This is a genomic window from Kitasatospora sp. NPDC089913, assembly GCF_044748625.1.
GTDB lineage: Bacteria > Actinomycetota > Actinomycetes > Streptomycetales > Streptomycetaceae > Kitasatospora.
Map to the genome: position 1 here is coordinate 1,365 of NZ_JBIVGI010000020.1, position 115,343 is coordinate 116,707.

General features: G+C 72.8%; 75 protein-coding genes and 1 tRNA gene (1 of these 76 only partly in view). 49 read left to right on the top strand and 27 right to left on the bottom strand.

What is annotated here, in order from left to right; translation table 11 throughout:
• The first annotated feature begins 702 nt into the window (after nt 1–702).
• Nucleotides 703–1,575, top strand: a complete 873-nt coding sequence (locus tag ACIPYS_RS26790) for a tetratricopeptide repeat protein (protein ID WP_197698802.1) — start codon at nt 703–705, stop codon at nt 1,573–1,575.
• Between the two features lie 120 nt (nt 1,576–1,695).
• Here ACIPYS_RS26790 and ACIPYS_RS26795 read toward each other — a convergent pair whose 3' ends face one another.
• Nucleotides 1,696–3,066, bottom strand: a complete 1,371-nt coding sequence (locus ACIPYS_RS26795) for a DUF1015 family protein (RefSeq protein ID WP_093859962.1) — start codon at nt 3,064–3,066, stop codon at nt 1,696–1,698.
• A 93-nt stretch (nt 3,067–3,159) separates the two neighbouring features.
• On the opposite strand from ACIPYS_RS26795, the gene ACIPYS_RS26800 reads away from it, so the two are divergent.
• Nucleotides 3,160–3,780 carry a tetratricopeptide repeat protein gene (locus tag ACIPYS_RS26800; RefSeq protein WP_400750488.1) on the top strand — a complete coding sequence of 207 codons (621 nt, stop codon included), beginning with the start codon at nt 3,160–3,162 and terminating at the stop codon, nt 3,778–3,780.
• Between the two features lie 92 nt (nt 3,781–3,872).
• Nucleotides 3,873–4,916, top strand: a complete 1,044-nt coding sequence (locus ACIPYS_RS26805; RefSeq protein WP_400750491.1) for an HAD-IIA family hydrolase — start codon at nt 3,873–3,875, stop codon at nt 4,914–4,916.
• Nucleotides 4,917–5,028: 112 nt separating this feature from the next.
• On the opposite strand, the gene ACIPYS_RS26810 is transcribed toward ACIPYS_RS26805, so the two are convergent.
• On the bottom strand, nt 5,029–5,376 hold the full coding sequence (locus tag ACIPYS_RS26810) for an SCP2 sterol-binding domain-containing protein (RefSeq protein ID WP_093859960.1): 348 nt from the start codon (nt 5,374–5,376) through the stop codon (nt 5,029–5,031).
• Nucleotides 5,377–5,561: 185 nt separating this feature from the next.
• Between ACIPYS_RS26810 and ACIPYS_RS26815 the strand changes: the two genes are divergently transcribed.
• The 4 genes from ACIPYS_RS26815 to ACIPYS_RS26830 all read left to right on the top strand — a co-directional run bounded on the left by ACIPYS_RS26815 (nt 5,562) and on the right by ACIPYS_RS26830 (nt 8,435).
• Nucleotides 5,562–6,374, top strand: a complete 813-nt coding sequence (locus ACIPYS_RS26815) for a hypothetical protein (protein WP_400750495.1) — start codon at nt 5,562–5,564, stop codon at nt 6,372–6,374.
• Nucleotides 6,367–6,588: a hypothetical protein gene (locus ACIPYS_RS26820; RefSeq protein ID WP_400750498.1), complete on the top strand. Its 222-nt coding sequence runs from the start codon at nt 6,367–6,369 to the stop codon at nt 6,586–6,588. The genes ACIPYS_RS26815 and ACIPYS_RS26820 overlap by 8 nt, the downstream gene beginning before the upstream one ends.
• A 45-nt stretch (nt 6,589–6,633) precedes the next feature.
• Nucleotides 6,634–7,440, top strand: a complete 807-nt coding sequence (locus ACIPYS_RS26825; protein ID WP_093859957.1) for a TlyA family RNA methyltransferase — start codon at nt 6,634–6,636, stop codon at nt 7,438–7,440.
• Between the two features lie 92 nt (nt 7,441–7,532).
• Nucleotides 7,533–8,435, top strand: coding sequence for an NAD kinase (locus ACIPYS_RS26830; protein ID WP_093859956.1), 903 nt, complete (start codon nt 7,533–7,535; stop codon nt 8,433–8,435).
• 57 nt (nt 8,436–8,492) lie between these two features.
• On the opposite strand, the gene ACIPYS_RS26835 is transcribed toward ACIPYS_RS26830, so the two are convergent.
• The gene (locus ACIPYS_RS26835; protein ID WP_400750502.1) at nt 8,493–10,016 is read right to left on the bottom strand and encodes a PLP-dependent aminotransferase family protein; all 1,524 of its coding nucleotides are present in this window, start codon (nt 10,014–10,016) and stop codon (nt 8,493–8,495) included.
• A 135-nt stretch (nt 10,017–10,151) separates the two neighbouring features.
• On the opposite strand from ACIPYS_RS26835, the gene ACIPYS_RS26840 reads away from it, so the two are divergent.
• The 3 genes from ACIPYS_RS26840 to ACIPYS_RS26850 all read left to right on the top strand — a co-directional run bounded on the left by ACIPYS_RS26840 (nt 10,152) and on the right by ACIPYS_RS26850 (nt 14,255).
• Nucleotides 10,152–10,967, top strand: coding sequence for a YitT family protein (locus ACIPYS_RS26840; protein ID WP_400750505.1), 816 nt, complete (start codon nt 10,152–10,154; stop codon nt 10,965–10,967).
• A 206-nt stretch (nt 10,968–11,173) separates the two neighbouring features.
• Complete coding sequence (gene recN / locus ACIPYS_RS26845; protein ID WP_400750736.1) at nt 11,174–12,907, top strand: DNA repair protein RecN; 1,734 nt, start codon at nt 11,174–11,176, stop codon at nt 12,905–12,907.
• A gap of 178 nt (nt 12,908–13,085) precedes the next feature.
• Nucleotides 13,086–14,255 (top strand): glycosyltransferase family 4 protein, encoded by a 1,170-nt coding sequence (locus tag ACIPYS_RS26850; protein WP_093859954.1) that lies wholly within the window; start codon nt 13,086–13,088, stop codon nt 14,253–14,255.
• Between the two features lie 19 nt (nt 14,256–14,274).
• Here ACIPYS_RS26850 and ACIPYS_RS26855 read toward each other — a convergent pair whose 3' ends face one another.
• Nucleotides 14,275–16,290 carry a glycoside hydrolase family 15 protein gene (locus ACIPYS_RS26855; RefSeq protein ID WP_093859953.1) on the bottom strand — a complete coding sequence of 672 codons (2,016 nt, stop codon included), beginning with the start codon at nt 16,288–16,290 and terminating at the stop codon, nt 14,275–14,277.
• Nucleotides 16,291–17,066: 776 nt separating this feature from the next.
• Between ACIPYS_RS26855 and ACIPYS_RS26860 the strand changes: the two genes are divergently transcribed.
• From ACIPYS_RS26860 to ACIPYS_RS26905, 10 genes are all read left to right on the top strand, one after another.
• Nucleotides 17,067–18,752, top strand: coding sequence for a CTP synthase (locus ACIPYS_RS26860; RefSeq protein ID WP_234371494.1), 1,686 nt, complete (start codon nt 17,067–17,069; stop codon nt 18,750–18,752).
• A gap of 96 nt (nt 18,753–18,848) precedes the next feature.
• Nucleotides 18,849–19,493, top strand: a complete 645-nt coding sequence (locus ACIPYS_RS26865; protein ID WP_093859952.1) for an NUDIX hydrolase — start codon at nt 18,849–18,851, stop codon at nt 19,491–19,493.
• Between the two features lie 433 nt (nt 19,494–19,926).
• Complete coding sequence (locus tag ACIPYS_RS26870) at nt 19,927–21,963, top strand: AAA family ATPase (RefSeq protein WP_400750512.1); 2,037 nt, start codon at nt 19,927–19,929, stop codon at nt 21,961–21,963.
• 261 nt (nt 21,964–22,224) lie between these two features.
• On the top strand, nt 22,225–23,340 hold the full coding sequence (gene ald, locus ACIPYS_RS26875) for an alanine dehydrogenase (protein ID WP_093859950.1): 1,116 nt from the start codon (nt 22,225–22,227) through the stop codon (nt 23,338–23,340).
• A 473-nt stretch (nt 23,341–23,813) separates the two neighbouring features.
• A complete protein-coding gene (locus ACIPYS_RS26880; protein ID WP_030396097.1) occupies nt 23,814–24,881 on the top strand; it encodes an AAA family ATPase in 1,068 nt (355 codons plus the stop codon).
• Nucleotides 24,878–25,516, top strand: coding sequence for a hypothetical protein (locus tag ACIPYS_RS26885; RefSeq protein WP_400750517.1), 639 nt, complete (start codon nt 24,878–24,880; stop codon nt 25,514–25,516). The genes ACIPYS_RS26880 and ACIPYS_RS26885 overlap by 4 nt, the downstream gene beginning before the upstream one ends.
• A gap of 292 nt (nt 25,517–25,808) precedes the next feature.
• Complete coding sequence (locus ACIPYS_RS26890; RefSeq protein WP_400750520.1) at nt 25,809–26,879, top strand: segregation and condensation protein A; 1,071 nt, start codon at nt 25,809–25,811, stop codon at nt 26,877–26,879.
• A 419-nt stretch (nt 26,880–27,298) separates the two neighbouring features.
• Nucleotides 27,299–27,892 carry an SMC-Scp complex subunit ScpB gene (locus tag ACIPYS_RS26895; RefSeq protein WP_400750739.1) on the top strand — a complete coding sequence of 198 codons (594 nt, stop codon included), beginning with the start codon at nt 27,299–27,301 and terminating at the stop codon, nt 27,890–27,892.
• Nucleotides 27,893–27,956: 64 nt separating this feature from the next.
• Nucleotides 27,957–29,255: a pseudouridine synthase gene (locus tag ACIPYS_RS26900; RefSeq protein WP_400750522.1), complete on the top strand. Its 1,299-nt coding sequence runs from the start codon at nt 27,957–27,959 to the stop codon at nt 29,253–29,255.
• 216 nt (nt 29,256–29,471) lie between these two features.
• On the top strand, nt 29,472–30,455 hold the full coding sequence (locus ACIPYS_RS26905) for a helix-turn-helix domain-containing protein (protein ID WP_093859946.1): 984 nt from the start codon (nt 29,472–29,474) through the stop codon (nt 30,453–30,455).
• A 27-nt stretch (nt 30,456–30,482) separates the two neighbouring features.
• Here ACIPYS_RS26905 and ACIPYS_RS26910 read toward each other — a convergent pair whose 3' ends face one another.
• Genes ACIPYS_RS26910 through ACIPYS_RS26920 form a run of 3 tightly spaced genes read right to left on the bottom strand, consistent with a single transcriptional unit; the run spans nt 30,483 to nt 34,851 of the window.
• The gene (locus ACIPYS_RS26910; RefSeq protein WP_093859945.1) at nt 30,483–30,845 is read right to left on the bottom strand and encodes a DUF952 domain-containing protein; all 363 of its coding nucleotides are present in this window, start codon (nt 30,843–30,845) and stop codon (nt 30,483–30,485) included.
• A gap of 55 nt (nt 30,846–30,900) precedes the next feature.
• On the bottom strand, nt 30,901–32,547 hold the full coding sequence (locus tag ACIPYS_RS26915) for a DUF4139 domain-containing protein (protein WP_400750526.1): 1,647 nt from the start codon (nt 32,545–32,547) through the stop codon (nt 30,901–30,903).
• A 3-nt stretch (nt 32,548–32,550) separates the two neighbouring features.
• Nucleotides 32,551–34,851 (bottom strand): DUF4139 domain-containing protein, encoded by a 2,301-nt coding sequence (locus ACIPYS_RS26920; RefSeq protein WP_400750529.1) that lies wholly within the window; start codon nt 34,849–34,851, stop codon nt 32,551–32,553.
• 397 nt (nt 34,852–35,248) lie between these two features.
• On the opposite strand from ACIPYS_RS26920, the gene ACIPYS_RS26925 reads away from it, so the two are divergent.
• The 3 genes from ACIPYS_RS26925 (at nt 35,249) to der (ending at nt 38,935) form a co-directional block, all read left to right on the top strand.
• A complete protein-coding gene (locus ACIPYS_RS26925; protein ID WP_093859942.1) occupies nt 35,249–36,334 on the top strand; it encodes a prephenate dehydrogenase in 1,086 nt (361 codons plus the stop codon).
• A 253-nt stretch (nt 36,335–36,587) separates the two neighbouring features.
• On the top strand, nt 36,588–37,307 hold the full coding sequence (gene cmk, locus ACIPYS_RS26930; RefSeq protein WP_231978524.1) for a (d)CMP kinase: 720 nt from the start codon (nt 36,588–36,590) through the stop codon (nt 37,305–37,307).
• Nucleotides 37,308–37,477: 170 nt separating this feature from the next.
• On the top strand, nt 37,478–38,935 hold the full coding sequence (gene der, locus ACIPYS_RS26935) for a ribosome biogenesis GTPase Der (RefSeq protein WP_093859940.1): 1,458 nt from the start codon (nt 37,478–37,480) through the stop codon (nt 38,933–38,935).
• Between the two features lie 236 nt (nt 38,936–39,171).
• Here der and ACIPYS_RS26940 read toward each other — a convergent pair whose 3' ends face one another.
• Together ACIPYS_RS26940 and ACIPYS_RS26945 are read right to left on the bottom strand one after the other, a co-directional pair.
• The gene (locus tag ACIPYS_RS26940; RefSeq protein WP_400750535.1) at nt 39,172–39,987 is read right to left on the bottom strand and encodes a hypothetical protein; all 816 of its coding nucleotides are present in this window, start codon (nt 39,985–39,987) and stop codon (nt 39,172–39,174) included.
• A gap of 300 nt (nt 39,988–40,287) precedes the next feature.
• On the bottom strand, nt 40,288–41,175 hold the full coding sequence (locus ACIPYS_RS26945) for a hypothetical protein (RefSeq protein WP_093859938.1): 888 nt from the start codon (nt 41,173–41,175) through the stop codon (nt 40,288–40,290).
• A 682-nt stretch (nt 41,176–41,857) separates the two neighbouring features.
• On the opposite strand from ACIPYS_RS26945, the gene ACIPYS_RS26950 reads away from it, so the two are divergent.
• The 6 genes from ACIPYS_RS26950 to ACIPYS_RS26975 all read left to right on the top strand — a co-directional run bounded on the left by ACIPYS_RS26950 (nt 41,858) and on the right by ACIPYS_RS26975 (nt 47,592).
• Nucleotides 41,858–42,673, top strand: coding sequence for a transglycosylase family protein (locus ACIPYS_RS26950; protein ID WP_093859937.1), 816 nt, complete (start codon nt 41,858–41,860; stop codon nt 42,671–42,673).
• A 267-nt stretch (nt 42,674–42,940) separates the two neighbouring features.
• A complete protein-coding gene (locus ACIPYS_RS26955; protein ID WP_400750540.1) occupies nt 42,941–43,717 on the top strand; it encodes an alpha-ketoglutarate-dependent dioxygenase AlkB family protein in 777 nt (258 codons plus the stop codon).
• A gap of 229 nt (nt 43,718–43,946) precedes the next feature.
• A complete protein-coding gene (locus ACIPYS_RS26960) occupies nt 43,947–44,807 on the top strand; it encodes an acyl-CoA thioesterase II (protein ID WP_093859935.1) in 861 nt (286 codons plus the stop codon).
• Nucleotides 44,808–45,017: 210 nt separating this feature from the next.
• Nucleotides 45,018–45,812 (top strand): DUF1684 domain-containing protein, encoded by a 795-nt coding sequence (locus ACIPYS_RS26965; RefSeq protein WP_093859934.1) that lies wholly within the window; start codon nt 45,018–45,020, stop codon nt 45,810–45,812.
• Nucleotides 45,813–46,038: 226 nt separating this feature from the next.
• Nucleotides 46,039–47,373: an MFS transporter gene (locus tag ACIPYS_RS26970; RefSeq protein ID WP_093859933.1), complete on the top strand. Its 1,335-nt coding sequence runs from the start codon at nt 46,039–46,041 to the stop codon at nt 47,371–47,373.
• A 145-nt stretch (nt 47,374–47,518) separates the two neighbouring features.
• Nucleotides 47,519–47,592 (top strand) — tRNA-Pro (locus ACIPYS_RS26975).
• A 394-nt stretch (nt 47,593–47,986) separates the two neighbouring features.
• Here the strand turns inward: ACIPYS_RS26975 and ACIPYS_RS26980 are convergent.
• A complete protein-coding gene (locus ACIPYS_RS26980; protein ID WP_400750545.1) occupies nt 47,987–49,255 on the bottom strand; it encodes a tyrosine-type recombinase/integrase in 1,269 nt (422 codons plus the stop codon).
• Nucleotides 49,256–49,326: 71 nt separating this feature from the next.
• Here ACIPYS_RS26980 and ACIPYS_RS26985 point away from each other — a divergent pair, with 71 nt between their 5' ends.
• Nucleotides 49,327–50,448: a Fic family protein gene (locus ACIPYS_RS26985; RefSeq protein WP_400750548.1), complete on the top strand. Its 1,122-nt coding sequence runs from the start codon at nt 49,327–49,329 to the stop codon at nt 50,446–50,448.
• 115 nt (nt 50,449–50,563) lie between these two features.
• Here ACIPYS_RS26985 and ACIPYS_RS26990 read toward each other — a convergent pair whose 3' ends face one another.
• Together ACIPYS_RS26990 and ACIPYS_RS26995 are read right to left on the bottom strand one after the other, a co-directional pair.
• Nucleotides 50,564–50,809, bottom strand: coding sequence for a hypothetical protein (locus tag ACIPYS_RS26990; protein ID WP_400750551.1), 246 nt, complete (start codon nt 50,807–50,809; stop codon nt 50,564–50,566).
• A 213-nt stretch (nt 50,810–51,022) separates the two neighbouring features.
• Nucleotides 51,023–51,238, bottom strand: coding sequence for a winged helix-turn-helix domain-containing protein (locus tag ACIPYS_RS26995; RefSeq protein ID WP_400750554.1), 216 nt, complete (start codon nt 51,236–51,238; stop codon nt 51,023–51,025).
• A 379-nt stretch (nt 51,239–51,617) separates the two neighbouring features.
• On the opposite strand from ACIPYS_RS26995, the gene ACIPYS_RS27000 reads away from it, so the two are divergent.
• From ACIPYS_RS27000 to ACIPYS_RS27030, 7 genes are all read left to right on the top strand, one after another.
• Nucleotides 51,618–52,082 carry a transposase gene (locus ACIPYS_RS27000; protein WP_400750557.1) on the top strand — a complete coding sequence of 155 codons (465 nt, stop codon included), beginning with the start codon at nt 51,618–51,620 and terminating at the stop codon, nt 52,080–52,082.
• A complete protein-coding gene (locus ACIPYS_RS27005) occupies nt 52,079–54,199 on the top strand; it encodes an AIPR family protein (protein ID WP_400750560.1) in 2,121 nt (706 codons plus the stop codon). The genes ACIPYS_RS27000 and ACIPYS_RS27005 overlap by 4 nt, the downstream gene beginning before the upstream one ends.
• A gap of 158 nt (nt 54,200–54,357) precedes the next feature.
• A complete protein-coding gene (locus ACIPYS_RS27010) occupies nt 54,358–56,586 on the top strand; it encodes a restriction endonuclease subunit M (RefSeq protein ID WP_400750563.1) in 2,229 nt (742 codons plus the stop codon).
• On the top strand, nt 56,583–58,007 hold the full coding sequence (locus tag ACIPYS_RS27015) for a restriction endonuclease subunit S (RefSeq protein WP_400750566.1): 1,425 nt from the start codon (nt 56,583–56,585) through the stop codon (nt 58,005–58,007). Before ACIPYS_RS27010 ends, ACIPYS_RS27015 begins: the two co-directional genes overlap by 4 nt.
• Nucleotides 58,007–62,326 carry a protein kinase gene (locus ACIPYS_RS27020; protein ID WP_400750569.1) on the top strand — a complete coding sequence of 1,440 codons (4,320 nt, stop codon included), beginning with the start codon at nt 58,007–58,009 and terminating at the stop codon, nt 62,324–62,326. The genes ACIPYS_RS27015 and ACIPYS_RS27020 overlap by 1 nt, the downstream gene beginning before the upstream one ends.
• Complete coding sequence (locus tag ACIPYS_RS27025) at nt 62,317–63,987, top strand: hypothetical protein (RefSeq protein ID WP_400750573.1); 1,671 nt, start codon at nt 62,317–62,319, stop codon at nt 63,985–63,987. Before ACIPYS_RS27020 ends, ACIPYS_RS27025 begins: the two co-directional genes overlap by 10 nt.
• Nucleotides 63,984–69,641 carry an ATP-binding protein gene (locus ACIPYS_RS27030; RefSeq protein WP_400750576.1) on the top strand — a complete coding sequence of 1,886 codons (5,658 nt, stop codon included), beginning with the start codon at nt 63,984–63,986 and terminating at the stop codon, nt 69,639–69,641. Before ACIPYS_RS27025 ends, ACIPYS_RS27030 begins: the two co-directional genes overlap by 4 nt.
• 2,139 nt (nt 69,642–71,780) lie before the next feature.
• Here ACIPYS_RS27030 and ACIPYS_RS27035 read toward each other — a convergent pair.
• The 7 genes from ACIPYS_RS27035 to ACIPYS_RS27065 form a co-directional block, all read right to left on the bottom strand.
• Nucleotides 71,781–72,266 (bottom strand): SitI3 family protein, encoded by a 486-nt coding sequence (locus ACIPYS_RS27035; RefSeq protein ID WP_400750579.1) that lies wholly within the window; start codon nt 72,264–72,266, stop codon nt 71,781–71,783.
• A gap of 22 nt (nt 72,267–72,288) precedes the next feature.
• Complete coding sequence (locus ACIPYS_RS27040) at nt 72,289–72,846, bottom strand: hypothetical protein (RefSeq protein WP_400750582.1); 558 nt, start codon at nt 72,844–72,846, stop codon at nt 72,289–72,291.
• An 87-nt stretch (nt 72,847–72,933) separates the two neighbouring features.
• Nucleotides 72,934–74,850: a DNA/RNA helicase domain-containing protein gene (locus ACIPYS_RS27045; RefSeq protein WP_400750585.1), complete on the bottom strand. Its 1,917-nt coding sequence runs from the start codon at nt 74,848–74,850 to the stop codon at nt 72,934–72,936.
• Nucleotides 74,851–74,937: 87 nt separating this feature from the next.
• A complete protein-coding gene (locus ACIPYS_RS27050) occupies nt 74,938–75,099 on the bottom strand; it encodes a hypothetical protein (protein ID WP_400750588.1) in 162 nt (53 codons plus the stop codon).
• A gap of 558 nt (nt 75,100–75,657) precedes the next feature.
• Nucleotides 75,658–76,299, bottom strand: coding sequence for a hypothetical protein (locus tag ACIPYS_RS27055; RefSeq protein ID WP_093859902.1), 642 nt, complete (start codon nt 76,297–76,299; stop codon nt 75,658–75,660).
• Nucleotides 76,300–76,316: 17 nt separating this feature from the next.
• Nucleotides 76,317–76,646: a hypothetical protein gene (locus ACIPYS_RS27060; protein ID WP_400750592.1), complete on the bottom strand. Its 330-nt coding sequence runs from the start codon at nt 76,644–76,646 to the stop codon at nt 76,317–76,319.
• Between the two features lie 109 nt (nt 76,647–76,755).
• On the bottom strand, nt 76,756–77,637 hold the full coding sequence (locus ACIPYS_RS27065; RefSeq protein WP_400750595.1) for an LLM class flavin-dependent oxidoreductase: 882 nt from the start codon (nt 77,635–77,637) through the stop codon (nt 76,756–76,758).
• 494 nt (nt 77,638–78,131) lie between these two features.
• Here ACIPYS_RS27065 and ACIPYS_RS27070 point away from each other — a divergent pair, with 494 nt between their 5' ends.
• The 7 genes from ACIPYS_RS27070 (at nt 78,132) to ACIPYS_RS27100 (ending at nt 85,954) form a co-directional block, all read left to right on the top strand.
• Complete coding sequence (locus ACIPYS_RS27070) at nt 78,132–79,274, top strand: glycosyltransferase family 2 protein (RefSeq protein ID WP_400750598.1); 1,143 nt, start codon at nt 78,132–78,134, stop codon at nt 79,272–79,274.
• Nucleotides 79,247–80,713, top strand: a complete 1,467-nt coding sequence (locus ACIPYS_RS27075) for an NAD(P)/FAD-dependent oxidoreductase (RefSeq protein WP_400750601.1) — start codon at nt 79,247–79,249, stop codon at nt 80,711–80,713. Before ACIPYS_RS27070 ends, ACIPYS_RS27075 begins: the two co-directional genes overlap by 28 nt.
• A 99-nt stretch (nt 80,714–80,812) precedes the next feature.
• Entirely contained in the window at nt 80,813–82,231 is a 1,419-nt protein-coding gene (locus tag ACIPYS_RS27080; RefSeq protein WP_197698747.1) for an aspartate aminotransferase family protein, read from the top strand.
• Nucleotides 82,228–82,806 (top strand): hypothetical protein, encoded by a 579-nt coding sequence (locus ACIPYS_RS27085; RefSeq protein WP_400750604.1) that lies wholly within the window; start codon nt 82,228–82,230, stop codon nt 82,804–82,806. The genes ACIPYS_RS27080 and ACIPYS_RS27085 overlap by 4 nt, the downstream gene beginning before the upstream one ends.
• Nucleotides 82,803–84,281 (top strand): GMC family oxidoreductase N-terminal domain-containing protein, encoded by a 1,479-nt coding sequence (locus ACIPYS_RS27090; RefSeq protein WP_093859898.1) that lies wholly within the window; start codon nt 82,803–82,805, stop codon nt 84,279–84,281. The genes ACIPYS_RS27085 and ACIPYS_RS27090 overlap by 4 nt, the downstream gene beginning before the upstream one ends.
• 155 nt (nt 84,282–84,436) lie before the next feature.
• Nucleotides 84,437–85,315 (top strand): SDR family NAD(P)-dependent oxidoreductase, encoded by an 879-nt coding sequence (locus ACIPYS_RS27095; protein WP_400750608.1) that lies wholly within the window; start codon nt 84,437–84,439, stop codon nt 85,313–85,315.
• A gap of 60 nt (nt 85,316–85,375) precedes the next feature.
• The gene (locus tag ACIPYS_RS27100; RefSeq protein WP_400750611.1) at nt 85,376–85,954 is read left to right on the top strand and encodes a TetR/AcrR family transcriptional regulator; all 579 of its coding nucleotides are present in this window, start codon (nt 85,376–85,378) and stop codon (nt 85,952–85,954) included.
• Between the two features lie 120 nt (nt 85,955–86,074).
• Here ACIPYS_RS27100 and ACIPYS_RS27105 read toward each other — a convergent pair whose 3' ends face one another.
• The gene (locus ACIPYS_RS27105; RefSeq protein ID WP_093859895.1) at nt 86,075–86,911 is read right to left on the bottom strand and encodes an alpha/beta fold hydrolase; all 837 of its coding nucleotides are present in this window, start codon (nt 86,909–86,911) and stop codon (nt 86,075–86,077) included.
• A 249-nt stretch (nt 86,912–87,160) separates the two neighbouring features.
• Between ACIPYS_RS27105 and ACIPYS_RS27110 the strand changes: the two genes are divergently transcribed.
• Nucleotides 87,161–87,715, top strand: a complete 555-nt coding sequence (locus ACIPYS_RS27110; RefSeq protein WP_400750615.1) for a Dps family protein — start codon at nt 87,161–87,163, stop codon at nt 87,713–87,715.
• Between the two features lie 184 nt (nt 87,716–87,899).
• On the opposite strand, the gene ACIPYS_RS27115 is transcribed toward ACIPYS_RS27110, so the two are convergent.
• A complete protein-coding gene (locus ACIPYS_RS27115; protein WP_400750618.1) occupies nt 87,900–88,382 on the bottom strand; it encodes a DoxX family protein in 483 nt (160 codons plus the stop codon).
• 29 nt (nt 88,383–88,411) lie between these two features.
• Nucleotides 88,412–89,074 (bottom strand): hydrolase, encoded by a 663-nt coding sequence (locus ACIPYS_RS27120; RefSeq protein ID WP_400750621.1) that lies wholly within the window; start codon nt 89,072–89,074, stop codon nt 88,412–88,414.
• Nucleotides 89,075–89,467: 393 nt separating this feature from the next.
• Between ACIPYS_RS27120 and ACIPYS_RS27125 the strand changes: the two genes are divergently transcribed.
• The 3 genes from ACIPYS_RS27125 to ACIPYS_RS27135 all read left to right on the top strand — a co-directional run bounded on the left by ACIPYS_RS27125 (nt 89,468) and on the right by ACIPYS_RS27135 (nt 95,146).
• The gene (locus ACIPYS_RS27125) at nt 89,468–91,348 is read left to right on the top strand and encodes an amidohydrolase (RefSeq protein WP_400750742.1); all 1,881 of its coding nucleotides are present in this window, start codon (nt 89,468–89,470) and stop codon (nt 91,346–91,348) included.
• An 83-nt stretch (nt 91,349–91,431) separates the two neighbouring features.
• A complete protein-coding gene (locus tag ACIPYS_RS27130; protein ID WP_400750624.1) occupies nt 91,432–92,208 on the top strand; it encodes a YoaK family protein in 777 nt (258 codons plus the stop codon).
• A 208-nt stretch (nt 92,209–92,416) separates the two neighbouring features.
• Nucleotides 92,417–95,146 carry a BREX system ATP-binding domain-containing protein gene (locus ACIPYS_RS27135; protein WP_400750627.1) on the top strand — a complete coding sequence of 910 codons (2,730 nt, stop codon included), beginning with the start codon at nt 92,417–92,419 and terminating at the stop codon, nt 95,144–95,146.
• A 255-nt stretch (nt 95,147–95,401) separates the two neighbouring features.
• Here the strand turns inward: ACIPYS_RS27135 and ACIPYS_RS27140 are convergent, their stop codons facing one another.
• Both ACIPYS_RS27140 and ACIPYS_RS27145 read right to left on the bottom strand, forming a co-directional pair.
• Nucleotides 95,402–96,559, bottom strand: coding sequence for a hypothetical protein (locus ACIPYS_RS27140; protein ID WP_400750629.1), 1,158 nt, complete (start codon nt 96,557–96,559; stop codon nt 95,402–95,404).
• 135 nt (nt 96,560–96,694) lie between these two features.
• Nucleotides 96,695–97,924: a cytochrome P450 gene (locus ACIPYS_RS27145; protein WP_400750632.1), complete on the bottom strand. Its 1,230-nt coding sequence runs from the start codon at nt 97,922–97,924 to the stop codon at nt 96,695–96,697.
• A gap of 239 nt (nt 97,925–98,163) precedes the next feature.
• On the opposite strand from ACIPYS_RS27145, the gene ACIPYS_RS27150 reads away from it, so the two are divergent.
• Nucleotides 98,164–99,201, top strand: coding sequence for a hypothetical protein (locus ACIPYS_RS27150; RefSeq protein WP_400750635.1), 1,038 nt, complete (start codon nt 98,164–98,166; stop codon nt 99,199–99,201).
• A 120-nt stretch (nt 99,202–99,321) separates the two neighbouring features.
• Here the strand turns inward: ACIPYS_RS27150 and ACIPYS_RS27155 are convergent, their stop codons facing one another.
• From ACIPYS_RS27155 to ACIPYS_RS27165, 3 genes are all read right to left on the bottom strand, one after another.
• Entirely contained in the window at nt 99,322–100,611 is a 1,290-nt protein-coding gene (locus ACIPYS_RS27155; RefSeq protein ID WP_400750638.1) for a cytochrome P450, read from the bottom strand.
• A gap of 140 nt (nt 100,612–100,751) precedes the next feature.
• Nucleotides 100,752–101,735, bottom strand: coding sequence for a TauD/TfdA family dioxygenase (locus tag ACIPYS_RS27160; RefSeq protein WP_400750641.1), 984 nt, complete (start codon nt 101,733–101,735; stop codon nt 100,752–100,754).
• A 325-nt stretch (nt 101,736–102,060) separates the two neighbouring features.
• On the bottom strand, nt 102,061–115,343 hold the 3' portion of the coding sequence (locus ACIPYS_RS27165; protein WP_400750644.1) for a non-ribosomal peptide synthase/polyketide synthase. 9,151 nt of this gene lie beyond the right edge of the window; 13,283 of the gene's 22,434 nt are visible here — the last part of the coding sequence; its start codon lies off the right edge, out of view; the stop codon is at nt 102,061–102,063.

Below are 115,343 nucleotides of genomic sequence, written 5' to 3' on the forward strand. Positions count from 1 at the left end.
CGTGGCGGCTTCCGCCGCGACGACCGCGGTGGTGACCGTCCGTCGGGTGGTGGCTTCCGTCGTGACGACCGCGGCGACCGTCCCTCGGGCGGCGGCTTCGGTGGTGGCCGTGACGATCGCGGTGGCGACCGTGGCGGCTTCCGCCGCGACGACCGCGGTGGTGACCGTCCGACCGGTGGTGGCTTCCGCCGCGACGACCGCCCGGGTGGCTTCGGTGGCGGTCGTGACGACCGTGGCGGCTTCCGCCGCGACGACCGCGGTGGTGACCGTCCGTCGGGTGGTGGCTTCCGTCGTGACGACCGCGGCGACCGTCCCTCGGGCGGCGGCGGTTTCCGTCGTGACGACCGTCCGGGCGGATTCCGCCGCGACGACCGTGGCGACCGCCTGTCCGGTGGTGGCTTCCGCCGCGACGACCGTGGTGACCGTCCCTCGGGCGGTGGCTTCGGCGGTGGTCGTGACGACCGTGGCGGGGACCGTGGTGGTTTCCGTCGTGACGACCGCGGTGGTGACCGCCCCTACGGCGGCGGCGACCGTGGCGGCTTCCGTCGCGACGACCGCGGCGACCGCGGCGACCGTCCCTCGGGCGGCGGCTACGGCCGTGGCCGGGACGACCGCGGCGGCTACCGCGGTGGCCGCGACGAGCGTGGCGGCGGCCGGGACTACCAGGACGACCGCCGGGGCAACTACGAGCCGGTCAAGCGCCTGCCGATCCCCGAGGACGTCACCGGCTTCGAGATCGACGCGGATGTGCGCCAGGAGCTCAAGAGCCTGCCCAAGACGCTCGCGGACGATGTCGCCCGCAACCTGGTGATGGTCGCCCGCCTGCTCGACGACGAGCCGGAGGAGGCCTACCAGTACTCGCGCGTCGCGCTCCGGCTGGCCTCCCGCGTCGCCGCCGTCCGTGAGGCGGCCGGTTTCGCCTCGTACGTGACCCAGCGCTACTCGGAGGCGCTGACCGAGTTCCGCGCCGCCCGCCGGATGACCGGTCGCGCGGACCTGTGGCCGGTGATGGCCGACTGCGAGCGTGGCCTGGGCCGCCCGGAGAAGGCGCTGGCGATGGCCGGCGAGCCCGAGGTGAAGCAGCTGGACAAGGCCGGCCAGGTCGAGATGCGTCTCGTGGCGGCCGGTGCGCGCGGTGACATGGAGCAGTTCGAGGCTGCCGTCGTCACCCTGCAGAGCTCCGAGCTGGCCTCGTCCGCGGTGCACCCGTGGACCGCGCGCCTGCGTTACGCCTACGCCGAGGCGCTGATCGCGGCCGGCCGTGGCGACGAGGCCCGTGACTGGTTCGCCAAGGCCGTCGAGGCCGACACCGACGGCACCACCAACGCCGCCGAGCGTCTCGCCGAGATCGACGGTGTGGAGTTCATCGACGCCCTCGACCCGGAGCTCGCCGAGGAGGAGGCCGAGCAGGCCGCCGAGCCGGCCGCCCGCAAGGGTGGCGAGGCCTCGGACGAGCGGGTCATCTTCGAGGACGAGGAGGACGTCGAGGAGTTCTACGACGAGGACGACCTCGAGATCGACGAGGAGTTCGACGGCGTGGTGCCGGAGCGTCCCGCCGCGCGCGACGACAAGTAGTCGACGGCCGCGACCGCCGGCGCTCGCCGGCGGTCGGGGCGCGTCACGAGTGAGGCCCTGCCGCACCCCGGGAGATCCGGGGTGCGGCAGGGCCTCACTGCGTCGGGCGTGGCTACGGCGTCAGCCCAGTTCCAGGTTTCGCAGCACCAGACCGGTGGCCGGCTTCGGGCCGAAGGAGGTGGACTTGCGCGGCATGGTGACGCCCTGTTCGGCGAGCCGGCGGACCACGCTCTCGCGGACCGGGTGCAGCAGGACGGCCGTGCCGCCGCTGCGGGCGGCTTCGCGCTCGGCGGAGGCCGCGGTGTGCAGGTAGCCGATGTCGTCGGGGCCGTCGGGGACCCGCCAGGTGTGGTCGAGCAGGGTGGCGTGCAGGACGGTGGCGTCCAGGTGGCGCCACTCCTCGGGCTTGTCCTGCGGCACGGTGGCGTCGAGCAGCGCCTCGTCGGGGTCGGTGACGAGGTGGTAGACGCCGTCCCCGCCGGTGAGCAGGAAGCCGCTGCCGCCGTGCCGCTTCTGCTCGGCGAGTGCCTGCAGCGCGGCGTCCAGCGGACCGGGGACCTCCTTGACCTGCCACTGGCCGCCGAGCCGGGCCAGGGCCTCCTCGACCGGCAGCCGGTAGAGCACCCGGTGGATGGCCCGCACCCGGAGCGGATAGCGGGCGGTGTCGACCAGCAGGACCAGGCCGCGGTCCCAGGGGCTGCGGGGCAGGTGCCGGTGCTCGCGCTGGAGGCGCAGGTACATCTCCCAGCGGTGGTGACCGTCGGCGATCAGGGCGCGGCAGGTGGCCAGGTCGCGGCCGATCTCGGCGATCTCGGCCGGGTCGGTGACCGCCCACAGCCGGTGGTGGGTGCCGTCGGTGGTGGTCGTGGTGAGCAGCGGCTCCGTGCGGACGGCGCGCTCGATCACGGCGGACGCCCCGCCGCTGCCCCGGTAGGTGAGCAGCAGCGGTTCGAGGTTGGCCCGGGTGGTGCGCATCAGGCCGACCCGGTCGGCGACCGGTCTGGGCATCACGTCCTCGTGGGGGAGGACCACGCCGGCCTCGCTGCCGCTGACGGCGAGGGCGCCGATGAGTCCGCGCTGGAGGACCTCCGCGCCGCCGTCGGCGGCGGGGACGCGCTGCTCGTACACGTAGAGGGCCGGCTCGGGGTCGGCGGCGAGGACGCCCTCGCGCTGCCACTCGCGCAGCAGCCTGGCGGCGTGCCGGTAGCGGGTGTCGCGGTCGGGGCGGTCGCCGGTGTCCTCGGGTTCGGGGCGCGGCAGGATCAGCCGGACCACGTTGTGCGGGTCGGCGGTCTCCAGGTCGAGCCGTCGGCCGGGGTCGACGACGTCGTACGGCGGTGAGGTGACGGCGGCCAGCGCGCCGACCCGGTCGGGGTCGTAGCGGAGGCCGCGGAAGGGGGACAGGGACAGGCCTGCGGTGGCGACGTGGCCGGGATTGCCGGGGCCGCCCTGCGGAGACTCCACTCCGCTTTCTGCACTGGGTGTGCTCATTCTGGGCATCGTAATCGGGTACGCGTTGTTCAGAGATCGGAACACCCGTGCCGGTCCGGTGGCCGGGTGTCGTGACCGAGGGCGAGGTTCGGGGTGGAGGAGCGCGACGAGCGGGTGGACGACGGCGCTGGTGGGGGTGGGGACCCGGGCGGCGGCGGGACGGCTCCGTCCGGGCAGCAGCAGCGGTCCGGTGAGCCGGAGGGCGACGTCTACGAGTGGTTCCGCCGGGGTGCTCGGCTGCTCGCGCAGGGGAACCCGGCGGCGGCGGAGCAACTGCTGGCCCGGGCGGCCGCGGCCGAGCCGGACTCGCGCAGCATCCGGGAGGCGCTGGCCCGGGCGCAGTTCGACGCGGGGTCGTACGCGGCGGCGCTGGAGAACTTCCGGACCGTGGCGCTGGCCGATCCGTCGGACGACTACGCTCAGTTCGGGTGGGGTGTGGCGGCGGCCCGGCTGGGTGATTTCGAGACCTCCGCCGAGCATCTGGCGCTGGCCGTGGCGATGCGGCCGGAGAACGACCACTACCGGGCCGCACTGCGGCAGACCCGCGCGACGCTGGCGGCCCGGGCCGGGGCGTTCGGTCCGCTGCTGCCGGGGGCGCCGGGTTACCTGGAGCCGCCGGCCGGGGCGGAGGGGCCGGCTCGGGGAAGCACGGCGGGCCCGGGAACCACGGCGGGGCCGGAGCCGACCGGTGATCGGGACCGGCGGGACGGCTGAGCCGGTGCGCCGCCCGCCGGCCGCGGTCCCGGCCACCGCCGGGACTCCCGACGGACGAGTACGACTGACGCGATGAGTGAGGTAGAGCAGGCATGACCGAAACGGCCACCACCGTGCGACGGACCGCCCCGGGCGGCTGCGAGCAGCCGCTGACCGAGGCGTACGACACGGCACTGCTGGACCTCGACGGCGTGGTGTACGCCGGTCCGGACGCGATCGAGTACGCCGTGGAGTCGCTCGACGCGGCCCGCGCCGCCGGGATGCGGCTGGCGTACGTGACCAACAACGCCTCCCGGCCGCCCCGGGTGGTCGCCGGGCACCTGACCGAGCTGGGGGTGCCGGCCGAGGCGGCGGACGTGATCAACTCCGCCCAGGCCGCCGCCCGGGTGCTCGCCGAGAAGCTGCCGGCCGGTGCGAAGGTGCTGGTGGTCGGCGGGCTCGGCCTGGAGGAGGCGCTGGCCGAGCGTGGCCTGGTGGCCGTCCGGACGCTGGCCGAGGAGCCGCTGGCGGTGGTCCAGGGCTTCGACGCCTCGGTGGGGTGGACGCACCTGGCGGAGGCGTCCTACGCGGTGCAGTCCGGGCTGCCGTGGGTGGCGTCCAACACCGATGTGACGGTGCCGACCGCGCGCGGGATCGCGCCCGGCAACGGGATGCTGGTGGCGGCGGTGCGGGCGGCGACCGGGGTGGAGCCGGAGGTGGCGGGCAAGCCGCTGCCGCCGATGCACCGCGAGACGGTGCTGCGGACCGGCGCGAAGCGGCCGCTGGTGGTGGGTGACCGGCTGGACACCGACATCGAGGGCGCGTTCAACGGCGGGGTGGACAGCCTGCTGGTGTTCACCGGGGTGACGACGGCGGCGCAGCTGCTGGCGGCACCGGCCGAGCACCGGCCGACGTACCTGTCGGCGGACCTGCGGGGGCTGCTGACCGCGCACGCGCCGGTCACGGCGGCGGAGGACGGCGGGTTCGGCTGCGGCGGCTTCGTCGCGGTGGCGCGGGACGGCGTGCTGCGGCTGGAGGGTGTCGGGGCGGACCGCTGGGACGGTCTGCGGGCGCTGTGCGCGGCGGCCTGGACGGCGCTGGACGCGGACGGCGAGCCGGTGGACGGCCGGAAGGCGCTGGCCGAGCTGGGGTTCTGAGCCCGGGGCCGGTGCCGACGGCCGGTCGGTGGTCGGTGCCGGCCGGTGGGTGAGCCGTCGGTGGTCGGTGCCGGCGGGTCGGGGGCCGGTCGGTGGCGGCTCGGTGGCCGGGTCAGAGCAGGGTGCGCAGCCGCAGCAGGTCGCGGAAGCCCGCCTCCAGCTTGACCCGGCCGCCGACCCAGGCCGAGGCGAAGTTGAGCCGGCCGCCGACCAGGGCGAGCAGGTCGTCGCTGCTCATGGTGAGCCGGATGTCCGCCTTGCCGGTCGGGCTGCCGGGGTGCTGCTCGACGTCGTGGATGCTCCCGGAGCGCAGCTGCCCGGTGAAGGTCAGGTCGAGGTCGGTGATCCGGCAGCTGAGCGAGCGGTCGAGGCCGGCCGCCGTGCGGACGTCGCCGGTGGCCTTGGCGAGGTTGTGGCTGAGCTGCTCCAGCGCCTCGCGGCACTCCTCGGCGTTGGCCATGGCGGTGGGTTCCCTCCTCGGACCGGCCGCCCCGCCCCGGCGGGTCGCGGGGTCCGGTGACGGCCGACTGCCGGGCCACGGTACCGCAGGAGGGTTTTGGCGGTAGCGTCGTCGGTGGGATGCCCGGATCCGTCCGGGCCCCGTGGCGACGGAGCGATGCGCGCAGGCGAATGGGAGGCACCCGGATGCTGCCGAGGACGGTACGAGGAGCGGTGGCGGCCGCGGCCGTACTGGTGGAGGAGGTCGGCAAGCGGGTCGTCGGAACGGCGGCCGGTCTGCTGGAGAAGGGCGGCATCGACGTCACGGAGGTGGAGCGCCGTTTCGGCGGGCAGTTCCCTCCGTCGGCGCAGTCGTTGCAGACCCTCGCCGAGGAGGCGGTGACCGCCGGGCGGGCCGGGGTGGACCTGGCCGTCGGGGTGGCGCGCGGTGAGGTCGAGAAGGTCTTCGAGAAGGTCGGGGACCAGGTGACCAAGGTGGGTGTGGTGCTGGCCTACCTGGAGAGCAAGCTGCGCGAGGTCGAGGACGAGGAGGAGGGGGCACGGCCGGAGCAGGCCGGGCCGCCGCCCGCGCCCCGGGCCGGCGGCCTGTTCGAGGACGGCTGGGAGCAGGAGACGCGGGGTTCGGCGGAGGCCGAGCGGATAGTGGTGGACGAGCCGGTGGAGGTCGACCCGCCGGTGCCCCCGACCGGGACGGCGGGTGCGGCGGAGGCCGCCGCGAAGAAGGCCGCGGCGAAGGCTCCCGCGAAGAAGGCGGCGGTGCGGAAGCCCGCCGCCGCGAAGCAGGCCGCACCGGCCGCGAAGAAGGCGGCGGCCAAGAAGACGGCGGTGAAGAAGACCGCCGTCAAGAAGACCGCCGTCAAGAAGACCTCGACCGCGAAGAGGAGCACGGCCGCGAAGAAGCCGGCCGAGGCCGGGGCGGAGCAGCCGCCCGCCAAGCGCACCGCCACCCGGAAGACCACCGTCCGCCGGACCGCCACCACGAAGAAGCCCGATGCCTGAACCGGAGAGCCGGAGCACCCCCGTCCCCGTCCCCGCCCCCGGCGAACCGCTGCCGCTCGGTGTCGAGCTCACACCGACCGGTCATCCGGCGGTGGACGCCGGGCTGGCCCGGCTGGCGGCGCTGGACGGGGTGGCGACCGACGCACACGTCGCGGTGTACGAAGATGTCCATCAGCGGCTCGCCGACACGCTGGCCGCGCTCGACCGGGACTGACCCGGGCGGGCGGGAACCACCGTAGGAGCTGAAACACCAGTGGCAGTGGCACGACGCCGACTCGACGCGGAGCTGGTCCGCCGCAAGCTGGCCCGGTCGCGGGAGCACGCCTCGGAGCTGATCGCGGCCGGCCGGGTGACCGTCGGCGGGGCCACCGCGACCAAACCGGCCACCCAGGTGGAGACCTCGGCGGCGGTCGTGGTGGCCAAGGACGACAACGATCCCGACTACGTGTCGCGCGGCGGCCACAAGCTCGCCGGGGCGTTCGCGGCGTTCGTGCCGCAGGGCCTGGTCGTCGAGGGCCGCCGGGCGCTGGACGCGGGCGCGTCCACCGGAGGGTTCACCGATGTGCTGCTGCGGGCGGGCGCCGCCCGGGTGCTGGCGGTCGACGTCGGCTACGGGCAGCTGGCCTGGTCGCTGCAGAGCGACGACCGGGTGACCGTGATGGACCGCACCAACGTCCGGGAGCTGACCCCGGAGATGATCGGCGGCACCCCGGTCGACCTGGTGGTGGGGGACCTCTCCTTCATCTCGCTGGGCCTGGTGCTGCCCGCGCTGGCCGGCTGCGCCGCCCCGGACGCCGACCTGGTGCTGATGGTCAAGCCGCAGTTCGAGATCGGCAAGGAGCGCCTGGGCAGCGGCGGTGTGGTGCGCAGCCCGCAGCTGCGCGCCGAGATGGTGCGCCAGGTGGCCGGGCAGGCGTGGGAGCTCGGGCTGGGCGTGCGGGCGGTCACCGCGAGCCCGCTGCCGGGTCCGTCGGGCAATGTCGAGTACTTCCTCTGGATGCGCCGGGACGCACCGCGGCTGGACCCCGCGGAGGCGGACCGGGCCGTCGCCGAGGGCCCCCGATAGGGTGCTCTGCGGACGTCCGGTCAGTCATGCTGGGTGGCGCGGCCGTACCGGGCCGACGACGACCCGGCCGGCGTAGGGAGAGGGCAGCGGGCATGAGTGATGAACGTACGGTCTTCCTGATCGCGCACACGGGCCGCGAGGCGGCGCTGCGCAGTGTCGAGGGACTGGTGCACGGCCTGCTGAAGGCGGGGATCCGGATCAGACTGCTGGCTGCCGAGGCGGTCGACCTGGACCTGCCGGACGGGGTGGAGACGGTGGCCGGGGGACCGGGCGCGGCCGACGGCTGCGAGCTGATCCTGGTCGCCGGCGGGGACGGGACCCTGCTGCGCGGGGCGGAGCTGGCGCGTGAGCACGGGCTGCCGATGCTCGGCATCAACCTGGGCCGGGTCGGTTTCCTGGCCGAGGCGGAGCGGGACGACCTGGCGGTGGTGGTCGAGCGGGTGGTCGACGCCGACTACGAGGTCGAGGAGCGGATGACCCTCGATGTGATCGTCCGGACCAACGGTGACGAGGTGCACCACGACTGGGCGCTGAACGAGGCCTCGATCGAGAAGGCGGCCCGGGAGCGGATGCTCGAGGTGGTGACCGAGGTGGACGGCCGTCCGGTCTCCAACTTCGGTTGCGACGGCGTGGTGTGCGCCACGCCGACCGGCTCGACGGCGTACGCGTTCTCCGGCGGCGGGCCGGTGGTCTGGCCCGAGGTGGAGGCCCTGCTGATGGTGCCGATCAGCGCGCACGCGCTGTTCGCCCGGCCGCTGGTGGCCTCGCCGGACTCGGTGCTGGCGGTGGAGGTGCAGCCGAAGACCCCGCACGGGGTGCTGTGGTGCGACGGCCGGCGTTCGGTCGAACTGCCCGCCGGGGCGCGGGTGGAGGTGCGCCGGGGGCAGACGCCGGTGCGGCTGGCCAGACTGCACCGGGCGCCGTTCACCGACCGGCTGGTGGCCAAGTTCGCGCTTCCGGTGACCGGTTGGCGCGGCCGGGCGGACACCGCCTGAGGTTCGTGCTGCGGCGGCGCCGCCCGGGTGCGGGTGCCGGTCGGCGCCGCCGCACCGTCAGACCGCGAGCGGCTGGTTGTCGTCGGTGCCCCGCCACCCGCCGTCGTCCTCGGCGCGGGCGGCGGTCGCCGCCAGCCGGCGGACCGCGGCCGGCACGGCCGGGGCGGGCACGGTGAGCGGGATCCGGACGTGGTGCTCGAACGCGCCGTCGGAGCCGAACCGGTTGCCGGCCGCGAGCCGGACCCCGGAGCGCTCGCCCGCCCGGGCCAGCGCCGTGCCCGAGACCCCGCCGGTGGCGACCCAGAACGACAGGCCGCCCGGCGGCACGGTGAAGCGCCAGTGCGGCAGCTGTTCGCGCAGGGCGGTGCCGAACGCCTCGGCGGTGTCCCGCAGCCGGGTCAGCTGGTGCGCGCGGACCGCGGGCAGGTCCTCGGCCAGCAGTTCGGCGGCGATCAGCTGGTCCAGCACGGGGGCGCCGACGTCGCTGTAGACCCGGGTGGTGGCCAGCCGGCGGACCAGCGCGGGGGCGGCGCGCACCCAGCCGATCCGCAGACCGCCCCAGAGCAGCTTGCCGGCCGAGCCGACCGTGACCACCTGGGCGGCGCGGTCCAGCGCGGCGGTCGGGCGGGGGAGCGCCGCGCCCTCGGGCAGGCCCCAGCCGAGTTCGGCGGTGGTCTCGTCGACCAGGACCACGGCGCCGGCGGACCGGGCGGCGGCGAGCAGTTCGCGCCGCTGCTCCTCGTCGATCAGCGCGCCGGTGGGGTTGTGGAAGTCGGGGATCACGTAGGCGGCCTTCGGCGCGGCCCCGCCCAGTACCCGCCGCCACTCGGCGAGGTCCCAGCGCGGGCCCTCGCCGCGGTCCGGCCCCGGGCGCGCGTCGAGGAGGGGCACGGGGACCGGCCGGGCCTCGCTGAGCCGCAGCGCCTGGAGGGTGTGGGCGTAGCTGGGGGCCTCGACGGCGACCCGGTCGCCCCGGCCGAGCAGGGCCTGCCGGACCAGGTGCAGGGCGCCCATCGCGCCGATGGTGATCAGGATCTGGTCCGGGGTGGTCGGCAGGCCGCGTTCGGTGAAGCGGCGGGCCACGGCCTCGCGCAGCACCGGGACCCCGGTCGGGTAGTGGCCGTGCCCGGCGGCGTAGGCGGGCAGTTGTTCGACGGCGCGGGCGGCGGCCGTGGAGAGGAAGGGCTGGGGGGCGGGCAGCGCGGCGACGCCGAGGTCCAGGATGTCGCCCTGCTCGTCCGGCGGGACGGGGTGCAGGGCGTCGCTGGGCGGGGCGGAGCCCTCGGGCAGGGCGGTCCAGCTGCCGGCGCCGCGTCGGCTGCGCAGGTACCCCTCGTCCCGCAGGGCCTCGTAGGCGGTGGCGACGGTGGTGCGGCTGAGTCCCAGGGCCAGGGCGAGTTCGCGTTCGGCGGGCAGTCGGGCGCCGACCGGCAGCCGGCCCTCGGAGACCAGCAGCCGGATCCGGGCGGCGAGGGCGCGGTAGGCCGGGCGGCGGGCGGCGCCGGGCGGTTCGGGCAGCCGCGCGGTGGCGAGCAGCCGGGCGAGCGCCGGGGGAGCGACGGTGGTCTGCCAGTCGGCCAAGGTGATCAGTCCACTTACTCGTGATTGGCCCTGTCATGGGCCGTATTGGCTTGGCCATCATGGCAGGGCGGCCGTCGAGTCCGCCACCGTCGGGCCGGTCCGCCGGCGGTGCAGCACCACCTGTCCGGAGATTCCATGGCCACCACGAGCGCCCTCCCGTCCCCCTCCCCCTCCCCGTCGCCGTCCGAGCGCCCGTCCGGGCCCGCGTCGCCGTCCCCCGCCGCCGGTGCCGCCGGTGCCCCTGGTACCGCCGGTGCGGTCGCCCGTCCCGCCCCGCTGCTGCGGGTGCTGGGCGACACCCACGCCCTGGGCCGCCGCCTGCCGCAGTTGGTGGTCGGCCTCGCCCTCTACGGCGGCAGCATGGGCCTGATGCTCCGCTCCGGCCTCGGTCTCGACCCCTGGGACGTGTTCCACCAGGGCCTCCAGGGCAGCTTCGGCCTCTCGGTGGGAGCCTGGGTCACGATCTGCGGCGCCCTGGTGCTGCTGCTGTGGATCCCGCTGCGCCAGCTGCCCGGGGTCGGCACGGTCGCCAATGTGCTGCTGATCGGCGCCGCGATGGACCTCACTCTCCGCTTCGTCGGCACGCCCGGGGCGCTCCCGGTCCGGATCACGCTGATGGTCGCCGCGATCGTGCTCAACGGTCTGGCCACCGGGCTCTACATCGGCGCCCGGCTGGGCCCGGGGCCGCGGGACGGGCTGATGACCGGGCTGCACCGCCGTACCGGGGGCTCGCTGCGGCTGATCCGTACCGGGATCGAGCTGGTCGTGCTGGCGGTGGGCGTCCTGCTCGGCGGGACGGCCGGGATCGGCACCGTCGCGTACGCGCTGGCGATCGGCCCGCTCGCGCAGTTCTTCCTGCCCTGGTTCACCGTGCCCACCGCCGAGCAGGCCGGCCGGGTCGGGCGGGCCGGCCGGGTCGGCCGTTCCGACAGGGCCGGAGCGGCCGGGTAGTGGCCTTTCCGGGCACCCGGTCGTCCGGATCTCCCCGGGCGGGTCCGTCGGTGGGCCGGGCACGGAGGAACGCCCCGGCACCCGGCGGGGCGGGTCCGGAAACGCCCGGAACGGATGAACTCGGGGGCACGGAGTTGCCGCGCGTCGTTGCCGCTCGTCGCGCGGCGGGTGCGGAACCTCGTAAGGTCGTCTCCGTGTTGGACGAGATGCGGATACGGGATCTCGGGGTCATCGACGACGCGGTCGTCGAACTGGCCCCCGGCTTCACAGCGGTGACCGGGGAGACCGGAGCCGGCAAGACCATGGTGGTGACCAGCCTCGGCCTGCTGCTCGGCGGCCGGGCCGACCCGGGCCTGGTGCGCAACGGCAGCGAGCGCGCGGTCGTCGAGGGGCGCCTGCAACTGCCGCCCGGCTCGCCGGTGGCCGCCCGCGCCGCCGAGGCCGGCGCCGAGCTCGACGACGGCGCGCTGCTGATCAGCCGGACCGTCTCCGCCGAGGGCCGCTCCCGCGCCCACGTCGGCGGCCGGTCCGTCCCGGTCGGCCTGCTCACCGAGCTCGGCGAGGACCTCGTCGCCGTGCACGGCCAGACCGACCAGCAGCGGCTGCTGCGCCCGGCCCGCCAGCGCGGCGCGCTGGACCGGTACGCGGGCGCGTCGGTGGCCGAGCCGCTGGCCCGCTACCGCGAGGTGTACCGCCGGCTGCGCGAGGTCTCCTCGACGCTGGAGGAGCTGACCACCCGGGCCCGTGAGCGGGCCCAGGAGGCCGACCTGCTGCGGTTCGGCCTCGACGAGGTCGCCGCCGCCGAACCGGTGGCCGGCGAGGACGAGGGGCTGTCCGCAGAGGCCGAGCGGCTCGGCCACGCCGACGCGCTCTCCTCCGCCGCGACCCTCGCCCACGCCGCCCTGGCCGGCGACCCGGCCGACCCGGAGGCGCTGGACGCCGGCACCCTGCTCGCCCAGTCCCGCCGCGCGCTGGACGCCGTCCGCCACCACGACGAGCGGCTCGCCGCCCTCGCCGACCGGCTCAACGAGGTCGGCTACCTGCTCGCCGACGTGGCCGGCGACCTGGCCGGCTACGCCGACGACCTGGACGCCGACCCGGTCCGCCTGGCCGCCGTCGAGGACCGCCGGGCCGTGCTGTCCCAGCTGCTGCGCAAGTACGGCGGCCCGGAGAACTCGCTGGCCGAGGTGATCGCCTGGGCCGAGGAGGGCTCCGCCCGGCTCGCCGAGCTCGACGGCGACGACGAGCGGATCGACGAGCTCGGCGCCCGGGAGACCGCCCTCCGCGGCGAGCTGGCCGAACTCGCGGCCGAGGTGTCGGCCGCCCGGCAGGCCGCCGCCGGGCGCTTCGCGGCCGCCGTCTCCGCCGAACTCGCCGAACTGGCGATGCCGCACGCCCGGGTCACCTTCGCGATCAGCCAGGTCGACGACCTGTCCGGGATCGAGATCGAGGGCCGGACCGTCGCCTACGGGCCGCACGGCGTGGACGAGGTCGAGGTGCTGCTGGCGCCGCACCCCGGCGCCCAGCCCCGGCCGATCGCCAAGGGCGCCTCGGGCGGCGAGCTGTCCCGGGTGATGCTCGCCGTCGAGGTGGTCTTCGCCGGCGCCGACCCCGTCCCCACCTACCTGTTCGACGAGGTGGACGCGGGCGTCGGCGGCAAGGCGGCGGTCGAGATCGGCCGCCGGCTCGCCAAGCTCGCCGAGAGCGCCCAGGTCGTCGTGGTCACCCACCTGCCGCAGGTGGCGGCCTTCGCCGACCGCCACCTCGTGGTCGAGAAGACCAACGACGGCACCGTGACCCGCAGCGGCGTCAAGGTGCTGAGCGACGAGGAGCGGGTCCGCGAGCTCTCCCGGATGCTGGCCGGCCTGGAGGACTCCGAGCTCGGCCGGGCGCACGCGGAGGAGTTGCTCGCCGCGGCCCGCGCCCCCCGCCACCGCTGAACCCGGGCGGCCCTCGCGGACCGGCCACGACGCGCCCCGCCGGGGGCGCCGACTGTCCAAGAGGGCCGCCGACCTGGCATGGTGGCGGCTGGACACTGGCCCTTCCTGTCCCGAGCGCCGCCGGCGGGCAACCCCCGCCCGGGGCGCGCGTAGCTGATCGAGTCGGATGCGAGACGACGTGGACCATTCCGCCGCCCGGGCAGCCGCGGCCACCCCCGAACCGGGGCAGCTGCACGTGGTGCTCGTCCTGGCCGCCAGTAGCGGCGGCATCGGTGCGCACGTGCGCTCCTTGGCGCAGGGCCTGGTCGCACACGGAGTGACCGTCACGGTGTGCGCCCCCGCCGGCGCGGACGCGCTGTTCGGTTTCTCGCGCACCGGTGCGCGGTTCCACCTGGTCGACATCACGCCCACCGCGGGCGCCCGCAGCGACGCCACCGCGATCGGCGAGCTGCGCCGGGCCTTCACCGGCGCCGACGTGGTGCACGCCCACGGCCTGCGCGCGGGGCTGCTGTCCGACCTGGCGCTGCGCACCGCCGGCCGCTTCCCGGGCCTGCGCCCGGAGACGCCGCTGGTGGTCACCTCGCACCACGCGCTGGACGCCACCGGCATGGAGCGCCGCCTCCAGCGGCTGATGGAGCGCCGGGTGGCCCGCGCCGCCGACCTCGTCCTCGGCGCCTCCTCCGACCTGGTGGCCCGCGCCCGCGAACTCGGCGCCACCGACGCCCGGCTGGGCCCGGTCGCGGCCCCGCCGATGCCCGAGGCGCGGCTGCCCCGGGACGGCGCCAGGGCGGCGCTGCTGGACGGCGGCGCGGACCGCCCGCTGGTCCTCGCGGTGGGCCGGCTCGTCCCGCAGAAGGCCTTCGGACTGCTGCTGGACGCGGCCCGCGACCTGGCCGCGCTGACGCCCGAACCGCTGCTGCTGCTGGCCGGGGACGGCCCGGAGGCCGCCGGGCTGCGGGAGCGGGTGGCCGCCGAGAAGCTGCCGGTGCGGCTGCTCGGCTACCGCACCGACGTGTCCGACCTGCTGGCCGCCGCCGACCTGCTGGTGCTCTCCAGCCGCTGGGAGGCCCGCTCGCTGGTGGTGCAGGAGGCGATGCGGGCCGGTGTGCCGGTGGTCGCCACCGCCGTCGGCGGCATCCCCGAGCTGGTCGGTGACGCCGCCGTACTGGTGCCGCCCGGCGACGCGGCGGCGCTCGGCCGGGCGGTGCGGGAGCTGCTGGCCGACCCGGAGCGCCGCCGGCGCCTGGTGGCGGCCGGCCGGCAGCAGGCGGAGACCTGGCCGGACGAGGCCGCCACCGTCGCCCAGGTGCTCAGCACCTACGACGAGCTGGTGCAGCGCGACGCGTGAGCGCGACGGTGGCGGCGGGTCAGACGGTGGCCTGCTCGCCGGCCCGGTCGGCGGCCGGGCCGTCCGGCTGGGCCGACAGGTAGGCGCCGCCGCAGGCGGTGAGCCGCAGCGCGGTGTCGATCAGCGGGACGTGGCTGAAGGCCTGCGGGAAGTTGCCCACCTGGCGCTTGAGCCGCGGGTCCCACTCCTCGGCGAGCAGCCCGAGGTCGTTGCGCAGCGACAGCAGCCGGTCGAACAGCTCCCGCGCCTCCTGCACCCGGCCGATCATGGCGAGGTCGTCGGCCAGCCAGAACGAGCAGGCCAGGAAGGCGCCCTCGTGGCCGGAGAGGCCGTCGACGTTGTTGCCGGACTCGTCGTGGGTCGGGTAGCGGAGCACGAAGCCGTCCTCGGTGGACAGTTCGCGCTGGATCGCCTCGATGGTGCCGATCACCCGCTTGTCGTCCGGCGGCAGGAAGCCGACCTGCGGGATGAGCAGCAGCGAGGCGTCCAGCTCCTTGCCGCCGTAGTACTGGGTGAAGGTGTTGCGGCCGGGGTCGTAGCCCCGCTCGCAGACGTCCCGGTGGATGGTGTCGCGCAGCTCCCGCCAGCGCTCCAGCTGGCCTCCGGCCGGGGCGTCCTCGGGGGTCTGCTCCAGCAGCTTGATGGTGCGGTCCACCGCCACCCAGGCCATCACCTTGGAGTGGACGAAGTGCCGGCGCGGTCCGCGCACCTCCCAGATGCCCTCGTCCGGCTCGGTCCAGTGGTCCTCCAGGTACTCGATCAGCCGCAGCTGGAGGTGGTGCGCGTGGTCGTTGCGGACCAGGCCGGTCATGTGGGCCAGGTGCAGCGCCTCGACGACCTCGCCGTAGACGTCCAGCTGGAGCTGGCCGGCCGCGCCGTTGCCGACCCGCACCGGCTGCGAGCCCTCGTAGCCGGGCAGCCAGTCCAGCGAGGACTCGGTGAGCTCGCGCTCGCCGGCGATGCCGTACATGATCTGGAGGTTCTCCGGGTCCCCCGCGACGGCGCGCAGCAGCCACTCGCGCCAGGCCTTGGCCTCGTCGCGGTAGCCGGTGCGGAGCAGCGAGGAGAGGGTGATCGCGGCGTCCCTGAGCCAGGTGTAGCGGTAGTCCCAGTTGCGCTCGCCGCCGATGTCCTCGGGCAGCGACGTGGTGGGGGCGGCCACGATCCCGCCGGTGGGGGCGTAGGTGAGGCCCTTGAGGGTGATCAGCGAGCGGACCACGGCCTCCCGGTAGGGCCCCTGGTAGGTGCACTGGCCGACCCACTCGTGCCAGAAGTCGGCGGTGGCCTCGAGCAGTGCCTCGGCGTCCGGCGGGGTCGGCTGCTCGAGGTGGGAGGCCTGCCAGGTGAGCGCGAAGGCGATCCGCTCGCCGGCCCGGACGGTGAAGTCGGCGTAGGTGGTGAGGTTGCGCCCGTAGGTGTCGGCCTCGCCGTCCAGCCAGACCGAGTCCGGCCCGGCCACGGCGACGGTGCGGTGGCCGCCGTCGGGCTGCTCCACCCGGTGCACCCAGGGCACGACCCGGCCGTAGCTGAAGCGCATCCGCAGTGCGGAGCGCATCCGCACGGTGCCGGCCACGCCCTCGACGATCCGGATCACCTGCGGCACGGCGTCCTTCCCGGCCAGCGGGCGGGGCGGCATGAAGTCGATGACCCGGACGGTGCCGCCCTGGGCGTCCCACTCCTGTTCCAGGATCAGCGAGTCGCCCCGGTAGCGGCGGCGGTCGGCGGGCACGGCGGGGGCGGCCGCGGTGGGCGGCGGGACCCTCAGGTCGCCGGTGTCGGCGATCCGCGGCCGGGCGGCCGGTGGGACGGCCGGTTCGGCGGCGGGCGCGGTGGCCGGGTGCGGCAGTGCGGTGGCCACCGCCTCGGCGGGGCCGATCCGCCAGAAGCCGTGTTCGTCGGTGCCGAGCAGGCCGGCGAACACCGCCGGTGAGTCGAACCGGGGCAGGCAGAGCCAGTCCACCGCTCCGTCCCTGCTGACGAGGGCGGCGGTCTGCATGTCCCCGATGAGTGCGTAGTCCTCGATACGGCCGGCCACGTGATCTCCAGTTCGCAATGTGGTCACGACGCATCGGCGATCCGAGGGAGAGCCAGCGGGACCGCGGGACCGGGGCCACCCCGGGACGTCCGGCCCTCCGTGGGGTGGTGGCGGGCCTTGCCGGAGCATCCGCGAGGGCTCGGTCGAGCCTCTGGGTGGGTGGGAGGAGCGGCACTACGGGGAGGTCCGGTCGCGCATCGGGGACCGAGAGGTTCCTGACCCTCCCACGCCCTCCGCGTGCTCATGTTGTCGGCGATGCGTCCGAGCAGCTTACGACGGACGAAAGGGGCGAAGCACGCGGGCGCAGCGCGATGTGGCGCCGCATTTCGGCGGAAATACCGCGCATTGCGAGAGCGGCCGTCAGGATGGCTCGGAAGGATCAGCTCCGGATGGCACGAAGTGGGGATCCGGTGATGGCCCGGCCGAGGGCTCCGGGCCGCCTTCGGGTGGCCCGGACGGGCGGGTGGTGCGACGGATGTGACGGTAGCGCCGGATGGTGCGCCGGTGGTGCGCCTGGCGTGCGCCCCGGGAGCGCCCCCGCGGCCGCCCGACCGGAAACCGGGGCCCGGAGGCCCGCCGGCGGCGGGCCGGAACGCGTCCGGGCCGGGTCACTGATACCCTGGTATCCCGTGGACCGGTGGGATCAAACGCCCCGGACCGGCCGAACCGACGACCCTCAGGGCCCCGTGCGCAGCACCGCCCTCCCCCCGTCGCGACGGCGAGCCGCGAGCCTCCCACCACGTCACCTTCGACACGCGACCCACGGGAGCCCCCTCTTGGCACAGCCCCATTCCGGCAAGGCATCGAACGGCCGCGCCGTGACGACCAAGCACCTCTTCGTCACCGGGGGTGTCGCCTCGTCGCTCGGCAAGGGCCTCACCGCCTCCAGCCTCGGTGCCCTGCTCAAGGCCCGCGGCCTGCGCGTGACGATGCAGAAGCTCGACCCGTACCTGAACGTGGACCCGGGCACCATGAACCCGTTCCAGCACGGTGAGGTCTTCGTCACCGACGACGGCGCCGAGACCGACCTCGACATCGGCCACTACGAGCGGTTCCTCGACACCAACCTGCACGGCTCGGCGAACGTCACCACCGGCCAGGTGTACTCGACCGTCATCGCCAAGGAGCGCCGCGGCGAGTACCTGGGCGACACCGTCCAGGTCATCCCGCACATCACCAACGAGATCAAGTCCCGGATCCGCCGGATGGCGACCGAGGACGTGGACGTGGTGATCACCGAGGTCGGCGGCACCGTCGGCGACATCGAGTCGCTGCCGTTCCTGGAGGCCGTCCGCCAGGTCCGCCACGAGGTCGGCCGGGACAACGTGTTCTTCGTGCACGTCTCCCTGCTCCCCTACATCGGCCCCTCGGGCGAGCTGAAGACCAAGCCCACCCAGCACTCCGTCGCCGCGCTGCGCAACATCGGCATCCAGCCCGACGCCATCGTGCTGCGCGCCGACCGCGAGGTCCCGCAGGCCATCAAGCGCAAGATCTCGCTGATGTGCGACGTGGACGAGGAGGCCGTGGTCGCGGCCATCGACGCCAAGTCGATCTACGACATCCCCAAGGTGCTGCACGGCGAGGGCCTGGACGCCTACGTCGTCCGCCGCCTGGACCTGCCGTTCCGCGACGTGGACTGGACCACCTGGGACGACCTGCTGCGCCGCGTCCACGAGCCGCAGCACATCGTCAAGGTCGCCCTGGTCGGCAAGTACATCGACCTGCCGGACGCCTACCTGTCGGTGACCGAGGCGCTGCGCGCCGGCGGTTTCGCCAACAACGCCCGGGTCGAGATCAAGTGGGTCACCTCGGACGACTGCGAGACCCCCGAGGGCGCCCGCGAGCAGCTCGGCGACGTGGACGCGATCTGCATCCCCGGCGGCTTCGGCGACCGCGGCGTCAACGGCAAGGTCGGTGCGATCACCTTCGCCCGCGAGAACAAGGTGCCGCTGCTCGGCCTCTGCCTGGGCCTGCAGTGCGTCGTCATCGAGGCCGCCCGCAACCTGGCCGGCCTGCCCGAGGCCAACTCGACCGAGTTCGACGCCGCCGCCAAGCACCCGGTCGTCTCCACCATGGCCGAGCAGCTGGCCATCGTCGACGGCAAGGGCGACCTGGGCGGCACCATGCGTCTGGGCCTCTACCCGGCCAAGCTCGCCGAGGGCTCGATCGTCCGCGAGGTCTACGCCGGCGAGCAGTACGTCGAGGAGCGCCACCGCCACCGCTACGAGGTCAACAACGCCTACCGCGCGGACCTGGAGAAGACCGGCCTGCAGTTCTCCGGCCTCTCCCCGAAGGGCGACCTGGTCGAGTACGTCGAGTACCCGCGCGAGGTGCACCCCTACCTGGTGGCCACCCAGGCCCACCCGGAGCTGAAGTCCCGGCCGACCCGCCCGCACCCGCTGTTCGCGGGTCTGGTCAAGGCCGCGATCGAGATCAAGACGGCCCCGGCCGACGCCCAGTAGTCCCGGTCCGTTTCCCCGGACGGCGGTCCCGCGATGTCCCGCGGGGCCGCCGTTCGGCGTTAGATTGTGTCGTACTGACGAAAAGGGGAGAGCGTGATGGACGACCGCAGCACCGCCGGAGTCGCCGACGTGGCGGAGGAGTGGGAGATCCGGGGGAGCACCACCCCGTTCCAGGGCCGGGTCACCGGGGTGCGCACCGAGGAGGTCCTGATGCCCGACGGCAGCTGGGCCCGCCGGGACTACCAGACCCACCCCGGATCGGTCTCCGTACTCGCCCTGGACGACCGGCAGCGGGTGCTGATCCTGCGCCAGTACCGGCACCCCGTCCGCCAGCGCCTCTGGGAGCTGCCCGCCGGACTGCTCGACGTGCCCGGCGAGAACCCGCTGCACGCCGCCCAGCGCGAGCTGTACGAGGAGGCGCACTGCAAGGCCGGCGAGTGGCGGGTGCTGGTCGACTTCTACACCTCGCCCGGCGGCACCGACGAGGCACTGCGGCTCTTCCTCGCCACCGACCTCTCCGAGGCGGAGGGGGAGCGGTACGAGGCGCACGGGGAGGAACTGGAGCTGGAATCCGCCCGGGTGCCGGTCGAGGAGCTGGTGCGGCTGATCCACGCCGGCGAGCTGCACAACCCGACCCTGATCACCGGGACGCTGGCGCTGTACGCGGCCCTGCACGGGCCCGGCGGGCTGGACGCGCTGCGGCCGGCGGACTCGCCGTGGCCCGCGAGGCCGTTTATTTAGGGCTCGGCTCGCCTCCGGGGCGCTTTGGTCCGGTGCCGACGGTCGGCGCTCCAACGCCGCTCCTTCGTCGCGTCGTCCTCGCTTCTCCCTTTCGGCACCGGCGCGCCCCTTCGGCTCGCTCGCGGTCCGTGCAGGGCGGGGGTCACGGCGGGTGGGTGGGGCTTGGGGTGTCGGGAACCGGCGGGGGTCACGGCGGGTGGGTGGGGCCTGCGGTGTGGGCTGCTCGTGAGGTGTGCGGGACGGGGGTCGGGGCGACGCGAGGGCTCGGACTCGGCGGGTGAGGTCTGTCGGCTTCGGCCGGGGGGGTGATTTACCGGTTCGTACGACCGGATGTCACCTCGGTCGGGGCTGACGGCCGAACTACGCTTCGCAGACGGGGCGTCCGTCGCGGGCGGCCGCCGGTCGGTGCTGGGTGACGTCGGGAGTGGCACGGGTGGCGAGGAAGACGGCGACCATGGAGGCCGGGACCGGCGCGCCCGCCGAGCGCGTTCCCGGGCTGGACCGGCTGCCCGCCGGCCCCGCCCTGTTCGTCGGCCGGCGCACCGAGCTGGCCGCGCTGCGGGCCGCCGCCGCGCGTCCGGCCGAGGGCCGTTGCCCGGTGCTGGTGCTGGCCGGGCGGCCCGGTTCGGGCCGTACCGCGCTGGCCGTCCGGTTCGCCGTCACCGTCGCCGGCCAGTACCCCGACGGCGTGCTGTTCGCCCGGCTGTCCGCCCCCGACGGCGGCCGGGTGCCGCCCGCCAGGGCCGCCCGCCGGCTGCTGGAGCAGCTGGGCGCGGACACCGCCGACGTTCCGCTGCCCGGCGCCGCCGGGGACGGCCGGGACGATCCGGCCTGCGTCGCGCTGCGGGCCGCGCTGGCCGGGCGCCGGGTGCTGCTGGTGCTGGACGACGTCCGGGACGCCGGGCAGCTGTGGCCGCTGCTCGCGGACGAGCCGGGCTGTCTGGTGCTCGCCACCACGGCCGGGCCGCTCACCGGGATCGAGGACATCGATCCGGTCATCCTCGGCGGGCTCGACCGGACGGCGGCGGCCGAGCTGCTGGGCGATCTGGTCGGCGGCACCAGGATCGGCTGCGACCCGGTCGGCGCTGCGGACCTGGCGGAGGCCTGCGGCTCCCAGCCGGCGGCGTTGCGGCTGATGGCCGGGCGCCTGCGCGGGAAGCCGGAGCTGGCGGTGACGGAGGCGGCGAAGGAGCTGCTGCGGGCCGTCACCGAGGCCGGGAAGCCGGAGCCGGAGCCGGAGCGGGCCCCGGAGAAGGACTCGGAGGAGTCGAAGGAGCCCGCGCCGAAGGGCAAGGGGCGGCGCGGGCCGGAGCCGGTCGCCGCGGCGGCCCCGCCGGCGGAGCCGGCCCGTGATCCGGCGGCCTGGGTCCGACCCGGACCGGAGCCCTCCGAACCCGTCCCGGTGCCCGACAACGACCCGCTGGTCGGCGCCTTCACGCTGGCCTATGCTGGCCTGACCGCCGCGCAGGCCCGGATGCTGCGCGCGCTCACCCTGGCCCCCGCCCAGTCCGCGGACCCGCGCACCGCCTCCGCGCTGGTCGGCTGTCCGGCCCCGGAGGCCGCGACGACCCTCGCCGCGCTGGCCGAGCGGGAGCTGCTGGCCGAGGAACCGCCGGCCGCGGACGGCACGGCCCGCTACCGCGTTCCCGGCCGGCTCCACCCCCGGCTGGTGCGGCTGCGCGAGCGGGAGGACCGGCCCGCCGAGATCGAGCTGGCCCGGGCCAGGCTGCTGGAGCGGCTGGTCCGGCTCACCGAGTCGGCCCGCTCGCTGCTCGACCCGTCCGACGGCGCCGGGCCCGACCCGCTGCCCGGTCCGCTGCGGCTGAAGTCCGCCGCGCACGCCCGGGAGTGGCTGCTCGGCGAGCGGGACCCGCTGCTCGGCGCCGTCGCCGACGCGATCGGCCAGGGCGATCTCGACGGCTCGGCGGGCCGGCTGGTCACCGCGCTGCTGCGGTCGCTGCCGCTGACCGGTGCCGCCGCCCCGGCCGACCTCCACCAGCTGCACGAGCTGGTGCTGACGGTGGCCGAGCGCCACGGCCGCCCGCGCCGGGCCTCGGCCGCGCTGCTCAACCTGGGCGACCTCCAGGCGGCCGCGGGCCGCTGGGAACTGGCCTCCGGGCACTACCGGGCGGCCCTGGAGCACGCCAGGACCGCCGACGACGAGGCGCTCTGTGCCCGCGCACTGGAGGGCGCGGCGGGCTGTCACCGGGCGCTCGGCGATGCCGTGCGCGCCGCCGATTGGTACGGCCGGGCGCTGGGTGTCCGGCAGTCGATGGGGGACCAGGCCGCCGAGGCCCGGCTGCTGGCCCGGGTGGCCGAGGCGCACGCGGCCCAGCGCCGGTTCGACGAGGCCGAGCGGGAGTACCGGGCGTCCCTGTCGGTACTGCGCCGGATCGGCGACGAACGGGGCCGGGAGGCCGTCGGCGCCGCCCTCGCCGAGCTGCGGGAACGGGCCGCCGGCGGGTGGTAGGTCCAGGTTCGGGAGTATTGTCGAATATGCCCGGTCGGCGCGGCTTTGACAGGAAGATCGCGATGGAAGCCTACGAACCTGCCAATGAGTCCGGCGGATTTGTTCGCTTTGGAAGGCTGACAGGCCGCCTGGGCTTCATTACACTCGTACTCAGTCGCGCAGCGAGCCGTGCCCCGGTGCCATCCGGAGGCTTCCCCCCGTGCGCGTCGCCCGCCGGTCTTCTCCGGTAGGGACCCCCATGGCAAGAGGACGTGTTTAGCCGTGAAGGTCGGCATCCCCCGCGAGGTCAAGAACCACGAGTACCGCGTGGCCATCACGCCCGCCGGCGTGCATGAGCTCGTCCGCAACGGACACGAGGTCTACATCGAGGACAACGCCGGTGTCGGCTCCTCGATCCCGAACGAGGAGTACGTGGCCGCCGGCGCCACCATCCTCCCCACCGCCGACGAGGTGTGGGCCACCGCCGACCTGCTGCTGAAGGTCAAGGAGCCCATCGCGGAGGAGTACCACCGCCTGCGCAAGGGCCAGACGGTCTTCACGTACCTCCACCTGGCGGCCGACCGCGCCGGCACCGACGCGCTGGTCGCCTCCGGCACCACCGCGATCGCGTACGAGACCGTGCAGCTCGCCAACGGCGCCCTCCCGCTGCTCGCCCCGATGTCCGAGGTCGCGGGCCGGCTGGCCCCGCAGGTCGGGTCCTACCACCTGATGCGCCCGGCCGGCGGCCGCGGCACCCTCCCCGGCGGCGTTCCCGGCACCCACCCGGCCAAGGCCGTCGTCATCGGTGGCGGCGTCTCCGGCTGGCACGCGGCCACCATCGCCATCGGCATGGGCTACGACGTGACCCTGCTGGACCGCGACATCAACAAGCTGCGCGAGGCCGACAAGATCTTCGGCACGAAGATCAAGGCCATCATGTCCAACTCCTTCGAGCTGGAGAAGGCCGTCATCGAGGCCGACCTGGTCATCGGCGCGGTGCTGATCCCGGGCGCCAAGGCCCCGAAGCTCGTCACCAACGAGCTGGTCTCCCGCATGAAGCCGGGCTCCGTGCTCGTCGACATCGCCATCGACCAGGGCGGCTGCTTCGAGGACTCGCACGCCACCACGCACGCCGAGCCGACCTTCCAGGTCCACAACTCGGTCTTCTACTGCGTGGCCAACATGCCGGGCGCCGTCCCGAACACCTCCACCTACGCGCTGACCAACGCGACGCTGCCGTACGTCGTCGAGCTGGCCAACCGGGGCTGGAAGGAGGCGCTGCGCCGCGACGCCGCGCTGGCCAAGGGTCTGAACGTCCACGAGGGCCAGATCACCTTCGCCGCCGTCGCCGAGGCCTTCGGCCTGGAGTCGGTCTCCCTGGACTCCGTGCTCGCCTGAGGCACGACCCCGCGTCGCCCCCGACCCGATGTCCTCGGGTCGGGGGCTTCGCCGTGCCTGTCCGCGGGGTCACGCTGAGTCCTCGCGGAGGGTGTGAACTAGGGGTGAACCCCGTGACGACTTCGGGGGTGGAACGGGCGGGTCGCCCTGTCGTCAATTTCTGTGGGTCGTGTCACCCCACCGCAGAAACGTTAGGGTCAAGGGCCCTCGCATCCCTTGACAGAGGGTTGCCCGATAGTCGACACATCCTGCCCACTACCGTGGATTGTGTTGCTGCGAACGCCTTGAACGGCCTAGAGTCGCAAACCGTCGGCATGCTGCCACGCTGACGAATCGACATAGAGTCCTGGATGCCCAAGGAGGTAAGACGACTTGTGAATGAGTCGACATTTGCTCCCGGGGGTGGTCAGCCAGGACTGGCGGAGCACACCGCCGGCCAGCCGAGTGGGGAGTCCGGGGCCAGGCAGGCCTCCGTGGGCTCGGCCGAGGTCGGCTCGGTCGCTCTCCGTACTTTCGAAGCACGCCAGAACACAGCACAGGTGACCACGGTGACCGACTACGACGCCGAACTGCCGGCCCACGGCCTGGCCTACGGCGAGTTCGCCTACGGCGCCTACGACGACCCCGACGCCGAGTACGAGCCGGACCCGGAGTACGCGGCCACGCTCGCCCCCGACGCCGCGCGCCAGCGCCGCGAGCGGATCGGCCCGACCGGACGTCCGCAGCCGTACTTCCCGATCCCGGCGCCGGTGGCCGAGCACGGCCCCGCCCAGATCATCGCGATGTGCAACCAGAAGGGCGGCGTCGGCAAGACCACGTCGACCATCAACCTGGGTGCCGCGCTCGCCGAGTACGGCCGCCGGGTGCTGCTGGTCGACTTCGACCCGCAGGGCGCCCTCTCCGTCGGACTCGGCGTCAACCCGATGGAACTCGACGTCACCGTCTACAACCTGCTCATGGAGCGGGGGCTGACGGCCGACGAGGTGCTGCTGAAGACGGCCGTGCCGGGGATGGACCTGCTGCCGTCCAACATCGACCTCTCCGCCGCCGAGGTGCAGCTGGTCAGCGAGGTGGCCCGGGAGTCCGCGCTGGCGCGCGCCCTGAGGCCGCTGCTGCCCGACTACGACTACGTCATCATCGACTGCCAGCCCTCGCTGGGCCTGCTGACGGTCAATGCGCTGACGGCCGCTCACAGCGTGATCGTGCCGCTGGAGTGCGAGTTCTTCGCGCTGCGCGGTGTCGCGCTGCTCACCGAGACCATCGAGAAGGTCTGCGAGCGGCTCAACCCGGAGCTGCGGCTGGACGGCATCCTCGCCACCATGTACGACTCGCGCACCGTGCACAGCCGTGAGGTGCTGGCGCGCGTGGTCGAGGCGTTCGGCGAGCACGTCTTCCACACCGTCATCGGGCGGACCGTGCGCTTCCCGGAGACCACCGTCGCCGGCGAACCGATCACGACGTACGCGACCAATTCGGTCGGTGCCGCCGCCTACCGCCAGCTCGCCAGGGAGGTGCTCGACCGGTGCCGCCCCGCCGAGTGAGTCTCCCGGGGGCCGACGAGCTGTTCCGAACCACCGGCGGGATGGCGCTCTCGCCGTCCCTCGCGTCGCGTTCGGCCGTCGAGGCCCCCAGACCGGAGACCGCCCGGGCGGTCAACGGCGCCGGTGACCCGGACGGCGCCGAGGGCGTCGACGAGGTCGCCGCGGCCGACGGCACCGGACCGGCCGACGGCGCCGAGGGGCCGGAGCACGCCGGCAGCGGCACGGACCGGACCGGGGACCAGGCGGAGGGCCGACGGAGCACGCGCCGCGAGACCGGTGCGGCGGGCGCGTCCGTGCCCGCTCCCGCCCAGCCGGGCGGCCGGACCTCGGCCCCGGCGCCGCGGCAGCACGCCGGCGCGGTCGAGGACCAGGCGGGTGCCGCGGGGCGGCCCCGTCCGCGTGGCCGTGCCCCCCGCCGTCCCAGCGGGCGCGAGCGGCACGACGAGAAGATCACCGTGTACGTGTCCGCCGAGGAGCTGATGGACCTCGAGCACACCCGGCTGGTGCTCCGCGGTGAGCACGGCCTGGCGGTGGACCGGGGCCGGATCGTGCGGGAGGCCATCGCGGTCGTCCTGGCGGACCTGGAGCAGCGCGGCGAGGCCAGCATCCTGGTGCGGCGGCTGCGCGGGCGCTGAGCCCGTGCCTCGGGGCCGCGGGGGGTCCGGGGCGGGTCGTGGTCCGTGCGGTGAGCGGCGTCCGGGAGGGACCGCGGTCGCCCTGGCGGGTCGCCGGGCCGTGCGGTGGGGCCGGCAGGCCCCGTAAGGGCGGTTGTGCGGGCGCCGAGCCCGTGCCTCGGGGCCCGAGGGCGGTCCGGGCGGGCCCGGGGCCGTGCGGTGGCCGTGCGGGCGGCTGCGGGCCCGGCGGGGACCGGCGTGTCGACGGCCCCGGTGCGGGGTGACCGGTGCCGCCGGGCGAAGATGGACCGTCATGCCGAGCACCTCCGAGAGCCCCGTCGACGCCCAGGCCGCCGCTGTCGCCGCGGCGGAGCCCGGCGCGCCGGCCGTCGCGGACGGGGGCGCGGACCGTGCGGGCGGGGGCGCGGACCGTGCGGGCGGGGCGGGTAGCGACGGACCGGGGACCGACGGGCCGCATGGCGGCTTCCGGGTCCGGCTGGACAACTTCGAGGGCCCGTTCGACCTGCTGCTGAGCCTGATCGCCAAGCACCGGATGGACGTCACCGAAGTGGCGCTGGCGACGGTCACCGACGAGTTCCTCGCCCACATCAGGGCCATGGGGCCGGACTGGGACCTGGACGCGGCGACCGAGTTCCTGGTGGTCGCCGCCACCCTCCTCGACCTCAAGGCGGCCCGGCTGCTGCCCGCCGCCGAGGTCGAGGACGAGGAGGACCTCGCCCTGCTGGAGGCGCGCGACCTGCTCTTCGCGCGGCTGCTCCAGTACCGGGCCTACAAGCGCGCGGCGGCCCTGTTCGGCGAGCGCTGGGCCGCCGAGCTGCTCCGGCGTCCGCGCAGCGTCGGCCTGGAACCCCGGCACGCCGCGCTGCTGCCCGAGGTCGTGATCGCCATCGGCACCGAGCGTTTCGCGCAGCTCGCCGCCCGGGCGATGACGCCCAAGCCCCCGCCCGTCGTCTACGTCGACCACATCCACAGCCCGCCGGTGAGCGTGCGCGAGCAGGCCGGTCTCGTGGTCGACCTGCTGGCCGAGCTGGGCGAGGCCACCTTCCGGAGGCTGGTCGAGGACGCCCCGGACACCATGGTGGTGGTCGCCCGCTTCCTGGCGCTGCTGGAGCTCTACCGGGAGCGGGTGCTCGCGTTCGAGCAGCCGGACGCGCTGGGGGAGCTGCTGGTGCGCTGGGTGGCCGAGGCGGACCGGGGCGTGATCGAGGTGACGGACGAGTTCGATCGGCCGCCGGACGGGGCGGAGCAGTCGTCGCGCGCGCCGGGGTCGGCCGCGGGGTCGGTCTCCGGGATGGCGGCGGGTTCGGCCTCGGGATCGGCGGCGGGTTCGGCAGCGGTGAAGGGCGAGGAGGACGGGCGATGACGGTCGGGAACGGCGGGGCGGGCGGTGGACGGCCGGCCAGGCGGGCGCTGGGGGTGCCGGGCCAGCCGAGGGCCGAGGAGTGGCAGGAACCGGCGCCGAGCGTCCTGGAGGACGGTCCGGTGTCGGTTGCCGGGGCCGTCCCCGCGGTCGTGGCCGCCGTGGCGGCGGTCGCGGCGGCGGGCGAGGCGGTCGCGGCGGTCGACGTGGTGCCGGTGGAGGTGGTGCACCAGAAGTCGGCGCCGTCGACTTCTCCGGCGGACCTTCCGGCGGGGCTTCCCGGAGACTCTCCGGCGGACTCTCCCGCCGGGCTCTCCGAGGACGCTCCGGCGGAGCTTCCCGAGGACCGTCCCGAGGCTCGTCCCGGCGGCTTCCCGGCGGAGGACGGGCCCGGACTGCGGGCGGAGCTCGAGGCGATCCTGATGATCGTCGACGAGCCGGCCGCCGAGGCGCACCTGGCGGCCGTGCTGGAGCGCCCCCGTTCGGAGGTGGCCTCGGCCCTGCGCGGGCTGTCCGCCGAGTACACCGCCCAGGGGCGCGGCTTCGACCTGCGGCAGGTGGCCGGGGGCTGGCGTTTCCACAGCCGCGCCACCTGCGCCCCGGCCGTCGACCGCTTCGTCCTGGACGGCCAGCAGGCCCGTCTGACCCAGGCGGCGCTGGAGACCCTGGCGGTGGTCGCCTACCGGCAACCGGTGTCCAGATCGCGGGTCTCAGCCGTCCGCGGTGTGAACTGTGACGGCGTGATGCGTACCCTGGTACAGCGAGGACTGGTGGAAGAGGCCGGATCCGAGCCCGAAACAGGTGCGATCCTGTATCGGACGACGAACTACTTCCTGGAACGGATGGGGCTCCGCGGCCTGGACGAGCTGCCGGAGCTCGCCCCGTTCCTGCCCGAGGTCGACGACGTGGAAGCGGAGTCCCTGGAGGGCACGATGATCGCGGAGGCGGTCGCCGCCGCTGCCGCGAAGGCTGCGGACGGCAGTGGCGAGGCCGGTCGGGCTGCGCCTGATCGGTAGGGGGCGGTGAGGTCGGCCGAAACGACCGCACAGCCCAAGACGGTAACGACGTACGGACACTTTGATGCGTAGCAGTGGCAACGGCAGGAACAGCAGCGGCGGCGGCAGCGGTCGCGGCGGACAGGGCGGGGGCCGGGGCGGCTCCTACGGGGGCGGCTCGGGCCGCGGTGGCTCGGGAGAGCGCGGGGGTTCGTACGGCGGTGGCTCCGGCCGCGGTGGCTCGGGAGAGCGCGGCGGTTCCTACGGCGGCGGCTCCGGCTCGGCCCGTGGTGGCTCCGGCGCGCCGCGCACCGGCTCGGGCCGTCCGGGCTCGGGCGCGGGCCGTGCCGGCTCCGGCTCGTACGACCGGCGTGACGACCGCCGTGACGACCGTCGCTTCCCGGACCGCCCGCTGCGGCCCGAGGAGCGCAGGTACGACCGTCCCGAGTTCGGCGGCGGCCCCAACGCCACCCCGGCCCGCGGCGGCTACTCCGGGCGCCGGCCCGGCCCGGCCCCCCGGCCGCGCCGCGAGGGCGCGCCCGCCCCGGGCGACCCGCGGCGCCAGCCGCAGCGCTCGCGCGAGCTCCAGGCCCGGATCGAGGACGCGGTGCTGGCCCGCCACGACAAGCCGGCCGTGAAGCTGCCGAAGACCTTCGGCGAGCCCGAGGGCGAGCGACTGCAGAAGGTGCTGGCCCGGGCCGGCATCGGCAGCCGCCGCGCCTGCGAGGAGCTGATCGACCAGGGCCGGGTCGAGGTCAACGGCAAGCGCGTCACCGAGCAGGGCAAGCGGGTCGACCCGCAGAACGACGAGATCAAGGTGGACGGCCTGACCGTCGCCACCCAGTCGTACCTGTTCTTCGCGCTGAACAAGCCGGCCGGCGTGGTCTCCACCATGGAGGACCCGGACGGCCGTCAGTGCCTCGGCGACTACGTGACCAACCGGGAGACCCGGCTGTTCCACGTCGGCCGGCTGGACACCGAGACCGAGGGCATCATCCTGCTCACCAACCACGGCGAGCTGGCCCACCGCCTCACCCACCCCCGGTACGGCGTCACCAAGACCTACCTGGCCGCCATCCAGGGCCCGATCCCGCGCGACCTGGGCAAGCAGCTCGCCAAGGGCATCGAGCTGGAGGACGGCTACGCCCGCGCCGACAGCTTCAAGGTGGTCTCGAACGTCGGCAAGAACTACCTGGTCGAGGTGACCCTGCACGAGGGTCGCAAGCACATCGTCCGCCGGATGCTGTCCGAGGCGGGCTTCCCGGTCGAGAAGCTGGTCCGCACCCACTTCGGGCCGATCGCGCTCGGTGACCAGAAGTCCGGCTGGCTGCGCCGGCTGACCAACCCCGAGGTCGGTCAGCTGATGCGCGAGGTCGGGCTGTAGCACCCCGACCCCCGGTCCCCGGAGGGCCTCCCCGCCAGTCGGCGGGGAGGCCCTCCGTCGTTCGGCGGATCTGCTGTGAAGCGGACCGCATCGTGGGGTGATCACCTTGTCAGCCCGGTGATCCGTGGCCGAGGATTGCCACCTGACCGCGACCCGCCGGGTGGCGGGACTGCGCCACCCCGTGCGGGGGGCCGGAGGCGAACGGGGAGCGACGCCGTGTCCGATGCACCACTCAGCGCTCTGGGACTGGCCGGAGCGGACGGGCAGGTCTACGCGGCGCTGGTGGCCAACCCGCAGTCCACCGCCGAGGACCTCGCCGGGCTCTGCGAACTGACTCCCCAGCAGAGCCTGCGGGCCCTGGACCGGCTCGCCCAGCAGGGCATGGCCACCCGGGCCCCGGTGGACCGCCAGCGCTTCCTGCCGGTCGCCCCGGACGTGGCGATCGGCACCCTGATCGGCCACCGCGAGTCCGAACTGCGACACGCCCGCGCCGAGATGCACCGGCTGATGGACGCCTTCCGGGAGGCGTCCCGGTACACCGACCCGGCGCACTCGGTCGAGGTGCTGACCGGCGGCGAGGCGATAGCCCAGCGCCTGGAGCACATCACCGGGACCAGCCAGTACCAGATCCGCGGCTTCGACTGCCCGCCCTACATCCAGGACCCGGTCGCCAACATCCCGTTGCAGCGGCAGCGGCTGGGCGAGGGCGTGCGGTTCCGGACCATCTACGACCGGGAGGCGGTGGCCTGGCCCGGCCGGCTGGAGAAGAACATCCTGGCCGGGGTCGCCGACGGGGAGGAGGCCAGGGTCAGGCCGGTGCTCCCGATGAAGATGGTCATGTCGGACGACCGGATGGCGATCATCCCGATCAGCGTCGGCGACAGCGTCCTCGACGCCGCCTACGTGATCCATCCCTCGGCGCTGCTCCAGGCCCTGGACACGCTCTTCGAGGCGGAATGGGAGCGGGCCGTCCAGCTGCAGGCCGCGATCGGCACCGGGGACGGGGCGCTGGAGCCGGAGGCCGACCACCGCAAGCTGCTCGGCCTGCTGGCGGCCGGCCTCACCGACGAGTCCATCGCCCGGTCGCTGGGCTGGAGCGCCCGGACCACCCAGCGCCGGCTCCAGTCGCTGATGCGCGAGCTGGGCGCCACCACCCGCTTCCAGGCCGGGATGGCGGCCCGGGAGCGGGGCTGGCTGTAGGGCGCGCCCGCCGGGCCCGCCGGGGCGTCAGCTCCAGGGGGAGAGCGACGCCCAGCGGCCGTCCGGGCCCCGCTCGACCTTCTCCAGGCCGACCACCGCCGTGCGGTTCAGCCGCCCGTAGATGTGCGGGAACAGCACCCCCGGAGTGGCCCCGGGCGGCGGCGCGCCGTTCGGGGCCTCCCACTTGACCATCGGTTCGACCAGCGACTCCTCGATCAGCAGCACCATCAGGGGTCCGCGGGTGTCGGCGAAGAACGCGTTGGCCACGGCCAGCGCGGTCGGCTCGTCCGCCGAGCAGTGGATGAACCCGTCGGTGAGCAGCGAGGCGGCCGCGTACGGCCGCCCCGGGTCGGCCAGCCAGTCGTCCAGGGGCGCGAGGTGCAGGATCATGCTCCTGTTGTACCTGTTCCGGCCGGGACGGGACGGGCGCCCGGGCCGCCGCCGCTCACAGGCCCGCCACCTTCGAGGAGGCGGAGACCTCGTACACCAGGGTCAGCGTGCGGCGGGCGCCCGGGCCGAGCGGGACGTCCCAGCGCACGATGCCCTCGGCGTCGAAGGCGTCCGGCACGGGTGAGCACTCCTCCTTGCGCAGCCGCACCTCCACCGCCGCCACCTCGGAGACCGGCACCCGTTCGCGCACCGCGACCAGCTGCTCGTCCCGCTCCTCCGGGCCGGAGAACCGGGACAGGTGCAGCCGGACCGTGCGGACGGTCACCGCACGCTGGCTCAGGCCCGCGGTGGACCGGCGCTCCTCGCTCTCCCGCACCACCCGGTAGCCGTCCGAGCTGCCGAAGGACAGTTCGGTGTCGGCGCCCGCCGCGGTGAACGGCAGCCGGCCGCGCCCGGTGAATCCGCTGCCGCGGACCAGCTCCACCGGCCCGGCGAGCAGGGGGTGGCCGGCCGTGTTGCGGAACCGGACCACCTGGGTCACCAGCGGCGACAGCTCCGGCGCGCAGGCGAACTCGCTGTGCGCCGGACCGTCGAAGGCGGCCAGCGGCACCCGGTGCGCCTTGCCGTCGGAGGGAACGGTGGCCGGGGCCGGGGCGTTCAGCACCCGTACCTCGCCGCCGTCGTCCACGCCCGGCACCACGCCGTCCGGTCCCAGTTCGGAGACCGCCTCCTCGCGCAGCTCGACCTCGACGGCGCGCTTCTCCTCGGTGGTGCGCTCGCGCAGGACCAGCACGTCCTCGGCGAGCGCGGGGGGTTCGGTGGCCAGCGCCGACCGGGCGGTGGAGAAGGTCAGCCGGACCCCGTCCCACGGCTCGCCGGTGCGCTGCCAGACCACCGCCTCGGACTCCAGCCGCAGCACGCCGTCGGCCAGGGTGGCGCGGTAGGACGGCCGCCACAGGGCGCACGGCACCAGGTGGTGCACGGTGAGCCGGGCCGGGCCAGCCGCGGCGGCCTCGACGGTGAGTTCGAGGTGGGCGACCAGTTCGGCCGGCCGCTCCTCGGACTCCTCCAGGGCGCCGAGCGCCGCCGCGCGGTCCACCTCCAGCCGACGCAGCCGGACCCGGGCGGCGCGCAGCTCCTCGCCGTGCTGCTCGCGGCCGGCGTCGACCCGGTCCAGCTCGCGGTGCCAGCGGGTGCGTTCGACCTCGCCGGCGCCGGCTCCCTCGCCGACCTCCCGCAGCAGATCGGTGCTGAGCTGGGCGAGCAGGGCCAGCCGGGCCTCCAGTCGGTCGGTCAGCCGTTCCTCCTCGCGGATCCGGACCTCCAGCGCGTGCAGCCGGTGGCGCAGCTCGGAGTCGCCGGGGCCGGGCGGCAGCGGCGGGCGGGGCGTCCAGGCGCGGGTGATCCGGGCGTCCAGGACGCGGACGCCCGGGGTGTCCGACTCGGCGCGCAGGGTGCGGTCGACGGCGAGGGCGGTGAGCGGGCCGAGCCGCAGCCGCTGGACGCCGGCGGCCAGCGTCGGCGAGGCGGTGCGGCCGATCCGGGCGCGGTCCTCCAGGCAGGTGACGGTGGTGACGGGCAGCGCCGTCACGGGGGGTGCGGTCAGGGGGAGCGGGGCGGTGGGGGCTGGGGCGGCGGTGCCCGGGGTGTCCGGTCCCGGGGCACCCGCGCTCGCGGCGCCGGGGAGGGGGGTGACGGTCATCGTTCAGTTCCTCCGGTTTCCGCCGACGATGGCCTTTCCGGCCGGGATTCTGATCTGGTAGCCGCCGTCCAGCTCGGCCCGGCCGCCCGGCGGCAGCTCGACCCGCCGGAGCCGGGTGCCGGGCGGGCACTCGGTGGACGGTTCGTCCGGTGCGTGCCAGCCGGGCCGTTCCTCGATCCGGACATCGGCGTCGGAGCTGACCGGTACCCGTTCGCGGACCTCGACGGTGACCGGGCGGCCGAGCCGGTTGGCCAGCTCGACGCGCACCCGGTGGTCGAGCACGGTGCTGCTGTTCAGCATGCCCGCGGTGGACTCGTGCAGCTCGGTACGGCGCGTCACCTCGACCGACTCGGCGACACCGATGCCCAGTCGGCGCACACCGCCGGGGGCGAGGGTGGGCAGCGCCCCGGTGAGCAGGAACTCGTCGTCGACGGTCACCTCGACCGGGCCGGCGAGCACGGCGCGGGCGGTGCCGTTGGTGAGCACCAGGGTCGCGTAGACCCGCTCCTCCACCGCGGGCACGGCGACGTACTCGGGCCGGACGCTCACCGCGATGTCGTCGATCGTGACGGTGTGCCAGGTGCCGTCGGACGGGATGTCGGCGGGCGCGGCGGCGTCGAAGCGGTGCTCGAAGGAGCCGGTCGAGACCTGCGGCGGCACCGCGTGCTGCGGCATCGGGAGGCGCTGCAGCCGGGCGCCGTACGGGCCGGCCGCGGTCCGGATGCCGGCGCCCGGGCGGAACACCCGGTGCAGGGTGCCGCGCCGGCCGGTGTCGCCGTCCGGGCCGAGCAGTTCGAGCACGGGGTAGTCGAGCAGTTGTTCGTCCGGGACCGGCGGTCCGGGCGGGGGCGCGAACGGGGCGGGCGCGCCGGCGAGCAGGAAGTCGGGCTCGTCGGTGGGGCCGGCGGTTCCGGCGCCCTCGGCGGTGAAGGCCGAGCGGACGCGGCGGGCCTCGGGCGGCAGCGGCACCCCGCCGTAGCCGGCGGCCCCGGGCGGCTGCGGGGCCGGGTACATGCTGCCCTGGGCGCCGCCGCGCGCTGCGCGGCGGTGCGCTCCGCCGCCGGCCGGGCGGGAGGGGAACGAGGCGGCCGCGGGGGCCGGGGGCGGGGGCGGGGCGGCTACGGTCGGGCTCACCGGGACCGGGGCCGGGACCGGGGCCGAAACCGGGGCCGACATCGCGCGCGGCGTCCCGGGGGACCGGAGCGGGCGGTCCGGTACCGGGCGCGGACCGGCCGCGTCGTAGGCCGAGAACAGGTCGGACAGCCCGGCCGGCGGCTCGCGCCAGCCGGAGGACGGTGGGACCGGCTGGCTGCGGCCGATCCGCAGCGAGCGCAGCTTCGGCAGGTCGGTGCGGCGTTCCAGGTCGGCGGTGGAGAGGGCGAGGCGGACGCCGGTCCAGTCCTCGTCGGTCTGCTGGGCGACGGAGGCGCGCAGGACCAGGTGGCCGGTGTCGTCGCCCTGCCGGTAGGACAGGCGGTACGAGGGCACCCAGCGGGCGGCCTGGACGGTGTACTCCAGCTCGATGTCCAGCTCGGGGGTGGTCGCTTCGGTGCTGCCGGTGGCGTCGGTGGTGTCGGTGCTCTCGGTCGTGCCGGTCGTGCCGGTCGGTGCGGCGGCTTCGGTGCTGAGGGTGAGGAGGGCGGTGGTCGCGGTCGTGATCGCCTCCTGCGGGTCGGCGGTGGTCGCCCGGGCGATCCGGTCGGCGAGCAACTCGGTCTCGTGCTCGGCGAGTTCGATGTCCCGGGTGAGCAGCTCGGCGCGCCGGTGGAGCCGCTCCAGGCGTTCGTCCACGAAGTCGGCCAGTTCGAGCCAGGCGTCGGCGGGCGTGCGGCGCAGCGGTTCGTCGCGGCGCCGGGCCGGCGGGACGGCGCGCAGCGCGGTGGTCTCGGCGACGGCGGCCAGCACCAGTCGGAGACGTTCCCGCAGGGTGCTCTCGTGCTCCCTGGCCTCGTCCAGCCGCAGCCGCAGTTCGGGCAGCTCGGAGGGGTCGCGGAGTTCGGCGACCGCCTCCAGCCGGGCCCCGGTGACGGCGGTGCCGGCCGGGCCGGAGAGGACCCGGGCGCGCAGCGAGCGTTCGTCGAGTCTTCCGGGCAGGCCGGTCAGCCGGATCCGCCCGTCCGGGGGCAGGGCCACCCGGGCCCGGCGGCGGCAGACCGCGCCGACGGCGTGGACGACCACGGAGTCCAGGACCGAGGGGACGGTCGGGACGGTGGGTCCTCCTCCGGTGGAACCGGTGGCGGAACCGGTGGTGGTGGTGCTGTGTTCCTGCGGTTGATGCTGGTCGCTGCTGTGCTGATCGTTCACCCGGCCAACCCCTTCGTCGCGTACCTTCGGCGCCGAGCGCGCGCCGAGCCTTCTCCCGGGCGGCCCATCCTGCCGTGTGCCCGTTCCCGCGTCCCCGGTTTTCCGTCGTGCGTGGCGTGCGGTCGGCGATGTCCGCTCGGTGGCACCCGTCGGTCGCTGTCGTGGGGTGTCGTCGTGGGGGCGGTGCCGGGGCAGGTGGTGCGGGTCCGTGTGAGTGGGGACGGCCGCGGTGCCCGGTGCGGTTGCGGACGGCGGCCGCGCGGGCGGTGGTGATGGGGGAGGATAAGGCGGGCCCGGTCCGCGGTCGGTTCCGCGTCGCCCGGTTCCGGTCCTTGTCGTTCCGTGCTGTTCCGTTCCGTTCCGTGCTGTTCCGTTCTGTGAGGAGAGCCACCCCGCCATGCGCACAGCTGTCGTCGTCGGTACCGGACTCATCGGCACCTCCGCCGCGCTCGCCCTCACCGGACGGGGTCTGACCGTCCATCTGGAGGACGCCGACCCGGACGCCGCCCGCACCGCCGCGTCGCTGGGCGCCGGCACCACCGAACCGGCCGACGGTCCGGTGGACCTGGCGATCATCGCCGTCCCGCCCGCGCTGGTCGGCAAGGTGCTGGCCGACTGCCAGCGTCGCGGCCTGGCGCAGTACTACACCGACGTCGCGAGTGTGAAGGACGGCCCGCGGGCCGAGATCGCCGCGCTCGGCTGCGACACCGTGCACTACCTGGGCAGCCACCCGATGGCCGGGCGGGAGCGGTCCGGCCCGCTGGCGGCCCGCGCCGACCTCTTCGAGGGCCGGCCGTGGGTGCTCACCCCCACCCCCGACACCGACACCGGGGCGCTGAACGCCGTCCTCGAACTGGTCGCGCTCTGCGGGGCCATGCCGATCGTCATGGACGCCGCGGACCACGATCGCGCGGTCGCCCTGGTCTCGCACGCCCCCCAGCTGCTCTCCTCGCTGGTCGCGGCCCGGCTGGAGCACGCCGACGAGACGGCCATAAGGCTCTCCGGCCAGGGCGTCCGGGACGTCACCCGGATCGCCGCCTCCAACCCCGCGATGTGGGTGGACATCCTGTCCGCCAACGCGGGCGCGGTGGCGGACGTGCTGGCGGAGTTCGCCACCGACCTCGGCGAGACCGTGGCCGCGCTGCGTGCCCTCCAGGCCGCCGAGGAGGCCGAGCGGCAGGGCGGCACGGCGGGCATCGAGGCGGTCATGCGGCGTGGGAACACCGGCCAGGCCCGGATCCCGGGCAAGCACGGCGCACCGCCCACCCGCTACGAGACCGTCGCCGTCGTGCTCGGCGACCAGCCCGGCGAGCTGGGTCGGCTGTTCGGCGAGGTCGGCGCGGCCGGGGTCAACATCGAGGACGTCGTGATCGAGCACTCGACCGGCCAGCAGGTGGGCTTCGTCCAGCTGGCGGTGGCGCCGGGGGCGGTCCGGGCGCTGACGGCGGCGCTGCGGTCGAGCGGGTGGAGCGTCCGGGACTGACCGCTGCCGCCCCGCCGGTTGCCGGGCCGGGCCGGGGCCGGTTGCTGTGCCGGGCCGAGGTTGGTTGCCCGAGCGGGTGCCGAGCCGGGTCGCCGGGGTCGGCCGGGAGGGCTCGGCACCGGCGGGGCCGGGTCGGGCGTCGGTCCATTAACCTTGAGGGAGACAATCCCCGGCTGCCCCGTAGATCCGGGCCGCCATGCTCGGAGACCAGAGATCCGAGCTCCAGCTCCAGCTCCAGAGAGAGGTTCGCGCCGTGGACACTGCCGACCGAGCGCACGCCCCGGTCGTCGTCGCCATCGACGGACCCTCCGGCTCCGGCAAGTCGACCGTCTCCCGGGCGGTCGCCGCGCGGCTGGGCCTGAGCTTCCTCGACACCGGTGCCATGTACCGGGCGATGACCTGGTGGATGCTGGCCAACGACATCGACGTGGCCGACCCGGAGGCGGTGGCGGTCGCCTGCGGCAAGCCGGTGATCGTGTCCGGCACGGACGCGGACGGCCCGACCATCACGGTCGACGGCCAGGACGTCTCCGGCCCGATCCGCGGCCCCGAGGTGACCGCGCAGGTCAGCGCCGTCTCGGCGGTGCCGGCGGTGCGGGCCCGACTGGTCGAGCTGCAGCGCGGCTGCGCCGGGGTCGCCGAGCGCGGCATCGTCGCCGAGGGCCGGGACATGGGGAGCGTGGTCTTCCCGGCCGCCACCGTCAAGGTTTTCCTGACCGCGTCGGAGGCGGCCCGGGCCGAGCGACGGGCGGCCGAGCTGCGGGCCAAGGGCCTGGACGAGGCGACCATCACCGCGATGGCCGCCGACCTGGCCCGCCGGGACGCCGCCGACTCCTCGCGGGCGACCGCGCCGCTCACCCAGGCGGCGGACGCCGTGCTGGTGGACACCAGCGAGCTCACTCTGGAGCAGGTGATCGACCGGATCACCACGCTGGTCGAGCAGCGGGCCGGAGCCGCGCTGTCGACGGTGTGATGCCGGCCGGACCGTTCGGTCCGGCTCCTCGACGGGAACGTCCGGCAAGAACTTTCTGACAACAACGGGGTGCCGCGGTGGCACCCGGACCAACTCGCGCTGCCCCGGAGGGGCAGGTACGCACGGTGTCTCCCTGGGAAGGGCCGCACCGGGAAACGGACAGTACGAACATGACCGCAGAGCACACCTCCGCCGGCCCCGGCGAGCTGGACGCCGCCGACTACGCCGAGTTCATGGCGCTCGCCGCCGAGGAGGGCTTCGACCTCGACGACGTCGACGGCCTCGGTGACGGCAGCCACGCGCCGCTTCCGGTGCTGGCCATCGTCGGCCGCCCGAACGTCGGCAAGTCGACCCTCGTCAACCGCATCATCGGCCGCCGCGAGGCCGTCGTCGAGGACAAGCCCGGCGTCACCCGCGACCGCGTCAGCTACGAGGCCACCTGGAACGGCCGCCGCTTCAAGGTCGTCGACACCGGCGGCTGGGAGATCGACGTCCTCGGCATCGACGCCATGGTCGCCGCCCAGGCCGAGCTGGGTATCGAGCAGGCCGACGCGGTGCTGTTCGTGGTCGACGCCACCGTCGGTGCCACCGACACCGACGAGGCCCTGATCAAGATCATCCGCCGGGCCGGCAAGCCGACCGTGCTCTGCGCCAACAAGGTCGACGGCCAGTCCACCGAGGCGGAGGCCGCCTACCTCTGGTCGCTCGGCCTGGGCGAGCCCTACCCGGTCTCCGCTCTGCACGGCCGCGGCTCCGGTGACCTGCTGGACGCCGTGATGGCCGCCCTGCCCGACGCCCCGCCGCAGACCTTCGGCGACGCCGCCCCCGGCGGCCCGCGCCGGGTCGCGCTGATCGGCCGGCCGAACGTCGGCAAGTCCAGCCTGCTGAACAGGGTCGCCGGCGAGGACCGCGTCGTCGTCAACGAGCTGGCCGGCACCACCCGTGACCCGGTCGACGAGATGATCGAGCTCGGCGGCAAGACCTGGAAGTTCGTCGACACCGCCGGCATCCGCCGCCGGGTCCACATGACCGCCGGCGCCGACTTCTATGCCTCGCTGCGCACCTCCGCCGCGCTGGAGAAGGCCGAGGTCGCCGTCGTCCTGATCGACTGCAGCGAGACCCTCGCCGAGCAGGACACCCGGATCATCTCGATGGCCGTCGAGGCCGGTCGCGCCGTCGTCATCGCCTACAACAAGTGGGACCAGCTCGACGAGGAGCGCCGCTACTACCTGGAGCGCGAGATCGAGCGCGACCTCGTCCAGGTCCAGTGGGCACCGCGGGTCAACGTCTCGGCGAAGACCGGCCGGCACATGGAGAAGCTCGTCCCGGCGATCGAGACCGCGCTGCAGGGCTGGGAGACCCGGATCCCGACCGCGCGGCTGAACGCCTTCCTCGGTGAGCTGGTGGCCGCCCACCCGCACCCGATCCGCGGTGGCAAGCAGCCGCGCGTCCTGTTCGGCACCCAGGCGGGCACTCGGCCGCCGCGGTTCGTGCTGTTCGCCTCGGGCTTCCTGGAGGCGGGTTACCGGCGCTTCATCGAGCGCCGGCTGCGCGAGGAGTTCGGCTTCGTCGGGACGCCGATCTCGATCTCGGTGCGGGTGCGGGAGAAGCGCAACCGGAAGAAGTAGCGGCTGACGCTCCCGGTGGAGCCGTTGAGGCGGTGAACCGGGCGTGAGCCGTGCGGAAGCGGTGGGGAAGGGCCCTGTCGGCCGGTCTTGTTCGGGACCGGGTGGCGGGGCCCTTCGTCGTGTCCGGCCGGGGCGGGTGCGGGTGCGGGACCGGTGGGGTGTGGGACGGGTCCGGTGCGGGGTGGGGCGCGGTGCGGTGCGGGGTGCTGCGGGTGGGGCGCGGTGCGCGGGGTCGGTCAGTGGTGGTCGCCGCTGCGGCCCGGGGGGAGTGAGAGCAGGCTGCGGTGGCGGCCGCCACTGGTCGCACCCGGGCCGCCGCCGGAGCCGTAGGCGGTGCCCACGGTCGGCACGGGGGCCGGGACCGGGACCGTCACCGGGGCGGGCGCGGGCAGCTGCGTCGCCATCGGGTGCGGGACGGCGCCGAGGTAGCCGGCCGCCACCCAGCCCTGGCCGGTGCCGATCTGGGCCTGGGCCGGGGCATGGGGGTGGGCGGCCTGGGCGGCGACGGGGTGGAATCCGGTCGCGTACGGGCTGGGCGCGTGGCCGGGGTGGCCTCCGTGGGTGTGGGCCTGGTCGTGCGCGTGGACCTGGGCCGGGAGGGCGGGGAGTCCGCCGTGGCTGTGCTGGTGGTGCTGGCCGTGCGGGCCCTGGTGGCCGGTGCTGGTGTGGTGGCCGGTGTGGCCGGTGTGGCCGGTGTTGGCGTGGTGACCGGTGAGCTCGGCCGGGCCGGCGGGGTCGGGGTTGCCCGGCTGGCTCGGCATGAACTGGGGGAGGCCGACCGCCTGGCCCGCGTACGTCTGGAACGCCTGGTGCTGCGGCGGATAGCCACGGTGGTCGGTCCGGTGGTCGGAGCGGTGGTCGGAGCGGTGGTCGTTCCGGTGGTCGGCGCGCCCGAGGCCGGTGTCGCGGACCGCGAAGCCGGCGAAGGCGAGGTCCTCCTCGCCCGAGCGGTCGCCGGGCAGGGCGCGGAAGAGGCGCCGGTACTCGGAGTACAGCTCGTCGTAGATCGGCGTCACCGAGTGCGGGTGCTCGGCGTCGTACGACGGGCGCATGCCCGGGATCGCGCGGGAGGCGGCGGACCGCCGGGGGGCTGCGGGGACGTCGTAGCTGTACACGCAGGGCCCAACGAGTGAGGACGCCGGGGGATGCGGGGTGCGGCGGGGCGATGGCGCGGTGACGGAGGGGGGTGGAAGGGCCCGGTGGCGGGGTGCGGCGGCGGGCGCGGCGGAGGGCTGCTGCCGCCCCGGCCGCCGCCGGTGGAGGCCGCGTCCGGGCAGCGGCGCCCACCGGCGGGGGCTCCACCGGTGGGCGCTCCACTGCCGGGCGCTCCGGCCGGCGGTCCCGGGCGCGGCTCAGGTGCCGGCGAGCGGGAGGGAGGCGGACACCACCTGGCCCATGGCCACCGCGCGCTCCAGTGCCTGGCGCAGCAGGTCCTCGCGCGGCTGCCGGCCGACCGTCCCGGCCGGGACCGCGTACATGGTCACCTCGCCGAGCTGGTTGGCGGCGAACCGCCAGGCGTCGGTCACCTGGAGCGGCTGGTGGGCCTGCCACCAGCCGGTGCTGCCCCCGGCCGCGGCGGGCTGGAGGATCGCGTGCAGCTTGCCCATCGCGACCAGCACCGACCATCCGGGCAGTTGCTCCGGGGTCCGGTCGAGGTCGGCGACGGGCTGGAATCCCGCGTCCTGGAGCAGGTCGAGGAACTCGTCCTCGCCGGTGGTGTTGCCGGGCCGGCCGACCGGCCCGGTCGGCTCGACGACGAGCGAGGCGTGGCCGGTGTCGCCGTGCAGCACCAGTCCGCAGGTGATGCCGAGGATCGCGGCCTGGCCGGGTGCGCCCGTCCGGCCGGCCGGGTCGGACGCCGCGGCCGGGGCGGGAACGGCCTGGGCGGGAAGAGCCTGGGAGGGAAAGGCCTGGGAGGCGAGGGGCGACTGCAGTCCGGCGGCGTCGGCGGACACGTCGCTCCGGGCCTGGCTGATGCTGCGGACGGCGCCGGCCAGCTGCTCCTCGGCGACCGGCACGACCTGGGACGGAATGCAGCGGGCGTGGGCGAAGGCGAGCACGGCCGTCTCGTCGCCGACGAACAGCACCGTGCTGGTCGGCTCCAGGAGCGCGTCGCCGGGGGTGCGGCAGGAGGTGCATTCGTAGCTGTCGGGTGCGTGGGCGCCGCCGAGCAGGCGGTCGGCCTCGTCGTCGCCGATCTCGGATCGGACCTCGTCGCTGACGTCGAGCATGCGCGGCACTGGGTCTCCTCGGTGCGGGGTCGGAAATACCGGTTGGGGGCTGTCGGGGCCGGCGCCCGGGGTCTCGGGGCCGGCCCCCGGGGTCGAACGCGGTGGAGCCGGAAGGTCGGGTCTGTTCGAGCCGGGAGGCGACGGCGGCCCGGCCGCCCTTACCAACGGGCCCTTGTGGCAGGGGTCACGGGTGGGGGGTCGGGGTGACGGGAATTGCCTCTGATCCGATCGCGGAGGGTGTTCTCTGCGTCGCAATCTGTCGATCTCGGAGGCGGGACTGCCGGAATGAAATGGTGAGGTGAGTCACGGCTCGTCGATGTTTGATCTAGGAAATGACGGTTAAAACGGACAAATTGGACATATTTACATGGTCGTTACCGCTGGTAACCCCGTGCTGAGCTGGGGAGACCTCCGGCTGTTTGAACCCCGGCCGCCCGCCTCGTAGCTTCATTGGCGGTGCAACGAGCACCACCCGGGTTCACCCCCGACGCACAGCCCGCCGGTTTCGCACCGGCGCCGGCGGTGCCCCCCGACGCGACCGCTCGAACAGGTCGCCGGTGTGTGGTGGGTGGCCGGGGCGGCACGGAACGTCCGACACGTACCCGGCCGCCCGACGGACGCGGCGAGCGATTCCAGACCCCCTCCAGGGCTTGGTTCCGCATGCCCTCCCGGGGCTGTCGAGAGGAACCTCATGACCTTCCGTAACGAGATCGCCGCTGCCACCACCACCGCCACCAAGCGCAACCGCGTCCGGATGGCTGTCGTGGCGGGCGCCGCTGTCGCGGCCCTGCCGGTGGCCGGCCTCGTCACGGCCACCTCGGCCTCGGCCGCCTCCGTCTCCACCTGGGACGCTGTCGCCCAGTGCGAGAGCGGTGGCAACTGGGCCATCAACACCGGCAACGGTTTCTACGGCGGTCTGCAGTTCACCTCCAGCACCTGGGCCGCCTTCGGTGGCACCGCCTACGCCTCGCAGGCCAACCTGGCCACCAAGGCGCAGCAGATCGCCGTCGCCGAGAAGGTTCTCGCCTCGCAGGGTCCGGGCGCCTGGCCCGTCTGCTCCGTCAAGGCCGGTCTGACCAAGGGCGGCGCCGCCGCCGCGGTCGACACCTCCACCCCGAAGGCCACCGAGGCCCCGAAGCCGGCCGCCCCCAAGGCCACCGAGGCTCCGAAGGCCGCCGCTCCGAAGGCCGTCGAGGCCCCCAAGGCCGCGCCGAAGGCCGTCGAGGCCCCGAAGGCCGTCGAGACCCCCAAGGCTGTCGAGGCTCCCAAGGCCGCGCCGAAGGCCGACGCCGCGTCCAAGGCCGACAAGGCCGCGAAGTCCGGCAAGTCCTGGACCTCGAACGACGCCAAGCAGGTCAACGGCACCTACACCGTCAAGGCCGGCGACACCCTGAGCAGCATCGCCGCCGCCAAGGGCATCGACTGGCACGCCCTGTACGACAACAATGCCAAGGTCATCGGTGGCAACCCGGACCTGATCCTCCCGGGCCAGACCCTCACCGTCTGATCCGACGCCGGCCGGTCCGAGACCGGTCGATCCGGCGGCGTCCGGTCTCGGACGCCGGCCGGTCCACGCCTCCACGGCCGCCCTTCCGCACTGCGGGAGGGCGGCCGTCGGGGGCTTCCAGCGTTTCCGGGGCTGCCGGTGGTCTCCGGTGGTTTCCGGGGCTTCCGGTGTTCCCGGTGTTCCCGGTTCCCGGTGTTCCCGGTGGTTTCCGGGCCCGGTGGCGGTGGCCGCGTCCGGTCCCTGCAGTATCCGGCCGTTGTCGGAGGGATGCGCGAGGATGGGGGCGTGACCCAGGGCGAGTTGTTCGGCGGACTCTTCGACGCCTCCCCCGACCTCGGACGGTCCGAGCCGGCTCCGGGGGCGGTGTTGCTCCCCGGCTGGCTGGACGCGGCGGCGCAGCTGCGCCTGGTCGCCGCCTGCCGGGCGTGGGCGCGTCCTCCCGCCGGGATGCACACCGTCCGGATGCCCACCGGCGGGACGATGTCCGTCCGCATGGTCGGTCTGGGTCTGCACTGGTATCCCTACGGCTACTCCGGCACCGCCGAGGACGGCACCCCGGTCAAACCCTTCCCGTCCGAGCTCGGCGCGCTCGCCCGGCGGGCGGTGGCCGAGGCGTACGGGGCGGCGGGCGTGGGCGAGGGCGTGGACGAGGGCGAACGTGGTGGTGGCGGAGCCAGTGGAGTCGGCGGAGTCGGCGGAGTCGGCGGTATCGCCGGGGCCGTCGGCTACGAGCCGGACGTCGCGATCGTCAACCACTACCCGCACGGTGCCCGGATGGGCCTGCACCAGGACCGCGACGAGCGCGTCGACGCCCCGGTGGTCTCGTTGTCGCTCGGCGACACCTGCGTCTTCCGGCTCGGCAACACGGAGACCAGGACCAGGCCGTGGACCGATCTGGAGCTGCGCGGCGGCGACCTGCTGGTGTTCGGCGGCCCGGCCCGGTTCGCGTACCACGGCGTGGTGCGGACCCTGCCCGGGACGGCGGACCCGGCGCTGGGGCTGACGGGACGGCTGAACATCACCGTCCGGCAGTCGGGCCTGTGACGCCTGTGACGCCTGTGACCGGCGCCGGACCGCTCCCACCTGCGGCGACTTTCCGCGCAGGGGCTACTGTTCGACCTCGTTCGAGTGAATTGGTGCGGTCGGCCCGAGTGACGGGAATGTCCCGGCTCGCCGAGGAATTCGATTGAGCTGGAGAATTCGAGAGAACGGGCTGCCGACGTCGGGGCGGAAGACCTCCGACCCGGGCGGCGGCCCGGAGAGGACGTGTCCCATGGCTACCCCGGTCGACGATCTCGTCGCACTGCTGGACCTCGAGCAGATCGAGCTGAACATCTTCCGCGGGCGCAGCCCCGAGGAGGCGCTCCAGCGCACGTTCGGCGGGCAGGTGGCCGGCCAGGCGCTGGTGGCGGCGGGGCGCACCGTGGACGACGACCGCCCGGTGCACTCGCTGCACGCGTATTTCCTGCGGCCCGGCGTGCCGGGGGTGCCGATCGTCTACCAGGTGGACCGGCTCCGGGACGGCCGCTCGTTCACCACCCGCCGAGTGCTGGCGATCCAGGGCGGTCGGTCGATCTTCGCGCTGACCGCCGACTTCCACGCCCCGGAGCCCGACAGCATCGAGCACCAGTACCCGATGCCCGACGTGCCCGGTCCGGAGAAGCTGCCGAGCGCGCTGGACGAGGTCGGTTCCCGGCTCGGCGAGCTGCCTCCGTTCATCAGCCGGCGCCAGCCCTTCGACATCCGCTACGTCGACCGGTTGCGCTGGAGCACCGAGGAGCTCGCCGGGGTCGAGGCGCGCAGCGGCGTCTGGCTGCGCACCAACGGCGCGCTGCCGGACGACCCGTTGATCCACGTCTGCGCGCTCACCTACGCGTCCGACATGACGCTGCTGGACGCGGTCCGGGCCCCGGTCGAGCCGCTCTGGGGCACCCGGCACTTCGACATGGCCTCGCTGGACCACGCGATGTGGTTCCACCGGCCGTTCCGCACCGACGACTGGCTGCTCTACCAGCAGGAGTCCCCGATCGCCCACGGCGCCCGCGGCCTGGCGCGCGGGCAGATCTTCGACCGGAGCGGTCAGCTGGTGGTGTCGGTGGTGCAGGAGGGACTGTTCCGCCGGATCAAGGCCTGACGGGCGGCTGTGCCGCGAACGGCGTGTTGACCGGCGTGAACCGATGTGACAGGCGTGAACCGGCGTGACGGTGGTGCGACGGCTTTGCGACGGCCGTGCGACGGTGTCCCCGGCCGGGAATGCCCCGCCCGGGTACCGGATGTTCGATGGGGTGACGGAGAACGGACGGCCCGCCCCGCGGGCCCTTGACCGGAGTGGGAGGGCGAGCCGATGACGGCGACGGCCGCGGAGGAATGGCAGCACTGGAGCGACGGACGGGCGGCGACCGTCAGCGCGCCGCACGGCCAGCTGGCGCTGACCGGTACGCACTGGCTGGAGCCGGAGCCGGCGGCGATCGCCGGCCTGCCCGGGCTCTGGTGGGCGGACGCGGAGGGCGTGCGGCTGCGGGCGGCGGCGGCCGACGGCATCGCCGTCGCGGGGGCGGGTGCCCCCGTCGACGGCGAGGTGCTGCTGCGCCCGGACACCGATCCGGCGGCGGACACCGCCGCGCTCGGCGAGGTGCTGCTGGTGCCGATCGAGCGCGAGGGCGAGCCGGCCCTGCGGGTCTTCGACCCGGACGCGCCCGGGCGGGCGTCGTTCGCCGGGATCTCGGCCTACCCCTATGCGCCGGAGTGGGCCGTTCCGGCGGTCTTCACCCCCTTCGAGGACGGCACCGGGCAGACGGTGCTCGTCCCGAACGCCGACGGCAAGGAGCGCCCGCTCGCGGTGACCGGGCAGGTCGCGTTCACCGTCGCGGGCGAGCACCGCACCCTGACGGTCAGCCGCTCGGGCGACGGCCGGCTGAGCGGGGTGATCGCCGACGCGACCAGCGGCCGGGACACCTACCGCTTCCGGTTCGTCACCCTGCCCGCCCCCGACCAGGACGGCCGCACGGTGCTCGACCTCAACCGCGCCTACCTGCCGCCCTGCGCCTTCGCGGACCACTTCATCTGCCCCTTCCCGCCGCCGGGCAACCGGCTGGACTTCGCGGTGGAGGCGGGCGAGAAGCAGGTCCTCACCCGGTAGGGCCCGTTGCCGCGGCGGCGCCCGCCCGGTCCGGCGGGCGTCTCCGGGGCCGGGCGCTCGCCCCGGACGGTCGCGTGGCGACTCCTCCGGTCGGGGCGGGGCCCGTGGTGCACGGGTCCGTTCGGGGGGCGGAGCCGTCCCACCGGGTGGCGATGACGTCGGGGCAAGCGGTCACAGGCGCCCCCGGTGTCCCCGGCCGGGGCGGCCGGGACGACGATGGGGCACTGTGTCGACCAATCATCCTGCCAATTCGCCGACCGACGGAGACTCGCCGCCGGCCCCCGCCGTCGCCCCGCTCGCAGTCCCTCCGTCCTCCTCCCGCTACCGGCGGCTGGCCCGCGGGGCCTTCGCCGACCTCAGCCCCTTGCGCGACCACGCCGACTACCGACGGGTGTGGTTCGGCCAGTCCATCTCCTCCATCGGCCAGCAGATGACGGCCGTCGCCGTCTCCGTCCAGGTCTACGACCTGACCGGTTCCACCTTCGCCACCGGCCTGGTCGGTCTCTTCTCCCTGGTCCCGCTGATCGCCTTCGGCCTGTACGGCGGCGCCATCGCCGACACCGCCGACCGCCGCCGCCTCGGCCTGATCGGCTCGGCCGGCCTCGCCGTCGTCTCCGCCGTCCTCGCCGCCCAGGCGATCGCCGGCCTCGGGCTGGTCGCGGTCCTCTACGCCGCGGTCGCCCTCCAGGCGGCCTTCTTCGCGCTCGCCTCGCCCGCCCGCTCGGCGATGATCCCGCGCCTCGTCCCCGCCGAACAGCTCCCCGCCGCCAACGCCCTGAACACCGTCAGCATGAACCTCGGCCTCACCGTCGGCCCCATGATCGGCGGTGTCCTCATCGGCGCCTACGGCGTCCAGGCCGCCTACCTGGTCGACACCGTCGCCTTCGCGGCCACCCTCTACGCGATGTGGCGCCTGCCCGCCATGCTCCCGCTCGGCGAACGCAAGGGCCGCGCCTCGGTCCTCGACGGCCTCCGCTTCCTGCGCGAGCAGCCCAACCTGCGCACCAGCTTCCTCGCCGACCTCGCCGCGATGATCTTCGGCATGCCGCGCGCCCTCTTCCCGGCCCTCGCCGTCACCTTCTACGGCGGCGACGCCCGCACCGTCGGCCTGCTCGCCGCCGCCCCCGCCGTCGGCGCCCTGGCCGGCGCCCTCTTCTCCGGCTGGGTCGGCCGCATCCACCGCCAGGGCGCCGCCGTCATGACCGCCGTCGCCGCCTGGGGCCTCGCCATCGCCGCCTTCGGCCTGGCCCGCAACCTCTGGCTCGGCCTCCTCCTGCTCGCCGCCGCCGGCTGCGCCGACACCATCAGCATGATCTTCCGCAACACGATGATGCAGGTCGCCGCCCCCGACGAGATGCGCGGCCGCCTCCAGGGCGTCTTCATCGTGATCGTCGCCGGCGGCCCCCGCCTCGGCGACTTCGAGTCCGGCGCCGTCGCCTCCCTCACCAGCCCGACCGTCTCCGTCGTCAGCGGCGGCCTCGCCTGCGTCGCCGCCATCCTCCTCCTCGCCGCCCGCCGCCCCGCCTTCCTCCGCTACGACGCCCGCCACCCCACCCCCTGACCCGCCGCCCCACCCACCCCCGACAACCCTGCAGCGAGCACCCCCCGACGTGCTGTATTGTTTTCCTCGTCGCCGGGTGAACCGGCCGACAAGGTCGAGAAACCCGAAGCCGAGCCCCCCAGGCTCAGCCCGGGCCACGAGACCGCGGGACGTGGCGCAGCTTGGTAGCGCACTTGACTGGGGGTCAAGGGGTCGCAGGTTCAAATCCTGTCGTCCCGACTGTGAAGTCGGTTGTGAGAGCGGGTACTTGGGAAACCAAGGGCCCGCTCTTACTGGTTTTTGGGGCCCGTTTCTTGGGCCCGGGCGGTCCCAAAATGGTCCCCAGGTTTGGCCGCAGGTCCGTCGCCACCCGTTGCTCGGGTGGCTGGTGTGTGGATTGTTCTTCGATCTCAAGGTGAAGTGAGAGATCTCCTGTCGTTTTGCTGGAGCGAGGCGTGGCGGCGCACTTGACCTTCGGTCAAGTGCGCCGGTCGCGGGTCAAGTGGGTCAAACTGGTTCATATCGGGGCATTTCTAAGGCCTTTCTGGCGCCTACTGCTTGCCGTGGTGTGACTCGGGCAACATCGAAGCGGCTTGTCAGCGGCCATTTTCGAGGCGATGGCAGTTACGGCGTGTTACCAGCGGCGGGTGATCTGGCCGTCGCGTTGGAGCTTCTCGAGGTGATGAGTGAGGGCTTGGCCGGCTTCCAGGATCCGGAGCGCGTCGGGGTGGAAGCTGCGCTGGGTGGTGGTGATGAGCCGGTGGCCTGCGATTTCCTTGAGGATGTGCGGAAGGATACCGGCGTCGGCCATCCAGGTCAGGCCGGTGTGGCGCAGGTCGTGGCGGCGCAGGTGTTCATAGCCGAGGCTCCGGGTGACGTCGTCCCAGTGGGTGGCGTCGCGCAGGACAGCGGTGCTGATGCGACCGCCGCGCGGGCCGGTGTAGAGGCGGGCGTCCGGGTCGCCTCGCGTCGCTTGGAGCCGCCTGATGATGAGTGGGCGCAATGGTTCGATGATCGGGATGAGGCGGGCGACCCTACCCTTGGTGTGCTTGTCGACCAGGCCGCCGGGAGCGGGGGTGGTCTGTCGGCGGCAGGTCAGGAGCCACTTGTCGGTATCGACGTCGCGGGCCCGGACTCCGGAAACCTCGCCGATCCGTGTGGCAGTGCAGGCGCTGTGGACGACGACATCACCCCATCCGCGATAGCGGTTGTATGAGGCCGCGACCAGGGCATCGGCGAGTTCGGTGAGGGTGTCCCAGTCGCACAGGGCAAGGGAGCGGGGGTCCCGCAGTTCGTCTTCGACCTGCTGGTATTCGCGCTGCCAGCCGGTGATGTGGGCGGGGTTGCGTTCGAGGATGCCGTCCACGATGGCCTGCTCGAAGATGCGGGAGAGCATGGCGAGGGTGTTCTTGATCGTGGAGCGGCCGCAGCCATCGGCGATCCAGCCGAGAACCGCCGCAGTGATGAGAGCGGTGGTAATCAGGCGGAGGGGGAGCTGCCCGAGCTCGGGCTCGATCCGCAGGTGCCAGCCGGCCAGGTAGGGGGCGTGTGTGGTGCTTTCCAGGCTGGTCAGGATGACTGGGAGGCGGAGGTTGACATAGTCGCCCAACGGCATGGAGGCCAGAGACGGGAGGACGGGGCTGCCGGTGGCGTCGGCCAGGATGGTCAGCCATTGGGTGACCAGTGTCGGGTCGAGCCCATTGTGGACGGCCCCTGCCAGGAAGCGGGCCCATGCCTGCGTCTGGGCCGGGGTGGCCTGGCTGGCCGGCGGGCGGAGGTTGGTGAGTGGTGAAGTGCGGTATTGCGAGCGCAGGGCACTCGGCGGAGCGGGAGGGTCGGCGGTGGTGATCTCGCTGAACGGGTCCGGGGCGGCTGATTTCCAGGGGTGCGTTGAAGTACTCATGCACCATGGTTGCGCCGATTCACCTTGCTTGTTTGATGCCGTCATGGTGTTATTGCTTCATGCTCTATGGTGTGCCATCGCTGCAGGACATCGACCAGTCCGTCCTCGCGGAGATCGACGAGATACGCGACCGGCTGCGTCTCCATCTGCGCACTTCACGTCGCTGGGAAGGGCAGCTGCGGCGTAACCTCACGGCGCGGGCGATCGCCGGATCGAACACGATCGAGGGCTACGCCGCGAGCGTGTCGGACGTCGAGGACATCATGGTCGGCGAAGCGCCGATCGATGCGAACGACACCGTCACGGCCGAGATCGAGGGCTATCGGCAGGCGATGACCTACATCCAACGCCTCGCCGAAGTGGGTGACGACTTCGCCTATAGCAAGGGCCTGCTCAACTCGCTGCACTTCATGATGCAGGGCCACCACCTGCTCAGGCGGGCCGGCTGGTGGCGTACCGGGCCGGTCTACGTCACTTCCGCTGAGGATCCGACCATCGCTGCCTACACCGCCCCTGATGCCCAACAGCTGGCGGGCCTGACCGGCGAACTGGTGGAGTGGCTGAACGAGGGGAATCTCGACGTACCGGGGCTGGTCCGGGCATCGATGGCGCACCTGAATCTGGTGGCGATCCACCCGTGGTCGGACGGCAACGGGCGGATGTCCCGCGCTCTGCACACGCTGGTCCTGGCCCGCGAAGGGATCATGGCGCCGGAGTTCTCCAGCATCGAGGAATGGCTTGGACGGGCCCGCAACACCTACCGCTACTACGACATCCTCGCCGAGGTCGGCGGCCCGGTCTGGACTCCCGACCGTGACACCCTGCCCTGGATCCGGTTCTGCCTGCGTGCCCACCACCAGCAGGCCCAGAGCGTCGAGCGTCAGGTGAATACCACCCGCGAGGTCTGGACCGCCCTCGACGAAGCCGTTGAGCAGCGCGGCTGGCCCGACCGCATGCTCTACGCCCTCTACCCCGCGGCCATGGGCAACCGCCTGCGTCGCGCCACCTACCAGGCCGACGCCGAACTCAGCGAACAGCAGGCCCAACGCGACATCCGCGAACTCGTCCGCGCCGACTGGCTTGCTGCCCGGGGCGAGGCGCAGGGGCGCTACTACATTGGAGGCCCCGGCTTGCCTGAGGCGATCGCTCGCGGCGTGCGGGAGCCCCGTCCGCTGCGGGACCCGTACGCGTGACCGGCGGCAGCCGATTCCGGCGTGGTGTTCCATCGTCAGCGGGCGTTAAAGGGGACCTGATGGAGGTTCATCCTGCTCGGCTCGGTCGTCAGCTCGCCGTCCTGGAGGCCGTTGATCACGATTGCTGGCGACGATGATCCCGCTCTGCTTTTTGTCCGACGCCCACGGCGATCTCCTCCAGGATTTTCCTGGGCATCCGGTACACGACCCGTCGATCTGCCAGCCATGACGGGTCCCGGCGGAGGAACTCGATGTCCATCTCGAAACCGCCACCGTCATCGACGAGCGAGTTGTGTTCTTGAACGTACCAGCGTCGGCGGTCGCCGGGCTGCGTCACCTCGAACGAGGTCTCGCAGTCCACATCGTCGCCGTGACGTCAGTTGTTGTAGCCGCTGCAGATAAGCACACTGTCGTTGGGCATGTCGATATTATGGGGTTTCAACTGCGCATATTCCAGGATTAATTGACGACTCATCAGTTCGATCTCCCGGAGCGCCGATTTGGCTATCGGTAGGTTGTCTGCGACGACCAGAGGGGCTTGCGGCCGGTGGCCTGGTCGGAGCGGATGCCCGACCTAGTCGGGCATCCGCCCCGATGATCGTGGAGCGGTCGACCCAATTGAGTGATCAATATGTGTAACGAGCACCTCGGCGCTCTCGGCCTTCGCCTTCGCGCGGATCGCCGGCCAGGTCTCCTCCAGCCAGCCACGCACCGCCTCGGGATCCTGCTCGACGGCCGGCCTATCCGGACGCTGGAACGGCAGTCCCCAGCGGCGCAGGTACTTGCCCACCGCCAGCTCGGTCAGCCGGACCCGGTACAGCTTCGCGACCAGTGCACCCCACCTGGGAACGAGTCCACAACTGCCCCGGAAACCCCCAGGTCACAGGGCTGGTGGTCGAGTACGGCCGGCCGCGTCGTAGCCTGCTCGGCCTCGGACGGTACCTGATGCTCCCCGATTCGCCGCCCGCGCGGACGCCTGATCAACACCTCACACCCGCCGTCCAGCCACTTCGCCCATCAGCCGTCCGCCTCGTTCGGCGGGAGCTTGAACACCGCTGCGACGTCCTCATCGTCTCGGTCCGCCGCCAGCGCAGCCACCGCCCGCAGCCGCAATGTTCCTGCGCCGACAGTGACAAGTGCCGCGCTCCCCTCACCAGTTCACTCACGCGGTGTTCAGCGACCAAGAACCCCCACCGTTTCGGATCAATAATGACCGCACCCGACCGTCTGCCCTTCGCCGCGCTCCTGAAGAAGAGCTTCGCCCCGGAAGTCCCGACCTGTTGCGGGCGATGGTGAAGACGTTCACCGAGTCGATGATGTCCGCAAACCTCGACCGCGCCTGCGGCCGCCCGGGCGCGGTCCGGATCAACTCCCGTGATAGATCACGCAATCGTGACTTGGGCACCCGTGTCGGCACGATCGACCTGACCATCCCCGGGGACCGCTCCGGCACCTGTCACGGGGCCGGCGTACCTCGACAGAAGTCGGCTGGCTCACCGGAGCGACTGTGCTGTCCGTCACAGGCAGCGAGCCTTCATGGGCAGTCAACTACAGCGAGTGACATTCGAGCAGCATTGAGCCATTGCCTAGGTAAGGTATTGGCGATCTGGTGCATTGATAGGGGTGGAACATGAGCAAGCTGCACGTCAGGTACGTCCGCAAGGCGATCGAGGACCGGTTCACCGACTTCATCGACATGAAGGACAAGGCGAAGGTCGCGGAGAAGGACTACACCCAGGCGTTCCTCAGTCGCGGGCTGGCCGCACTCGCCGTGCAGATCGAGCACCCCTGCAGTGACCGCGCCGCGGCGATCAGGATCTTCGACGGCGATGACGACCGAGGCCTCGACGCGATCGCCGTCGAGGTGAGGTCCGCGCAGCCGAGGATCTGCCTCGTGCAGGCCAAGTGGAGCGACAACCTGAAGGGCGGCTTCGGAGAGACCGAGGTCGACAGGATGTTCCGCGGACTGAACAGGATGCTCGACCTTCAGTACTCCAAGTTCAACAGTCGATTCCAGCAGTTCGTCCCCGAGATCGAGCAGGCCTTCGAGGTCGGCACGCCGAAGATCACGCTGGTTCTCGCGCTGATGCGTACTGCTCCGCTCGACGAGAGCACCAAGGAGCTCATCGAGGAGAAGCTCGCGGAGCTGAACCAGGTCGAGGAGATGGTCGACTACAAGGTGCTGGACCTGCGCGACTTCCACCGCGCCATCCTCGGGGACGCGGCTGCCCCGAGGATCGACGCCCGGGTCCGGCTGGACGGTTTCGTGCAGGAATCGACTCCGTACAAGGCCCTGTACGGGACCATGACCGCGGCAGACCTCGCCGACCTCTACGGCGAGCACCGGCGCGGCCTCTTCGCGCGCAACATCCGCGACAACCTCGACCTGACCGACGTCAACATCAAGATCAGGAACACCTTGCTGGAGGAGCCGGAGCACTTCTGGTACTTCAGCAACGGCATCACCATGCTCTGCGAGACGATCAAGCCTGTCGGCAAGGCGGTCCCCGGCAAGGTCGGGGATTTCCAGCTCATCGGTGCCAGCGTGGTGAATGGCGCACAGACGGTGAGCGCCATTCACCGGGCGTACACGGCGGATCCGGAAACCGCCCAGTACGGCAGGGTCATGGTGCGCCTGATCTCCCTGGAGGACTGCCCGCCCGGCTTCGGCGATCACGTCACCACGAACACGAACACGCAGAACCCGATCGAGGAACGCGACTTCAAGTCGCTCGACAAGGTTCAGGTCCAGCTCCGTGACGACTTCGCTCTGATGCTGCACCTCAGCTATGTGATCAAGCGCGGCGAGGCTCTGCCGGCGCCGGAGCACGGCTGCTCGATGGCGGAGGCCGCCGAGGCGCTGGCTGCCACGAACCCGAACGCGCAGCTCGCTGCACTGGCCAAGCGCGATCAGAATCTCGCCGGCCTCTGGGAGGACAAGACTTACCGGGAGATCTTCGGGGAGGCCCCGAACGCTTTCCGGGTGTGGCGCTCGGTCGAGCTCCTCCGTGAGGTGCGGGCCCAGCTCCAGGTCCTCCGGGACGGGTTGCTGTGGAGGGCCGACGCGGCGGCCTTTTACGGAGACCTCCTAGTCACGCACATCGTCTTTCGTCGACTGGACACCCGGTCCATCGAGGACCCGGCGTACCACTGGCCTCGGGAGCTCGCCAAGGTCCCCGCGCTGGTGCGGGACAGCCTTGCCTGGTCGCTCGCTGCGATCGACGATGAGTACGGAAAGTCCAGTCACATCATCGCCGCGGTGCGGAACACGGAGCGGATCGAGCGAGTCGTCCGGGCCGCCCTGCGCGGGCTCGACTCCGACCGCGGAGCTCCCGCTCTGGGGGAGGACTACCAGGTCACCGAGGTCGAGACGCGAGGCCGACAGGTCAACGCCGTCACCACCCTGATCGCGAACGGCCGCATCGCGGACGGCACGGTCCTGGAGTTCCGGCCGTACAGCAAGCCCGAGCGTCGCGACATGGCGGGGTGGCTGGCGGAGGACCCCAGGCGGTCATCGGCCACGTGGAGCAACGCAAATGGCCGCTACCCCCTGCAGTGGTATGCAGACGAGAGGTGGTACTCGCCCAGCGGTCTCGCCAAGGAGATGCGCCGCCTGGCTTCCGGAGTGGCGTCGTCCGTGCAGGGCACGCTGCGCTGGTTCGTCCCGGGTGAGGGGTCTCTCGATGAGCTGGCATTGGCGGTTCGGCTGGACGAAGGGCTGGACGTGGAAGACGAGCCTGCGGGTATCTGACCTTTACGGCGTGTGCGGTGGCAGCGGCGACGACATGACTACCGGTTTCTCGGCATTGTCAGTGCCTCGAAGTAAGGTCGCGCCGCGCCATCGCTCGGATCGATCGTGGCTCGGCCGGAAGCGCAGTCGGGCATGCCGCCCCGGCCGTAGGATCACTGGTGGCGGTTTTGATCGCGCACCCGCAGCGCTGGCTGACCAGGCCGTCGCCCGCACCAACGAGCACAAGGAAGAAGAGCAGCACACCGATGAAGGAACTGACCTTGGACCTGGGCATCCCGCAGCAGCACGAGGACGGTGCGGAGCCTGCGGCGGAAGATACCCAGCCCCAGGTCACGGCCCTGGAAGAGGGCCAGGTCGTCGACTACATTAGCGGTAGCGCGATCAAGGAGACGGCGAAGGAGAAGGTGCGGCAGCGCATCGCCCGGGCTCTCGTCCACGAACACGGCATCGACCCCCACGACATGGCCCGCGACTTCTCCGTCACGGTGAGCGAAGAAGGTGCCCCCCGCAAGCGGACGAAGAAGGCCGACATCGCGATCTTCGAGTCCGGGACGCCACACACCACGGCGAACCTGCGCCGGGTCGTCGTCTGCAAGCAGGAGCCCAATCGCGGCAAGAACGTCGTAAAGATCCGTGAGCCCGCACAGGCGGAGAAGGACCTTGCCGAGCTCCAAGAGCTGATGGGCAACGAGGACCGGCCCGACTGCGCGGACGGAATGTGGACCGACGGCGTCGACTTCTTCTTCCTCAAGAAGGTGGTCGGCGACTTCGGGGTGACCTTCGAGGACCGCAGCGACTGGGAGGTCGCCGACGGCACCATCGGTAGCCGGACGGTCGCCTCGCACCAACGGCTGCGCCAGGCCGACCCGGAAATGCTCAAGATCGCTTTCCGGCGCTGCCACAACTACATCCACGGCAACGAGGGCATGCCGAAGGACGCCGCGTTCTGGCAGTTTCTCTACCTGTTGTTCTCCAAGATGTACGACGAGCGGGTCAGCCGCGGCACCGGGCGGGGACGGTTCCGTACCGGCCTGAAGGAAATGTTCGAAGAGGACGGACGCGCCGCCATCAGCACCCGCGTCAAGGGGCTCTTCGAGGACGTCAAGACCGAGTACAAGGAAGTCTTCAAGCCGAGCGACGAGATCACCCTGTCCGACCGCGCGCTCGCCTTCATCGTCAGTGAGCTCGCCCCGTACGACCTGACCGGCACCGATGTCGACGCCAAGGGCATCGCGTACCAGGAGCTTGTTGGTACCAACCTGCGCGGCGACCGGGGCCAGTACTTCACCCCGCGGGGCGCGGTCAATCTGATGGTGGAGATGCTCGATCCCCAGGAGGACGAGACCGTCCTCGACCCGACGTGCGGCACCGGCGGCTTCCTCCAAGCCACGCTCAAGCACCTGCGCGACAGCTGGAAGAAGGAGGCCGACACCTTGGGCTTCCCAGACACCGAGGAGGAGCGCGAGCGCTACGGTGACCGGCTCAAGGCGTACGCGGAGAAGCACCTTGTCGGCGCGGACTTCGACCCGTTCCTGGTACGTGCGACGACCATGGCGATCATGACGCTCGCGCAGACCACCGGCAACGTCTTCCACATGGACTCCCTCGCATTTCCGCGCGGGCACCTCGCCGGTGTGGAGCCGGCGAAAAAGAAGGTTCCGCTGGGGGATTCCGTCCACGTGCTGCTGACCAATCCGCCGTTCGGGGCGGACATCCCGGTCAGTGACGAGTCGGTCCTCGGTTCGTTCCGTGACGGCATCGCCAAGTCGTGGGGTCGGAACAAGGAGACCGGCGAGGTCGAGGCGAGTATCACCAGTACGCCGACGAGCATGGCGCCGGAGCAGCTGTTCATCCAGCGGGCCATCGAGTGGGTCATGCCCGGCGGCCGGATCGGCATCGTCCTGCCCAACGGCATCCTGTCGAACCCCGGGCCGACCGACGAGGCGATCCGCCGGTACATCCTGGAACGCTGTTGGGTGCTCGCGAGCGTCGAACTGCCGGTGGAGACGTTCGTCGTCGACGCCAACGTCAACATCCTCACCACACTCCTCTTCCTGAAGCGGAAGACCGAGCAGGAGGTGCGCAACCACCGGATGGGGACGGAAAAGCCGTACCCGGTCTTCATGGCGGTCGCAGAGAAGGTCGGCTTCGACCGGCGCGGAAACGACCTGTACAAGCGAAAGCCGAACGGGGACATCGTCGTGGAGACGGAGGTCGTGATGGAACGGCTCCGGTTCCGGGGCAAGGAGGTGACCCGGCCGCTGAAGCGCAGCAAGAAGGTCATCGACAACGACCTTCCGGTGATCGCAGAGAAGTACCGGGAGTTTCGGGTCAAGCATCCGGTGCCGGGCGTGGACATGCGCAAGATCGCGGGGGTGGGCGCGTGAAGATCGCGGACCCCTCCAGCCCAGTGATGTCGAGCTGGTTCGCGGACCAGGGGCTAAGGCTGGATGCCTCGCCGTATGTCTCGGGCTCGCTTAAGACCAAGAAGCTGCTGGAAAGGCTGCCTAACACGGAGCCGCTGGTGAGTCTGACACATGGTCACAACGGGGGAATTTTCAATGGCCCCATGTTCCGCAGGGTCTATCTCACGGCCCCCGAACACAGCGTGCCGTTCCTCGGCACGAAGGACATGATGGCGGCTGACCTCACCGGGCTGCCGCGGCTACGGAAGTCGGATGCGGAGTCGGCGACCTTGTCGTACCTCCGGCTCAAGCCGGGGATGACACTCATTTCGTGCTCAGGCTTCAATGCTGGCCGAAGGGCGTACGTCCGGCCCGACATGGGTGACTGTTGGTCGTCGCAGGACACTCTCAAGGTCGAGCCCGATCCGGAGAAGATCAAGTCCGGGTATCTGTACGCCTTTCTGCTCAGCCGGTTCGGTGAGTCGCTCGTGCGCGGATCGGTGTATGGGTCGGCAGTGAAGCACATTGAGCCGCATCACATCGCGGGGCTTCCGGTACCACGACTCGGCGCGGATCTCGAAGGGACGATTCACCGTTTGATCGAGAGCAGTGCGCGGCTACGGGCACAGCACCAGGCGGACCTCGTGGCAGCGACCAAGGACTTCTTCGAGAGTAACGGGCTACCCGAGCTGAATGAGATGCGCTGGCACCAGCAGGAACGCGATCTTGGGTTCGAGATTGCAAGCATTGGGTCGGCCTCGCTACGAGCGTTGAACTTCGCGCCGCGAGCTCAGCGACTGATCGAGAAATTGGGGTCGGTGTCCGGCCGATCGCTCGGCTCGATCTGTGAGAGGGGAACCCTGCGGACAGGTGCCCGGTTCAGGCGCATCGACAGCGACCCGGGGCATGGAGTCCGTCTCATCGGTCAGCGTCAGTCCTTCTGGCTGCGTCCGGAAGGGCGCTGGATCAATGAGATGCAGGCTCCCGACGACATTCGGGTGACTGATGAGACGATCCTGATCGCGGCGCGTGGCACCCTCGGTGAGAACGAGGTGTACAGCCGATCGATCTTCGTGACTGGATCATGGCTGGAGCACGCATACAGCCAGGACTACGTCCGCCTCGTCAGCGGTGACCCTGAGGTTTCCGGTGCCTACCTGTTTGCCTTCTTCCGTTCGGAGGCAGCATTCCGCGCCCTTCGTTCCTTCAGCGTCGGAGGCAAGCAGCAGGAATATCACCCGCAGTTCCTGCGTGAACTGCACATCCCAGTTGCGCCCTCTGCTGACCGTGCCCGCATCGCCGAAACTGTCCGAGGCGCCTACAGGAAGCGCGACCGCGCCGACGTCCTTGAAGACAAAGCCCTCGCGCTGCTCACCACCGCCATCGAGGAGGCCGCCGGCTGATGGGTGCCAGGATCGTTGCAGTTGGGGAGGCCGTCAACGATGCCGAGCGGAGGGTGATCGCGCACCTGCGGGATCACGCCCCCGACGACTGGACGGTCCTGCACTCCGTCGAAATTCCGCACCACCAGAACGAGTTGTTCGAGGTCGACCTCGTCGTGGTGACCGGGCATGCCGTGTTCGTCATCGACGTCAAGGGCACCCGGGGCCGCATCGAGGTCGACGGCAGGAAGTGGCATCCGTCCCGCCGGGCGCCGTTCCGCTCTCCGCTGCCGAAGCTACGCGGGCACGCGAGGCAGCTGAAGACTATCCTGGAGACGGCTCACCGACAGCTGTCCCGGATCTACACCGATGCCCTCGTGGTGCTGCCTGCGCCGGACGCCCTGCTCGTCGACCGGTCGCCCAGACAGCAGGACGCCCGCGACACCGTCACGTTGCCCGACCTGATCGCCCGGCTCGCGGACGTGAGCCGCGTCCCCACCTCCACCAACCGGTTCGACACGGAGATCTCCGCACACCACGAGCTGATCGTGCAAACGATCCAGGGCTCGTCGCGACCGCCTTCCGGCCCACTGCGGTTCGGCAACTGGGAGGTGATCGAGCGGCTCGGCGAGACCTCGCCGGAGGAGAGCGGAGATGGCATCCTCCGCGAGTACCGGGCCAAGAACGCCATCGCACCGCAGGGGTCGGGAACGGTCCGGCTCTCCGTCCGCAAGGCCGACCCGTACGCCCCGGAGGCGGAGCGGCTGCTGCAGCAGAAGCGGATCGGCATCGCGTACGAGGCGCTCGGCAAGCTGCCCCCGCACCCGAACATCGTTGGCGTGCGGGACTTCTTCCCCAATGACGACGAGGGTGTCTTCGTCACCGTCTACGACGACGTGCCCGGGCACGCGCTGACGCTGCACCTGACCGGGGCTGCCGACCCACTGACCGCAGACGCGAAGCTGCGAACGATCCGGCACATCCTGATGGGTCTCGCACACACGCACCACCGGCACATCGCGCACCGGGAGCTGAACCCGTCCAACATCCTGATGGCGCAGGACGGCCGGGCGATGCTGACAGGTTTCGAGCACGCGAAGACCGCGCAGCGCCGTGCGCACACCGTGATGCAGGAGGCGCACCAGGCGGCCGACCGCGCGTTCCTTGCGCCTGAGTGCCACGCCGACCCCGCAGCGATGGGGATGAAGGCCGATATCTACGCCGTCGGCGTCATCGGCTACCAACTGCTCACCGGTGAGCTGCCGTTCACCTCGGCGACCGAACAGGCCGGTGCGGCCGGGCGGCTGCCGGCCAGCGGTCTGGAGGCTGCGCAGGTCCGTGTCGAGCTGGCGCACTGGTTGCAGAAGCTGTGTGCGACCGATCCGGACGACAGGCCGACCGCCGTCGACGCGCTGCGGCGGCTCGATCTCGTCATCGGCGCGCGGAACGCTCCGGCCAAGCGGATCGGTTCCTCCTCGTCTGCCGCACGGTCGCAGGGTCCCTCACCGCAGGCAGCGAACGGTCCGCGCGGCCCTGAGTTCTTCAAGGAGCTCCCGGCCGACTTCCAGCTCGGCACGAAGTATCTGGTGCGCAACCGGCTCGGGCGTCCCGGGTCGTTCGGAGTGGCTTACCGGGTCTACGACACGATAAGGAGCGTCGACCGGGCGGTGAAGCTGGTCCTTCGCGACCGGGACTCCGTCCTGGAGCGGCTGCGCCGCGAGGCGGACGTGCTGCAGCGGCTACAGCACGCTCCGCACCCCAACGTGGTGGCGATGGTCGACGCCGACCGGCTGCTTCCACCGGACGAATACCCGTACCTGGTCTTTGAGTTCGTCGACGGCAAGGACGTCGCCGAGGTGATCCGCGGCGGTCGGATGGGCGCGGCGGACGTGCTACGGCTCGCGATCGACACGGCCCGCGGGCTCCGCCACATTCACGAGCGCGGGGTGTGGCACTGCGACATCAAACCGAGCAACCTGCTGTGGACCGACGACGGCGTCAAGCTGATCGACTTCGGGATCGCGAAGACCTCGGACTCCTCCGAGGGGCACAGCTACACCAGTCCGCGCTACACCCCGCCCGACCTCGATCAGGTCCCCGCGAACGGCACCGGGTACACCGACCGGGACCTGTTCGGTCTCGGAGTCACCCTGTACGAGGCGCTGACCGGCGGCCAGTACCCCTGGGAGGGCGTCGGACAGCCGTCGCCCGGGGTGCGCCCGATCGATCCGCGCACCGCGTTCAGCGGATTCGGTGACCTGTCGCCCGGATTCGCTGAGATCATGCTTCGGGCGATCTCCCCGTACCGGGGCGAGCGGTTCACCACGGCCGAGGAACTGCTCGGCGCGTTGGAAGCGCTGGAGTCGGCGCGCGTCGCTCCCGCATCGGGGCCGCTGCCCGTACTCGAACAGCGACCGCCCGCGCTGCCGACGGTCACCGCCGATGGTCAGCGCACCTTGTCGGAGCTGAACAGCAACCCGTTCGTCGCGCATCTGCAGACGCTCTACAGCCAGAGCCGCCGCAGTAACCGGGGCACCCGTGGCCTCGACCCGCACTCCATGTCGGTTTACGTCGAGACGGCTCTGGACCGCGAGCTCGTTCCCGCGCTTCGGGCAGGCCGGCATGCGCTGGTCGTGGTGACCGGCAACGCGGGGGACGGCAAGACCGCCTTCCTGGAGAGCTTCGAACGTCAGGCCCGCGAGCTCGGCGCCGAGTTCGGGCTGCCCCGCTCCAACGGCACCGACTTCACGCTGGCCGGGCACCGGTTCCGCACCAATCACGACGGGAGTCAGGACGAGGGCGATACCAGCGGCGACGACGTCCTGGAGCAGTTCTTCGCACCGTTCGCCGGGGCCGACGACACGGCCTGGCCGGTCGGGAGTGAGACGCGGCTGATCGCCATCAACGAGGGCCGGCTGGTGGACTTCCTCAGCCATCACCATGACCGCTTCCCACACCTCGCCAAGCTGGCGAACCTCGGTCTCGTGGGGAACGCCACGGGGCAGGCGGTCGCCGTGGTAAACCTCAACGCGCGCGATGTCGCCGCTCGTCCGCTCGACGCCGACGGGAATCCGCAGGACGGGGAGTCGCTCCTGGAGCGGATGCTCGACCGAATGACGAGCGACCGCTTCTGGGAGAACTGCGAGAGCTGCGACCTTGCCGCGGTCTGCTACGCACGGCACAACGCCCAGACTTTCCGGCACCCGGCCGCCGGCCCCCAGGCCAAGCGGCGCCTGCGGCGTATCTATGAGCTGACCCAGCTGCGCGGGAAGCTCCACATCACGCTGCGCGACCTGCGCTCCGCGCTCGCCTACACGCTCACCTCGGGTCGAGATTGCGCCGAGATCCACGAGCTGTACGTGGCTGGTGAGTCCCAGGAGATCCTGGACGGATTCTACTTCTCTGCGCACCTGGGCTGCCCGCCCACTCCCGACGGCACCCCGCAGGAACGTGACCGGCTGCTCTCATTGCTGCGTGAGGCTGATGTCGCAGCGGTGCCCCAGCCTCAGTTGGACCGGCGGCTCGACTACGCCGGGCTGCTCGAGGACGGGGCGCTGGTCACCGTCGACGGGCGCGGAGACCGCGACCGCGTCCTGCTCCGCCAGGAGTTCGCGCAGCTCGGCCGATCGGTCACCGAGCGCACCTTCCAGGCAGCCGCGCACCGTCGGTACGTGGACGCGGCCCGCCGTCTGTTGTATTTCGAGCTCCACGACGAGGAGCGGGCCCAGCGGATGCTCCCCTACCCCTCGGTGTTGCGCTTCATGGAGCTGCTCTCCCGCGCCGCGGACGTCGGCATCGAGGAACGGGACAGTATTCTGCGGGCGCTCAACCGCGGTGAAGGGCTCGTCTCACCCGAACGGATCGGCGACGCGCTTGCGCTGAAGGTCCGTGAGGTTCCAGGCGGCACCATTCGCAGCTTCCGCCGGTTCCCCGCCGAAGGATTCCGCCTCGAGCCCGGGGCGACCCCGGCCTCGCCGTACATCGAATCCGGCCGCACCTCGCTGCGCCTCAGCTACCGGGACCCGGTCGGCAACCAGGGCGGCACGGCCGAACTGGACATCCGACTGGACTTGTTCGAACTGCTCAGGCGCTTCGAGCGTGGTTACCGGCCCTCGGTCACCGACCTGCAGGGGCAGCAGCTCGCCCTCGCCGTCTTCAAGAACCGGCTGGCCGCGGTCCCGTACCAGGAGGTCCTCCTTACCATGCACGGACACGACCTGCGACGGATCCACCGCACTGAGGACTCCGTCCTGCACATGGAAGAACTGACGGTTCGTACGGAGCATGGTGACCAGCCCAGTGCGGACGCTGCCGGGGTGGAGGAGACGACATGGCGCTGAGCGGATCCCTGGGAACGTTCGCCCATCCTGGCGTCAGCCGGATCGACTACAAGGCGCTGGACATGGACCGCGTGCTCACCGCGCTCCTGGCCCGCCTGTGGCACGGGGGCATGCCCAGCATCATCAGCCGGGCGAACACCCTCGACGTCGATGTGTTCGTCAAGCTCTTCCTGCAGCATCCGGAGGTGTTCGACGGCTTCGACCGTGAGACCACCACCCGCTGGATGTCCACGCACCTTTTGGACCTGGTCAACCGGGGAAAGGTGACCGAGGCTGTGGCCGGCCCCCGGCCGCTGCACGGATTCACCTATCGCTTCCGCAACAGCCGCAAGTCCCGCCCGTACGGGGCCGACGAGCAGCTGTACGAGATGCTCGCGGAGGACGAGGGTGCATTGAAGAGCCTCCGTGAGTTCTTCTTCTCCGACGTGGACCGTTCCACCGGCGAGATCACTCCTGGTCCGGGTACCGACGTGGAGACGCAGGCACTGCTCCACCTCGTGCAGCAAGCGGGCAAGCAGATGCAGGACCGGGCCGACACCAGCCGGCCCCGTAGGCCCTACCCGCCGCTGTGCGCGGAACCGGCGCGGCAGCTCTGCCAGGACGTCATGCGGCTTCTGTACCACCAGGAGCACATGCCCCGCACCGTCCTCGTGGATTACTTGAAGGTCCTCTTCGCCTTCCACCTGTCCCTCTACCACCTGCGGATGATGAAGTTGCTGCCTGCAGTGGTCGAGGCCGGCGCCGCCTCAGCCGCCTGCCGCAAGGGCCACGAGGCCACGGAGGTCGGAGACCGCTGCCCGTACCGAGTACGGCTCTTCCTCGATGTCCAAGGAGTGCCCGGAACCCCGGTCGCCGCGCTGGCCGAACGCAGCGCGGAGATCTGGTACCGACGCGTCCCTCGCTTCATTCAGGCGACCTACCAGGTGAAGAAGCTCGACGAGTTCTCCGATCACCTGGTACTCAAGACCACCAAGCTGAGCCACCCGGCCGGGCGGAACTACTTCACCCCGGAAGAGGCCCTGCAGCGGCTCGGCAAGTCGTACAGAAAGGACCGGGACGCCTTCTTCCTGCAGCGCGTCAACCGAGTACGGGACGAGGAGGAGGAGGAGCTCCCCGCCGAACTGAAGCAGATCACCCAGCTCGGCCTCGACCCCTTCGACGAATACATCGAGATGCTGATGCACTACAAGGGGCGTCACTACCGCAACTACTTCATCGAGTGCCTCGACACGATGCTCCTCAAGCACCGTCCTGGTGCACTGATTGCTCAGCCGCGCGGCGGGCGTTCCAACGGCAGGAGTTCTGCCCGCCGGTTCGTCCTCGACGCCCGCCTTCTCGAGGTGCTCCTGCAGGTGTCCCTGCTCAGGGAAGGCAGCGACGGAACCGGAAATCTGCGGACTTCACCGATGCGGGTGGACGAATTTCTCGCTCTGTTGCGGGACCGGTACGGGCTTCACATCGACCAGCTGCCGGACACCGATGGCTTCACGGGCGCCCACCTGGACGACCAGGTCGCCCTGCGGGCAAATGCGGCGGCCTTCCTCAACCGGCTTCGCGAGATCGGCTATTACCAGGACATGTCCGATGCCTATCTGACGCAGACCATCACTCCCCGGTACACCATCGGGGCCGAGGCGACGACGGGAGCGGCGGCCCGATGAGCAACAGCACCACCGGACTGACGGAGCCCACGGCCAAGGACCTCCGCGAAGCGTTGGAAGGCGTCCTCGTCCCCAGGCTCGCCAAGCTGGTCGGGGAGCGGGATGCCGGACACTGTATGCGGGTCACCGAGGTGGAGGCCGAACTGGCGGCGCCCCTGGTGCGCCGGCTGCGAGGGGCGCTCGGCCCCGCCGCCACCGTCTGCGTCCTCGGGCCGACGGACGACCTGGCCCAGGACCGACCCTTCCACGACGTGACCGTCACCAGCACCAAACTGGTCGAGCTCCGCAATCGTACGGAAAACGAGGGGATCCTCCCCGGGCCGCTCCTTGTCTTCGTGCCACCAGGTACACGGGTGAGCGCCGAGGACTCCTTCGGCATCGCGACCTTCGAGGAGGTTCCGCTCGGCGACGCGTACGCCCAGTTGGCCGACCACCTCCTCCAGCAGGTGCCGGACCGGCTGCGGCAGGGCGTCGATGAGCTGCTTGCCGCCCTCCGCAAGCACGTCGACCGGCGGATGAACGACCGCGCGGTCGCCACGTACCTGCTGACGCTCCAGACCAACGGCTACCGCGAACAGGTCTCCGGTGCAGCGATCTACCACTTCGGTCTCGTCCCCGACTTCGGCCTGTACGCCGACCCCACAGCCGTCAAGGACCGGGTCGAGCAGAATCGGGTACTGGTCGACAAGCTGACATCGTCAAACCGTTCGGAACGCCAGCGCATCCTGGACCTCGGCCTGAGCGACGCCGAATTCGCCGCCAAGCTCGCCGGATTCGCCACACGCTGCGGTCTGGAGGACCCGGTGGCGTGGACCCGCCGTGTCGTTGTCGACCGCGAGAACTGGGGGCTCTCCTTCGGGAACTGGCGCATTGACGAACGTCGGCGGGCCACCGTCGCCATCGACGTGCGCGAGCTCGGGCTGCCCGCCGCTGGTGACAGCGCCGAGGAGCTGAGGAAAAATGCGGCACTCCAGGCGATGATCGGCCAGCCCTACCTCTGCGCGGGTGAGAAGGGTGCACGCGAGCTGACGGCGCGCTTTGCCGTCCAGCCCTCCCCGCTCAAGGTGGACGGACTCGAACGTTTCCGCGTGGAGATCGTCTCGGAGAACGGCGGGCCGATCGGAAGGGCGGCCCACATCGGGAAGGGCACTCGGGCGAAGCCCGAGTACAAGGTCAAGTTGACCCGGCTGAACAAGATCGATTGGGAGGAGGGGTGGCACTACGTCCGGGTCACTCCGCTCGACGGGTCGGGTGATGCGCTCGATGTCGCTCCCAGCGCCCACGAACAGGCGGGCGGAGAGAGCGAGCGCTTCTACGTCATTCCTCACGCCGAGACCGATGAGCCGCCGGAGCGCAGCGCAGGCCGCCACGACGGAGTCGCCCAAGCGCTCCGGTCCCTGCAGTTTGAGGCCCTTGCCGCCGGAGACGACCCGACCCGCGTCACGCTGAACGACGTCCGGTGGAAGGCAACCACTCTGCGCAGCCCCCAGCGGGCCCTCAACGCCAGGATCCATCCGGCGGGCAGCGCCGAGATCCGCCTCTCCCCCCTGCTCGTACAGGCCCAGCAGGATCTGCTTGCTCGGCCTCAAGACACCTCGCTGCGCCGTCTCGTGCTGAACCCCGACGGCACCGCCGAGATGCCCGCCTGCGATGACGACGACATGGCCGGCGACCTGACCGGGCGTGCCGCCGATGCGTACGACGTCTTCCTCGCTGCACGGAGTGCCTACTTCGCCGCCGTGAGCGGTCGGAACGGTGAGACGACGGAACCGGCTGAGCATCTGGTGAGCGAGGCCGTCGACTTCGAGACCGTGCGCGATGATCTCGCCTCCTACGCCGAGGCGTACGCCGAACTGGTTGAGGCCCAGTCGCTCCAGGCCGAGCGGGCAGGTGACGACGCACGCGGCGCCGCTCTCGTGGCGCTGGCCCGGATCCAGCAGATCGACTGTGTCGCCGTCACCCTCACTGACGGCCTCGGCCGACGCGACACCGTCCTGCTCGCCTCACCCACCCACCCGCTACGCGCCCTCTGGCTGGCCACCTGGTCCGCCTTGGGCCAGGAGTGGACCGGCCGACTCAGCGGCGAGGACAAGCGCCGCATCATCTCCGCCCGTGACTCTCTCCTCGAAGCGCTCTCCCCGCTCGGGTTCCCCTTCGCGATCCCGCGCCAGGACGGACGCCTCATGGCAGCCACGGACAATCTCACCCCGTACTGGGGCGCCTACCTACCCAGCGAGACCGCCGACCCCCGGGGGCTCCTCGGCAGGCTCGCCGCCGCGCTGAATCTCCCCACCACCGGCGCACTCATGGCAGGTGGCTCCAGTGCACTGTCCGGCACGGCCCTGGCCGACCGCATGGAGCGCTACGTACGCCTGCACCCTTACGTTCGCACCCTCGTCATGAACGTCGTCAATGCGGGCCGGGCTGAAGTCGTCGCCGACGCCCTCCTTGAACTCCAACGGCGCACCACCACTCGCGACCTCACGTACGACATCCGGCTGTGCGTCACCGACCCGGAGGCCCCGGAGACCGGAGCGGCGCTGGATGAACTGCTCAGCGCCCAGAACCAGATCTCCTCGGCCGAGGCGGAAGCCTTCCTGCACGCGGCAGGCGATACCCGGAACGCGAAGCTCGTCTACTCCGTCCGCTCCGTCGAGGAATTCAGAGAGCCTTCCAGCGAGTTCGACGCCCATCTGGCCGTCCTCATCGATGCCTTCGGGGGTGAGCAGCACAGCTCAGTCAAGCGGCACGACATCGTCAACGCGCCGGTACACGGACTCGTCCAGGTGACCTCTGCCGCGTACGAGGACACCGAGCAGCAGATCGTCTGGCGGACCGTTCCGCGCCACGGAACCGCCCTGCCCACCGAGGACTCCGAAGACCTCGCGACCCTCCTGAGTCGTCTGCCCGGCCTGCTCGCCAGTGCGGCCGCCAACGTGGCCACAGCCGGGCAGGCGCCCCGCAACGTGCCCTGCACCGTTCTCTCCCTCGATAACGACGACCGCGCCCTGCTCTACCAAGCGCATCAGATCAGCGACTGGGTCGTCACCATCGACCGTACCCTCGGCCTCGAGTACTTCGACCACGCGGGACAGCACGGCCGCCCCGAGTACGTCATCGACTACGCTCCGCCGCTCGGCAGCGGCCTCGGCCATCAGATCATGGTCAGCTCGAACTCGGTCGACGAACTGCGCACCCTGCTCGGCCCGACCGCCCAGCAGCACGGGATCGAGGTGGAGGAGCGGCACCTCAACACGTTCTTCGACCAACTGCGCCTGCTTTCCGGCAACCTCGCCTTCAAGCTGGCCTCCACCGCCCCCAACCAGCGCACCGAAGTCCTCGGCCTCTCCCTGGCTCGGCTCTACCTGGACTACCAGGACGCGCTCCACAATCAGATTGTCGTCCCGCTCGACGCACACCCCGAGCTGTACGCCGAAGTACGCCGCCAGGCCCGCGAACTCGGCGACTCGCTCTCCTTCCAGCGCAGTGACCTCGCGCTCTTCCACCTCAACGCGCCGACGCGGACAGTCACTTGCCGCCTCGTCGAGGTCAAGTGCTACACCGCACTCGACGACATCGGCGCCTACCAGCGCCTCAAGGCCAAGGTCGCCCAGCAGTTGGGACAGAGCGAGAGTATCCTGGCCGAGTCGTTCGACTCTGCCCGCACCACTCCGGACCGCGTTGACCGCCCGGTCAAGAACCTTGCCCTCGGCTCCATGCTCCGCTTCTACCTGGAGCGCGCGGCACGCCACGGCACCATGGGTCAGGCGCCCCGGGTCTCGGCTCACGCCCTCCTCGACAGCCTCGACGAGGGCTACCGCCTCGACTTCACGCGCAGCGGCCTGATCTTCGACCTCGCCCGAAGTGGTACCGACCGCGAGTCGGAAGACGGAGTGGAGTATCACCGGATCGGTCGCGACTTGATCACCGAGCTGATCAACGCGATTCCCACCGAGCGGCCGGGCGTCGCTGTGTTGACGGATGCGTCTGTTGAGGCGCAGGAGGAGGACGGGCTGCACGCGGGCGGAGATGCTACCGCTCCCACCTTGGCCCTGTTGCAGCTGGCTGTGCCACGGCTCACTGACGCGGGTTTCCGCGCTCCTGACGCGGAAGACGCCGGGGAACCGGTGAGCAACCGGACCGGAGAGGGCGAAATGGAAACCGCGGATGCAGGCGAGAGTACCTCTGTGCTCGACGATGTTCCCGCGGCCTCCACCGGACATGGGCAGTCTCACCGTGCGGACGGCTCGGATGCAGAGCCCACGCCCGTGGCAGAAGTACCCGATTCGGCGCTCGCCATTCCCGACGTTGCCTCACCGGTCGTTCTTCCCTTCGACGACGACGAAGCTCCGCAAAGAATGGAGACGGTCCTCGACCGGCGCGGATTTCATGATGCCCCGACCATCGATGCCCAGCCCACCCCAGTGACGCCGGGCTCGGCTCCTCAAGGGGGAGCTCCCGAGATCTTCCTCGGCGTCACTCGTCCTCCCCTGCAGTACGGCGTACTCGGTGAAGCGGCCGGGCGGAAGATCGCGGTCGACCTCGACGAGACCCACACCATCAGCCTCTTCGGCGTACAAGGCGGCGGCAAGAGCTACACCCTGGGCAGCATCATTGAAATGGCGTCCTTGCCCACACCGCCAGTCAATGAGCTTCCTCATCCCCTCGCGACAGTGGTGTTCCACTACAGCCGAACCATGGATTACGCCCCTGAATTCACCTCCATGGCGCTGCCGAACGATGACCGGGCGGAGTTGGAGGTCCTGAAGGAGCGCTACGGAGCCGAACCTCAGGCGCTATCGGACGTCCTGCTGCTCGCCCCCGACGATCAGGTCGCCGACCGCCAAAGGCAGTTCCCCGGCATCGACGTCCGGCCGCTGGCCTTCTCCTCCAGCGAACTCCAGGCATCCCACTGGCGCTTCCTCATGGGAGCGGTCGGAAACCAGTCGACGTACATCCGGCAGCTGACCCGCATCATGCGGTCGAACCGCAACAACCTGAGCCTCGGCGTCATCCGGCAGGGTGTGGCAGATTCCGGCATGCCCGACCACATCAAGCAGTTGGCTCTGGAACGGCTCAAGCTGGCCGAGGACTACATTGACGACAGCGCGCAGCTCACCAGCCTCATCCGACCCGGGCGACTGATCATCGTTGACCTTCGCGACGAGTACATCGAGAAGGACGAGGCGCTCGGCCTCTTTCTCGTCCTGATGCAGCTCTTCGCCGAAGCCCGTAACGGAGACGAACACTTCAACAAGCTGGTCGTCTTCGACGAAGCGCACAAGTACATCGACAGCCCCGACCTCGTCGCCGGCCTCGTCGAGACGGTCCGCGAGATGCGGCACAAGGGCATGAGCATCCTGGTCGCCAGCCAGGATCCGCCTTCAGTGCCGATCTCTCTGATTGAGCTTTCCGACCACGTTATCCTGCACAAGTTCACCTCACCCGCCTGGCTGAAGCACCTCCAGAAGGCAAACACCGCCTTCGCCGGGCTGCGCTCGGAGCAGATGGCGCAGCTCCAGCCTGGAGAGGCCTACGTGTGGGCGAGTAAGTCCACCGACCCGGCGTTCACTCATGGCGCTGTCCGTGTGCGGTGTCGTCCTCGGGTGACCCGGCATGGTGGAGGAACGAAGACTGCGTCCGGCGGGCAGTAGGTCAGCAGCGAGCTGCCCGGAGAGATGATTCCGTTTGTCTCCGAGCGGCTCCGTGTCAAGCCGCGACAGCATTGCGCAACCGAACGTCTAAGGCCAGAGGATCGGTTCTTGGGGAAAGGATGAATCATGGGGTACTCGCTAGTGGTAGGCGCCCCTACCCGAAGCAGGTCAACTGGCCGAAATCTGCGGCCAATCTCGTGCTCAGTAGCGCGTATGTGAAGATCATCTACGCGTTCGATGGCCTCACGACCGGCGAGAAGCTAGCGTTCAACACCGGCGCGGCAGCCTTCGCGGTCGTTCCCGGAGACAGACATCTCATGTGGTGCTACCGGTTCGAAGCACCGACGCGACCGGGCGGCCACCCCGAGTCGCTCGGTTGGGGAGACTCGCCCTGGGAGGCTCACCGGCAGCGCGATCGAGTCGTCGGAGTACCCGGCAGAGCGGGTGACCCCTTCCCCGCGTACATGCTGCTCGTCGATTCAGGGACCGGAATCGTCGAGGGCCTACGCGTTGTCGATCTGGAGGCAGGGCTTGCCGACGCGCTCAGAGGCGCAGTCGCCCGGCAAATCGCCCTGCCTTTCAGCGAAGCGGCCGCCTCCAGGGAGATCAACGTTGTGTATCAGCGGCACCCCAGCACCCAGAGCCTCCTGATCGAGGCCACCGGGGGCAGGTGGTACCCGCAGTCCCGACCTGATCGACCGTCCGCCTTGGTGCCTTGCCTGGAAGATTCGTGCCGCCGGCTCCCGTCCTCGTCGAGCTCTGGAGGAGACAGGAGTGCTGGCCGATTGAGGTTCCACGCCGGGCAGTACGTGACGGAACCGGCAAGTCGGCCACGGGCGTCGCGCAGGACCTTGGGCGTCCAGCCGAGTACGTTGCAGAACTGGGTCTACCGCGGGCGCGCCCGGAACGACGCAGGAAGAAGTGGGCGGCTGCCCAGCCTATGGGCGTCCGGGCGCCCCTGCGAGAGGCGGGGCGCGAAGCACGCTGTGGCCGGCCAGCCGATGACACGCGCGGGACGACACGTTGCCCGTTGGACCACGGCACGTAGCCAGTGGGTAGGTGGACCGAATTCACCGCGTGGGGGCATCGCGGTAGGTGAACCCGCAGGTCCGAGGTCGCGGGAGGCCTCCCCGGCCTATAGCGCATGGCAGGCAGAAGGCCGCTACTTGGCGTGTCCGGCGCTGATGCCGGGCCTTGGGACCGTTTTGGGACCAGCTGTCTTGGCTGCCGGTGGACACATGTGGACGCAGTTGGACATCTCTGGCCGTTGCCACAACTGGTCCTCCGTCAGCCAGTGTGATCCATGCCGGCAACCCTGACGGTTCAACTCTGTCGCTCGGAAGCAAAGGTGACTGCCTGCCTGGGGCCCGTCTCGTAGGCGGCCGATTGGCTTGCAAGTGAATGCACTTGGCTGGGGGCTCAAGGGGTCGCAGGTTCAAATCCTGTCGTCCCGACTGTGAAGTCGGAAGGCCGTTGATCGGGAGAAATCCCAGATCAGCGGCCTTTTTGCTGATGGCCCGACAGGTGGTGGGCGGCTGCGATGCCGCCGCGCCGTGATCCTGCTGGGGGCCAGTCGGGGACTGCAGCCATCGGCCGAAGGCCTGCCGTAACCGTGCGCGGCGGGCGCGCGTTCGCACCTGCGCGAGGTTGCCGGCCTGCCGGCCTCCGGGGGCGCCTGTCGAAGGGGCCAGGTCGACCTCCGGCGAGGCGCGAAGGGCTGGTGCCGGCGCTGATGCAGCCTCGCCTTCCCTGGGCGGCAGGGCAGTCAAGTCTGCTGAGAGGGCGTCACATTCACGCGAACGAAGCCCGACGGGCCTGCCGGACCATGAACTGGTGCACCACGACCCTTGCGCCGCCCGCGGGGTTGCCGGAGCCGTGGCTACCGATGCCCCGTCCGGGCGGGTCCGGCTGGAACGGCCCCTCGTAGGGAGCCCACGGCCGGGGGACCACATCGGTTCCACAGGGCTCGCGGCACGGGACGTCGACGGTCTGCTCGGCTCCTCGTCTCCTCATGGTGAGAAGCGGGGCAGACCCTCGGCAGGGGCCCCTTCCGATGCACACCGTCTTCGCCGTCGACTGCCTGATGCCGGCGCTCGGCCTGCTCTGATCCCCGTCGACGTCGGTGCGCAGGGTGCGGGATCAGTCCTCGTCGGAGAAGACGTGTGTCTCGCGGGTGAAGGGGCGGGGGACGAGGGCCAGGCGGTCGGGCGGCCAGAGGTCGTCCCGCTCGTTGAGGCTGAGTTCGCCGCCGCGTCGCAGGAGCCAGATGATCTCGTAGTGGTACTGGAGCACCGCGTCGCCCGGGACCCGGTCCAGGAGGCCCGCGACCGCCCGGACGACGTCGTCCTCCTGTCCCGACAGGTCGGTGGTCTTGTCCAGCCGGAAGGCCACCGAGACGGTCGGGGTGATGCGGAGATCGGTGACCAGTGGGTTCCACGGCCTGGGGTTGGGGGCGAAGACCCGGATCCAGGTGCCGTACCTGGTGACGACGCCGTCGGTGAGCAGGTCGGCCGCGGCGGTGGTCGCATCGAACAGTCCGGCGCCCCGCGCGACGTCGTCCAGCACGTCGGCCACCTCGGCGACCGACAGTGGCGTGGCCAGGTTGAAGCTGTGGGAGATCGACATGGCTGGGATCCGTTCGGATGCGCTAGGGGTAGATGTGCAGGATATTGCCCTGCCGGTCGATCACCACGGCCTCCTGGAGCCCTTCGATCGGCCAGTCGTGGAGCTGGGCCTTGAGGGCCGAGACCTCCACCGGGGAATCCGCGAGGTTGACGACGATCCGGCTGGTCTGGCCTTCCAGGACCTTCTCCTCGATCCTCGAACCGACGTTCCGGGCACTCCGGCTGCTGGGTGAGACGCAGTCGAAGATCTCGCCCTCGATCCGGTAGTCGGGATTCTTCGGACCGGGGACCGACGGGTTCTGCTCGACGTGGTAGCCCTGCTTCGCCAGGATCTCCGCCGACTCGTTCTCGCGCTGGAGTGCGAGCCGGTTCTCGGCGGCGTCCTCCGGGTTGATCCGGGTGGTGGACCCCTGCGGCGTGGCGTTGGGGTCGGGGGCCCTGGACGGCTGGGTGCGGACCTCGCCCGCGCCGCCGCCCCCGCCCCCGCCGTTCCCCTCCATGTGGACCCGGTCGGGGCCCGCCGCGTCCTCGATGATCTGGCCCGCGCCGATGCCGGCCACGCCCAGGCCGGTGGCGATCACCCCGGCGACCGTGTGCCGTTTCGGCTCCGTTTCGGATGGCCGTTCCCGACCGTGCAGACTGGACGGCGCCGTGTGCCCTGCCCGGAATCAGTGAGTGGTCATCGGCCGTGGGGGGCTCTGCTCCGTCGTGATCCGTCCTGCCCGCTGCCCGGTGACCAGCTCCCGCAGCTTGGTGCGCGTCTCCCGGTCCGTCGAGTACACGACGGTGCCGATCATTCCTCGCGTCAGCAGCACCTTGTAGGTGTTGCGGATCAGGCGGTCGATGTCGGTGTCGGTGGTGGACCTGCGGAACACGGGATCCTTGGAGGCCGTCCGGTCGGTGACCCACCGGTCGGTGCGCCAGACGAGGTCCGGACCGAGGATGACGCCGCTCCAGTCGTACTCGAAGCCCTGGGCGGTGTACACGAAGCCGACCTGACCGAAGCCGGCCGGGTCGGTGGCCCACAGGGCGGCCGGCGGGGCGCCGGCGATCGAGCGGTCGCCGTACACGTTCCACGGCCGGGCCCAGTCACCGATCCGCACGTCCAGAGGAAGCGCATCGCCAGGTGCGATCTTCGTCGTCCAATTCCAGCAGTACCCGGCTGTAATACGGGCGTTGAACCCCTCCACGCGCCGGGCGTCGAGGAACCCCTCCAGCTCTTCGGGGCTGTCGGCAACCTCCAGGGTTACCTTGCCGTCGGGCTCCCATTCCACAGGGCCACCTGGCTCCAGCCCGAGGAGTCGCACCACCCAGTGCAGGTAGGCGTCGCTGCCTCCACCGCGAAACTGGCTGCCGAGTTCTATCACTTGGCAATCCAGGCCCTTCGCGCCGGCGGCGGCGCGGATCAGGTCCACTGTGCCCATCTCGCCCGGCCGGACGATCTGGTTCTCGTCCAGCAGGAACACCGGTACTCGGGCGGCGTCGATCAGTTCCTCGATCTGGGACTTTCCCGTGCGCTGGGCCGCGCGTGTGTAGCGGTTCGCGGACGTCTCCCTGATGCGATGTGCCTCGTCGCAGATGAGAACGTCGAGTCCGTTGCGCTCGGCGGTCATGAAGCTGTTGAAGTACTTGAACAGCTCCTGCACTTGACGCTTTCGTGCTCCGGCCGTCCGACGCATCGTGGTGGTGAAGGAGCTGGATCCGGTCGCGTGGAGAGCCGCAACACCATGCCTGTACATCTCGCCCAGGAGCGACAGCGCGATGACGCTCTTCCCGGTGCCCGGACCGCCAGTGATCACAACCACCTCCTTGCGATCGGTCTGCTGGGCCCGCCGCACGGCGTGCAGCACCACCTCACACGCAACCCGCTGTTCGTCCAGCAGGACGAACTGTTCACCCTCGCGTACCTCGGCGGCAGCCACCGACACGAGTTGTGGTGTTGGCCGAATCTTCGCAGACAGAAGAAGATCAGCTGACTCGGCACCGTCTGCTGGGGCCAGTAGCGAACGCAGAAGGTGAATGAAGCTCGGTCGCTGCCCGCCAGTGAACATCGCGAGGTTGGAGCTCGGGCTCACGGCGAGAGCTTCCTCGGTCGCGAACTCCGTGACGTAGGGAAGGAACGCAATACCCGAGATCCGCTCGGGACGGTCGGCCAGCGCCGCGTTGTACGACGCCAGATACGAGCAGTAGCCGCGCACCTGCTCGATCGGGTTGAGCAGAGGACGCGCGAGGCCGGGGACTCGGCACAGGTGCGCGATCTCTCCATCGGGCTCGACTTGCGACCACAGCTTCACTTCGACAACTACGTAGGACGGATCCCCGGTGACCGGATGAATTCCTGCCAGCACGAGGTCGGCCGACCGGTTGGCGAAGGGGAGGTCATAGTCGACCAACACCTCGACCTGGCCGAGACCGGCTTCCAGGAGAACGCTCAGAACTCCTGGAAGCCCGCGCTTCCACATGTGCCTCTCGGCCTGACTCGGCTGGTGCCCGCGGAGGAGCAGCGAGCCCTGCTCGACTGCTGACACGAGATTCCCGGACAGGGCCTGCGCAGCCAGGAGGGACGCGGGACCGCGATACAGCACTTGTCTCCTCCTTGCTACTGGGGCAGGCTTCGTGGATCGGCCGGCTGGGAGACAGTAACAAAACGGATGACGGGGGAGCAGCTTCGTTCATTTGGGAAGGGCCTTGAGGATCTCAGGCCTGTCCTTGGGATCGGAGTCGGCGAGTGCCTCGCTGGCGATCTGCCGGGTCAGTCGAGCCCGGACGATGACGCGGACGATCGTCGAGACAGCGAGGAGGGAAGAGCCAATGGCAGTGTAGACGGACAGCACGGAAGTCCTTTGGAGAGGCCACGTGTGTAGGCGCTCAGCGGCGCCGAACGTGGGCGATGCATGATGCCGGGTTGCCAGAGCCGGCGCACGGACCTGGCCTGCGCCACAGCTCACCGCTCAAATCTTCCGAAGACGGGAAGAGAACACCTGTGGCCGTGTCACACAAGGGGCGTAGAGCAGGACCTGATCTGGCGCGGCGCGTCCGGACATAGCCGAAGCGCTCGCGGACATGCGCGAGGGCAGCATGAAGGAACTCCGTTACGGGTGGGGGCATGTCCAGATATCGGAAGCCCGGCGGACCGTATGACTGTCTGTCACGCTAGCACGCTCAGATCGCGAATGCGGGGTTGTCTGCTGACCCGACGGGACAGTGCCGTCTGATCGCCAGCCCTGTCGGCGACGGTGGGAGCGAGGACGGGCATCGGCGCGGACCTTCCGGAGGGGGACACCGTGGAGGTCGACTTCGACGGGGCCGGGCGCGTCGTGGCGGTCGGGGTGCGTTTCGGACGGTCGCTGATCACGACGGAGGCGGGAGCTTTCCGCATGGACCAGGGGCCGTCAGCCGGTGGTGATCTCGGGGCCCAGGGCCTCGACGGCGTTGGTGAGGACGGGGGCTCCGACGATGTTGATGAGCAGGAGGCCCAGGGCGAAGGATTTCTGGGCATCCGTCATCGTGCTTCCGGCGAGGGACCTGACGGCCGTGCCGAGTTCCTGTTGTTCGGTGGCGGGGCTGTTCTGGAGCAGGCCGAGGCAGAAGGTCGGCAGGGCGAGGTGGGCCTTGGTGAAGGAGACGCCGTGCATGATGGCGGCGACCTGTCGGGACCGCTCGCGGGCCCGGGCCCGGTCGACGCCGCGGTCGGCGGCGGTGAGCAGGATGGTGAGCGCGGTGCTCGGGCCGACGCCGATGTCCTGCTGGCCGATCCGTACGGTGAAGAGCGAACTGCGGAAGAGCGCGAGTGATCCGAAGGCGGCCACCAGTACCTGGGTGGCGGCCACGCCGCTCGCTCCGGAGGCGCCGAAGGTCCAGTCGAAGGTGCGGGCGAGGTAGAGCGCGCTGCCGGCGGAGGCCGCGTTGATGGCGGCGTACGTCCAGGCGCTCGGCACCCGCAGCAGGGCGGCCGGCCGGTCGCGGTAGCGGGAGACCAGTTCGGCCAGGCCGACGAGCAGGGCCAGGCCGCAGGCGACCAGGTATCCGAGCACTGTCGCCTCCGGCGGGGTCAGCCGAGCCAGCGGGCGGCGAACCTGGTGCCGGACTCGGTCAGCCGGAGGGAGTCCTCGCCGTCCTGGGTCCGCACCTCCAGCAGCCCGAGGTCTCGCAGGACGATCACTTCCTGCGCCATCCGGAGGGCGCTGAACCCGAACCGCTCCCGCAGCCCGTCGACCGTGACGGGGCCGGAGGCCGCGACCGCCCGGAGCAACTCGGTGGCGCTGTCGGACAGCGGTGCGCCCTCCAGGGCGGCGCCCGACTGGACGGAACTCCCGGACGGGGGGCCCTGCGCGCTGGAGAGGAAGGAGCTCCACGGGTCGACGGAGTCGGGCTGCGTCACGTTGCTGCTCCCTCGGCGGCTGGGCAGGCACCTTCCCGCATTGTGCCACCCGGGTGCCGCGCGCGGTTACGGTCGCGCGCGGTCACGGTCGGGCGCGGGCGGGATCGGATCACGGGGCGGTGGGGCGAGGCGGGCCGGCTCCGATGCGGGTGCGGACGAGGTCGACCGGGCCGCTGAACCAGCCGAGCTTCTCCACCCACCAGGTGAGGCCGGCCGCCCGGTACGGGGCGACGACGAGCGCGTCGGCGGCGCGGTGGACGCCGGACGTCCGGCCCTCCATGACGACGTCGAACGGCTGCTCGGGGGAGGGCCGTTGGGCGCGGACGTAGGAGACCACGGCTGCCAGGTCGGCGGGGGGCATCATCTCGGTGTGACCCACCCCCGCCCGGGTGGGGAAGACGCCGTCCCAGTGCGCGGCCCGCCGCATGGGGCGTTGCGCGGGCCAGGTGCCGGCGATCCAGACCGGGATGCGGGGGCGTTGCGGGGCCACCGGCCGGAAGGTGAGGTCGGTGACCGTGAACCAGCGGCCCCGGAAGGTGAAGGGGCGGCCGGTCCACAGGCCGTCGAGGACGTCCAGGGCTTCGTCCAGCTTCTCGGCGCGCACCCGTGGGTCCGGGTCCTGGCCCAGCGCCTCGAACTCGGCGGCGGAGGATCCGAGGCCGGCGCCGAAGATCAGCCGTCCGCCGCTGAGGAGGTCCAGTGCGACGGTCGCGCGGGCGACTTCGGCGGGGTGCTTGAGGGCGAGCACGTTCACCATGACGCCGATGCGCAGGCGCTCGGTGTCGGCGGCGATCACGGCGAGGGTGGTCCAGGAGTCGGTGACGTGCTCGTCCGGGTGTTCCGCGACCTGGCCGTCCCAGAGGAAGAAGCCGTCCCAGCCGGACCGTTCCGCCAGTACTCCCAGTTCGCGGAGCAGCCGGGGGTCGGCGTACTCGCGCCGGTTGGGCAGTCCGACGGCGTATCGCAGCGGCTGCTGTGGCGTGGCGTCCATCGGTTGTCGCCTTCCTGGTGTCACTGGTCCTGGTGTCACTGGAGGGTCCTGGTGTCACTGGAACGACCGGTTCCACCTTCGATGGTGTCGGTTGTGCGCGGCCGGGGGCAACCGGAGCGGCACCGGTCGGTCGCAGCGGGTGGGCGGTCGCTCCGCAGGCCGGGGGACGACTACGGTGCTACGGTCCTTTGGGAGCCCGAAACGCCCGTGGCGGTTCGGATGCCCTCCCTGTCCGGCGGTGTCTCCTCGGCGAGACGGTACGCCGCCCTCCCTCCCACCCCCCCGGACCGGTGATCGACGGGACCGGTGATCACCGGGTCCCCACAGCCGGAACCGCTCGGCGGCGGTGGGGCGGAGGGCGCCTTCGACGCCGGCGAGGTCAGGCCCGCGCCGCCCGGGCCTTCCACACTTCGCCACCTCCCACACCTTCGCCACCTCCCACAGCCATCGCCTCCGGACGGAGAAGCGCGCCCGGAGGATCCGAAGGAGCAGTGATGTCCGAGAACAACGCGGGCCCGGTACCCGGTCCGCGGTATCTGATCAGCGTCGTGGTCCCGTGCTTCAACGAGGAGGCCGTCCTGCCCGCGACCTACGAGCGGCTGACGGCGGTGATGAGCCGTCCGGTCGGCCCCGACCACGAGCCGCCCGACCACGAACTGGTCTTCGTGGACGACGGCAGCACGGACCGTACCTGGGAAGTGCTGCGGGAGTTGGCCGCCGACGACCCCAGGGTCCACCTGGTGCGGTTCAGCCGGAACTTCGGCCATCAGTGCGGACTGCTGGCGGGCCTGCGCGAGGCGGCCGGCGACGCGGTGGTGATGATCGACGCGGATCTCCAGGACCCGCCCGAGGTCGTGCCCGAACTGGTGGAGCGGTGGCGGCAGGGCTGGCCCGTGGTGTCCGCCCGGCGGACCCGGCGGCAGGGGGAGTCCTGGTTCAAACGCGGGTCCGCCTACGCCTTCTACCGGACCCTGGACCTGCTGGCCGACCAGCCGGTGGCGCGGGACACCGGTGACTTCCGGCTGCTGGACCGCAGTGTGGTCGACCTGATCGCGACCCTCCCCGAGCGCAGGCTCTTCCTCCGCGGCCAGATCAGCTGGGCCGGCTTCCCGGAGACCACGGTGGAGTACGTTCGCCGGCCCCGGTCGGCGGGGCGGTCCAAGTACGGCATCGGCCGTCAGCTCGCCCTGGCGCACCAGGCGTTGATGAGCTGCTCCGCCGTTCCGGCGCGGCTCCCGGTGCTGGCCTCGGCCGCGGTGCTCGGTGCGGCGGCCGCCGGAGCCCTGACCGGCCGCGCGGCACCGCGGGGTACCTGGGCGCTGGGCGTCCAGTTGCTGTGCCTCGGTGTGCTGGCGGACTACGTGTTCCAGGAGTACGACCAGACCCGCGGGCGTCCCGTGTACCTGGTCCGCCAGACGGTGCCGGGCCGGTCCGCCGCACGGACGGAGCGAATGGAGCGAATGGAGCGGACGGAGCGAACGGAGTGGACGGAACGGACGGACGGAACGGAGCGGACGGAACGGACGGACGGAACGGAGCGGACGGAACGGACGGGCGGAACGGAACGGACGGTGCGAACAGCACGGACCGAGCGGCCGGAGCGGGCCGGGTGGACGACGCGGGCGGCGGCCTCGTGAGCGGCCCGACGGCGGCCGCGGCAGCGCGGGGCGGCCGGACCCCGGACCCGGCGCCCGGTGACGAGGTCCTGGTGATCGGCGGCGGGTTCACCGGTCTGGCCGCCGCCCACGAGCTGGCCCTGGCCGGGGTGGCCTGCCGGGTACTGGAGCGCGAGCCCTACGTCGGCGGCCTGGCGGGGTCCTTCGAGGTCGGCGGAGCCCGGCTCGAACGGTTCTACCACCACTGGTTCTCCTCCGACCTGGAGGTCCGGGGGCTGTGCGCGGAACTCGGCTGCTCCCACCTGCTCCAGCCGCACCGGACCCGGACCGGCGTCTACTACGCGAACTCGGTGTACCGGTTGTCGAGCCCGTGGGACGTGCTGCGTTTCGCGCCCCTCCCGCTGCCCGGCCGGGTCCGGCTGGGCTGGTCCGCGGTGCGTGCCCACCGGGTGAAGCACTGGCGGGACCTCGAGGACCTCACGGCCCGGGAGTGGCTGGTCGGGCTGAGCGGGCCGCAGGTCTACGAGACGGTCTGGCGTCCGCTGCTGGAAGGCAAGTTCGGCGAGTACGCGACCGAGGTCGGCGCCACCTGGATGTGGACCAAGCTCCACCTGCGCGGCGGCAGCCGGTCGCACAGCGGCCGCGAGGTGCTCTACTACCTGCGGGGCGGCTGTGCCGCACTGCTGGACGCGTGGGTCTCGCGGCTGACCGAACTGGGAGTGCGGATCTGTACGAACACCCCGGTGCGGCAGGTGCTCACCGACGAGCACGGGGTGTGCGGCGTCCGCACCGGGAGCGGCGTGCTGCCGGCACGGCGGGTGCTGGCCACCACGGCACCGGACCTGCTCGCCGGCTTCCTCGCCCCCGCCCCCGCCTCCGCCCCCGTCGGGCCGCCGCCGCATCCGGACGTGCCCGCCGTCCGCCGGCGGCTGTCCGAGATCCCCTACCTCGCCAATCTGTGCCTGGTGCTGCAGAACGACCGTTCCCTGTCCGACACCTACTGGCTCAACGTCACCGACCCGTCGTTCCCGTACGTCGGTGTCATCGAGCACACCAATCTCGAGGATTCGGACGCCTACGCCGGACGTCACCTGGTCTATCTGTCCGCCTACCTCCCGACCGGTGCCGAGCTGTACCGGATGGACGACGACGCGGTGTTCGAGGCCAGCCTGCCGCACCTGAGGAGGATGTTCCCGCAGTTCCGGCGCGAGTGGGTCCGGAGCCACCACGTCTGGCGGGCCGATCACGCCCAGCCGGTCATCACCCCGCACTACTCCGACCGCATCCCGGCGACGGAGACCGATGTGCCGGGGCTCTACCTGGCCAGCATGGCCCAGGTCTACCCCCAGGACCGGGGCACCAACTACGCCGTGCGGCAGGGGCGGAACGTCGGCCGGCTGATCGCCGACCGGATCCGGACCGCTCCCCGTACCGCACCCGATCGATCCATGACCGTCTGACGCCGGGCACGCCGTGCGCGGCGGGCGCGCCGGGTACGGCGGCACGGCGGCGCGGCGGCACGGCACGGGACCGGAGTCCGGTCCCGGGGAAGGGACGCCATGAACTCCCTCATCAGCACCGAGGACTGCGAGCGGATGCCCGTCGCGCGGGTGCACGAGCTCTACCGTCGTCATGTCAGCCGGGGCCAGGTGACCCTGCTCTCCGCCTTCGGATTCGGCCGCGACGCCGTGGACAGCGCCTCGGGCTGCTGGATCACCCTGCGGGACGGGCGGCGGGTCCTGGACTTCACCGGCGGGATCGGCGTGCTGAACCACGGCCACAACCACCCCCGCATCCTGGCCGCCCGCCGACGCTTCCAGGAACTGCGGCGGATGGAGGTGCACAAGAACTACTTCTCGCCGTACGTCGCCGCGCTGGGGCACAACCTGGCCCAGCTGCTGCCCGGGGACCTCGATGTCAGCTACTTCCCCAACTCGGGTGCGGAGGCCGTCGAGGGCGCCCTCAAGATGGCCTACAAGTACCACCGCGGCCATCGCGGCACGGTGCTGCACACCGACATCGCCTTCCACGGGAAACTGCTCGGCGCCGGAAGCCTGACCGCCTCGCCGGAGGTGCACTTCACCTTCCCGCGGATCCCCGGCACGGACAGTTTCGCCTTCGGCGACCTTCCCTCGCTCGAACTCGCCCTGGAACGGCACACCACGCCCGAGGGCGGGAGCGACGTCTACGCGCTGGTCCTGGAGCCCTTCAGCGCCTCCGCCCTCCGTGAGTGCTCCGAGGAGTTCCTGCGCGAGGCGCGCCGGCTGTGCACCGAGCACGACATCGTCCTGATCTTCGACGAGGTCTACACCTCCTGGGGCAGGACCGGTTCGCTCTTCCACTTCATGCGCCACCGCGGCCTGGTCCCGGACGTGGTGACCACCTCCAAGTCATTCGGCGGCGGCAAGGCGTCCATCTCCGGCTACGTGGCCAGGGAGCCGGTCTTCCGCCGGGCCTACGACTCGCTGCCCGACGCCACCCTGCACAGCACCACCTACTACGGATTCGGGGAGGAGACGGTCACCGCGCTGGAGGCCGTGGCGATCGCGGTCGAGGACGACTACCCGGCCAGGGCGCGCCACCTCGGCGAGCGGCTGCACCGCGGCCTCACCGCCCTCGCGGCCGGCCACCCGCACCTGATCGCGGAGGTGCGCGGCACGGGTGCTCTCCAGGGCGTCGTCCTGCGCCACGTTCCGGCCACTCTCGACCACGCGCTGAGGCTGCTGCCGTCCTCCTTCGCGCGCGACCCGCAGGCCGGGGCCAAACTGGCCACCGCCGCCGTGGTCGCCGCGCTCTACCGCGACCACGGCGTGCTCACCTACTACGGCTCCAACCACGACCTCCCGCTGATCGCCGCACCTCCCCTGGTGGCCGTGGACTCGGACCTCGACGTCTTCCTGGAGGCCCTGGACGCGGTGCTGGCCAAGGGCATGCCCCGCCTCCTCGCGGGCCTGGTCAGGGAGAAGGTCACCGCATGAGCGCCCCGGCGGCCCGTCCCGGGGCACCGGTCGAAGGGTTCCGTACCGCGCCGGAGCACCGTCACCCGCGCGGCCGGGAACGGCGGGTGCGGGGCCGGGAGCGGCGGGTGCGGGTCTGGGAGCGGCGGGTGTGCTCCGCCGGGCTCCCGCCGCTCTGGGCGGGGCGCTGTACGGTGCTGTCCGAACCCGCCCGCCGGGCTGCCGCCGTCCGGCACACGGCCGCCACACTGGCCGCCCTCCCGGGGCCGTACCGCTTGGTGTTCGCCCTGCTCATGCGGGTGTTCCCGGCGGCCGTCGTGCTCGCGGACCCGACCGGCCCGTTCCGGGGCGCCGCGGACCGGACCCGCCCGCGACGGGTCGCCGACCGGCTGTCCGCGGTGCCCGGCTGCGCCGAACTGCTCAGGGTGAGCCTCGCGTTGGCCCTGCACGGGGCGCTGGACGGTGCTCCGGACGGCGCTGTATACGGTCAACTGCCCGGTGCTCCGCCGGGCCCGCCGCCCGGCGCCGCGGAGGACCGCGCTCCGCTCGACCTGCCGCGCGGATCCGCCGCCGCACCGCGTCGGGGGCCGCGATGACCGGGGCCGTCCGTTCCGTCCGCTGCGACGCCCTGGTGATCGGCTCGGGGGCCGGGGGCAGCACGGCGGCCCTGGAACTCGCCGGCGCGGGCCGGGAGGTCCGCGTCCTGGAGGAGGGCCCGCGCGTGCCGCAGGCGTGGATCACCCGGGCGTCCCCGGCGGAGAACCTGCGTGTGCTCTACCGCCAGGGCGGTCTGCTGCCCATCCACGGCGCGCCCACCATCCCCTTCGGGGAGGGGCGTTGCGTGGGGGGAACCACCGTGGTCAACGGCGGGTTGTTCTGGCGTCCTCCGGAACACCTGCTGGAGGGCTGGGCGGCCGCGGGTGTCGACGGCTACCGGGCGCACCACCTCGCCCCCCACCTGGCCGAGGCGGAGCGGCGCCTCGGTGTCGTCGACCAGCAGCCCGGCGGGGGGAACCGCGACTCGGTGCTGCTGGCCGAGGCGGCCGACCGGCTCGGCTGGCGCTGGGCACCGGCCCGCCGGGTGGTACGGGGCTGCCGGCACGCCAACCGGTGCGTCACCGGCTGCCCCACCGGGGCCAAGCAGAGCATGCTGGTGAGCTACCTGCCCGCCGCCGAACGGCTCGCGGCGGTCGTCGAACCCGACACCCGGGTCGTCCGGCTCGAACACGACGGCACCCGGGTCACGGCCGTGCACGCCCTGCGCGACGGCCAACGGCTGCGCTACCTCCCGCGGACGGTGTTCCTGGCCGCCGGTCCGGTCGGCAGCGCGCTGCTGCTGCGGCGCAGCGCCATCGGGGGACGCGGCCCGGGCGGAGCCATCGCGTTCCACGTCAACTTCCGTACGGTGGCGCGGTTCGACGAGCCCGTCCGCGCCGGCGAGGGCACCATCTTCACGGCGCAGTTGCAGGAGTTCGCGGACCGGGGTGTGCGGGTGATGCCCGGGAACCTGACGCCGGGGTCGCTCGCGGCGGCGCTGGCCGCCCACCCCGCCGGGACCGTCGACCGGATGCTGGCCCAGTTGGACCGGGTCGCGGTCTACACCACCCAGGTGAGCGTCCGGGGCACCGCCCGGCTGCTGGCGGTGCCCGGCCTCGGCGCGCTGCTGCGGCACCGCCTGACCGCGAGTGACCGGGAACTGCTCCGCTGGGCCTTCCGGCAGACCGCCGAACTCCTCCTGGAGGCCGGCGCGGTCGAACTGCTGCCGCCCGGACCCGCCTGCCTGTCGACGGCCGCGCAGACGGCCGACTTCGCGCTGCACGGCCGGCCCGAGAGCTGGGACCTGATCTCGGTCCACGCCATGGCGTCCTGTCGGACGGGGCCGCCCGCCCTGGGCGGAGTGTGCGACCTCCTGGGGCGCCCGCACGGTTTCACGAACCTGCGGCTGTGCGACGCGAGCGTCCTGCCGGGGGCCACGGGCGTCAGCCCGCAGGAGACCATCATGGGCTTCTCCCACCTGATCACCGCCCGGTACCTGGAGCAGTCCGCCGGCGCCCGGGCCGGGGGCGTCTGAGGCCCGCCGGTATCTGAGGTCCGGGGCGTCCGGTGCCCGCCGCGAGGGGTCGGCGGTCCGGGCGCTTCCCGCGCGCGAAACGGATAGGTAATCCGTATCTGCTACGGTGACCATCAAACGGATAACCTATCCGCACAACAGGAACGGGTGGTGCCATGAAGCGGACCGCGGTCGTCACGGCGGGAACGGCGGGGATCGGACTGGAGACCGCGTTGGGGCTGGCGGCGGCCGGTCTCGCCGTCACCGTGGTCGGACGGGACCGGGTGCGCGGCGCGCACGCGGTCGAGCGGATCGACGCGACGGCGCCCGCGCACCCCGCCCGGTTCCTGGCCGCCGATCTGGCCTCGCTGGACGAGGTCCGCGCCCTCGCCGCCCGGCTGGGCGAGGACGGCCCGCCGGCCGTGCTGGTCAACAACGTCGGAGCGATGTTCCCCCGCCGGCAGGACTCGGTCGACGGGATCGAGGCGTCCTTCGCCGTGAACCACCTCTCGCCGTACCTGCTGACCGAACTGCTGCTCCCGGCCCTGCGGGCGGGCGCGCCCAGCAGGATCGTCAACGTCACCTCGGCCGCGGTCGGTGTCGCCAGGCGCACCTTCGAGGCCGTCGAACCGCCGGGCGGTTACTACGGCTTCCACTGGTACGGCCGGGCCAAGCTCGCCAACCTCGCCTACACCCTCGAACTGGCCCGGCGCCTCGACGGCAGCGGCGTCTCGGTGTTCGCGGCCGACCCCGGCGGCGCCGCGACCGACATGACCCGCGGCACCATGGACGACCCGCGCATCGTCTCGCCCGGACTCCGGCTGCTCTGGCCGCTGGTGCGGCGCAGGTTCGAGCGCTCCACGTCCGGCCCGGCCTCGCTGGCGGCCAGGTCGTCGGTCCACGCCGCCACCGCCCCCTCGCTCACCGGCCGGACCGGCATCGTCATCGGAGCCGGGGTGGAACCCGTGCCTCCCTCACGGGTCGCGGCGGACCCGCGCGTCGCCGAGGCCGTGCGCCGCCTCAGCGAGCGCCTCGCGCCCGTCGGGACGGTGTGAGCGGGCCCCGCACCGCACCGCGCCGGGTGGCGGATGAGTCATCCGGTTAGACTTCCCGGCATGACGACGGCTCCCCGGCGCAAGGACGCCGCCCGCAACCGGGAACGGATCGTCGCCGTCGCCCGGGGCGTGCTGGACGAGGGCACGCAACTCCAGCTCAACGACATCGCCCGCCGCCTCGGGGTGGGCGTCGGCACCGTCTACCGGCACTTCCCCACCGCCGAGGCCCTGCTCGAGACCGTGGCCGCCCCCGGGCTCGAGGCGCTGGCCGCCCACGGCGAGGCGGCCCTGTCCGACGAGGACGCGGCGCGCGCCCTCACCGGCTTCCTCGCCCGGACCGTGGAGGCGCAGGTCACCGACATCTCGCTGTCCGCCGTCACCGCCGCACCCGCCGACGCGCTGCCCCGTACCACCGAACTGCGGCAGACCCTGTCCGCCGTCGGCAGGCAGCTGTTCCAACGGGCCAGTGACGCCGGTGCGGTGCGGGCCGACGTCACGCCCGAGGACCTGGTGCCGCTGATGTGCGGCGTCGCCTACGCCGCGACCGTCCACGCGGCCCCCGCGGCCCGCGCGAGCACCGCCCGGCGGTATCTGGCGGCGCTGCTGGAGGGCGTGCTCGTCGACCCCGTCGCCCGGTAGCCGGCCCGCGGTCGGCACCGGCACCGTCGTCAGGACGGCGGCGGTACCGGCCACGGACGCTCCGGCGACGGTGCCGAGCGGGGGCGGACGGCCGCGGGCGGGGACGCGCGGCCGTCCGGGTCACTTGGCGAGGAAGGCGAGCAGCGCGGTGTTGACCTCCTCGGCGTGGGTCCACAGCAGGCCGTGCGGCGCGCCCTCGATCTCGACGTAGTCGGCTGCCGGCAGTGCCTTGTGGAAGACGCGGGCGGTGCTGTCGATCGGCAGGGTGCGGTCGCCGGTGCCGTGCAGGATCAGGGCGGGCACGTCGATGCGCGGGATGTCGCCGCGGAAGTCCGTGTACCAGGAGGTGGGGGCGGCCGAGGCGGCGTGGGCGCCGCCGCTCGCGGCGACGTTCCAGCTGTTGCGGACGGCCTCCTCGCTGATCCGGGTGCCGAGGTTCTCGTCCAGGTTGTAGAAGTCGTTGAAGAAGTCGGTGTAGAAGGCGTACCGGTCGGCCTTGGCGGCCGCGACGACGCCGTCGAAGAACTCCTGCGGGGCGGCGCCGTCCGGGTTGTCCTCGGTCTTGAGCAGGAACGGCTCCAGCGAGGCGAGGAAGGCGACCTTGGCGACGCGGGCCGAGCCGTACGTGGAGACGTAGCGGGCGACCTCGCCGGTGCCCATCGAGAAGCCGACCAGCACGGCGTCCCGGAGGTCCAGGGTCTCCAGCACGGTGTTCAGGTCCGCGGCGAAGGTGTCGTAGTCGTAGCCGGTCGTCGGCTGCGAGGACCGGCCGAAGCCGCGGCGGTCGTAGGTGATCACGCGGTGGCCGGCGTCCAGGAGGGCGGCGCTCTGCCGCTCCCAGGAGGCCCCGCTCAGTGGGTATCCGTGGATCAGGACGACCGGCTGCCCGGTGCCGTGGTCCTCGTAGTAGAGGTCGACGGAGGTGGTGTTCTCCTGGCCAACGGTGATGTACGGCATGGGTGTTCCCGTTTCTCTCGGACAGCGTTCGCGCTGTTGACGGCTTCACGCTAGGGGCCACTGCCGGGGGGCGATTGCCTCTGGGAGCACAGCCGGTCGTCCGAGAGCGCTCGGGGTCGGCCCGGGCCGGTCGGGCCGGCCTGTGCGCGGACCGGCCGGGTCGGTGCGCTGCGGGAACAGGCCGCCGGCCGTCGCGTTCCTACGCTGACCCGGTCCGGCATTCCGCCCCAGAGAAATCCCAGGAGCACCATGAGCGGCCAGCCGCGCCTCCACCGACACGGCCCGGAGATCCAGGAGTTCGGCACCGTCACCCGGCTGCCGATCGCGCTCTCGCACGACGCCCGGCAGTACTCCGCCCAGCGCCTCAACCGCGCTCTCGCGAACACCCAGTTCCTGTACGCGCTGTACAAGAAGTACCACTGGGGCATGCGCGGGCCGACCGCGTACCAGCTGCACCTGCTCTTCGACAAACACGCCCGGGAGCAGCTGGAGTTGGTCGACGCGCTGGCCGAACGGGTGCAGACCCTCGGCGGCGTCGCGGTGGGGGACCCCCGGCACGCCGCCGGGATCACCGATGTGCCGCGCCCGCCGGACGGCATCGAGGGGGTGCCGTCGATGCTCTCGCGGCTGCTCGACGCCCACGAGAGGGTGCTCGCCGACGTGCGCGACGCCGCGGCCCGCACGGCGGAGCTCGGCGACGACGGCACCCAGGACCTCCTGGTCTCCCAGGTGATCCGTACCGGCGAGACCCAGGTCTGGTTCGTCGCCGAGCACTTGGTCGCGACGCCCGAAGCCGGGGCGTGACCGGGGGCCGGGCCCGCCTCGTCGGCGGGTCCGGTCCGGTGTCCGGTCCGGCGTCCGGTCCGGCGCCCGGCGTGCGGTCCCCGGCACCGGGCCGGAGGCGTGCGGGGGTGCGCGGCCGGAACGGGCTCGGGCCCATGGGGGAGTGATCGCCCCATGGGCCCGAGCCCGTCGTGCTGCGCCCGCCTCAGTCGCGGTGCAGCGCCAGCCGGGTGGCCAGGCCGCCGCCGACGCCGGCGACGACGGCCGCGGGCAGGCACCACAGCGGCCAGTGCGCCAGGCCGAGGGCCCCGTCGGCCGACCACCGGCCGGGTCCGGTGGCGGTCAGGGCCGCGCCGATCGCGGTCAGGACGAGCGGGAACTCGTACCCGTCGTGCTGCACCCACAGCCCGTGCGGCCACTTGACCGTCACGGCGACGGTCATCACGCCCATCACGCCCGCGCCGGCCAGTGGCGTGAGCAGTCCGGCGGCCAGCATCAGCCCGGCCCCGATCTGGGTGCCGCCGGCGGCGAGCGCGGTGAGCTTCCCGCCGCGGAAGCCGTCGCCCCGGAACTCGGCGCTGCCGCCGTCCAGTCCGCCGCCGCCGAGGTGGAAGCTGACCTTCTGGACGCCGTGGCCCGCGATCAGCAGGCCGGTGACCAGGCGCAGCAGGAGAAGGCCCGTGTTCATGTCGGACTCCGTCGGGTCGTGGTGGTCCGTCAGCCGGCGGCGTGCGGGTCGATCATGGCGTGGGCGTAGACCAGGCCGAGGCCGTAGGCGCCGCCGTGCTCCTCGACCAGCTCGGTCACCGGGACGTAGGTCTCGGCCCGCGCCCAGTCGCGCTGGAGCTCGAGCAGGACCTGGATCCAGGTGACCGGCACGGCACCGGCGGCGGTCATCCGCTGCAGGGCGTGCTCGTGGGCCAGCGGGCTGACCCCGCCCGAGGCGTCGGCGACGACGTACACCTCGTAGCCCTGCTCCAGTGCGGAGAGGGCGGGCAGGACCAGGCAGACCTCGGTCCACAGGCCGGACAGGACGATCTTGCCGCGGCCGGTGGCCCTGACCGCCTCGACCAGGGCCTCGTCCTCCCAGGCGTTCATGGTGGTGCGGTCGATCACCTCCTGGTCGGGGAAGACGGCCTTCAGCTGCGGGAGGATCGGGCCGGAGAAGGACTCGGCGGCGACGGTGGACAGCACGGTCGGCACGTCGAAGATCCTCGCGGCCTTGGCCAGGCCGACGGTGGAGTTGATGATGGCGGTGCGGTCGCCGCTGCCGGTGCCGAAGAACATCTGCGGCTGGTGGTCGACGAAGAGCATCATCGCGTTGTCCGGGGTCAGCAGGTCCGGGCTCGGGGCGGCGTGGACGTTGGTGAGGTCGACCATGGTTCTTCTCTTCTCCGGAATGCTGGATCTCTTGGGAGCGCAGGGAACTGACACTGCGTAGGACGCCTGCCGGATCGGCCCGGCGGCTCGTCGACGACGTTAGTGCGCGACGGCCCGGCGGTTCTGCTCGCCAGGTGCCCGGGACTGGCCCGACAGCGCACGGCGGGCGGACTCCGGACCGGCCGCCGGCCGGAGTGCGCTGCGGGGCAACCGCCGGTGCGCTGAGGGGAATCCACCCCGCCGCCGGGTGCCTAGGTTCGCCGGGCGGCCCTCGAAACGGGCCGTCGGGCGGCCCCGGAGCGAGCCGTTCCGCGTCAGTCGTTCCGCGTCGGCCGTTCCGTGTCGGCGGCACCGTGTCGGCCGCTCCGTACGAAGGGACCCCCGTTGTCCACCATGCCCGTCGCCGGGATCCGCCCCGGCGCCCCCGAGCAGCCCGCCGACCTGGTCGTGCGCAACGCCAAGGTGTTCACCAACGACCCGCGCCGCCCCGGGGCCACCGCCGTGGCGGTCAGGGACGGTCTGGTCGGTGCGGTCGGCGACGACGCGGACGTCGCCCCGCTGGTCGGCCCCGGCACCCGGGTGGTCGACGCGCTCGGCCGCCGGCTCGTCCCCGGCCTCAACGACGCGCACCTGCACGTCGTCCGCGGCGGACTCAACTACGTGCTGGAGCTGCGCTGGGACGGCGTCCGGACACTGCGGGAAGCCCTCGCCGTGCTCAAGCTCCAGGCCGAGCGCACTCCGCCCGGTCAGTGGGTGCGGGTGGTCGGCGGTTGGTCGGCCGACCAGTTCGCCGAGCGGCGGCTGCCCACCCTGGCCGAGCTCAACGCCGCGGCGCCCGACACCCCGGTCTTCGTCCTGCACCTCTACCAGTCCGCCCTGCTCAACAAGGCCGCACTGCGGGCCGCCGGTTTCACCCGGGACACCCCCGATCCGGCCGGCGGCCAGATCGTGCGCGGCCACGACGGCGAGCCCACCGGCCTGCTGATCGCCGCCCCCGGAGCCCTGCTGCTCTACTCCACCCTCGCCAAGGCGCCCGTCCTGGACGAGGCCGACCGCCTCGGCTCCACCCGGCACTTCCTGCGCGAGCTGAACCGCTTCGGCCTCACCTCCGCGATCGACGCCGCCGGGGGCTTCCAGAGCTTCCCCGAGAACTACGGCACCGTCACGGAACTCGCCCGTCGCGGCGAACTGACCCTGCGCATCGCCTACCACCTCTTCCCACAGACCGCCGGGCAGGAGCTGGACGACCTCGCCCGCTGGGTCGAGACCGTGCGTCCGGGCGAGGGCGACGAGTGGCTGCGCCTCAACGGCGCGGGAGAGAACCTCACCTGGGCCGCCGCCGACTTCGAGAACTTCGCCGAACCCCGGCCGCAACTCGGTTCCTACGAGGGCGAGTTCGAGAAGGCAGTCCGACTGCTGACGGAGCACGGCTGGGGCTTCCGCCTCCATGCCACCTACGACGAGACCATCCGCCGCGACCTCGCCGTCTTCGAGAAGCTCGCCGCCGAGGGCCTCTTCCCGCAGGGCAACCGCTGGCTCTTCGACCACGCCGAGACCGTCACCCCGGACAGCCTTGACCGGATCGCGGCCCTCGGCGGCGCCGTGTCCGTGCAGAACCGCCTCTCCTTCCAGGGCGAGGCCTTCGTCTCCCGCTACGGTGCCCCGGCCGCCGCCGAGGCACCGCCGCTGCGCGCGATGCTGGAGCGCGGCCTCACCGTCGCGGCGGGCACCGACGCCACCCGGGTCTCCTCCTACAACCCCTGGGTCGCCCTGCACTGGCTGGTCTCCGGCCGGGCCGTCTCGGGGCGGCGCCTGGCCGCCCCGCACAACCGGCTGGGCCGCGCGGAGGCGCTGGAGCTCTACACACTCGGCGGCGCCCGGCTCACCGGCGAGGAGGACGTCAAGGGCCGTCTGAAGGTCGGGAGTTACGCGGACCTCGCGGTCCTGGACGCCGACTACTTCACCGTGCCGGAGGCCGACATCCCGCACATCGAGTCCGTGCTCACCGTCGTCGGCGGACGCATCGTCCACGCCGCCCAGGAGCACGAGGGCCTGGCGCCCGGGCTGCCCCCGGTGTCGCCCTCCTGGAGCCCGGTCACCCGCTTCGGCGGCTACCGGGCCACCCCCGCCCCCGGCCCGGCCGCCGGTGTCCGGCAGGCCGAGGGCGTCCTGGAGGCGGTGGCCGCCTCCGACGAGCAGCACGCCTGGCGTACGGCCCGCGGTCTCGCCGCCCCCGGGCGCCCCCGGGTGCCGCTGGATCCGTGCTTCCTCTGACGCGCCGCCGGTCCCGGCGCGGGCGGCGCCGGCCCGAGCCGGTGCCCCCGCCCGCAGTCCCCTTCCGTCCACAAGGAGCCGTCGTGGCCGTACCCGCAGCCGATTCCCGCACCGCACTCCCGCAGCCGTCCGGACCGCAGCCGTCCGGGCCGCAGCCGTCCGGACCGCAGATCCAGGACCGTCACCCGCTGGCGCTGGCCCTCTTCGGCCTCACCCTGGTCAGCGGCCTGATCGACGCCGTGAGCTACCTCGGCCTCGGCCACGTCTTCACCGCGAACATGACCGGCAACGTCGTCGTCATCGCCTTCGCCCTCGCCGGAGCCCCCGGCTTCTCCGTCGCGGGCTCGCTGACCTCGCTCGCCGCCTTCCTCCTCGGCGCGGGAGCGGGCGGCCGGATCGCGGCCCGGTGGAGTGCCGGCCGTCGCCCCGCCCGGCTGCGCGCGGTCTTCGGGTTGGAGGCCGCGCTGTACGGTGCGGCCGCCGCCGTGCTCTTCGTCCGCCCTCCCGAGGGGGCCGCGCAGTACGCGGTGACGGCGCTGCTGGCCCTGGCGATGGGCATGCGCAACGCCACGGTGCGGGGCCTGGGGATACCCGACCTCACCACCACCGTGCTCACCCTCACCCTGACCGGCCTGGCCGCCGACTCCCGGCTCGCCGGCGGCACCGCCACCCGGCAGCGCCGCCGGATCCTCTCGGTGGCCACGATGCTCGCCGGCGCGGCCCCGGGCGCGGTCCTGGTCCTGCACGGGCGGATCGCCTGGGCCCTGGTGGCGTGCGCGGTGCTGGTCGGCGCCACCGTGCTGCTCCACCGCGGGTGGGACGACGGCCCCGCCGGGTCCGCGCCGGGCCCCTCCGCGTGAGGTCCGCCTCCCCGTCCCCGGTCGGCTCCGGTCGGCCCCGTCGCCCCCGGTCGGCTCCGGTCGGCCGGAGGGCGACGGTTCCGGGCGCCGGCCGTCGCGGCCGGAGGGCGGCCGACCGGCACCCCGTAGAAGTGGATCCGGTGGTTCCGGCCGGCGGTAACCTTGGGTGCCCGGGCGGCGGGCGAGCGGACCCGAGGGAGCGGAACCAGTGTCGGCGGTCAGGCGTTTCCCGGAACCGGTCGGCCGACAGCGGGAGACCGAACTGCTGACCGCCGCGCTGGTGCAGGCCGTGGACGGCGCGAGCGGCTCCACCGTGCTGCTGCGCGGGGACGCCGGTGTCGGCAAGAGCACACTGCTGGCCCGGGTGGAGCGGGTGGCGCGCGAGCGCGGCTTCACGGTCCTGCGCGCGGTCGGTACGGAAGCTGAGACGGACCTCGCGTTCGGAGCCCTGCACCAGGTGTTCCGGTCGCTGCTCCAGCGGTCCGGCGCGCTGTCCGCGCACCAGCGGGACGCGCTGGAGAGCGCGCTCGGTGTCCGCTCCGGGACCCCGAGCGGCTTCGCCGTCGGGGCCGCCGCCCTGGTGCTGCTGGAGGAGGCGGTGCGGACCGCTCCCGTGCTGCTGCTCCTGGACGACCTGCACTGGGTCGACTCGTCGAGTGCGACCGTCTTCGCGTTCCTGCACCGGCGGTGCGCCGATCTGCCGGTGGTGATCGTCGGCGCCACCCGTGCGGACGGACCGGCCGCCCAGAGCTGGTCGGCGGAGTGCGTCGACGTGCCGGCGCTGCCCCGGTCGGACGCCGCTCTGCTGCTGGCCACCTACTGTCCCGGACTCGCGGCCACCACCAGGGAGCGCGTCCTGGCCGAGGCGGCCGGGAACCCGCTGGCGCTGGTGGAACTGCCGCGGCAGTTGGCGGACGCCCAGCAGCGCGGCGCCGCACCGTTGCCCGAACGGCTGCCGCTGGGACGGAAGCTGGAGCGGATGTTCGCCGAGCGGCTGGGGGCGGTGACACCGGAGGTCGGCCGGATCCTCCTGCTCGGAGCGCTCGCCGCCGGTCCGGAGTACGGGAGCGGCGAGTGGCTGCGGGCCCTCGCCGACGAGAACACGCTGGAGATCCTGGACCGGGTCGGGACGGAGGGCCTGGCCCGGCTCGACCCGGCCGGACAACTCGTCTTCCGGCACCCCCTGGTCCGCACCGCCGTCGTCGCCGCCGCCTCCGACGGCGCACGGCGGGAGGCGCACCGCGCGCTGGCCGACGCCCTGGCACCGGACGACCCCCGACGGCTGGTCCACGAGGCGGCCGCGGCGCTGCTGCCCGACGAGGACCTCGCGCACCGGCTCCAGGAGGCCGGCCGCGACCTCGCCCGGCGGGGCGGCGAGGCGGAGGGGGCGCTCCTGCTCGAACGTGCCGCGGCCCTCAGCCCCGGCGGCGCCGACCGGGTCCGCCGGCTCACCCGGGCCGCCGTGATGTCGGCCCGCGGCGGCCAGCTGCGCCACACCGCGGCCCTGGTGGAGGAACTGCGGACCACCGTCGTGCCGCCGGACATCGCCCCGCTGTTCTCGTACGCGGTGGTCTACGCCGACCAGAGCCACCACATCGACTTCGAGTCCTCCGCCGCGCTGCTGCCCGCGGCCCTCGACACCCTGACCGCGCCGGGCGCCGACACCTTCGACGGGCTGGTCGAACAGGCCTACTTCAAGCTGCTCCTGGCCGCCTCGTACACGGACGACCCCTGGGCCTGGCGCGCCCTGGAACGCCACCGGGAGAAGGTCTCCGAGGCGGGCCGGCTGTGCCTGCGGGCCTGGACCGACCCGGGACCGGACGTGGCCGCGGCCCTGCTGACGATGGCCGAGGGCATGACCGAGGAGCAGGAGGCCGGCGCGGCCTGGCTGCTGCTGTGGACCGCCTCGGCGCTCGACTGCCCGGAGGGCGACCTGTGGCAGCGGTTCACCGGACTGCACGGCTACGCCACCCAGGGCTCGGTCGCCAAGGCCAAGGCCCAGCAGGACTACCTGCTCGGACACTGGGACCGGGCGGCCGTCTGCCTGCGCGAGGCCGAGATCGCGGACGAGCTCGGCTACCACACCAACGGCCTGATGTTCCGCCAGTACTACGCGCACTTCCTGGCCGGCCGGGGGGACGAGGCCGGGCTGGCGGAGGTCGAGCGGGCCGTCCGGCCGCACGCGACCCGGGCCCGGATGCGGTACGTCCTGGACCGGCTGACCCATCTGCGGGGCCTGGTCGCGCTCGCCCACCGGCGCTACGAGGAGGCCTACGCGCACTTCTGCGAACTCACGCCGCCCGGGCACCTGCCCGGCGGCCCGCCCTGGCGTCACGCGCTGGTCCTCGACCTGGTGACCGCCGCCGTGCACACCGGCCGGCACCAGGAGGCGCGGGCCCACCTCGAGGCCGGGCGGCAGGCCCGCTCGGCCGGGATATCGGGCCGCCACGCCTTCCTGTGCGCCGCCGCCACCGCCCTGGCCGCGGCCGACGACGAGGCCGACGCCGCCTACCGCGCCGCGTACGCCGTCCCGGGCGCCGAGCAGTGGGCGTTCGAACTGGCCCGGCTCCGGCTCGCCCACGGAACCTGGCTGCGCAGGCACGAGCGGCCCGGGGCCCGGGAGGCGCTGCGCGCGGCCCACCAGGTGTTCCGCCGGCTCCGCGCCACGCCCTGGGCGGGACAGTGCGAGCGGGAACTGCGCGCCGCGGGCGACTCCGTGACCCTCCCGCAGGAGGGCCCGGCCGCCACCGGACCGGCCGGGCTGACCGCGCGGGAGCTGCGGATCGCCGGGCTCGCCGCGACCGGTCTGACCAACAAGGAGATCGGACGGCAGCTGCAGCTGTCGCCCCGAACCGTCGGGGCCCACCTGTACAGGATCTTCCCCAAGCTCGGCATCACCACGCGGGCCGCGCTCGCCCAAGCCATCGACGGCCTCTGACCTGCCGACGGAGCTGCGGGCCGGCCGGGGTGCCGGCCGGCCGAGGTGGGGGAGCCGCTGCCGCGAGTCGACGACGGCACGGTAGGCGCGGTGGTGGCCGACCAGTCGCAGGACGAGCTGCCGGGCCGCCGCCGCGGTGTCCGACCTGGTCGGCCCGTCCAGCAGGGGCGGGGTCACACACACCGCGAGCAGTACGAGGGCGGTGCCGGCGAGCAGGGGCCGGCGGCCGGGCGGGGGCACGGACCCTCCTGGCGGTCAGTGGGCGGACGCCCCGGACCCGGGCCCGGGGTGTGCCGGTTCGAGGGCGCTGTGGCAGACGGGGTGGGTACGGGCGCCGTAGGAGCGCGCGGCGACGACGAGGCCGATGCCCAGTCCGGCGAACGCCAGGCCGCCGAACTCGACCATCCAGGTCATCTGCGCGGTGCTGGTGAACGGCGCGACCGGTTCGAAGGGGGACAGCACGCCGACGGCGATGAGCGGGGCCATGACGGTGAGGACGCAGCCGTACATCGCCAGCGGGAGGCCGGTCAGCCAGGCCGGTACCAGCGGCAGCAGGCGCGGCACGCGTCGTCCGGCCAGGACGAGCGTCCAGCGCGGGAAGACCTGGCCCCAGACGTACAGCAGGCCCAGCAGCAGGAAGATCCCGACCAGGGCCGCCAGCACGGTGATGTCGATCCCCACCGACGCCGCGGCCTTCACCGGCCCCGAGGAGCCGGGGCTGATCGCCTCCTGCCACTCCTCGGCCGAGACGCCGAGGACGTCGCCGCCCAGCGTCCAGACGGTCTTGACGCCCGCCCACGGCAGGAGTCCGCACATCAGCAGGTACACCGCGGCCCGGGTCCGCCGCGGGGCGCGGGACGCGGCCGGGTGGGCGAGCGGCCCGTCGTCGGCGCCGGTGTGCGGCCTCGCGCACCGCGGGCAGTCGCCGCGCAGCCGGCGGCGGTAGGAGAGGGCGACCAGCAGCAGCAGTGCGGCCCCGGTGGTGTTCAGCAGCACCTGGGCCAGACCCGTGGCGCTCTCGACCCCCGAGAGCGTCACCAGCGTCACGAAGTACAGCGGCAGACCGCTCGTGCCCACGGCGAACAGCGGGAGCGCCACGGCCAGCACCGCCGCCACCGCGACCCGGCCGGCCCTGGCGAGCGGCCGGGTGGTGGCCAGGCAGGCGGCGCCGGCCAGGACGGCGAGGGCCGCCAGGGAGAGCTGGACCCCCGGCGCGTAGGCGGCGTGCTCCTTCCACTGCACGGTGGTGCGCGTCGCCGCCCAGGCGATCTCGACGGCGGCGTACAACGCGCCCCACAGGGCGGCGGCCGTGGGTGCCCAGACCGGCCAGCGGCGCCGCCACAGCATCCGCTCCGGGCCCGCGGCCCCCGGCCGGGGGACGTGTCCGGTCGTCGGACTCGCAGGAACAGCCACCGTGACCTCCGTACCTTCGGAATGCGCATGCACGTCAAGACTCCCCGCCGGCCGTGCCGGTCGCGTCCGCCGGGCGGACCGCCCGCCTCCCCCGCGCGGGGGAGGCGGGCGGTCCGGGGTCGGTCCGGGGGAGGATCACGGCGCGGTGCGCCTGGTCAGGGTGAGCGGCACCGAGGTGAAGCCCCAGACCAGGTTGGACTCCAGGCGCCGCGGCGCGCCGTGCGGCGTGGCGGTCGCCACCCGGGCCGTGAACTCCTCGAAGAAGATCGAGAGTTCGCTGGTGGCCAGCGCCGATCCGAGGCAGAAGTGGGTGCCCTGCGCGAACGCGAGGTGGCGGTTGGGCGTGCGGGTGACGTCGAAGCGGTCGGGCTCGGCGAACACCGCCTCGTCGCGGTTGGCCGCGGGCAGCCACACCGCCACCTGGTCACCGGGGCGGATCACCTGACCGTCCAGGACCGCTTCCTGCCGGGCCGTGCGCAGCACGTGCAGGGCCGGGCTGGTGAACCGCAGGATCTCCTGCACGGCGGAGGGGACCAGACCGGGATCGGCCCGCAGCAGGTCCCACTGCTCGGGCTGCCGGACGAGCGCCAGCAGTCCGCCGGTGGTGGCGTGGCGGGTGGTCTCGTTGCCGCCCGAGATGAGCCCGTTGCAGTTGAGCAGGATCTCCTCGTCGGTGAGGGGGACGCCGTCGACCAGGCCGTGCGCCATGGCGCTGACGATGTCGTCCTGGGGGTCGCGCCGCCGGAGTCGCAGCAGGTTGTCGTAGTAGACCAGGAGTTCGGTGTGCGCCTCGGCGACGGTGTTCCGGTCGGTGCGGTCGGCCTCGTCGGCGCCGAACGCGATCATGGTCAGCTTGAGCATGAAGTCCCAGTCGGCCCGGGGCACTCCGAGCATGTCGGCGATGACCGAGACCGGAAGGCGCGCCGCGACCTGGGTGAAGTCGACCTCGCCCCGATCGAGCGCGTCCTCGATCACCTGGACCGCGGTCAGCCGGATGTTGTCCGTCAGCCGCTTCACCATGCGGGGCGTGAAGGCGGAGTTGATGACCCGGCGGATTCCGCCGTGCCGGGGCGGATCGGTGACGATGAGCATCTTTCCGGCGGCGGCCGCGTTGGCCACCGGGTCGGCGTCGAGGCGCATTCCCCCCGTGGACGAGAAGGTGGTGCTGTCCTTGAGGACCTGGGTCGCCAGGTCGTGGCTCAGCACCGACCAGAAGTCGGCGGCCCCGGGGCGTCGGGTCAGGAACACCGGCCGGGTCCTGCGGAGGCTGCTCCAGACCTCCTCGATGCCGTCCTCCGTGTACCGGCGGGGATCGGACAGGTCAGGGGTGGCGCTGCCGAGCAGCGTGTCGGTCGTGTCGGGCATGTTTCCGCCGTTTCGTGCGGGCTGCGGGATACCCGGCGGGCCGCGGCACTCGACGGGCTGCACCATCCTGTTCCGCCCGGTCGGGTGCGGCCCAGGCTGCTTCGAATAATTGAGTGCGTGCCACCCCGGGCGGGCCGGGTGGGCCCGGCGCGGTTTCGATCCTTCGAAGTGGACTGCCCTCCCGGCCCGGTGGACGCCTAGGGTGCACGGGACCTGGGTGGCACGGGCGGGGAGCTGGTATGACGACGAGCGCAGGGACCGGCGGCGTCCGCGGTCCGCGATCCGCAGGACGGCGCCCGGGACGGCCGCGGGCCCGGACGGCGCTCGCGGCGGCGGGCTGCGCCGCGACGTTCGCGGCGGGCGCGCTCGCCCGCCGCCGCGTCGGCGGGTCCACCTTCCCGGGCGAGCGGCTGCTGCGGGGAGCGTCCGCGGCCGGCGCGCTGGCCCTCGGCGGACTGGCCCTCGGGACGGCCGCGGCGGCGCCCCGAGGTGTGCGCCGGGCCGCCGGACTCGGGGCGCTCGGCGCCGCCGCGGGGCTCGCCCAGGGCGGCAGTGCGGTGCTCTTCGACGTACTGGACGTCCTCTTCCGCCGGGCGACCGCGTCGGACGCTCCGGGTGCCCCGGACGCTCCGGAGGCTCCCGGCGTCGACCCGCGCCGGGTGCTGGCCCGTTCCCTCGCGCTCGCCTCGGCCGCGCTGACGGCGTCGGCCGCCGCGCGGCACGCGGAGCACGGAGCCGCCACCTGTGCGCGGTGCGGGCGCCCGGGCCCCGAGGGCGGGCTGCGGGCACCGTCGTGGAGCGGCTACGCGGCGGTGGCGCTGTCCCTGCCGTACCCGGTGGTCAAGCTCGCCTGGGAGTGCGGCAGCGATGTCGGGATCACCCGGCCCGAGCTGATCCACGGCCTCCGCGGGGGATGGGTGCCGGTCGTTCCGGCGCTGGTCGGGACGGTGCTGTCACTGGCCCTGGTGCGGCCCTGGGGGCGGGTCGTGCCGCGCCGGGTCCCGGTGGTCGGTGGCGCCCGGGTGCCGCGTCTCCTGGTCCTGGGGCCGGCCTCCTTCGGTGTGGCCCTGCTGTCCCAGGTGGGGCCGGCGGCGTTCACGGCCGGGGTGCGGCACTACTTCGGCCCGGGGAAGGCGTCCACCGACGACTTCGGGCTGCGGCCGTGGGTGCCGCTGACCTTCTACACGTGCTGGCTGCTGTGGGGTGTCGCGCTCGGCGCCGCCACCTGGGAGTACCACCGGACGACCGCGGGGTGCCCCGCCTGCGCGCCCGGGTGAGCACGGGCGGGTGAGCGCGGAGCGGGCCGCCCGAGGTGTCCGCGCGACGTAGGGCCGCCCCCGTGGCGCGGGGGCGGCCCTACGTTTCTCCGCGGGTCGGCCGGTCGGCGGGTCGGCCGGTCAGCCGGTCGGCAGGTCCGCGGGCCGGTCCAGGCGGACCATCAGGTTGAGCGGCGTGCGGGAGATGGGGCTGGGGATGTAGGGCACGTCCGGGCCCTCGGCGTGGCGCAGATCGGGGAAGCGCTCGAGGAGCCGGCCGATCGCGACGGCCGCCTCCATCCGGGCGAGCGGCGCGCCCATGCAGTGGTGGATGCCGTAGCCGAAGGCCAGGTGGCCGGTGGCGTTGCGGGTGACGTCCAGTTCGTCCGGGTCGGGGAACTGCTCGGGGTCGCGGTTGGCGGCGCCGAGCGAGAGCAGGACCGGCTGGCCCTTGCGGATGTCGACGCCCGCGACGGTGGTGGGCGCCCCGGCGATGCGGACGTTGGTGAGGAAGAGCGACGGGTCGAAGCGGAGGAACTCCTCGACGGCCGCGGGCAGCAGCGCCGGGTCGTTCTCGACCAGGGCCCGCTGGCCGGGGTTGCGGAGCAGGGCGCTCACGCCGTTGCCGATCAGGCCGACGCTGGTCTCGAACCCGGCGAGCAGGACGATGAAGGCGGTGGAGATGAGCTCCATCTCGGTCAGCCTGCCCTCGTCGGCGTCCCGGGCCTGCACCATCTGGCCGAGCAGGTCGTCGGTGGGGGTGGCGCGGCGCTCCTCGACGAGGTCCTTGATCACGTCGATGATGCGGTAGGCGATCTCCTCGCGGCCCTCGTGGGTGCTGCCGCCGGTGAAGTCGCGGGCGTTGCGGGACCAGTCGTGGAAGACGTCGCGGCGCTCCTCCGGGACACCGAGCAGCTCGCAGATCAGGACGAGCGGCAGCTGCCAGGCGAGGCCCTCCATGAGGTCCACCGGCGTACCGTCAGCGCCCTGCCGGGCGAGGCTGTCCAGCAGCCCTTCCACGGTCTCCTCCACGCGCGGTCGCAGGCGTTCGGTCTGCCGGGCGGTGAAGGCGCCGCTGAGGAGCTTGCGCAGGCGGGTGTGCTTCGGCGGGTCGGACACCACGGGGTGCTCGTTGTAGACGCGCCAGATGCCGCCCTCCTCGTCGGTGACGGGGTCGTCCTCCGGGTCCGGCTTCTGCCGGAGTACGGGGTCGAGGTGGGCCCGGCGGATGTCCTCGTAACGGGTGGGGACCAGCCAGCGGGTGCCGTCCGGCAGTTCGGCCCACCACACGGGCGACTTGGCCCGCAGGCCGGCGAAGAACCCGTACTGGTCCTGGACCAGCCCGGGGTCGATCAGCTGGAAGACGGGAACCCCGTCGGCGTCGGCGGTCGCGGGCTGCGGGTTCTCGGCCGGCGCGGTCGTTTGCTGCATCTGCTGTGCTCTCCTGCTTCTGGGTGGCTCCGGGCGGCTGCCGGAACGACGGCGGGGACGACGGCGGGGACGGCGACCCGGGTGGCTGCCGGGACGACGACGTGGACGGCTACCGGGAGCCGGACGGGCGCGGACACGCGCTAGCGCACCAGCACGTAGCCGTCGCCGGGCCGGTGGTCGCGCGAGCGGCGGAGGTCGGCCAGGACGAAGGTCCGCTGGAGCCAGCGGTCCAGGCCGTCGTAGCGGGGCCGGAAGGCGGTCCGGCCGTGCAGGGTCACGTGGTTGTCGACGATCGCCAGGTCACCGGGCAGCAGCCGCACGGTGCGGGACACTTCGTCGAGGGCCGCGGACAGTTCGGTGAGTGCCGCCCGGGCGGCCGGGGTCAGTCCGGTGGTGGCGGCGAAGTCGACCCGGACGTCCGGATCGGCCGATTCGCCGATCAGTACCGGGAGTTCCGGCACCGGGCCGTCGGCCGAGCCGAACGACGGCGGGGGCTGGGTGCTGAACTCCGGCCGGGCGAGGCACTCCCTGGCCGCGTCGGACAGCAGGGGCAGCGCCTCGCGGATCGAGGCCGTGCGGAGCCCGGCGACCCGGTCGTGGTCCGGGCGCAGGCAGAGCAGCATGACGTAGTCCGGGCGGTGCGGGTGGAAGGCGTTCTCGTTGTGCATCATCAGGTCCACCGACCCGGCATTGCCCTGGAACTCCTCCCGGCCCGGCACGGGGACGACGTCCTGGACCAGTGCGCCGGACTTCTCCGCCAGGAAGGCGGCCGGGTCGCCGAGCCCGCAGGCGGTCATCAGCAGCAGCGCGGCCGGTCCGGTGGTGGTGCGCTGTACGGAACCGGGGACCGCCGGGGTGGCCGGCAGCAGGCTCCCGTCCACCGGGAGTCCGCGCACCACCAGCACGCCGCCCGGACCGGAGTCGCGGCGGAACGCGCGGACGCGCTGCCGGAAGGTGCCGGGCAGGGACTGCCAGGCAGACCTGGCGGCGGCCACCCAGGCACCGTCGTCGACCTCGTCCGAGACCGTCCGCAGCTGCTCGGCGATCCGGCCGATCTCCGTCGATTCGGCCGCGGAGACCGTGAGGACGGCCTCCGGGGGCGCGAGCTGTACGGCGTTGAGCATGGTTTCTCCCAAGAGCCTAGGGTTGCGGTCGTCCCGCGAGCGGTCGTCGCGGCGCGCACCGGCCGCGCCGAGTGCGGGGCCGGTCGTCGTCCGGGCGTACCGGCGGGCCGGTCGTCCGGGACGCGGACACGTCGTTCTGCCGACCGCGCGGGACCGGTCCCCGGTCGGACAGCGGCGATGGAAGGGACACCGCCATGCTGGCCCAGCCGGCCCCCGCGGTCGCCGTCGTTTCCAAGACTTCAATACGTGCGCTCGGGCCCGTCGTACGGCGGGGGCACCGGCCCGGACCGCCGCCGCGGCGGTCGTCCGGGCCGGTGCCCCGTTCCTACTGCCCGTCGGCGGTCCGGGTCCTGCGGGCGTCCCGCAGGGACTGCGCGATCAGCGGACCGATCTCCGCCCAGGCGGCGGCCGTCGTCAGGTCGCTGTGGGTGTGGGCGAGGTCGTGGCCGACCACCCTGCCCTCGACGTACGGCTCCCACAGGGCCGGTGTGTTCTCGGATCCCTCCTTGCCCACCGTGGCGACGAACAGGAGCAGGTCGCCGCGGAACCGGTCCAGCGCGAAGTCCTGGGTGATCCGCGCGATGTTGGTGCCCACCCGGGCGAGCGCCTCGATGTGCCGCTCCTCCAGGCCGGCGACGGCGCTGTCGCCGCCGTCGAACAGGCTGCTGGCCCGGGCGAAGTCCAGCGGCTCCTCGCCCAGCTCGGTGAGGTCGTGGCCCAGGTGGGCCAGCAGCTGCCGGAGGACGTCCTCCGGCCGTTCCTCGACCACCTCGTGCCGGTTGATCACCGGATAGGCGTCGAGGACGGCCAGCGTCGCGACCTCCTCCCCGGCCTCCTGCAGCCGGGTGGCGATCAGGTGGCCGAGGAGGCCGCCGAGCGACCAGCCGGCCAGGTGGTAGGGGCCGTGCGGCTGGATCGCCCGGATCTGCTCCAGGAAGTCCTCCGCCATCGCGCTCAGCGACTCCGGCAGTGCCTCGTCCCGGGCCAGGCCGCGCGCCTGCAGCGCGTAGACCGGGTGCTCCGGGTCGATGTGGCGCAGCAGGCCCGCGTAGCTCCAGCTCAGGCCGCCGGCGGGCGGCAGGCAGAAGACCGGCTCGGCCGTGCCGGTGCTCCGCAGCGGGAGCAGCACGTCCATCGGATCGCCCTCCTCGCCGGTGGTGAGCAGTTCGGCGAGGCCACCGACGGTCGGACTCTCGAACAGCGCCACGATGCTCAGCCTGGTGCCGAAGGTGTGGTTGACCCGGTTGACCAGGGCCGCCGCGGTCAGCGAGTCGCCGCCGAGATCGAAGAAGCTGTCCCCGACCCCGACCCGGCCGACCTCGAGGGCCTCCGCGAACAGACCGCACAGCACCTCCTCGCGCGGCGTCCGGGGCGCTCCCCGGTGCAGGCTGCCCCCGTCGTCCGGCGCGGGCAGCGCCGGACGGTCGAGCTTGCCGTTCGCGTTGACCGGCAGCGCCGCGAGCGGCACGAACGCGGCCGGCACCATGTAGTCGGGCAACTGCCCCGAGACGTGCTTGCGCAGCACCATCGGGTCGGTCCCGGTGCCCTCGCGGGGCACCACGTAGGCCACCAGCCGGCGGCCTCCCCGGTTCGTCTCCCGCAGGACGACGGCCGCCTGGGCCACGTCCGGGTGGTCGAGGAGCACCGACTCGATCTCGCCCGGCTCGATCCGGAAGCCGCGGAGCTTGAGCTGCTGGTCGGCCCGGCCGAGGTAGCCGAGCCGGCCGTCGTGGGTCCAGCTGACCAGGTCACCGGTGCGGTACATCCGGCTGCCCGGCGTGCCGAAGGGGTTCGGCACGAACCGCTCCGCCGTCAGGCCGGCGCGGTTCAGGTAGCCGCGGGCCAGACCGGGTCCGCTCACGTACAGCTCGCCCGCCACCCCCGTCGGCACCGGCCGCAGCCGTGCGTCGAGCACGTAGACGGCGGTGTTGGCGATCGGCCGGCCGATGGTGAGCGGCGCCGTGGACAGCGGGTCGCTCATGGTGGCGCAGACGGTCGTCTCGGTCGGGCCGTACGCGTTGATCATGCGCAGCCGCGGTGCCCACAGGTCGACCAGGTGCTGCGGGCAGGGCTCGCCGGCGACCACCAGGGTGCGCAGCCCGGGCAGGTCCTCGGGCCGGATCGACGCCAGCACCGTGGGCGGGACGGTGGCATGGGTCACCCCGTGCCGGGCCATCACCCCGGTCAGCGTCGGGCCCGGCAGCAGTTCGTCCGCCGGGGCGAGCACCAGGGTGGCCCCGGCCACCAGGCTGGTCACGATCTCCGACACTGCGGCGTCGAAGCTCGGTGACGCGAACTGCAGGAGCCTGCTCCCGGCGTCGATCGCGAACCGCTCGATCTGGGCGGCGGCCAGGTTGCCGATGCCCCGGTGGGTGACCACGACGCCCTTGGGCCGACCGGTGGTGCCCGAGGTGTAGATGACGTACGCGGCGTCGTCCGGGGACGCTCCGGCGGCCGGGACGGGGGGTGTCGCGGGCTGCGCCGCCCACTCGGCCCGCAGCGCCGGGTCGTCCAGGACCAGCGTCGGTACGTCGGCTCCCACCTCCGCCAGCAGCCCCGCCGTGGCGGAGGTGGTGACGACCAGCGCCGGACGGGCGTCGGCCAGGACGAACGCGCGCCGGTCGGCCGGGTGGCGCGAGTCCACCGGCAGGTAGGCGGCCCCGGCCCGGGCGACCGCGAGGACCGCGACGACCGTGTCCGGCGTGCGCTCCAGCATCAGTCCGACCAGGGACCGCTCCGCGGCGCCGTGCCGGGCCAGCAGCCGGGCGAGCCGGTTGGCCCGCCGGTCCAGCTCCGCGTAGTCGAGCCGCTCGTCCCCGTGGACCACGGCGGTCCGGTCCGGGTTCGACCGCGCCTGCTCGGCGACGAGCTCGGACCACCGCTGCGGCGGTACCGGACGCCCGGTGGCGTTGAACCGCCGGACCACCTGGTCGAACCGGTCCTCGCCGAGCAGGTCGATCAGGCCGACCGGCCGGTCCGGGTCCGCGGCCAGGGCGCGCAGCCATTCCACCAGCTGGTCGACCAGGTCGGTCACGCTGCGCTCGTCGAACACGTCGGGCCGGTGGTCCACCCGCAGCCGCAGGGACGGGCCGCGCATCGAGGCGCACAGCGCCAGCGGGTAGTGGGTGGCGTCGCTGGTCCGGTCGTCGCTGACGTCGACCTCGCCGGGCTCCTCGCGCAGGCCCTGGGGCGGTGCCGGGTAGTTCTCGAACACCGTCGCGGTGTCGAAGAGTTCGCCGAACCCGGTGAGGCGCTGGACGTCGGAGAGCCGCAGGTACGAGTGCTCCGTCAGCTCGGACTGCTGCCGCTGGATCCGCCCGAGCAGGGCGATCACCGGCTCGTCCGGCTCCAGCCGCACGCGGACGGGCAGGGTGTTGATGAAGAGCCCGACCATGGTCTCGATGCCGGCGATCTCCGGCGGCCGGCCGGACACGGTGGCGCCGAACACCACGTCGTCCCGCCCGGTCAGCCGGCCCAGCAGCGAGGCCCAGGCGCCCTGCACCAGGGTGGCCATGGTCAGGCCGTGCCGGCGGGCCAGTGCGGCGAGCGCCGCGCTGAGCTGCCGGTCGACCTCGACGACCCGGCGTTGCGGCGCGACCGCCGCCCGCTGTCCCGCCGACGGCGCGAGCAGGAGGGGTTCCTCCAGCCCGGCCAGCGCCGTGCGCCAGGCCTGCTCGGCCTCGGTGCGGTCCTGCCCGGCGAGCCAGGTCAGGTAGCCGCGGTAGTCGGCCGGCGCGGGCAGCGTCCGGTCGTCGCCGCCGGTCGTGTACAGCTCGCCCAGTTCACCGAGGACCACCGGCATGGACCAGCCGTCGAGCAGGATGTGGTGGTTGGTGAGCAGGAAGCGGTACGCGTCCTCGGCCACCCGGATCAGCGTGAAGCGGACCAGCGGTGGACGGGCCGGGTCGAAGCGGCGGGTGCGGTCCTCGTCGACGATCCGGGCCACCTCGCGGTCCAGGTCCTCGCCGTCCAGCGCCCGCAGGTCGTGCTCGTACCAGGGCAGTGCCGGGTCCGCCACGACCACCTGCACCGGACGGGCGAGGTCGTCCTGCCGGAAGGCCACCCGGAGGTTCGGGTGACGGCGCAGCAGGGCCGTCGCCGCGGCCCGCAGGGCGTCCCGGTCGACACGGCCGTCCAGTGCCCAGAGGAACTGGACCGTGTACGGGTCCTGCTCGCCCTCGTCGTACTGGGCGTGGAAGAGCAGCCCCTCCTGCAGCGGCGTCAGCGGCAGTACGTCGGTCAGACCGGGCAGCTCGCTCTCCAGTCGCTCGATCTGGCGCTGGGTCAGTTCGACCAGCGGCAGGTCGGACGGCGTGCGGCCGGCGTTGCCGGGGCGCCGCAGCTGGTCGGCCAGCGCGCGCAGCGCCGCCACCCAGTCCTCGCAGAGCTCCAGGATCTCCTCGTCGGTGAAGAGCCCGTCCGGCCAGGTCCACATGCAGCTCAGCGAGGAACCGGCGGCGAAGTCGTCCGTCCGGGCGTTGATCTCCAGCGCGTGGGCGAACGGCCGGCGACCGTCCGCGCCGCCGTCGTACCGACCGGCCTCGAACGTCGGTTCGGTGACGACCGGCGCCGGCTCGCCCTCCGGCGCCGTGAAGCGGCCGAAGTAGTTGAAGGCGAGCTGGGGCTCGGCGCCGCCGGCCAGCCGCTCGGACGCCTCCGGGTCCAGGTACCGGAGCAGGCCGTAGCCCAGACCGTGGTCCGGGATCCGGCGCAGCTGCTCCTTGACCGCCTTGGCCGCCCGCGCGGTGGCCGGTCCGCCGGCCAGCGCCTGCGCGGTGTCCACGCCGGCGAGGTCGATCCGCACCGGGTACATGGCGGTCAGCCAGCCCACGGTCCGGGTCAGGTCGACGCCTTCGAGGACGTCGTGCCGGCCGTGGCTCTCCACCGCCACGAGCAGGTCGTCGCGGTCGGTGCCGCGCCACTTGGCGCGCCACCGGGAGAGGGCCAGGGCCAGGCCGGTGAGCAGGACGTCGTCGACGCCGCCGTGCACGGCCCGCGGCACGTCCGTCAGCAGTGAGGTGCTGAGGTCGGCGGGCAGCCGGACCTGGACGAAGCGGGTCGCGTCGACGGTGTCACGGGCCGGGTCGAGCGGCCGGAGGCCGAGCGGCGGCTCGGGGTCCCGCACCGTCGCCTCCCAGAGCCCGAGCTCGCCGCGGCGTTCGGCCGCGAGCGCGTGCAGTCGGGTCGCCCAGCCGCGCAGCGAGGTGCCGACCGGTTCGAGCGCGACGGGCCTGCCCTGCTCGGCCGCCTCGTAGGCCTCGAACAGGTCGGGCAGGAGCACCCGCCACGAGACGCCGTCGACGCAGAGGTGGTGCGCCATCAGCAGCAGCCGGCCGCCGTGCCCCGGTCCGGCGTCGAACCACACGGCCCGGAGCATGACGCCGTCGTCCGGCGACAGCGCGGCCATCGCCGCGTCGCGGTGCTCGACGATCACGGCCTCGAGCGCCGTGTCGTCCAGGCCGGCCGTGTCGACGCGGTGCAGCAGGTCGCCCGCGCGGACCGTCCCGGCCTCGGGGATGTTCAGCCGCCACGTCCCGTCGGTGCGGTCCAGCCGCATCCGCAGGGCGCCGTGCCGGTCGACCAGCGCCTGCAGCGCCCGCTCCAGCAGGTCCGTGCGGGCCCCGGCCGGGGCCGGCACGATCCGGGACTGGTGGAAGCCCTCGACCGGGCCGCCGTTCTCCCGCAGCCAGTGCACGATCGGCAGCAGCGGGACGTCGCCGGTCTCCGGCTCGTCGGCCGTGCCGGCCGCCGCGCCGTCGGCGGGCCGGGCCACCGCCGCCAGTTCGGCGACGGTCCGGTGCTGGAACACGTCACGCGTGCTGATCAGCAGTCCGGCCCGCCGGGCGCGGCTGACGAGCTGGATCGACATGATGCTGTCGCCGCCCAGGTCGAAGAAGTTGTCGTCGATGCCGACCGCCGGCAGGGCGAGGACGTCGGCCATCACCGCGCACACCCGCGCCTCCAGCTCGGTGCGCGGCGGCCGCCCGGTCGACGAGCCGGAGAACTCGGGCGCCGGCAGCGCGCGGCGGTCCAGCTTTCCGTTCACCGTCGTCGGCAGCGCCTCCAGTGCCACGAACGCGGTCGGCACCATGTACTCGGGCAGCCGCTGTTCGGCGAACGCCCTGACCGCGCCGACCAGTTCGCCGAGCCTGCGGGAGCCCAGCGGGTTGTTGACGTGCGTCGCGGAGCCCGGCCGGGCGGTCGACGGGTACAGCTCGGAGACCGTCTCCTCGTCGACGCCGAACACCGCGTCCAGCCGCCCGGGCGCGCCCGGGGCGTACGTGACGAGGACCGTCCGACCGCAGCGCCCGGCCAGCTCGTGGAGCTCCTCGGGGTGGATGCCCCGCTCCTCCGGGGCGTTCAGCGCGGACAGCGCCTCGGCGACCGGCCGTCCGTCGGCCAGTGCCCGTACGGCGGCCTGTTCGCCGGCCAGCCGGGCGTCCGGGATCCCGGTCACCCGGACCGGCAGGCCGTCGCCGGTCGCGATCCGGCGCTCCAGGTCCTCCGGGTTCAGGACCTCCGTGCCGTACCGCAGCCGCGGCAGCTCGCCGAGCGGGCGTGCTCCGGCCGGGGCCGTCCGCAGCACCACGTCGAAGCGGTGGCGGGTGAGTTCGGTGTCGCTGAGGCCCCGCTTGACCCGGACGTCCACGGCTTCGAACGCCGGGATCCGGCCGGGCAGCGCCGCGAAGTACTCCGGGTCGACCAGGAGTTCCTTCTCCATCATGATCGTCTGCTCGACCGAGCGGGACAGCTCCGCAGGGGTCTGCCGGCCGTTCCAGTGGAGCAGCCCGACCGCGGTCTGGAAGCCGCGCTGGGTGCGCAGGTTGCGCTGGTCGCCCAGGAAGACGGCGCCGCCCGGCACCAGCAGGTGCGACAGCGAGTCGAGCACGTCGGTCAGGTAGGCGGCGCTCGGGAAGTACTGCGCCACCGAGTTGATGACCACGGTGTCGAAGAACTCCCGGGGCAGGGCGTCCAGTTCGTGTGCGGCGCCGATCTCGAGCCGGACCTTGTCCGCCAGTTCGGGCCGGGCCTCGACCTGCTGCCGCAGGACGGCGATCGCCTCCGGGGAGAAGTCGATGCCCCAGTACGCCTCGCAGTCGCCGGCGAGCTTCGCCAGCAGCAGTCCGCTGCCGACGCCGATCTCCAGCACCCGGCGCGGGCGCAGCCCGAGGATCCGGGCGACCGTGGCGTCCCGCCACTCGCGCATCTCCTCCAGCGGGATGTCCTCGCCGGTGTAGCTGCTCGCCCAGCCGCTGAAGTCCTCGCCGAACTCCTCCGGCCGCTCCGCGCCGTACAGTTGCGCGTAGAGCTCCTGCCACTGCCCGATCTGCTCGTCGGCGGTGCCGTCGTCCCCGGCCGTCCCGGGGGAGTCCGCCGGCGGTGTCGCGTTCGGCACCAGGTAGGCCACCAGCTGGCGGTCGCCGGGACGGTCCTCGCGCACCAGGACGGCCGCCTGGGCGACGTCCGGGTGGCCGGCCAGGGCCGCCTCGATCTCGCCGGGCTCGATCCGGAAGCCGCGGATCTTGACCTGGTCGTCGGCCCGGCCGAGGAACTCGACCGCACCGTCGGCGTTCCAGCGCACCAGGTCGCCGACCCGGTACATCCGGGCGCCCGCCGGGCCGTGCGGATCCGCCACGAACCGTTCGGCGGTCAGCCCCGGCCGGCCCAGGTAGCCGCGGGCCAGGCCCGCACCGGCGATGTACAGCTCGCCGGGGACCCCGGCCGGGACCGGCTGCAGCGCCTCGTCCAGGACGAAGACCCGCATGTCGTCCAGCGGCCGGCCGATCGGGACCTGGGCCGGGATCCGGCCGGCGTCCTCGATCCGGAAGGTGGTGGCGAACGTGGTCGTCTCGGTCGGGCCGTAGCCGTCGACCACCACCAGCCCCGGGCAGGCCGTCATGACCCGCCGCACCGCCTCCGCGGGCACCACGTCACCGCCGGTCCACACCTCGGCGACGCCCGCGAAGCACTCCGGGGTCTCCTCGGCGGCGAGCCGGAACAGCCCCGCGGTCATCCACAGACCGGTGACCCGGTTCTCCTCGACCACCCGGGCGAGCGTCACCAGGTCGAGGTCGCCCCGGGGGGCGAGCACGACCTGGCCGCCGTTCAGCAGCGGCACCCACAGCTCGTAGGTCGACGCGTCGAACGCCTGCGGGGAGTGCATCAGCACCCGGCGGTGCGCCTGCGGGCGGAACGCCCGGTCCGAGGCGAGCGCGGTCACATCGGCATGGGTGATCCCCACGCCCTTCGGCACGCCCGTCGAGCCGGAGGTGTACATCACGTACGCGAGCTGCTCGGGGTGCACGACCTCGGGCAGCCGGACGTCCGGGGCCTCCCCGGGGTCGGACCGGTCCGACCCGGCGTCCACCACCAGGACCCGGGCGTCGTGCTCGCACTCCAGCGCCGGCGAGGCGGAGTCCGTCAGCAGGACGGAGACCCGGCTGTCGGCCATGATGTGGCTGCGGCGGGAGGCCGGGTAGCGGGGGTCGATCGGCACGTAGGCCGCACCGGCCCTGAGCACCGCCAGGATCGACACCACCAGGCCCGCCGAGCGCTCCTGGAACAGCGCGACCCGGTCCTCGGGCCGGACGCCCGCCGCCACCAGCCGGCGCGCCAGCCGGCCGGACTCCTCGTCCAGTTCGCGGTACGTCAACCGTCGGTCGTCGGCGGACACCGCGACCGCGTCCGGTGTGCGCGCGGCCTGCGCGGCGAACCGCGCGGTCACGGCGGCCGGCGCCGAGCCGGTCGCGGTGTCGTTCCACCGCCGCAGGACGGTCTGCCGCTCCTCGTGGTCGAGCAGGTCGATCGAGCCGATCCGCAGCCGCGGGTCCGCCGTCACGGCGGTCAGCAGCCGCTCCAGCCGCTCCACCAGGGTGGTGACCGTCCCGGGGTCGAACAGGTCGGCGCTGTACTCGACGAAGCCGTCGATGCCCGCGGGCGCCCCGTCGGTCCCGCCGAACTGCTCGGCGAAGCTGAGGAACAGGTCGAAGCGGGAGGCTCCGGTGAAGCCGTCCTCCGGGCTGAGGGTCAGGCCGGGCAGCTCGACGTCCTCCGCGACGGTGGCGTTCTGCAGCGCCAGCATCACCTGGAACAGCGGCTGGTGCCCGGCGGAGCGGTCCGGCCGGAGCACCTCCACCAGATGGTCGAACGGGACGTCCTGGTTGGCGTACGCCGCCAGCGCGGTCTCCCGGGCCCGGCCGACCAGCTCGGCGAACGAGGGGTTGCCGCTCAGGTCGTTGCGCAGCACCAGGGTGTTGACGAAGAACCCGACCAGCTGGTCGAGGGCCTCGTCGGTACGGCCCGCGATGGGGCTGCCGAGCGGAATGTCGTGGCCGCCGCCGAGCTTGCCGAGCAGGGCCGCGACCGCGGCCTGGAGCACCATGAAGGTGCTGGCACCCTCCCGCTGCGCCAGGGACCGTACCGCGGCGTGCAGTTCGGGCCCCAGCGCGATCGGCAGGCGCCCCCCTCGGTAGCCGGCCACCGGGGGGCGCGGCCGGTCGGTCGGCAGGTTCAGCAGGTCCGGCAGGTCGGCGAGGGTCCGCTTCCAGTGCGCGACCTGCCGGGAGAACAGGCTGTCCGGGTCGGACTCCTCGCCGAGCAGCTGCCGCTGCCACAGCGTGTAGTCGGCGTACTGGACCGGCAGCGGCTCCCACTGCGGGGCCCGGCCGGCGTGCCTGGCCGTGTACGCCCGCGACACGTCGTCGGCCAGCGGGCCCAGCGACCAGCCGTCGCCGGCGATGTGGTGCACGACCAGGACGAACACGTGCTCGGTCGGGGACAGCGCGAGCAGGGTCGCCGCGACCGGCGGCCGGGTGGTCAGGTCGAACGTCCGGCGCACGGCGGCGGCGGTCGCCTCCTCCAGCTCGTCGCCGGTCACCTGTCGGCAGGTCGGTTCGATCCGCGCCTCGCCGGGCTCGAGCACCACCTGCCGGGGCAGGCCGTCGATCTCCGGGAAGACCGTGCGCAGGCTCTCGTGCCGGCCGACGACGTCCTGGAGGGCGGCCGTCAGCGCGTCCAGGTCGAGCCGGCCGGAGAGCCGGACCACGAACGGCATGTTGTACGTCGGGCTCGGGCCCTCCAGCCGGTGCAGGAACCACATCCGGCGCTGGGCGAAGGACAGCGGAACCGCGTCGGGGCGCGGCTGCGGGCGCAGGGCGGGGCGGGCCGCCCCGGCCGAGTCCAGCTGCCCGACCAGTCCGGCGACGGTCGGGTTCTCGAACAGGGTGCGGATCGCGAGCTCCACCCCGAACACGGTCCGGATCCGGCTCATCAGGCGGGTCGCCATCAGCGAGTGGCCGCCGAGGTCGAAGAACCCGTCCGCGACGGAGACCGCGGTCCGCCCCAGGGCCTCGGCGAACAGGCCGGACATGATCTCCTCGCGGGGCGACCGGGGCGCGACGACCTCCCCGGCGGCACTGTCGGCCGGCACGGGCAGCGCCCGGCGGTCCAGCTTGCCGTTGGGCGTCAGCGGCAGGGCGTCCAGCCCGACCACGACGGACGGGACCATGTAGTCCGGCAGCTCCGCCGCGGCCCGGCGGCGCAGCGCGGCGGCGTCCACCGGCCGTCCGGCGGCCGGTACCGCGTAGGCCACCAGCCGCTGGTCGCCCGGCCGGTCCTCGCGCAGCACCACCACGGCCCGGGCGACGTCCTCGTGCCGCGTCAGGACGGCCTCGATCTCCCCCGGCTCGATCCGGAAACCGCGCAGCTTGACCTGGTGGTCCACCCGGCCCAGGTACTCCAGCTCCGACCCCCGGCCCCAGCGGGCCAGGTCGCCGGTCCGGTACATCCGGGTACCGGCGGCGAACGGGTCGGCGACGAAGCGCTCCGCCGTCAGGTCCGGCCGGCCCAGGTAGCCCCGGGCCAGGCCGGCCCCGGCGATGTACAGCTCGCCGGGCACGCCCGGCGGGACCGGACGCAGCCGCTCGTCCAGGAGGTGGACGTCGGTGTCGGTGATCGGGTGCCCGATGTGCGGGGTGCCCGCCCCGAGCTCCGCGGCCGTCGACCAGATCGTGGTCTCGGTGGGCCCGTACAGGTTGGTCACCCGGCCGCCCCCGGCGGTCAGCCGGCCGGCCAGCTCGGGCGGCAGCGCCTCGCCGCCGACCAGCTTGCGCAGACCGCGCAGGGCCGGGGCGTCGTGCTCGGCCAGCGCCTGCCACAGCGACGGGGTCGCCTGGAGGACGGTGGCTCCCGCCGCGGCCGCCAGCGCGAGCAGGGCCGAGGGCTCGCGCACGGTCTCCCGGTCGGCGAGGACCACGGCCGCGCCGGCCGCGAGCGGCAGGTAGAGCTCCAGGGCGGCGATGTCGAAGGACACCGTCGTGACCGCCAGCCACCGGTCCCCGGTGGTCAGCGGGAAGCGCCCGGCCATGTCGTGCAGGAAGTTCGCCAGCCCGCGGCGCGGGACCACGACACCCTTGGGCCGTCCGGTGGAGCCGGAGGTGTGGATGACGTAGGCGGGGTGCTCCGGGTGCACCGGAGCGAGCCGCTCGGCGTCCGTCCAGTCCCGGCCCGACCGTTCGGCCAGGACCGCCCGGGTCGGCGCGTCGTCCAGCACGACGACGGCACCGCCCAGCGGCAGTCCCCGTCCGGCGCCGGAGGTCACGCTCAGCGTCGGACGGGCGTCGGCGACGGTGTACGCGAGCCGGTCCTCCGGGAGTCCGGGGTCGAGCGGCAGGTAGGCCGCGCCGGACCGGAGCACCGCCAGCAGCGCCACCGGCAGCTCGGCGCCGCGCGGCAGCGCGACGGCGACCAGCCCGCCGGGCGCCGCGCCCAGCGCGACCAGGTGCCGGGCGAGCCGGGTGACCCGTTCGTCCAGCTCGCGGTAGGTCAGCGACTCGTCGCCGGCGCGGACGGCCAGGGCGTCCGGCACCTCCGCGGCGCGGCGGGCGAGCAGGGCGTCGACGTCCTCTGCCGGTGCCGTCCGGCGCGGTCCGGTGCCGGCGGCCCGGACGGCCGCGAGCTCCGTGGCGTCCAGCAGCTCCAGTGCGCCGACTGGTCGCCCGGGCTGCTCCACCGCGGCGGTGAGCAGCCGGACCAGCCGGGCGACCAGGGTCTCCACCCGGTCCCGGTCGAACAGGTCGACGGCGTAGCTCGCCGTGCCGGTGATCCCCGCCGGCGCGCCGTCCTCGGTGCGGTGCTCGGCGAAGGTGAAGGAGAGGTCGAACTTCTCCGTCTCCAGGTCGAAGCCCTCCGGCCGCACCTCCAGCCCGGCCAGCCGGCCCATGCCCCAGTCGGCCCGGTCGGCGTTCTGCAGGTTGAGGGCCACCTGGAACAGCGGGTGGCGGGACATCGACCGGCTGGGGTTGAGCGCCTCCACCAGCCGCTCGAACGGCAGGTCCTGGTGGGCGTACGCGCCCAGACCGGTGCTGCGGACCCGGTCGAGCAGCTCGGTGAAGGTCGGGTCGCCGGAGACGTCGGTGCGCAGCACCAGGGTGTTGACGAAGAATCCGACCAGGTCGTCGAGCGCCTCGTCGGTGCGTCCGGCGATCAGGCTGCCGATCGGGATGTCCTCGCCGCCGCCCAGTCGCGACAGCAGGGCGGCCAGACCCGCCTGGAGCACCATGTAGACGCTGGCCTGCCGGGTGCGCGCCAGCTCGTCGACCCGCCGGTGGACGTCGGCCGGGATCTCGATGTCGATCCGCGCGCCCCGGTAGCTCGCCACGGCGGGCCGGGGCCGGTCGGTCGGCAGGCCGAGGTCCTCGGGCAGCCCGGCGAGGGTCTGCCGCCAGTAGCGCAGCTGCTGGGAGATCTGGCTGTCCTCGTCGGCCTCGTCGCCGAGCACCTCGCGCTGCCAGAGCGCGTAGTCGGCGTACTGCACGGGCAGCTGAGGCCGGTCGGTCCCGCGGCCCTCGGCGCGGGCCCGGTAGGCGGCGGCGAGGTCGGCCATCAGCGGTGCCAGCGACCATCCGTCGGCGGCGATGTGGTGCATGGTGAGGGTGAGGACGTGCACGTCCCCGGCCACCCGGAACAGCCGGGGCCGGACCGGGATCTCCTCGGCGAGGTCGAAGCCGCGGCCGATCTCGGTGGCCACCGCCCCGGCGAGCTGCCCTTCGGAGACCGCGGTGACCTCCAGGCGAAGCCCGGTGTCGCCGGTGGGGAGCACACGCTGGACGGGGACGCCGTTCGACTCCGTGAAGACGGTGCGGAAGACCTCGTGCCGCTCCAGCAGGTCGTGCAGGGCCGCGGTGAGGGCCTCCCGGTCGAGGTCGCCGGTGAACCGCAGCACGATCGGCAGGTTGTACGCCGAACCGGTGCGCCGGTCGAAGCGGTTGAGGAACCACAGCCGCTGCTGGGCGTAGGACAGCGGGATCTCCTCCGGGCGCGGCATCGGTGCCGGCGCCCGGCGGCCCGTCCCGGCGCTGCCGAGCCGGGCGGCCAGGCCGGCCACGGTCGGGGCCTCGAAGACGGCGCGGATCGGCAGCTCCAGGCCGAAGGCGGTGCGGATCCGGCTGACCAGCCTGGTGGCGAGCAGGGAGTGCCCGCCCAGCTGGAAGAAGTCGTCGTGCGGGCCGACGTCGGGCACACCGAGCATGTCCCCGAACAGGTGGCGGAGGATCTCCTCCTGCGGCGAGCGCGCGGTGGCCGGGGCCTGGGCGTCCTGGCGGTGGGCGG

Bases quoted from the DNA above. Each gene is read 5' to 3' on its own strand.
- ACIPYS_RS27070 (WP_400750598.1), top strand. From the start codon at position 78,132: ATGTCCGAGAACAACGCGGGCCCGGTACCCGGTCCGCGGTATCTGATC.
- ACIPYS_RS27090 (WP_093859898.1), top strand. From the start codon at position 82,803: ATGACCGGGGCCGTCCGTTCCGTCCGCTGCGACGCCCTGGTGATCGGC.
- ACIPYS_RS27065 (WP_400750595.1), bottom strand. From the start codon at position 77,637: ATGGACGCCACGCCACAGCAGCCGCTGCGATACGCCGTCGGACTGCCC.
- ACIPYS_RS26895 (WP_400750739.1), top strand. From the start codon at position 27,299: ATGATCGTCGACGAGCCGGCCGCCGAGGCGCACCTGGCGGCCGTGCTG.
- ACIPYS_RS26980 (WP_400750545.1), bottom strand. From the start codon at position 49,255: ATGAGTACTTCAACGCACCCCTGGAAATCAGCCGCCCCGGACCCGTTC.
- ACIPYS_RS26960 (WP_093859935.1), top strand. From the start codon at position 43,947: ATGGCTACCCCGGTCGACGATCTCGTCGCACTGCTGGACCTCGAGCAG.
- ACIPYS_RS26840 (WP_400750505.1), top strand. From the start codon at position 10,152: ATGGCCACCACGAGCGCCCTCCCGTCCCCCTCCCCCTCCCCGTCGCCG.
- ACIPYS_RS26810 (WP_093859960.1), bottom strand. From the start codon at position 5,376: ATGGCCAACGCCGAGGAGTGCCGCGAGGCGCTGGAGCAGCTCAGCCAC.
- ACIPYS_RS26900 (WP_400750522.1), top strand. From the start codon at position 27,957: ATGCGTAGCAGTGGCAACGGCAGGAACAGCAGCGGCGGCGGCAGCGGT.
- ACIPYS_RS27020 (WP_400750569.1), top strand. From the start codon at position 58,007: ATGGGTGCCAGGATCGTTGCAGTTGGGGAGGCCGTCAACGATGCCGAG.
- ACIPYS_RS27150 (WP_400750635.1), top strand. From the start codon at position 98,164: ATGACGACGAGCGCAGGGACCGGCGGCGTCCGCGGTCCGCGATCCGCA.
- ACIPYS_RS26865 (WP_093859952.1), top strand. From the start codon at position 18,849: ATGGACGACCGCAGCACCGCCGGAGTCGCCGACGTGGCGGAGGAGTGG.
- ACIPYS_RS27025 (WP_400750573.1), top strand. From the start codon at position 62,317: ATGGCGCTGAGCGGATCCCTGGGAACGTTCGCCCATCCTGGCGTCAGC.
- ACIPYS_RS26950 (WP_093859937.1), top strand. From the start codon at position 41,858: ATGACCTTCCGTAACGAGATCGCCGCTGCCACCACCACCGCCACCAAG.
- ACIPYS_RS27095 (WP_400750608.1), top strand. From the start codon at position 84,437: ATGAAGCGGACCGCGGTCGTCACGGCGGGAACGGCGGGGATCGGACTG.
- recN (WP_400750736.1), top strand. From the start codon at position 11,174: ATGCGGATACGGGATCTCGGGGTCATCGACGACGCGGTCGTCGAACTG.
- ACIPYS_RS27145 (WP_400750632.1), bottom strand. From the start codon at position 97,924: ATGCCCGACACGACCGACACGCTGCTCGGCAGCGCCACCCCTGACCTG.
- ACIPYS_RS26805 (WP_400750491.1), top strand. From the start codon at position 3,873: ATGACCGAAACGGCCACCACCGTGCGACGGACCGCCCCGGGCGGCTGC.
- ACIPYS_RS26820 (WP_400750498.1), top strand. From the start codon at position 6,367: ATGCCTGAACCGGAGAGCCGGAGCACCCCCGTCCCCGTCCCCGCCCCC.
- ACIPYS_RS26940 (WP_400750535.1), bottom strand. From the start codon at position 39,987: ATGCGCCCGTCGTACGACGCCGAGCACCCGCACTCGGTGACGCCGATC.
- ACIPYS_RS26830 (WP_093859956.1), top strand. From the start codon at position 7,533: ATGAGTGATGAACGTACGGTCTTCCTGATCGCGCACACGGGCCGCGAG.
- ACIPYS_RS27080 (WP_197698747.1), top strand. From the start codon at position 80,813: ATGAACTCCCTCATCAGCACCGAGGACTGCGAGCGGATGCCCGTCGCG.
- ACIPYS_RS27005 (WP_400750560.1), top strand. From the start codon at position 52,079: ATGAGCAAGCTGCACGTCAGGTACGTCCGCAAGGCGATCGAGGACCGG.
- der (WP_093859940.1), top strand. From the start codon at position 37,478: ATGACCGCAGAGCACACCTCCGCCGGCCCCGGCGAGCTGGACGCCGCC.
- ACIPYS_RS26965 (WP_093859934.1), top strand. From the start codon at position 45,018: ATGACGGCGACGGCCGCGGAGGAATGGCAGCACTGGAGCGACGGACGG.
- ACIPYS_RS26925 (WP_093859942.1), top strand. From the start codon at position 35,249: ATGCGCACAGCTGTCGTCGTCGGTACCGGACTCATCGGCACCTCCGCC.
- ACIPYS_RS26795 (WP_093859962.1), bottom strand. From the start codon at position 3,066: ATGAGCACACCCAGTGCAGAAAGCGGAGTGGAGTCTCCGCAGGGCGGC.
- ACIPYS_RS27125 (WP_400750742.1), top strand. From the start codon at position 89,468: ATGCCCGTCGCCGGGATCCGCCCCGGCGCCCCCGAGCAGCCCGCCGAC.
- ACIPYS_RS27100 (WP_400750611.1), top strand. From the start codon at position 85,376: ATGACGACGGCTCCCCGGCGCAAGGACGCCGCCCGCAACCGGGAACGG.
- ACIPYS_RS27035 (WP_400750579.1), bottom strand. From the start codon at position 72,266: ATGTCGATCTCCCACAGCTTCAACCTGGCCACGCCACTGTCGGTCGCC.
- ACIPYS_RS26915 (WP_400750526.1), bottom strand. From the start codon at position 32,547: ATGACCGTCACCCCCCTCCCCGGCGCCGCGAGCGCGGGTGCCCCGGGA.
- ACIPYS_RS27030 (WP_400750576.1), top strand. From the start codon at position 63,984: ATGAGCAACAGCACCACCGGACTGACGGAGCCCACGGCCAAGGACCTC.
- ACIPYS_RS27110 (WP_400750615.1), top strand. From the start codon at position 87,161: ATGAGCGGCCAGCCGCGCCTCCACCGACACGGCCCGGAGATCCAGGAG.
- ACIPYS_RS26910 (WP_093859945.1), bottom strand. From the start codon at position 30,845: ATGATCCTGCACCTCGCGCCCCTGGACGACTGGCTGGCCGACCCGGGG.
- ACIPYS_RS27120 (WP_400750621.1), bottom strand. From the start codon at position 89,074: ATGGTCGACCTCACCAACGTCCACGCCGCCCCGAGCCCGGACCTGCTG.
- ACIPYS_RS26890 (WP_400750520.1), top strand. From the start codon at position 25,809: ATGCCGAGCACCTCCGAGAGCCCCGTCGACGCCCAGGCCGCCGCTGTC.
- ACIPYS_RS27085 (WP_400750604.1), top strand. From the start codon at position 82,228: ATGAGCGCCCCGGCGGCCCGTCCCGGGGCACCGGTCGAAGGGTTCCGT.
- ACIPYS_RS27105 (WP_093859895.1), bottom strand. From the start codon at position 86,911: ATGCCGTACATCACCGTTGGCCAGGAGAACACCACCTCCGTCGACCTC.
- ACIPYS_RS26815 (WP_400750495.1), top strand. From the start codon at position 5,562: ATGCTGCCGAGGACGGTACGAGGAGCGGTGGCGGCCGCGGCCGTACTG.
- ACIPYS_RS27160 (WP_400750641.1), bottom strand. From the start codon at position 101,735: ATGCTCAACGCCGTACAGCTCGCGCCCCCGGAGGCCGTCCTCACGGTC.
- ACIPYS_RS27155 (WP_400750638.1), bottom strand. From the start codon at position 100,611: ATGCAGCAAACGACCGCGCCGGCCGAGAACCCGCAGCCCGCGACCGCC.
- ACIPYS_RS26955 (WP_400750540.1), top strand. From the start codon at position 42,941: ATGCGCGAGGATGGGGGCGTGACCCAGGGCGAGTTGTTCGGCGGACTC.
- ACIPYS_RS27115 (WP_400750618.1), bottom strand. From the start codon at position 88,382: ATGAACACGGGCCTTCTCCTGCTGCGCCTGGTCACCGGCCTGCTGATC.